Source organism: Pseudomonas sp. ACN5 (assembly GCF_002303975.1).
Lineage (GTDB): Bacteria > Pseudomonadota > Gammaproteobacteria > Pseudomonadales > Pseudomonadaceae > Aquipseudomonas > Aquipseudomonas laurylsulfatiphila.
This window is the reverse complement of sequence record NZ_MRCP01000007.1, coordinates 112,782-226,461: the sequence shown is the minus strand read 5'-3', so window position 1 is coordinate 226,461 and position 113,680 is coordinate 112,782. Positions and strand designations below refer to the sequence as shown.

The 113,680-nt window shown below is 61.0% G+C and carries 107 protein-coding genes and 1 pseudogene (1 of these 108 running past the window's edge); 58 read left to right on the top strand and 50 right to left on the bottom strand.

From position 1 onward, the window contains the following. The 3 genes from BSF40_RS15465 to BSF40_RS15455 all read left to right on the top strand — a co-directional run. A protein-coding gene (locus BSF40_RS15465) for a DUF2300 domain-containing protein (RefSeq protein ID WP_095965740.1) crosses the window boundary here: on the top strand, positions 1–1,546 show its 3' portion. The gene continues 74 nt to the left of window position 1, outside the view; 1,546 of the gene's 1,620 nt are visible here — the last part of the coding sequence; the start codon falls outside the window, past its left edge; it ends in the stop codon at positions 1,544–1,546. A gap of 3 nt (positions 1,547–1,549) precedes the next feature. Further along, the gene (locus BSF40_RS15460; protein ID WP_095965739.1) at positions 1,550–2,362 is read left to right on the top strand and encodes a YfaP family protein; all 813 of its coding nucleotides are present in this window, start codon (positions 1,550–1,552) and stop codon (positions 2,360–2,362) included. Between the two features lie 299 nt (positions 2,363–2,661). After that, positions 2,662–3,675, top strand: coding sequence for a YhcG family protein (locus BSF40_RS15455; protein WP_095965738.1), 1,014 nt, complete (start codon positions 2,662–2,664; stop codon positions 3,673–3,675). Between the two features lie 305 nt (positions 3,676–3,980). Here BSF40_RS15455 and BSF40_RS15445 read toward each other — a convergent pair whose 3' ends face one another. The 9 genes from BSF40_RS15445 to BSF40_RS15405 all read right to left on the bottom strand — a co-directional run bounded on the left by BSF40_RS15445 (position 3,981) and on the right by BSF40_RS15405 (position 13,461). After that, positions 3,981–4,727 (bottom strand): S24 family peptidase, encoded by a 747-nt coding sequence (locus tag BSF40_RS15445; protein ID WP_095965736.1) that lies wholly within the window; start codon positions 4,725–4,727, stop codon positions 3,981–3,983. A gap of 229 nt (positions 4,728–4,956) precedes the next feature. Next, a complete protein-coding gene (gene ppa, locus BSF40_RS15440; protein ID WP_007894323.1) occupies positions 4,957–5,484 on the bottom strand; it encodes an inorganic diphosphatase in 528 nt (175 codons plus the stop codon). Between the two features lie 113 nt (positions 5,485–5,597). Then, positions 5,598–6,410: a zinc-dependent peptidase gene (locus tag BSF40_RS15435; RefSeq protein ID WP_095965735.1), complete on the bottom strand. Its 813-nt coding sequence runs from the start codon at positions 6,408–6,410 to the stop codon at positions 5,598–5,600. A gap of 4 nt (positions 6,411–6,414) precedes the next feature. Continuing rightward, entirely contained in the window at positions 6,415–7,071 is a 657-nt protein-coding gene (locus tag BSF40_RS15430) for a DedA family protein (protein WP_095965734.1), read from the bottom strand. Positions 7,072–7,301: 230 nt separating this feature from the next. Further along, positions 7,302–7,763: an N-acetyltransferase gene (locus BSF40_RS15425; RefSeq protein ID WP_015096995.1), complete on the bottom strand. Its 462-nt coding sequence runs from the start codon at positions 7,761–7,763 to the stop codon at positions 7,302–7,304. Between the two features lie 114 nt (positions 7,764–7,877). Then, entirely contained in the window at positions 7,878–8,714 is an 837-nt protein-coding gene (eutC, locus tag BSF40_RS15420; protein WP_371918088.1) for an ethanolamine ammonia-lyase subunit EutC, read from the bottom strand. Next, a complete protein-coding gene (locus BSF40_RS15415) occupies positions 8,711–10,105 on the bottom strand; it encodes an ethanolamine ammonia-lyase subunit EutB (protein ID WP_095965732.1) in 1,395 nt (464 codons plus the stop codon). The genes eutC and BSF40_RS15415 overlap by 4 nt, the downstream gene beginning before the upstream one ends. Positions 10,106–10,294: 189 nt before the next feature. Then, positions 10,295–11,668, bottom strand: a complete 1,374-nt coding sequence (eat, locus tag BSF40_RS15410) for an ethanolamine permease (RefSeq protein WP_015096992.1) — start codon at positions 11,666–11,668, stop codon at positions 10,295–10,297. Positions 11,669–11,940: 272 nt separating this feature from the next. Next, a complete protein-coding gene (locus tag BSF40_RS15405) occupies positions 11,941–13,461 on the bottom strand; it encodes an aldehyde dehydrogenase family protein (protein ID WP_095965731.1) in 1,521 nt (506 codons plus the stop codon). A gap of 323 nt (positions 13,462–13,784) precedes the next feature. Between BSF40_RS15405 and BSF40_RS15400 the strand changes: the two genes are divergently transcribed. The 4 genes from BSF40_RS15400 to BSF40_RS15385 all read left to right on the top strand — a co-directional run bounded on the left by BSF40_RS15400 (position 13,785) and on the right by BSF40_RS15385 (position 18,142). After that, positions 13,785–15,698 carry a sigma-54-dependent Fis family transcriptional regulator gene (locus BSF40_RS15400; protein WP_095965730.1) on the top strand — a complete coding sequence of 638 codons (1,914 nt, stop codon included), beginning with the start codon at positions 13,785–13,787 and terminating at the stop codon, positions 15,696–15,698. A 188-nt stretch (positions 15,699–15,886) separates the two neighbouring features. After that, positions 15,887–17,236, top strand: a complete 1,350-nt coding sequence (gene mpl / locus BSF40_RS15395; protein WP_095965729.1) for a UDP-N-acetylmuramate:L-alanyl-gamma-D-glutamyl-meso-diaminopimelate ligase — start codon at positions 15,887–15,889, stop codon at positions 17,234–17,236. After that, positions 17,233–17,865, top strand: a complete 633-nt coding sequence (gene ubiX, locus BSF40_RS15390) for a flavin prenyltransferase UbiX (RefSeq protein ID WP_015096988.1) — start codon at positions 17,233–17,235, stop codon at positions 17,863–17,865. Before mpl ends, ubiX begins: the two co-directional genes overlap by 4 nt. Next, positions 17,858–18,142 (top strand): YceK/YidQ family lipoprotein, encoded by a 285-nt coding sequence (locus BSF40_RS15385; RefSeq protein ID WP_095965728.1) that lies wholly within the window; start codon positions 17,858–17,860, stop codon positions 18,140–18,142. The genes ubiX and BSF40_RS15385 overlap by 8 nt, the downstream gene beginning before the upstream one ends. 157 nt (positions 18,143–18,299) lie before the next feature. On the opposite strand, the gene BSF40_RS15375 is transcribed toward BSF40_RS15385, so the two are convergent. The 3 genes from BSF40_RS15375 to BSF40_RS15365 all read right to left on the bottom strand — a co-directional run bounded on the left by BSF40_RS15375 (position 18,300) and on the right by BSF40_RS15365 (position 21,257). Continuing rightward, positions 18,300–18,941, bottom strand: coding sequence for an oxidoreductase (locus BSF40_RS15375; RefSeq protein ID WP_095965727.1), 642 nt, complete (start codon positions 18,939–18,941; stop codon positions 18,300–18,302). Between the two features lie 27 nt (positions 18,942–18,968). Next, the gene (locus BSF40_RS15370; protein WP_095965726.1) at positions 18,969–20,687 is read right to left on the bottom strand and encodes a C13 family peptidase; all 1,719 of its coding nucleotides are present in this window, start codon (positions 20,685–20,687) and stop codon (positions 18,969–18,971) included. A 114-nt stretch (positions 20,688–20,801) separates the two neighbouring features. Beyond that, entirely contained in the window at positions 20,802–21,257 is a 456-nt protein-coding gene (locus BSF40_RS15365; RefSeq protein ID WP_008001099.1) for a MaoC family dehydratase, read from the bottom strand. A 193-nt stretch (positions 21,258–21,450) separates the two neighbouring features. Between BSF40_RS15365 and BSF40_RS15360 the strand changes: the two genes are divergently transcribed. The 4 genes from BSF40_RS15360 to BSF40_RS15345 all read left to right on the top strand — a co-directional run bounded on the left by BSF40_RS15360 (position 21,451) and on the right by BSF40_RS15345 (position 23,493). After that, positions 21,451–21,813, top strand: a complete 363-nt coding sequence (locus tag BSF40_RS15360) for a CidA/LrgA family protein (protein ID WP_015096984.1) — start codon at positions 21,451–21,453, stop codon at positions 21,811–21,813. Then, entirely contained in the window at positions 21,810–22,526 is a 717-nt protein-coding gene (locus BSF40_RS15355) for an LrgB family protein (RefSeq protein ID WP_007975911.1), read from the top strand. Before BSF40_RS15360 ends, BSF40_RS15355 begins: the two co-directional genes overlap by 4 nt. A gap of 10 nt (positions 22,527–22,536) precedes the next feature. Then, positions 22,537–23,127: an LON peptidase substrate-binding domain-containing protein gene (locus tag BSF40_RS15350; protein WP_007998442.1), complete on the top strand. Its 591-nt coding sequence runs from the start codon at positions 22,537–22,539 to the stop codon at positions 23,125–23,127. Positions 23,128–23,238: 111 nt separating this feature from the next. After that, the gene (locus BSF40_RS15345) at positions 23,239–23,493 is read left to right on the top strand and encodes a hypothetical protein (RefSeq protein WP_095965725.1); all 255 of its coding nucleotides are present in this window, start codon (positions 23,239–23,241) and stop codon (positions 23,491–23,493) included. Positions 23,494–23,629: 136 nt separating this feature from the next. Here the strand turns inward: BSF40_RS15345 and BSF40_RS15340 are convergent, their stop codons facing one another. Both BSF40_RS15340 and BSF40_RS15335 read right to left on the bottom strand, forming a co-directional pair. Then, positions 23,630–24,946: a bifunctional DedA family/phosphatase PAP2 family protein gene (locus tag BSF40_RS15340; RefSeq protein WP_095965724.1), complete on the bottom strand. Its 1,317-nt coding sequence runs from the start codon at positions 24,944–24,946 to the stop codon at positions 23,630–23,632. Positions 24,947–25,139: 193 nt separating this feature from the next. Further along, entirely contained in the window at positions 25,140–25,838 is a 699-nt protein-coding gene (locus tag BSF40_RS15335) for a DNA-3-methyladenine glycosylase (RefSeq protein WP_256589517.1), read from the bottom strand. Between the two features lie 189 nt (positions 25,839–26,027). Between BSF40_RS15335 and BSF40_RS15330 the strand changes: the two genes are divergently transcribed. The 13 genes from BSF40_RS15330 (at position 26,028) to BSF40_RS15270 (ending at position 38,609) form a co-directional block, all read left to right on the top strand. Further along, positions 26,028–27,299, top strand: a complete 1,272-nt coding sequence (locus BSF40_RS15330; RefSeq protein ID WP_095965722.1) for a glutamate-5-semialdehyde dehydrogenase — start codon at positions 26,028–26,030, stop codon at positions 27,297–27,299. 1 nt (position 27,300) lies between these two features. Then, positions 27,301–27,990: a nicotinate-nucleotide adenylyltransferase gene (gene nadD, locus BSF40_RS15325; protein WP_095965721.1), complete on the top strand. Its 690-nt coding sequence runs from the start codon at positions 27,301–27,303 to the stop codon at positions 27,988–27,990. 73 nt (positions 27,991–28,063) lie between these two features. Further along, the gene (gene rsfS / locus BSF40_RS15320) at positions 28,064–28,558 is read left to right on the top strand and encodes a ribosome silencing factor (protein ID WP_007975896.1); all 495 of its coding nucleotides are present in this window, start codon (positions 28,064–28,066) and stop codon (positions 28,556–28,558) included. 9 nt (positions 28,559–28,567) lie between these two features. Further along, positions 28,568–29,035, top strand: a complete 468-nt coding sequence (gene rlmH / locus BSF40_RS15315; RefSeq protein ID WP_007937439.1) for a 23S rRNA (pseudouridine(1915)-N(3))-methyltransferase RlmH — start codon at positions 28,568–28,570, stop codon at positions 29,033–29,035. A gap of 10 nt (positions 29,036–29,045) precedes the next feature. Beyond that, a complete protein-coding gene (mrdA, locus tag BSF40_RS15310; RefSeq protein WP_095965720.1) occupies positions 29,046–30,941 on the top strand; it encodes a penicillin-binding protein 2 in 1,896 nt (631 codons plus the stop codon). A 31-nt stretch (positions 30,942–30,972) separates the two neighbouring features. Beyond that, positions 30,973–32,076, top strand: coding sequence for a rod shape-determining protein RodA (gene rodA / locus BSF40_RS15305; protein WP_049810841.1), 1,104 nt, complete (start codon positions 30,973–30,975; stop codon positions 32,074–32,076). A gap of 17 nt (positions 32,077–32,093) precedes the next feature. After that, on the top strand, positions 32,094–33,104 hold the full coding sequence (gene mltB, locus BSF40_RS15300; RefSeq protein WP_095965719.1) for a lytic murein transglycosylase B: 1,011 nt from the start codon (positions 32,094–32,096) through the stop codon (positions 33,102–33,104). Beyond that, positions 33,104–34,111 (top strand): septal ring lytic transglycosylase RlpA family protein, encoded by a 1,008-nt coding sequence (locus BSF40_RS15295; protein ID WP_095965718.1) that lies wholly within the window; start codon positions 33,104–33,106, stop codon positions 34,109–34,111. The genes mltB and BSF40_RS15295 overlap by 1 nt, the downstream gene beginning before the upstream one ends. Before the next feature lie 185 nt (positions 34,112–34,296). Next, positions 34,297–35,454, top strand: coding sequence for a D-alanyl-D-alanine carboxypeptidase family protein (locus tag BSF40_RS15290; protein WP_015096974.1), 1,158 nt, complete (start codon positions 34,297–34,299; stop codon positions 35,452–35,454). A gap of 83 nt (positions 35,455–35,537) precedes the next feature. After that, the gene (locus BSF40_RS15285) at positions 35,538–35,813 is read left to right on the top strand and encodes a DUF493 domain-containing protein (protein WP_007975882.1); all 276 of its coding nucleotides are present in this window, start codon (positions 35,538–35,540) and stop codon (positions 35,811–35,813) included. Further along, entirely contained in the window at positions 35,813–36,460 is a 648-nt protein-coding gene (lipB, locus tag BSF40_RS15280; protein WP_007975880.1) for a lipoyl(octanoyl) transferase LipB, read from the top strand. Before BSF40_RS15285 ends, lipB begins: the two co-directional genes overlap by 1 nt. A 25-nt stretch (positions 36,461–36,485) precedes the next feature. Continuing rightward, positions 36,486–37,484 (top strand): lipoyl synthase, encoded by a 999-nt coding sequence (lipA, locus tag BSF40_RS15275; protein ID WP_162130289.1) that lies wholly within the window; start codon positions 36,486–36,488, stop codon positions 37,482–37,484. A 174-nt stretch (positions 37,485–37,658) separates the two neighbouring features. Continuing rightward, positions 37,659–38,609, top strand: a complete 951-nt coding sequence (locus tag BSF40_RS15270) for an LD-carboxypeptidase (RefSeq protein WP_095965717.1) — start codon at positions 37,659–37,661, stop codon at positions 38,607–38,609. Positions 38,610–38,731: 122 nt separating this feature from the next. Here BSF40_RS15270 and BSF40_RS15265 read toward each other — a convergent pair whose 3' ends face one another. The 5 genes from BSF40_RS15265 to leuS all read right to left on the bottom strand — a co-directional run bounded on the left by BSF40_RS15265 (position 38,732) and on the right by leuS (position 44,867). Beyond that, complete coding sequence (locus BSF40_RS15265; RefSeq protein ID WP_095965716.1) at positions 38,732–40,054, bottom strand: lytic murein transglycosylase; 1,323 nt, start codon at positions 40,052–40,054, stop codon at positions 38,732–38,734. Between the two features lie 61 nt (positions 40,055–40,115). Next, a complete protein-coding gene (gene arfA, locus BSF40_RS15260; RefSeq protein WP_095965785.1) occupies positions 40,116–40,280 on the bottom strand; it encodes an alternative ribosome rescue factor ArfA in 165 nt (54 codons plus the stop codon). Positions 40,281–40,490: 210 nt separating this feature from the next. Then, positions 40,491–41,528: a DNA polymerase III subunit delta gene (gene holA / locus BSF40_RS15255; RefSeq protein WP_095965715.1), complete on the bottom strand. Its 1,038-nt coding sequence runs from the start codon at positions 41,526–41,528 to the stop codon at positions 40,491–40,493. A 39-nt stretch (positions 41,529–41,567) separates the two neighbouring features. Next, complete coding sequence (lptE, locus tag BSF40_RS15250; RefSeq protein WP_095965784.1) at positions 41,568–42,173, bottom strand: LPS assembly lipoprotein LptE; 606 nt, start codon at positions 42,171–42,173, stop codon at positions 41,568–41,570. Positions 42,174–42,260: 87 nt separating this feature from the next. Continuing rightward, positions 42,261–44,867, bottom strand: a complete 2,607-nt coding sequence (gene leuS, locus BSF40_RS15245) for a leucine--tRNA ligase (RefSeq protein WP_095965714.1) — start codon at positions 44,865–44,867, stop codon at positions 42,261–42,263. Positions 44,868–45,148: 281 nt separating this feature from the next. Between leuS and BSF40_RS15240 the strand changes: the two genes are divergently transcribed. Further along, positions 45,149–45,469 carry a hypothetical protein gene (locus BSF40_RS15240; protein WP_015096967.1) on the top strand — a complete coding sequence of 107 codons (321 nt, stop codon included), beginning with the start codon at positions 45,149–45,151 and terminating at the stop codon, positions 45,467–45,469. 104 nt (positions 45,470–45,573) lie between these two features. After that, positions 45,574–46,353: a YdcF family protein gene (locus BSF40_RS15235; protein WP_095965713.1), complete on the top strand. Its 780-nt coding sequence runs from the start codon at positions 45,574–45,576 to the stop codon at positions 46,351–46,353. 132 nt (positions 46,354–46,485) lie between these two features. Here the strand turns inward: BSF40_RS15235 and lnt are convergent, their stop codons facing one another. From lnt to miaB, 5 genes are all read right to left on the bottom strand, one after another. Then, positions 46,486–48,009, bottom strand: a complete 1,524-nt coding sequence (gene lnt / locus BSF40_RS15230) for an apolipoprotein N-acyltransferase (RefSeq protein WP_095965712.1) — start codon at positions 48,007–48,009, stop codon at positions 46,486–46,488. 8 nt (positions 48,010–48,017) lie between these two features. Continuing rightward, entirely contained in the window at positions 48,018–48,857 is an 840-nt protein-coding gene (locus BSF40_RS15225; protein WP_007975860.1) for an HlyC/CorC family transporter, read from the bottom strand. 5 nt (positions 48,858–48,862) lie between these two features. Next, complete coding sequence (gene ybeY, locus BSF40_RS15220; RefSeq protein ID WP_015096963.1) at positions 48,863–49,357, bottom strand: rRNA maturation RNase YbeY; 495 nt, start codon at positions 49,355–49,357, stop codon at positions 48,863–48,865. Continuing rightward, the gene (locus BSF40_RS15215; protein ID WP_015096962.1) at positions 49,350–50,357 is read right to left on the bottom strand and encodes a PhoH family protein; all 1,008 of its coding nucleotides are present in this window, start codon (positions 50,355–50,357) and stop codon (positions 49,350–49,352) included. The genes ybeY and BSF40_RS15215 overlap by 8 nt, the downstream gene beginning before the upstream one ends. Positions 50,358–50,572: 215 nt before the next feature. Beyond that, positions 50,573–51,901 carry a tRNA (N6-isopentenyl adenosine(37)-C2)-methylthiotransferase MiaB gene (miaB, locus tag BSF40_RS15210; protein WP_172435716.1) on the bottom strand — a complete coding sequence of 443 codons (1,329 nt, stop codon included), beginning with the start codon at positions 51,899–51,901 and terminating at the stop codon, positions 50,573–50,575. Positions 51,902–52,036: 135 nt separating this feature from the next. On the opposite strand from miaB, the gene BSF40_RS15205 reads away from it, so the two are divergent. Beyond that, positions 52,037–52,366, top strand: coding sequence for a DUF1820 family protein (locus BSF40_RS15205; protein WP_003185742.1), 330 nt, complete (start codon positions 52,037–52,039; stop codon positions 52,364–52,366). A 111-nt stretch (positions 52,367–52,477) separates the two neighbouring features. On the opposite strand, the gene BSF40_RS15200 is transcribed toward BSF40_RS15205, so the two are convergent. The 4 genes from BSF40_RS15200 to BSF40_RS15185 all read right to left on the bottom strand — a co-directional run bounded on the left by BSF40_RS15200 (position 52,478) and on the right by BSF40_RS15185 (position 56,003). Then, entirely contained in the window at positions 52,478–53,032 is a 555-nt protein-coding gene (locus tag BSF40_RS15200) for a tetratricopeptide repeat protein (protein WP_095965710.1), read from the bottom strand. A 224-nt stretch (positions 53,033–53,256) separates the two neighbouring features. Further along, positions 53,257–54,540, bottom strand: a complete 1,284-nt coding sequence (gene hemL, locus BSF40_RS15195; protein ID WP_095965709.1) for a glutamate-1-semialdehyde 2,1-aminomutase — start codon at positions 54,538–54,540, stop codon at positions 53,257–53,259. Positions 54,541–54,550: 10 nt separating this feature from the next. Then, on the bottom strand, positions 54,551–55,174 hold the full coding sequence (gene thiE / locus BSF40_RS15190) for a thiamine phosphate synthase (RefSeq protein ID WP_095965708.1): 624 nt from the start codon (positions 55,172–55,174) through the stop codon (positions 54,551–54,553). 31 nt (positions 55,175–55,205) lie between these two features. Then, the gene (locus BSF40_RS15185) at positions 55,206–56,003 is read right to left on the bottom strand and encodes a hydroxymethylpyrimidine/phosphomethylpyrimidine kinase (protein ID WP_057713171.1); all 798 of its coding nucleotides are present in this window, start codon (positions 56,001–56,003) and stop codon (positions 55,206–55,208) included. A 283-nt stretch (positions 56,004–56,286) separates the two neighbouring features. Between BSF40_RS15185 and BSF40_RS15180 the strand changes: the two genes are divergently transcribed. From BSF40_RS15180 to BSF40_RS15165, 4 genes are all read left to right on the top strand, one after another. Then, complete coding sequence (locus tag BSF40_RS15180; protein WP_095965707.1) at positions 56,287–58,671, top strand: hybrid sensor histidine kinase/response regulator; 2,385 nt, start codon at positions 56,287–56,289, stop codon at positions 58,669–58,671. 74 nt (positions 58,672–58,745) lie between these two features. Next, a complete protein-coding gene (locus tag BSF40_RS15175; RefSeq protein ID WP_095965706.1) occupies positions 58,746–60,395 on the top strand; it encodes an acyl-CoA dehydrogenase family protein in 1,650 nt (549 codons plus the stop codon). A 184-nt stretch (positions 60,396–60,579) separates the two neighbouring features. After that, positions 60,580–62,079, top strand: a complete 1,500-nt coding sequence (amn, locus tag BSF40_RS15170; RefSeq protein WP_172435715.1) for an AMP nucleosidase — start codon at positions 60,580–60,582, stop codon at positions 62,077–62,079. A 69-nt stretch (positions 62,080–62,148) separates the two neighbouring features. Next, on the top strand, positions 62,149–62,787 hold the full coding sequence (locus tag BSF40_RS15165) for a pseudouridine synthase (RefSeq protein ID WP_095965705.1): 639 nt from the start codon (positions 62,149–62,151) through the stop codon (positions 62,785–62,787). Here the strand turns inward: BSF40_RS15165 and BSF40_RS15160 are convergent. Next, a complete protein-coding gene (locus tag BSF40_RS15160) occupies positions 62,782–62,991 on the bottom strand; it encodes a DUF2788 domain-containing protein (protein WP_015096955.1) in 210 nt (69 codons plus the stop codon). The genes BSF40_RS15165 and BSF40_RS15160 overlap by 6 nt on opposite strands. A 206-nt stretch (positions 62,992–63,197) precedes the next feature. After that, a complete protein-coding gene (locus BSF40_RS15155; RefSeq protein ID WP_007937367.1) occupies positions 63,198–63,677 on the bottom strand; it encodes an Lrp/AsnC family transcriptional regulator in 480 nt (159 codons plus the stop codon). 440 nt (positions 63,678–64,117) lie between these two features. On the opposite strand from BSF40_RS15155, the gene BSF40_RS15150 reads away from it, so the two are divergent. Continuing rightward, positions 64,118–65,194, top strand: a complete 1,077-nt coding sequence (locus tag BSF40_RS15150; protein WP_095965704.1) for a DUF6515 family protein — start codon at positions 64,118–64,120, stop codon at positions 65,192–65,194. Here the strand turns inward: BSF40_RS15150 and BSF40_RS15145 are convergent. Beyond that, positions 65,188–66,084: a cation diffusion facilitator family transporter gene (locus tag BSF40_RS15145; protein WP_095965703.1), complete on the bottom strand. Its 897-nt coding sequence runs from the start codon at positions 66,082–66,084 to the stop codon at positions 65,188–65,190. The two genes, BSF40_RS15150 and BSF40_RS15145, sit on opposite strands and share 7 nt — an antisense overlap. Before the next feature lie 41 nt (positions 66,085–66,125). Continuing rightward, entirely contained in the window at positions 66,126–66,545 is a 420-nt protein-coding gene (locus BSF40_RS15140) for a hypothetical protein (protein ID WP_007975830.1), read from the bottom strand. Between the two features lie 100 nt (positions 66,546–66,645). On the opposite strand from BSF40_RS15140, the gene hrpB reads away from it, so the two are divergent. Further along, a complete protein-coding gene (gene hrpB, locus BSF40_RS15135; protein WP_095965702.1) occupies positions 66,646–69,162 on the top strand; it encodes an ATP-dependent helicase HrpB in 2,517 nt (838 codons plus the stop codon). 45 nt (positions 69,163–69,207) lie between these two features. On the opposite strand, the gene BSF40_RS15130 is transcribed toward hrpB, so the two are convergent. Next, positions 69,208–70,128 carry a LysR substrate-binding domain-containing protein gene (locus tag BSF40_RS15130; protein ID WP_095965701.1) on the bottom strand — a complete coding sequence of 307 codons (921 nt, stop codon included), beginning with the start codon at positions 70,126–70,128 and terminating at the stop codon, positions 69,208–69,210. A 226-nt stretch (positions 70,129–70,354) separates the two neighbouring features. Between BSF40_RS15130 and BSF40_RS15125 the strand changes: the two genes are divergently transcribed. The 5 genes from BSF40_RS15125 (at position 70,355) to BSF40_RS15105 (ending at position 76,232) form a co-directional block, all read left to right on the top strand. After that, entirely contained in the window at positions 70,355–71,845 is a 1,491-nt protein-coding gene (locus tag BSF40_RS15125) for an aldehyde dehydrogenase (protein ID WP_095965700.1), read from the top strand. A 21-nt stretch (positions 71,846–71,866) separates the two neighbouring features. Next, positions 71,867–73,237, top strand: a complete 1,371-nt coding sequence (locus tag BSF40_RS15120; RefSeq protein WP_095965699.1) for an aspartate aminotransferase family protein — start codon at positions 71,867–71,869, stop codon at positions 73,235–73,237. A 375-nt stretch (positions 73,238–73,612) separates the two neighbouring features. Then, the gene (locus BSF40_RS15115) at positions 73,613–74,599 is read left to right on the top strand and encodes an ABC transporter substrate-binding protein (protein ID WP_095965698.1); all 987 of its coding nucleotides are present in this window, start codon (positions 73,613–73,615) and stop codon (positions 74,597–74,599) included. 8 nt (positions 74,600–74,607) lie between these two features. Further along, complete coding sequence (locus BSF40_RS15110; protein WP_007975817.1) at positions 74,608–75,411, top strand: ABC transporter permease; 804 nt, start codon at positions 74,608–74,610, stop codon at positions 75,409–75,411. After that, positions 75,399–76,232, top strand: coding sequence for an ABC transporter ATP-binding protein (locus BSF40_RS15105; protein WP_007975815.1), 834 nt, complete (start codon positions 75,399–75,401; stop codon positions 76,230–76,232). Before BSF40_RS15110 ends, BSF40_RS15105 begins: the two co-directional genes overlap by 13 nt. A 136-nt stretch (positions 76,233–76,368) precedes the next feature. Here the strand turns inward: BSF40_RS15105 and BSF40_RS15100 are convergent, their stop codons facing one another. Next, on the bottom strand, positions 76,369–77,448 hold the full coding sequence (locus BSF40_RS15100) for an endonuclease/exonuclease/phosphatase family protein (RefSeq protein WP_095965697.1): 1,080 nt from the start codon (positions 77,446–77,448) through the stop codon (positions 76,369–76,371). Between the two features lie 66 nt (positions 77,449–77,514). Further along, entirely contained in the window at positions 77,515–78,189 is a 675-nt protein-coding gene (locus BSF40_RS15095) for a YciC family protein (protein ID WP_095965696.1), read from the bottom strand. 177 nt (positions 78,190–78,366) lie between these two features. Between BSF40_RS15095 and BSF40_RS15090 the strand changes: the two genes are divergently transcribed. The 3 genes from BSF40_RS15090 to BSF40_RS15080 all read left to right on the top strand — a co-directional run bounded on the left by BSF40_RS15090 (position 78,367) and on the right by BSF40_RS15080 (position 80,374). Further along, positions 78,367–79,143: a DUF2076 domain-containing protein gene (locus tag BSF40_RS15090; protein WP_095965695.1), complete on the top strand. Its 777-nt coding sequence runs from the start codon at positions 78,367–78,369 to the stop codon at positions 79,141–79,143. Positions 79,144–79,266: 123 nt separating this feature from the next. Next, positions 79,267–79,746 (top strand): NYN domain-containing protein, encoded by a 480-nt coding sequence (locus BSF40_RS15085; RefSeq protein WP_007975807.1) that lies wholly within the window; start codon positions 79,267–79,269, stop codon positions 79,744–79,746. Between the two features lie 22 nt (positions 79,747–79,768). Beyond that, positions 79,769–80,374: a PolC-type DNA polymerase III gene (locus tag BSF40_RS15080; RefSeq protein WP_007975805.1), complete on the top strand. Its 606-nt coding sequence runs from the start codon at positions 79,769–79,771 to the stop codon at positions 80,372–80,374. Positions 80,375–80,494: 120 nt separating this feature from the next. On the opposite strand, the gene BSF40_RS15075 is transcribed toward BSF40_RS15080, so the two are convergent. Next, positions 80,495–80,950 carry an Lrp/AsnC family transcriptional regulator gene (locus BSF40_RS15075; protein ID WP_007994028.1) on the bottom strand — a complete coding sequence of 152 codons (456 nt, stop codon included), beginning with the start codon at positions 80,948–80,950 and terminating at the stop codon, positions 80,495–80,497. Between the two features lie 165 nt (positions 80,951–81,115). On the opposite strand from BSF40_RS15075, the gene yedA reads away from it, so the two are divergent. Both yedA and BSF40_RS15065 read left to right on the top strand, forming a co-directional pair. After that, positions 81,116–82,048 carry a drug/metabolite exporter YedA gene (gene yedA, locus BSF40_RS15070; protein WP_095965694.1) on the top strand — a complete coding sequence of 311 codons (933 nt, stop codon included), beginning with the start codon at positions 81,116–81,118 and terminating at the stop codon, positions 82,046–82,048. Between the two features lie 78 nt (positions 82,049–82,126). Then, positions 82,127–83,467, top strand: a complete 1,341-nt coding sequence (locus tag BSF40_RS15065; RefSeq protein ID WP_015096940.1) for a DEAD/DEAH box helicase — start codon at positions 82,127–82,129, stop codon at positions 83,465–83,467. 92 nt (positions 83,468–83,559) lie between these two features. Here the strand turns inward: BSF40_RS15065 and BSF40_RS15060 are convergent, their stop codons facing one another. Continuing rightward, positions 83,560–84,807, bottom strand: coding sequence for a TIGR03862 family flavoprotein (locus BSF40_RS15060; protein ID WP_178081984.1), 1,248 nt, complete (start codon positions 84,805–84,807; stop codon positions 83,560–83,562). A 280-nt stretch (positions 84,808–85,087) separates the two neighbouring features. Further along, positions 85,088–86,008 carry a histone deacetylase gene (locus BSF40_RS15055; RefSeq protein WP_095965692.1) on the bottom strand — a complete coding sequence of 307 codons (921 nt, stop codon included), beginning with the start codon at positions 86,006–86,008 and terminating at the stop codon, positions 85,088–85,090. Between the two features lie 79 nt (positions 86,009–86,087). On the opposite strand from BSF40_RS15055, the gene BSF40_RS15050 reads away from it, so the two are divergent. From BSF40_RS15050 to BSF40_RS15040, 3 genes are all read left to right on the top strand, one after another. Next, positions 86,088–86,657 carry a GNAT family N-acetyltransferase gene (locus BSF40_RS15050; RefSeq protein WP_095965691.1) on the top strand — a complete coding sequence of 190 codons (570 nt, stop codon included), beginning with the start codon at positions 86,088–86,090 and terminating at the stop codon, positions 86,655–86,657. A 105-nt stretch (positions 86,658–86,762) separates the two neighbouring features. Next, a complete protein-coding gene (gene tesB / locus BSF40_RS15045; RefSeq protein WP_007975794.1) occupies positions 86,763–87,632 on the top strand; it encodes an acyl-CoA thioesterase II in 870 nt (289 codons plus the stop codon). Then, the gene (locus tag BSF40_RS15040) at positions 87,629–88,222 is read left to right on the top strand and encodes an HAD family hydrolase (RefSeq protein WP_095965690.1); all 594 of its coding nucleotides are present in this window, start codon (positions 87,629–87,631) and stop codon (positions 88,220–88,222) included. The genes tesB and BSF40_RS15040 overlap by 4 nt, the downstream gene beginning before the upstream one ends. 125 nt (positions 88,223–88,347) lie before the next feature. On the opposite strand, the gene BSF40_RS15035 is transcribed toward BSF40_RS15040, so the two are convergent. The 5 genes and pseudogenes from BSF40_RS15035 to BSF40_RS15015 all read right to left on the bottom strand — a co-directional run bounded on the left by BSF40_RS15035 (position 88,348) and on the right by BSF40_RS15015 (position 93,588). Further along, a complete protein-coding gene (locus BSF40_RS15035) occupies positions 88,348–89,307 on the bottom strand; it encodes an alpha/beta hydrolase (protein WP_095965689.1) in 960 nt (319 codons plus the stop codon). After that, a complete protein-coding gene (locus BSF40_RS15030) occupies positions 89,308–90,201 on the bottom strand; it encodes a neutral zinc metallopeptidase (RefSeq protein WP_015096933.1) in 894 nt (297 codons plus the stop codon). It abuts the gene before it with no gap. Between the two features lie 148 nt (positions 90,202–90,349). Further along, complete coding sequence (locus tag BSF40_RS15025) at positions 90,350–91,204, bottom strand: neutral zinc metallopeptidase (protein ID WP_095965688.1); 855 nt, start codon at positions 91,202–91,204, stop codon at positions 90,350–90,352. Positions 91,205–91,430: 226 nt separating this feature from the next. Continuing rightward, positions 91,431–91,856, bottom strand: a pseudogene (locus tag BSF40_RS33525) (aldo/keto reductase); the annotation flags it as partial. Continuing rightward, a complete protein-coding gene (locus tag BSF40_RS15015; protein WP_095965687.1) occupies positions 91,840–93,588 on the bottom strand; it encodes an FAD-dependent oxidoreductase in 1,749 nt (582 codons plus the stop codon). The gene BSF40_RS15015 and the pseudogene BSF40_RS33525, both read right to left, overlap by 17 nt. Before the next feature lie 175 nt (positions 93,589–93,763). On the opposite strand from BSF40_RS15015, the gene BSF40_RS15010 reads away from it, so the two are divergent. From BSF40_RS15010 to BSF40_RS14995, 4 genes are all read left to right on the top strand, one after another. Beyond that, positions 93,764–94,540 (top strand): IclR family transcriptional regulator, encoded by a 777-nt coding sequence (locus BSF40_RS15010; RefSeq protein WP_095965686.1) that lies wholly within the window; start codon positions 93,764–93,766, stop codon positions 94,538–94,540. A 240-nt stretch (positions 94,541–94,780) separates the two neighbouring features. Continuing rightward, the gene (locus tag BSF40_RS15005) at positions 94,781–95,836 is read left to right on the top strand and encodes a Gfo/Idh/MocA family protein (protein WP_095965685.1); all 1,056 of its coding nucleotides are present in this window, start codon (positions 94,781–94,783) and stop codon (positions 95,834–95,836) included. Positions 95,837–95,838: 2 nt separating this feature from the next. Next, positions 95,839–96,654, top strand: coding sequence for a sugar phosphate isomerase/epimerase (locus BSF40_RS15000; RefSeq protein WP_095965684.1), 816 nt, complete (start codon positions 95,839–95,841; stop codon positions 96,652–96,654). A gap of 109 nt (positions 96,655–96,763) precedes the next feature. Further along, positions 96,764–97,642: a DMT family transporter gene (locus BSF40_RS14995; protein ID WP_095965683.1), complete on the top strand. Its 879-nt coding sequence runs from the start codon at positions 96,764–96,766 to the stop codon at positions 97,640–97,642. 63 nt (positions 97,643–97,705) lie between these two features. Here BSF40_RS14995 and BSF40_RS14990 read toward each other — a convergent pair whose 3' ends face one another. Further along, on the bottom strand, positions 97,706–99,043 hold the full coding sequence (locus BSF40_RS14990; protein ID WP_095965682.1) for an MFS transporter: 1,338 nt from the start codon (positions 99,041–99,043) through the stop codon (positions 97,706–97,708). Positions 99,044–99,598: 555 nt separating this feature from the next. On the opposite strand from BSF40_RS14990, the gene quiC reads away from it, so the two are divergent. After that, on the top strand, positions 99,599–101,500 hold the full coding sequence (gene quiC / locus BSF40_RS14985) for a 3-dehydroshikimate dehydratase QuiC (RefSeq protein ID WP_095965681.1): 1,902 nt from the start codon (positions 99,599–99,601) through the stop codon (positions 101,498–101,500). 102 nt (positions 101,501–101,602) lie between these two features. Continuing rightward, on the top strand, positions 101,603–102,280 hold the full coding sequence (locus BSF40_RS14980; RefSeq protein WP_095965680.1) for a TetR/AcrR family transcriptional regulator: 678 nt from the start codon (positions 101,603–101,605) through the stop codon (positions 102,278–102,280). A 79-nt stretch (positions 102,281–102,359) separates the two neighbouring features. On the opposite strand, the gene BSF40_RS14975 is transcribed toward BSF40_RS14980, so the two are convergent. The 3 genes from BSF40_RS14975 to BSF40_RS14965 form a co-directional block, all read right to left on the bottom strand. Beyond that, a complete protein-coding gene (locus tag BSF40_RS14975; protein ID WP_095965782.1) occupies positions 102,360–103,214 on the bottom strand; it encodes a shikimate dehydrogenase in 855 nt (284 codons plus the stop codon). Between the two features lie 5 nt (positions 103,215–103,219). Further along, positions 103,220–103,660 (bottom strand): type II 3-dehydroquinate dehydratase, encoded by a 441-nt coding sequence (gene aroQ, locus BSF40_RS14970; protein ID WP_095965679.1) that lies wholly within the window; start codon positions 103,658–103,660, stop codon positions 103,220–103,222. Positions 103,661–103,800: 140 nt separating this feature from the next. Then, positions 103,801–104,712: a LysR family transcriptional regulator gene (locus BSF40_RS14965; RefSeq protein WP_095965678.1), complete on the bottom strand. Its 912-nt coding sequence runs from the start codon at positions 104,710–104,712 to the stop codon at positions 103,801–103,803. Between the two features lie 226 nt (positions 104,713–104,938). Here BSF40_RS14965 and BSF40_RS14960 point away from each other — a divergent pair, with 226 nt between their 5' ends. Further along, entirely contained in the window at positions 104,939–105,367 is a 429-nt protein-coding gene (locus BSF40_RS14960) for a DUF4160 domain-containing protein (RefSeq protein ID WP_095965677.1), read from the top strand. Beyond that, positions 105,364–105,822, top strand: coding sequence for a DUF2442 domain-containing protein (locus BSF40_RS14955; RefSeq protein WP_095965676.1), 459 nt, complete (start codon positions 105,364–105,366; stop codon positions 105,820–105,822). Before BSF40_RS14960 ends, BSF40_RS14955 begins: the two co-directional genes overlap by 4 nt. Positions 105,823–105,876: 54 nt before the next feature. Here BSF40_RS14955 and trmA read toward each other — a convergent pair whose 3' ends face one another. Both trmA and BSF40_RS14945 read right to left on the bottom strand, forming a co-directional pair. Then, entirely contained in the window at positions 105,877–106,956 is a 1,080-nt protein-coding gene (gene trmA / locus BSF40_RS14950) for a tRNA (uridine(54)-C5)-methyltransferase TrmA (protein ID WP_095965675.1), read from the bottom strand. Next, positions 106,953–108,248, bottom strand: a complete 1,296-nt coding sequence (locus BSF40_RS14945; RefSeq protein WP_095965674.1) for an NCS2 family permease — start codon at positions 108,246–108,248, stop codon at positions 106,953–106,955. Before BSF40_RS14945 ends, trmA begins: the two co-directional genes overlap by 4 nt. Before the next feature lie 222 nt (positions 108,249–108,470). Here BSF40_RS14945 and BSF40_RS14940 point away from each other — a divergent pair, with 222 nt between their 5' ends. Then, positions 108,471–108,917: a DUF4879 domain-containing protein gene (locus BSF40_RS14940; RefSeq protein WP_095965673.1), complete on the top strand. Its 447-nt coding sequence runs from the start codon at positions 108,471–108,473 to the stop codon at positions 108,915–108,917. A gap of 68 nt (positions 108,918–108,985) precedes the next feature. Further along, positions 108,986–109,537 (top strand): DJ-1 family glyoxalase III, encoded by a 552-nt coding sequence (locus BSF40_RS14935; RefSeq protein ID WP_007975779.1) that lies wholly within the window; start codon positions 108,986–108,988, stop codon positions 109,535–109,537. A gap of 5 nt (positions 109,538–109,542) precedes the next feature. Here BSF40_RS14935 and BSF40_RS14930 read toward each other — a convergent pair whose 3' ends face one another. Next, a complete protein-coding gene (locus BSF40_RS14930; protein WP_095965672.1) occupies positions 109,543–110,793 on the bottom strand; it encodes an MFS transporter in 1,251 nt (416 codons plus the stop codon). Between the two features lie 409 nt (positions 110,794–111,202). Between BSF40_RS14930 and BSF40_RS14925 the strand changes: the two genes are divergently transcribed. Next, positions 111,203–112,639 (top strand): cytochrome ubiquinol oxidase subunit I, encoded by a 1,437-nt coding sequence (locus BSF40_RS14925; RefSeq protein ID WP_095965671.1) that lies wholly within the window; start codon positions 111,203–111,205, stop codon positions 112,637–112,639. A 3-nt stretch (positions 112,640–112,642) separates the two neighbouring features. Then, complete coding sequence (gene cydB, locus BSF40_RS14920) at positions 112,643–113,650, top strand: cytochrome d ubiquinol oxidase subunit II (protein WP_095965670.1); 1,008 nt, start codon at positions 112,643–112,645, stop codon at positions 113,648–113,650. Positions 113,651–113,680: the final 30 nt, after the last annotated feature.

The following is a 113,680-nucleotide window of genomic DNA, read 5'->3' as shown; positions in this document are numbered from 1 at the left end:
CCTGGCCTTCAAGGGCGATTTACTGTCGTTGAGCCGAACTCAGGTAATCGCTCGCGAACCACTGCCGCAGGCCTTGCAGACGCCACTGGGCAGTGTGTGGAAGTTGTTCGTCTACGCCTGGCTGGTGGATACCGGTGCGCGTGAGCCGGCTTACGAATGTCGCGGCCAGTCGAAGGAAGAAGTCTATTGCTGCACGGCGGGCGGCAGGATCGAGCGCGATCAGGCGTTGGTGAAGTCATGCGGTCTGTATTTCGAACCCGCGCGACTGGGCATCCGCGAGGCCGACTGGCGAGCCTATTGGCAGGCACGGAAGGCGCCGCAATGGTTGCTGGATTTACCTTCGTTGCAACCGGCTACCCGGGTTTCGGTGGCGCAACTGTTGAAGGTGTTGGCCGTGCTGCCGGCGCAGGATCAAGCTCGACGTGTGTTGCTCGATGTGGTGCTCAATGCCGCCGATGGCAATGTCGTCGGCGAACTTGGAAGCCGCCTGCGGGTGAAGACCTGGAGCTGGTTGGCGGATCAGGATGCCACGTCACGCCAGGGTGGGTTTGCCGGCTGGACGGCGGATGGCACACCGGTCTGGGCCGGGGGGCGGGGCACCAGTCAGCGGGTATTGCGCGATAACGCCTGGGCGTTGTCTAAGGTGATACCTGTCTCCTGGCCTGCGGATGCAGCGCAGTGTGTAGAAGTTGATCTGTTCTCCCGCTATCCACTTCGGCGTGTCTTGTCAGGAGGCTCCGCGGTGACTTCCGGAGCGTTACAGGGTGACTACCGCGTCGAATTCGCCAACGGCAATTCGCTGGATATCCACAGTGACGGCGAACTCTTTCTGCTGAATGACAAGCTCGTCGCCCGGCTGGATCGCGAAGAGTACGTCGCCCGTGTGCTCCAGCGCGAAGCCACTGCCGAGCCGGTCGAGGCCGCCAAAGCCCTTGCGGTGGCCATCCGCACGTACCTGCTGCAAAACGCCACGCGCAGCGGTGATTGCCTGAGCATCGACGACAGCAGCAGCCGTCAGCGGGTCGCGCCGCGTCCGGCATCGTCCGAGTCACGCGACATCGCCGCGTGGACCCGCGACCTGGTCCTGGCCGGCAGCACCGTCACCTATCATTCCGATCAACCCGGCCCGGACAAACTGTCCTGGCAGCAAGCCGTCGAACAGGCCCGCGCCGGCCAGCGCTACGACGCCATCCTGCTGCACGCCTACCCCCGCGCCAGTCTCAGTCGCTGGGACAACCCGATCGCGTCCTGCGAAGCATTGCCTGCCGCGCAAGACTGGCTGCAGAAACAACGGCGCGGCTGGCGTGCGCGGTTGGTAGGCGAGGTCGGCTACAACGAAGTCAGCACCTTCGCCGTATGCCGCCTGGCCTTCGGACGCCCCTATGTCGACCGCGAACGCCAGCGTATCTACGTGCGTGGCGTGCTGACGCTGCAAGACCGCCTCGACCTGACCCACGAATACCTGCACCTGGCCTTCGAGGCACACCCCAACGGCCAGGATGAAACCTACATCGAAGGGCTCGCCCGCCACCTCTTGCTGGAATAGACCATGAAACTCCGTCATCCACAGGTCTTGCTGTGTCTCTGCTCGCTGCTGGCGTTGCCATCAGTGATGGCGGCGGACAGCGTCAAACTCGACACCCCCGCAGGCGGCTGGCGCACCGGCGCGCCCGAGGGCGAGGGGGAAAGCTTCCGGCAGGTCGTCAACTACCCGGCCTCGTCGGTCAACACCCCGGCAGGGCAGGCCAACACCGCACGCATCAGCGGCCAGATCAAAGCCACAGCGAAATCCACAGAGCCCGGCCGGCTGATCGTCAACGGGGTGAGCATGCCGCTGAAAATCGACCCGGCCGGCCGCTTCGATCGCCCGTTCTCATTCCCCAACGGCAGCAACAGCGTCGAAGTTCGCAACCCCGATGGCCAGCAACGCCACCGCACGCAATTCCTCAACAGCAGCGGTGGTGCGACCCCGGCCAAGTTACGTGTGTTACTGGCATGGGACAGCGACAACACCGACCTCGACCTGCACCTCATCACCCCCGACGGCGCGCACATCTGGTACGGCGACCGTATCGTCCCCAACGGCGCAGCGCTCGACGTCGACGTCACGACCGGCTACGGCCCGGAAATCTTCGCCATGCCCGCACCGATCAAGGGCCAGTATCTGGTGTATGTGAACTACTTCGGTGGCGGCTACAGCAGTGATGAACAGGGGCAGGAAGACGCGGTGCAAGCGCTGACCACCGCGCAGGTGACGGTGATTACCGAGGAAGGCACGCCGAGCGAGAAGATGGAGACCTTCCTGGTGCCGATGCGGGCGGTCGGGGAATTGACGTTGGTGAAATCGTTCAGCTATCCGTGAGGTTGAGGTACAACTTGCGCAGGGTTTGCACACGATTGCGCCCGTGATCCTTGGCGCCATACAGGGCTTCATCGTTGAGCTTGAAAGCGAAGTCCGCCCGGCAGAGCCTCTTCCGGGTTAAGGGTAGCGGTCTTTGGACCGGGTGGATCTAGCATCGGCCATTTTGGCTTGGCAAGTGTTCTCTGGGCGGGACGGATGCTTGTTAGCGTTGTTTCATGCAGAAATACATTGTGAATGTTACTGCGTCGGTATCAGGAGTAATTGAGAGGGCCCTCCCGCTGACATGGAAATGCCCTGACGTGAATGATCTTCCTGGCAATACCTCTCTCGATTCTGCTTTCAGTGAAATTACCCAACTGATTGTGGCCGCGCGACATCGCGCCATGCAGGCCGTCAACACCGAGCTGATAGAGCTGCACTGGCAGGTTGGGGCCTACATCAGCCGCAAGATTGAAGCGGCGGAGTGGGGTGATGGGGTGGTGGCTCAACTGGCCGCTCATCTCGCTCGTACCCAGCCGGGATTGCGAGGCTTTACCCGGCCTAACTTGTTTCGTATGCGTCAATTTTTCGAGGCGTACAGGCATGACGTAAAAGTCTCAGCACTGCTGAGACAATTACCATGGACTCAAAATCTGATCATCCTCAACCAGAGCAAACACCCGGAGGAGCGCGAGTTTTACCTGCGCATGGCAATCCAGGAAAAGTGGTCGAGCCGCGAACTGGAGCGGCAGTTCAAGGCCGCTCTGTTTGAACGTTCAGTGGTCAGCCCGGCAAAAGTCTCAGCACCGCTGCGACAAATTCATCCCCAGGCCCTGGACGTGTTCAAGGATGCCTACGTGGTCGAGTTTCTGGCTCTGGAGCGTGGTCATGCAGAGACAGACTTGCATGGAGGCCTGCTGCACAAGCTCAGGGACTTTCTGATCGAACTGGGCAGGGACTTCTGCTTTGTGGGTTCGCAATATCCGTTGCAGGTAGGCGGGCGGGACTTTGCGCTGGATCTATTGTTTTTCCACCGCGGGCTGAACTGCCTGGTGGCGATCGAACTCAAGGTCGGGCGCTTTGAGCCGGAATACCTGGGGAAAATGGATTTTTATCTTGAAGCGTTGGACCGCAATGTCCGCAAACCACACGAAAACCCGGCGCTCGGCGTATTGCTGTGCGCGAGCAAAGAGGACGAAATCGTCGAGTACGCCTTGAACCGCTCACTGTCGCCAGCCTTGATTGCGGAGTACCGCACTCAATTGCCAGACAAGAAACTGTTGCAAGCCAAGCTGCAGGAGTTTTATGCGCAGAATACTGAAGGGGCTGAGTGATTTTTATTGTGAATCGCCTTCTTTCAGGCATTAAAAAGCCGGCTTGTGGCCGGCTTCTCGGGGACTGGCTTGGATCATTTTTGGTAAACCGCGCCAGCCTTCAAAACGTACACCCGGATCTTGCGTCCGGCTGTGGGACCTGGTGAGAAAGTCATCTGTCAGGTCAGCGCATCTGAGCCGCAGGGCGGGTCGATGCGCAAATGTGGTGCGCAGCATACGCAGGTTTGGCGCAAATTCCCAGCGGGAAGTGCCATGCAGAGCTGTTCGGCCACCTGGATGGATGGCCGATGGGCGTTGTGGCGCGTTTAAAGAAAGGGCACCGCCGGCCGCCGTTTGTTCAGGGTCGACCACCAGAACACCCAACCCAGTACCCGGATGTTCTGTTCCTCGATTTGTGCCGCCCGGAAGATTTCATCCGGGTACTCGGCGCGGTTGTGGCTGCGCAATCGCAGGGAGTTGCCCGGTAGTCGGTGCAGGTACTTGATACGCAGCATGCCGTCATGTTCGATGGCGTAAATCTCGCCATCGACAATCTGGGTCAGGCCTCGGTCAATCGCCAGGGTTGAACCGTCTTCAATTTTTTCCCCCATGCTGTTGCCGCTCATGAAGGCGCAGATGGCGTCGGCGTGGTTGATTTCCAGTGCATCGAGATGGCTGCGGGGCAGGCGGATGGATGTCTCGGGGTCTTCTATGACGTGGGTTTTGTTGGACCCGGGGGTGATGACAACTTCTTTGTAGAAAGGCAGTTCGACGTCGACAGGCTCTATGACCGTGTAGACGCCGCGGATGGTTTGGGCGTCGTAGGTGTTGCCGGACTCCTCGATCAGGCGCAGATGCCGGGCGTCTTTCGAGCCTTCGCCGGTTTTCAGCCAGTCGCTGTTGACGGAGAGTTTTCGGGCGACTTCTTCCATGCAATGGGCAGGCACGCCGCGGGTGTACCAGTTATGTACATTTTGCGGAGCCGTACCCAGAAAGTCGGCAAATCCGGTGGTCGTGATGTTCGCTGCTTCGAGGAGCGCTTTAAAGCGTGGTCCGCTAGTGTTCTTTTTCATGAACGCGAGTCTACTGGCGGCTAACAAGGGTTTGAATAAACGCCTCGTTCAAATTTCGTGGGTAATTTACGACCGGATGTAAGACGTTCTTGAGGAATTTTAAACAGATAAAAACCTATGCCGAACAAGACTAAACGTTCTGTTTAATTCGCTTATCAAGCGCCCACAAAAAACCCCGGATCACCCGGGGTTTTTCTTGCAGCCTACCGCTGGAAGCTCGCGACTGCTCTTAGCCTTTATAGGCTGCAACCGACTTGGTGATCGCGTCGCGGGCGGCGTCTGCACCGGCCCAGCCTTCGATCTTCACCCATTTGCCTTTTTCGAGATCTTTGTAGTTCGCGAAGAAGTGCTCGATCTGCTGGATCAGCAGTGCTGGCAGGTCGGTGTATTCCTTGACGTCGACGTACAGCTGGGACAGCTTGTCGTGCGGAACGGCGATGACTTTGGCATCGCCGCCGCCGTCGTCGGTCATGTTCAGGATGCCGACCGGGCGAGCGCGGATCACCGAACCAGGAGCAACCGGGTAAGGGGTCACGACCAGCACGTCGAGGGGATCACCGTCGTCAGCCAGGGTGTTCGGGATGTAACCGTAGTTGGCCGGGTAGAACATTGGGGTGGCCATGAAACGGTCAACGAACAGGCAATCGCTGTCTTTGTCGATTTCGTACTTGATCGGCGCGTGGTTGGCCGGGATCTCGATCGCGACGTAGATGTCGTTCGGCAGGTCTTTGCCAGCCGGAATCTTGCTGTAGCTCATTGGGCGTTGCCCCCGTTAGTTGACCAGAAACACTTGGCCGGATTGACCAAAAAGTGGCGGCGATTATAGGCATATTCCTGTGTCGACGCCATGTACCAGAAGTCGTATGGCGCTCACTGGTGTGCCTGATAGACAGGGTCATGCGCCTGAAGTTGCTTCAACCTCGCCAGCGGGTCCTGGCGATAGAACAGCTTCAGCTGCTGGTACACCCGTGGATAAGCCTCGTGCAGCAAATCCGGGGCGCTGAAGAAGTATTCGCTGGTGACGGCGAAGAACTCGGCAGGGTTTTCGGCGGCGTACGGGTCGATGGCGGTTTCAGCGTCGGGATTGCGTTCCAGTTGCCGGTCGAGGTCGTCGTAGGCCTCTTGCATGACCTTGGCCCAGTCGCTGACCCGCATGTCGGGATGCAATGGCGGCAGGCCGTTGGCGTCACCATTGAGCATGTCGAGTTTGTGCGCCAGTTCGTGGATCACCAGGTTGTAGCCTTCCCAGCCTCCGCTGGCCAAAACGCCGGGCCAAGCGAGGATGATCGGGCCTTGCTGCCAGGCTTCACCGCTGTGCTCACCGTCCCATTCATGCTCGACGCCGCTGGCGTCGCGATGGCGCTGGGGGCTGAGGAAGTCATCGGGGTAGAGAATGATTTCGTGGAAGCCCTGATACCAGTTCAGGTCGCCGAGGTGAAGCAGCGGCAGTTGCGCCTGGGCAGCGAGCAGCAAGCGTTGCTCCTGATGCAGTTCAACGCCGGGCAGGGCGCTCAGGTGCTTGTCTTCGAGGAACAGCACGCAGGCTTCGCGCAGCCATTGGTCTTCGGCGGCACTGATGCCATCGAGAAAGCTCAGGTGATGACGCACCCGTTGCCACATGTCATCGGCAATCGGGTGCCTGGCCAGGGTGCGTCTGCGACGCCAGGCGCTCAGGGACCACATCGTGTCAGCGCGATTCGGCTTTGGAGCTCGAGCCGGCAAGGCGGCTACGCACCATGCCGATGATCATCGGCACCAGCGACAACAGGATGATGCCCACAATCAGCAGCGACAGATTCTTCTTGATGAACGGTACGTTGCCGAAGAAATAACCGAGGGTCACCAGGCCACCGACCCACAGGATGGTGCCCAGCACGCTGAAGGCGAAGAAGCGCGGATAGGGCATTTTCCCCACACCGGCGACGAAGGGGGCAAAGGTCCGGATGATGGGCAGGAAGCGCGCCAGGGTCACGGTTTTGCCGCCATGCTTGTCGTAGAAGTCGTGGGTTTGTTGCAGGTAGTCGCGGCGGAAGATCTTCGAGTTTGGATTGCTGAACAGTTTTTCACCCGCCGTTCGTCCGATGATGTAGTTGGTGCTGTCGCCCAGAATCGCCGCCAGCATCAGCAGACCGCCGAGCAGTACCGGGTCCATGCCGCCACCGGCCGCCACGGCGCCGGCGATGAACAGCAGGGAGTCGCCCGGCAGGAAGGGCATGACCACCAGGCCGGTTTCACAAAAGATCACCATGAACAGAATGGCGTAGATCCATGCCCCGTAGTTGGCTACCAGCATGTCGAGGTAGACGTCGAGATGCAGGACAATGTCGATCGGGTTGAAATCCATGGATAGCACCTGTGGTATTGGCCCGAGTCTACAGGCCTGTGCGGATGACTTCGCGTAAGACTACGGATAGGGGTAGTTTTTCTTACAAGCCGGGAATATCGGAATTATACGAGGCGACTGGTGAAAATCGCGTCGAGATTGTACCGGGGAATGTCATGACAGGGCTGATGTTTGATAACGAACGGGGGGGAGCCTGCTCGCGATGCCATCGCGAGCAGGGTGCAGGTGATTCAGAGTTCGTCGCTGATCGGCAGCACATAGTTCTTGAATTCGGTGTCTACCTTGAATCCGATGGACTCGTAGGTTTTCTGCGCGATTTCGTTGTTGCTGCTGGTGGAAACGCGCATGCGTACGGCATTGGTTTCCTTGGCCATTTTTTTCGCGGTACGGATCAGGTTGTCGGCCACCAACTGGCGGCGGGCGTCCTCGGCGACATAAATATCGTTGAGGATCCACACGCGTTTGAGTGACAGCGAGGAGAAGCTCGGGTACAGCTGACAGAAACCCATCAGCTTGTTGCTGTCGTCATCGGACAGCGCCAGGTAGATCACTGACTCCTTGCGACGCAGGCGTTTTTCGAGGAACGCCCGGGACGAGTCCGGATACGGCAGGGAGCCATAAAACTCGCGATATTTGACGAACAACGGGGTCAGCAGGTCCAGGTGTTCGAGGGTCGCTTGAATAATCCGCATGGTAGGTCTCGTCTTCAAGTGGCTGTCTTACGTCTCTGACGGCGATGGGAAACCCTTGGCGGCCGTGCCACGATCCTGCCTTAAACTGGTACGAATGTGCAATGCGGAAGCGGTTCAGGCATTCGGCGGCCCAAGCAGGAAATTATCTTTCATGTCGGCTCCCGCGTCCGACTCCAGGGTCTGAACCTGTGCTTCATCCTTCAGATTGACCCCTGACAACTGCCGTCGGCAGGCTTCTCGCATCAAATACAGCAAACGGTGTGCCGCCATGCCATAACTCAGGCCTTCGAGCCGCACGTTGGAGATGCAATTACGGTAGGCATCGGTAAGGCCGACCTTGGGATTGTAGGTGAAATATAATCCCAGGCTGTCCGGAGAGCTGAGGCCAGGGCGTTCGCCGATGAGGATGACGGTCATTTTCGCACCCAGCAACTCACCGATTTCGTCAGCGACCGCCACGCGCCCCTGTTCGACCAATATCACTGGCGCAAGAGTCCAGCCTTCGGCTGCAATCTGTTCTTCGAGGCGTGCCAGAAAGGGCAGGGTGTGGCGATGAACGGCCAGTGCCGACAGGCCGTCGGCGATCACAATCACCAGATCGATCCCGCCAGGATGCGCCGCAGCGTAATCACGCAGGGTCTTTGCCGACGCGTCACTCAGCTTTCGTCCCAGGTCCGGGCGTTGCAGGTAACTGTTGCGGTCGATCGCTGCGCTGTGCAGCAAAAGGCTTTCGTGTCCGCGTTCGGCCAGTTGTGAGTTGAGTGCCGCGTGATCGAACGGCAAGTGCACCGCATCCCTCGCCTGGGCGTGGGCGTACTGGAAGTCCAGTTGCGCACGGGTGGGAATGCTGGTGCCGGTTCGGCCCAGGGCAATTCGCGCCGGTGTCAGGCGTCGCAGTTCCAGCCATGGGTTGTGGGGATCGAAGGGTAGTTTATCCATGTCATTACTCATCCCAATTGCGCCAAGGCCTGCCGAAAGGCCGGCGGCAGGCTGTCACCGAAGAGAATCCTGCCGTCCGATTGAGTGAAGATGCCCATTTTCGCCAGCCATTGCTCGAACTCCGGCGCGGGCTTCAACCCCAGGGTCTGCCTGGCGTAGAGCGCATCGTGGAACGAGGTGGTCTGGTAGTTGAGCATGATGTCGTCGGAGCCCGGGATACCCATGATGAAGTTGATCCCGGCGACACCCAGCAAGGTCAGCAGGGTGTCCATATCGTCCTGGTCAGCTTCGGCATGGTTGGTGTAGCAGATGTCGCACCCCATGGGCACACCAAGCAATTTGCCGCAGAAGTGGTCCTCCAGGCCGGCGCGGATGATCTGTTTGCCGTTGTACAGGTATTCCGGGCCGATAAAGCCGACAACGGTGTTGACCAGAAACGGGTTGAAGTGACGCGCGACAGCATAGGCGCGGGTTTCGCAGGTTTGTTGATCGACGCCATGGTGAGCGTTGGCCGACAGAGCGCTGCCCTGGCCGGTTTCGAAGTACATCAGGTTCTGGCCCAGGGTGCCGCGATTCAGACTCAATCCGGCGTCATAGCCTTCTTTCAACACACTCAGGTTGATGCCAAAACTGGCATTGGCCGCTTCGGTGCCGGCGATCGACTGGAACACCAGGTCCAATGGGACGCCGCGATTGACCGCTTCGATCGACGTGGTGACGTGGGTCAGCACACAAGCCTGGGTCGGGATTTCGTAGCGCTGGATGATTGCGTCAAGCATCTCCAGCATCGCGCAAATCGAGGCGATACTGTCGGTGGCCGGGTTGATGCCGATCATCGCGTCGCCATTGCCGTGCAGCAGGCCGTCGAGAATGCTCGCGGCGATGCCGGCCGGTTCGTCGGTGGGGTGGTTGGGTTGCAGCCGCGTGGACAGGCGCCCGCGCAGACCCAGAGTGCCGCGAAACTGCGTGACCACGCGGATTTTTTGCGCCACCAGCACCAGATCCTGCACACGCATGATCTTTGATACGGCGGCGGCCATTTCCGGCGTCAGGCCGGGTGCCAGGGCGCGCAGGACCTGTTCATCGGCGGCGTCACTGAGCAGCCAGTCGCGGAAACCACCGACGGTGAGGTGGCTGACGATCGCGAAGGCCTGTTTGTCATGGGTGTCGATGATCAGTCGGGTGACTTCATCGGATTCGTAGGGGATCAGTGCTTCCTGCAGAAAGTGGCTTAGCGGAGTGTCGGCCAAAGCCATCTGTGCGGCCACCCGCTCGCCATCGTTGAGCGCGGCGACGCCGGCCAGAAAATCTCCGGAGCGGGCCGGGCTGGCCTTGGCCATCACGTCCTTGAGGCTGTCGAAGCGGTAAGTCTGGGCGCCGACGGTATGGGCGAATGTGGCCATGGGGCGGAGTCCTCCAATAATGACTGCAATCTGCTCTTCTGTGGGAGCGGGCTTGCTCGCGAATGCGGGGTGTCGTTCAAAATAGATGCCGACTGACACGACGCCTTCGCGAGCAAGCCCGCTCCCACATGGGAACTGCGTGCACTTCAATCATGCAGGCGCCGGGCAGCGGGCCCGGCACCGGTGCATTCAGATACCTTCGAGCATAGCGTCCGCCGGTGCTTCGGAGCGCTGCCGGGCGGTCAACTGGAAGTACAGGTAACCGGCGATCATGAACCCGAGGAAGATCAGGCCGATCAAGGTGTTGAACCACGCCATCGCTACCAGGCACACCACTGCCAGGAACAGCGCGATCCCCGGTACGATCGGATAGCCTGGCGCACGGAAGGTGCGTTCCAGGTTCGGCTCGGTTTTACGCAGTCTGAACAGGCTCAGCATACTGATGATGTACATCACGATGGCGCCGAATACCGACATGGTGATCATAGCCGCCGTCAGGGTCATGCCTTGCAGATTGACCAGGCCATCGCTGTAGATGGCCGCAATGCCGATCACGCCACCGGCCAGAATGGCCCGGTGCGGCGTCTGGAAGCGCGAGAGTTTGGCCAGGCCTTTGGGCAAGTAGCCAGCGCGAGCCAGGGCGAAGAACTGGCGTGAATAGCCAAGAATGATCCCGTGGAAACTCGCCACCAGGCCGAACAGACCGATCCACACCAGCATGTGCATCCAGGTCGAATTATTGCCGACCACGGCCTTCATTGCCTGGGGCAGCGGATCGTTGATGTTCGACAGTTGGCGCCAGTCGCCGACGCCGCCCGCCATCACCATCACGCCAATGGCGAGGAACACCAGGGTCAGAATGCCGCTGACGTAGGCCCTGGGGATGGTGCGCTTCGGATCCTTGGCTTCCTCGGCGGCCATGGCTGCGCCTTCGATAGCGAGAAAGAACCAGATCGCGAAGGGAATGGCGGCGAAGATGCCAGGAATCGAGCCCATCGTGAATTCATTGGCACCCGACCAGCCGTTCAGTACGAAGTTGCTGAAACTGAAGCCCGGGGCGACCACGCCCATGAACACCAGCAGTTCAGCGACGGCCAGCACGGTGACCACAAGTTCGAATGTGGCCGCGATGCTGACGCCGAGGATATTCAGGCCCATGAACACGAAATAGGCGCCAACGGCGGCGATCTTCGGGTCCAGTTCCGGGTATTGCACGTTGAGGTAGGCGCCGATGGCCATGGCGATGGCCGGTGGGGCAAAGACGAACTCGATCAGGGTAGCGATGCCGGCGATCAACCCGCCTTTTTCACCAAAGGCCCGACGACTATAGGCAAATGGCCCGCCAGCGTGGGGAATCGCCGTCGTCAGTTCGGTGAAGCTGAAAATGAAGCAGGTGTACATCGTCGCCACCATCAATGCGGTGACGAGAAAACCCAGGGTACCTGCGGTGCCCCAGCCGTAGCTCCAACCGAAGTACTCGCCGGAAATCACCAGGCCGACGGCAATGCCCCATAGATGCAGGGTGCCGAGTGTGGGTTTGAGCTGTGTGGAAGAAGTAGTCATAAGTCCTCTCTATTTTTTATTGTTCGATCTTTTGGACTTTCGGGTGTGACGGGTTGGGTGAAACGCTGAATTACGGGTACGCAAGGCCCGTGCCAGAGCGGCCAGGCTTTGTGTGTTGGGTCATCACGGACGCCTTCGCGAGCAAGCCCGCTCCCACATTGGACTTGTGTCGGTTACCTGATGCGGGTTTACACAAACCCCCTGTGGGAGCGGGCTTGCTCGCGAAAGCGGTAAAAAGGGCGCCACAAAAACACCTGTAGCGCCCCGATTTTTTAGAAAAAGCCCAACGGATTGATGTCGTAGCTCACCAGCAGGTTTTTGGTCTGCTGATAGTGATCAAGCATCATCTTGTGGGTTTCACGGCCGACGCCGGACTTCTTGTACCCGCCGAACGCGGCGTGCGCCGGGTACAGGTGGTAGCAGTTGGTCCATACACGACCGGCCTTGATGGCGCGGCCCATGCGGTAGGCGCGGTTGATGTCGCGGGTCCAGAGGCCGGCGCCGAGGCCGAACTCGGTGTCGTTGGCGATGGCCAGGGCTTCGGCTTCGTCCTTGAAGGTGGTGATGCTCACCACCGGGCCGAAGATTTCTTCCTGGAACACACGCATCTTGTTGGTGCCCTTGAGCAGCGTCGGCTGGATGTAATAGCCGCTCGCCAGGTTGCCCTCGAGTTTTTCCACCTTGCCGCCGGTCAACAGTTCGGCACCTTCGCCCTTGGCGATTTCCAGGTACGAAAGGATCTTGTCGAATTGCTGCTCGGACGCCTGGGCGCCGACCATGGTGTCGGTGTCCAGCGGGTCGCCGCGTTTGATTTGCAGGACCTTCTTCATCACCACTTGCATGAATTCGTCGTAGATCGACTCCTGCACCAGCGCGCGGGAAGGGCAGGTGCAGACTTCGCCCTGGTTGAAGAACGCCAGCACCAGGCCTTCGGCGGCTTTCTCGATGAAGGACGGTTCGGCCTTCATGATGTCTTCGAAGAAGATGTTCGGCGACTTGCCGCCCAGCTCCACGGTGGACGGAATGATGTTTTCGGCGGCGCATTTCATGATGTGCGAGCCGACCGGGGTCGAGCCGGTGAAGGCGATCTTGGCGATGCGTTTGCTGGTGGCCAGGGCTTCGCCGGCTTCTTTGCCGAAGCCTTGTACGATGTTCAGCACGCCCGGTGGCAGCAGGTCGCCGATCAGTTCGACCAGCACGGTGATGCCCAGCGGGGTTTGCTCGGCGGGTTTGAGCACCACGCAGTTACCGGCAGCCAGGGCCGGAGCGAGTTTCCAGGCGGCCATCAGGATCGGGAAGTTCCACGGGATGATCTGGCCGACCACGCCGAGGGGTTCATGGATGTGATAGGCCACGGTGTTGCCGTCGATTTCGGCGGCGCTGCCTTCCTGGGCGCGGATGCAGCCGGCGAAGTAGCGGAAATGGTCGGCGGCCAGCGGGATGTCAGCGTTGAGGGTTTCGCGCACGGCCTTGCCGTTGTCCCAGGATTCGGTGATTGCCAGCAGTTCGAGGTTCTGTTCGATGCGGTCGGCGATTTTCAGCAGCACCAGCGAGCGCGCCTGGGCGGACGTGGCGCCCCAGGCATCGGCGGCGGCGTGGGCAGCGTCCAGGGCCTTGTCGATGTCTTCGGCCGTGGAGCGGGGGAATTCGGCAATCGGTTGGCCATTCACTGGCGAGGTATTGGTGAAGTACTGACCTTTGACAGGCGCGACGAACTCGCCGCCGATGTAGTTACCGTATTTGGCTTTGAACGAAACGATAGCGCCTTCAGTACCGGGGTGAGCGTAACGCATGGTGGTCTCTCCTTGCTTTTGTGCTTATAGGGAGTCGCGCATGTGCGCTTGTTATAAGCGTAGAGCAAGGGGCGGGCCAGTGCGTTGCAGCTCAGGCAAATCAAGGCCTTGCGCGTTTTTTGTCGGACGGATGGAGTGCGGCTGTGACGCTTTCGGTACAGCTGGCGTGACACTTTGTACCGATTCTGACACGGCCTGTGACCGGGCGGTCTTGCCAGCATTGCAATGCTGGCCCGGCTGGAGGATGCTCGGGCAATCACAAGGACTGACGCGGCAGCTCCTACAGGGAGCGTGTACACCTTTCGGGGGGAGAATAATAAGAAATGCACGACAACCATTTGAGTCGCCATGCCCAGCAGGTTCTGACCGTTACTCAGGGCAAGGCCCACCTGCATGGCCCTGGCAGTGATCCGTCCATCGCCCGCTCCTGGCTGCGCTGCCTTGAGGACTATCACCTCGACCCGGCCTTGAGCATCGCACCGACGGTGCTGGAACACGGTCGTGTCCTTGAAAGTCGCGAACGCTTGCAGCAAGTGCTGCACATCGCTGGCAATGAAATGACCAGCCTGCACCAGCAACTCTCCGGTGCCGGCCATGCAGTGCTGCTGACCGACGCCCGCGGCGTGATCCTCAATTGCGTCACCGCGCCTGCCGAACGACAGATTTTCGAGCGTGCCGGGCTCTGGCTCGGCGCCGACTGGAGCGAGGCCTGCGAAGGCACAAACGGTATCGGCACCTGCCTGGTGGAGCGTCAGTCGCTGACCATCCATCAGGACGAACACTTTCGCGGCCGCCACACCGGCCTGACCTGCTCGGCGAGCCCGGTCTTCGATCCCCATGGCGAATTGCTGGCGGTGCTCGACGTGTCGTCGGCGCGGCGCGATGTGTCGCGGCAAAGTCAGTTCCACACCATGGCGTTGGTCAATCTGTCGGCGAAGATGATCGAGAGCTGTTACTTCCTGCGCTGCTTCGACAACCAATGGCTGCTGCGTTTTCACTTGCAGGCTGAGTCCGTCGGTTTGTTCAGCGAAGGTCTGCTGGCGTTCGACGGAGAAGGGCGCATCTGCGCGGTCAATCAGAGTGCGCTGAACCTGCTGGGGCATATTCGCGGCGGCTTGCTGGGTAAACCGGTGGAAGCGTTTTTCGATTGCTCGCTCGATGAGTTGCTGGGGCGGGCGAGTATCAATGCCGCAGCCAGTTGGCCATTGCGTACCCGTGATGGTCGCAAGCTGTTCGCGGTATTGCGCGGCGAGGCGCGGCGGTCGCTGCCGACTCCGATGGAGCCAGCTCCCAAGGCTGCACCGGCACCGCGCCTGTCGGGCATTTGCCTGGATGATGTGACCTTGCAGGCGGACTTTCGCAAGGCCTTGCGCGTGTACGAGCGCGACGTGCCGCTGCTGATCAACGGCGAAACCGGGTCCGGCAAGGAGGCCTTCGCCAAAGCGGTGCACCACGCCAGCCAGCGGGCGGACAAAGCCTTCGTCGCCCTCAATTGCGCGGCCATTCCCGAGAGCCTGATCGAAAGCGAGCTGTTCGGTTACCGTGGCGGCAGCTTCACCGGTGCGCGCAAGGAAGGCATGCGTGGCAAGTTGCAGCAGGCCGACGGCGGGACCTTGTTCCTCGATGAAATCGGTGACATGCCACTGGCCCTGCAGACGCGATTGCTGAGGGTGCTGGAGGACCGGCAGGTGGTGCCGATCGGTGGCGAGCCGGAAGCGGTAAACGTGCGGATCATCAGCGCCACCCACCGTAATTTGCTGGATCGCGTGCAGGACGGCAGCTTCCGCGAGGATTTGTATTACCGCCTCAACGGGCTGGAAGTCGCGCTGCCGGCTTTGCGTGATCGCAGTGACAAATCGCAGTTGCTCGATTTTTTACTGGCCGAAGAGGCGCACGGAGAAGCGGTGTCGATTGACGGGCCGGCACGCGAGGCTTTGTTGGGATTTGCCTGGCCAGGCAACGTGCGCCAGTTACGAAATGTGCTGCGTACGCTGGCAGCTCTGTGTGAGGGCGGACGGATCGGCCTGGAAGATTTGCCGGCGATGATTCGACAGGCACGGCCGGTGGTGTCGACGATTGAAGAGGTGTCGGAGCATCCGCTGGAAGATGCCGAGCGGCTGGCGTTGCTCACGACGCTGGAGCAGACGCGCTGGCATATGACGCATACGGCGGAGCAGCTTGGGGTCAGTCGCAATACCCTGTATCGCAAGCTGCGTAAGCACGGTATCGCCCGGTAAACCGTGTCGTGGCCATTCGCGAGCAAGCCCGCTCCCACCTTGGTTCTATAGTGAACACAACTGTGTGAACACCTCCGAGCAAAATGTGGGAGCGGGCTTGCTCGCGAAGGCGTCTTCAGATCTGAAACATCAGGTGCGATTTTCCCTACCCTACGCTAACCTGCGGCCATGTTTTAAGAGGTCGACTAATGCACATTCATATTCTGGGTATCTGCGGGACTTTCATGGGCTCGATGGCGGTTCTGGCCAAAGAGCTGGGCCATCACGTGACCGGCTCCGATGCCAACGTCTATCCGCCGATGAGTACTCAGCTGCAAGCCCAGGGCATCGAGTTGACTCAAGGCTATGACCCGGCGCAACTCGATCCGGCCCCCGATCTGGTGGTGATCGGCAACGCCATGTCCCGGGGTAACCCGGCGGTGGAGTACGTGCTGAACAAAGGCCTGCCGTACGTTTCCGGCCCGCAATGGCTGGCCGATCACGTGCTGCAAGGTCGTTGGGTGCTGGCCGTTGCCGGTACGCACGGCAAGACCACCACCAGCAGCATGCTGGCCTGGGTGCTGGAGCATGCAGGCATGGCCCCGGGCTTCCTGATCGGCGGCGTACCGCAAAACTTCTCGGTGTCGGCACGCCTGGGTGATACACCCTTCTTCGTCATCGAAGCCGACGAATACGACAGTGCGTTCTTCGACAAGCGCTCCAAGTTCGTACATTACCGCCCGCGCACGGCAATCCTGAACAACCTTGAGTTCGATCACGCGGACATCTTCCCGGACCTGCCAGCCATCGAGCGCCAGTTCCATCACCTGGTGCGGACCATCCCGAGCGAAGGCCTGGTGATTCATCCGACCACTGAACCGGCGTTGCAGCGAGTCATTGAAATGGGTTGCTGGACCCCGGTGCAGACTACCGGTGCCGGCGGTCAGTGGCAGGTCAAATTGCTCAGTGAAGATGGCTCGAAGTTCGAAGTGATGTTCGACGGTGTTGCCCAGGGAGTGGTCGAGTGGGACATGACTGGCCAGCACAACGTCGCCAACGCCCTGGCAACCCTTGCCGCCGCACGCCATGTCGGTGTGGTGCCGTCCATGGGCATTGCTGCGTTGAGCGCCTTCAAAAGCGTTAAACGCCGGATGGAGAAAGTCGCGGAAGTCCGTGGCATCACCATCTATGACGACTTCGCTCACCACCCGACCGCCATCGCCACCACGCTGGACGGCCTGCGCAAGCGCATCGCCGATGCACCGTTGATCGCGATCATCGAGCCACGTTCCAACTCCATGAAGCTTGGTGCGCACCGTGACGGACTGCCGGAAAGCGTGGTCGATGCCGATCAGGTGATCTGGTACGCACCCGCCAACCTCGGCTGGGACCTGGCGGGCACTGCGGCGCTGTGCACTGTGCCGTCGATTGTCAGCGATTCCCTTGAGGGCATCATCGATCGTGTGAAGAGCCAGGCCCAACCCGGCACTCACGTGGTCATCATGAGCAACGGCGGCTTCGGCGGCCTTCATGGCAAGTTGGCCGAGGCACTCAAATGAACAACGGCCCGGACCGCATCACCCTGGCGATGACCGGCGCTTCAGGCGCCCAGTACGGTTTACGCCTGCTCGACTGCCTGGTGCGGGAAGATCGTGAAGTGCACTTCCTGATTTCCAGGGCGGCGCAGTTGGTGATGGCGACCGAAACCGACGTCACGCTGCCGTCCAAACCGCAGATGATGCAGGCATTCCTCACCGAATACACGGGGGCCGTTGCCGGGCAGATTCGGGTGTACGGCAGGGAAGACTGGATGTCGCCGGTGGCCTCGGGTTCCGGTGCGCCAGCGGCGATGGTGGTGGTGCCGTGCTCCACTGGCACCTTGTCGGCGATCGCTAGCGGCGCCTGCAACAACCTGATCGAGCGTGCTGCCGATGTGACGCTCAAAGAGCGTCGCCAGCTGATTCTTGTGCCTCGCGAGGCGCCGTATTCGAGCATTCACCTGGAGCACATGCTCAAGTTGTCGAACATGGGCGTGACAATCCTGCCGGCATCACCGGGCTTTTATCATCAGCCGCAAACCATCGACGACCTGATCGATTTCGTCGTGGCACGGATCCTTAACCTGCTGAATATTCCTCAGGACATGCTGCCGCGTTGGGGCGAGCATCATCTGACCAGCGATGAATAAGCTGCTGGTGATGGCGCTGGCGCTGCAATTGGCCGGGTGCGCCACGGTGCGCACCCTCGATGCGGCCAAACCGGGTGCGCCGGTGGTGTACGCCGGGACGCGGCTGGATTTGTATGCGATGAATGGCGGTTGTTGCGCAATGGACCGTTTCGGCGCGCAAGCGCCGAGCTATCCGGGCGTTGATCTGCCGGCCAGTGCGTTGCTCGACACACTGCTGTTGCCGCTGTCGTTGCTGACGGTGATCGGGGTGAGTTTTCAGGCAACGGGTGGGTTGTAGGTGTAGCGCGCTTTTGTGGCGAGGGGGCTTGCCCCCGTTGGGCTGCGGAGCAGCCCCAAAACCGGCCATCTCCATTTTTCTGATTCACCGCAAGTACCCTATTTACGACTGCTACGCAGTCGAACGGGGGCAAGCCCCCTCGCCACAGGTCCGCGGATTATTTTCCGAGTTTGCGCAACTCATCCGACTCGACAATCCGCACGCCGTCCTGCTCTTCGAGTGCAAGACGCCACATGGCGCGGGCCAGTTGGCAGGCTTCGATGCCGTGGTATTTGCCGGGGATCAGGCGTGACAAGGGGCCGGCGACTTTCTCGGCTAGGCGCGGCTCAACGCGATCACCCAGTAACAGCGAAGGGCGGCAAATAGTCAGTTGCGGCCAGTCCTGCGCGCGCAATGCGTACTCCATTTCGCCTTTGACCCGGTTGTAAAAAATCGAGGATCTGCGATCGGCTCCCAGCGCACTGATTACGATCAGGTGCCGTGCGCCCATCTCCCGTGCGCGTTTGGCGAATGCCACCACCATGTCCAGGTCCACTGCGCGAAACGCCTGCTCCGAGCCTGCCTGCTTGATCGTGGTACCCAGGCAGCAATAGGCTATATCGACCCGCCCGTTCAGTTGTGGCAGGAACGCCGTCGGGTCGCCGACCGGGTTTTCCAGGTGCGGGTGTTCGGCCAGTGGCCGGCGTGAGGGGGCCAATACCCGGGTGATCGTTGGCTCGTTGAGCAAGCGATCGAGCAGATGTTCACCCGTCAAACCGGTGGCTCCGGCGAGCAGCACATGCTGAGGCGTCAAGTACATAGTGTTTCTCCCTTGATACTGTTCAGCTTAGTTGCTGTTTGCATCCTTGCTTTGCATGGATGCACTTTGCAGCGCTTTTCGTGCCTGTTGTTTGCGCAATAGTTGCCAGTGCGAGAGGACGGTTTTCGGTGCCCAGATCTGAGGTTCGGAGGCTTCGAAGCCGTCCGCCAGCTCACGTTCGGCGACAGTGGCCTTGGCCCGTTTGAAGGCTTGCTCCAGATCATCGGTCTGGTTCAGGGCCTGGACGAACAGGGCATCGCCGAAGTAGGTGAAGTTGGCTTCCTCCGAGCAGCCGAAGGAGACTCGGTCGGCCCGCGAGGCTGTCATGATCAGGGTCCGTTCATCCTTGAGCGCGGGGATGAAACCGCCGGAGTAGCAGGACGAAATCACGATGACCTTGTCGCGGTTTTTCAGCGGGGCGAGAACAGCGGCCAATTCGTCGGCTGGCAGATCGGCCAGTTCCATGCGCGGCTGGTCCAGTACCAGTTCGTGTTCGCTGGTGCCATGGCTGGTCAGGTAGATAAAAATCAGGTCTTCCGGACCGCTGCGTTCGGCCAGCGCCAGGGCGGCGCGACGCAAGTTCTCGCGGGTAGCCATCGGGCGGTCGGCGAGGTGGTCACGATGGTTCACCAGGCGGATCTGGCCGAAGGCGCCGAAACGGGTGGAGAGCATATTGGCGACGTAGTCGGACTCGCGCAGAAACACGCTTTGCTTGCCATCACCGCCCAGGGTCAACGAATACAGCTCCACCGCCGGGGTCGAGGGTGGAATGTTGGCCAGCGCTGCGTCGAGCAGGCGCCCCTGTGCCAGCAGACCGAGTTCGAGTGTGTCGGGCAACAGTTTGCCCTCGGCGTCGCGCACGCGCTGGCCATTGATCCAGGTGCCGCTGAGCACAGTGCCATCGGTCAGCACCAGCGTGCCCCGCCCCTGATAGCTGTCGTTGTCGAACTGGCCGGTGTAAAAGCTGCCGTCGGCGAGGTTCAGTCGGCCCTGGCCGGAAAAGCGCCAGTCGTTGAAGTGGCCGATGTAGTGGCTGCCGTCAGTGCCGATCAACTCGCCCTTGCCGTTCAGCGAACCTTCCTTGAACTGGCCCAGCCACACATCGCCGTCGGCGTTTTCGTAGCGGCCTTTGCCGTGCAGTTGATTGTTCTTGAAACTGCCGACATAGATGTCGCCATCGGCGCTGTTGAACGTGCCGTTGCCTTCCAGTTGGCCGTCGACAAAGTGCCCGGTGAACTGATTGCCGTTACCGTCACCGCGCTGGCCTTCGCCATTGGGTTTGCCGTGGGCGAACTGGCCCTGATAGGAGCTGCCGTCTTCGAGTTCCAGGCGACCCAGGCCGGCGTACTGATCGGCCTTGAACTCACCGCGGTAGCTCATGCCGTTTTCTTTGAGCGTGCCTTCGCCGTCGCGGCGACCCGCCTTGAAGCCGCCGCTGTAGCTGTTGGCGTTGGTGGTCAGTGCTCCCTGACCGTCGAACAGTCCCTGATTGAACTGCCCGCGATAGACTTCGCCATTGCTGCCATGCCATTCGCCCTGGCCCTGCCACTGGCCTTTGTCGAATTCTCCTGCGTACCAGCTGCCGTTCGGGTAGTCGATGCGACCCTTGCCTTGCAGCAAGCCATTGACCAGGTCACCGCGATAGCGTCCGCCGTCCGGCAGGCGTGCGTCGGGGGGCAAAGGCGATTCGCCGTCGCCGCAAGCGGTGAGCATCAGGGTCAAGGCAAGGAGTGCAAGTGGGCGCATAGCGGATTCCGGGCAATTAGGCGAAGGAGTATGCCGCAGCCATGGGTCCTTATATAGGGCGAGGTACCGCAAGAGGGCGCGAAACAGCAGGCGCTGCTTCGCATCCCGGAAGGTTTACACGAAGCACAGGGACAGGGGTTCGGCGATATACGCCGGTTTGTCCGAACCTTCGATTTCCAGGGTGGTGGTGGCCTTGAGCAGCCATTGGCCGGGTTTCTTCTCGATGACTTCGGTCAGGTCGACCTTCAGCCGCACCCGTGAATTAACCTTGACCGGCTGGATGAAGCGCACGCTGTCGAGGCCGTAATTGACCACCATCTTCAAGCCTTCGGGCATGACGAGGATGTCTTCCATCAACTTCGGAATCAGCGACAACGACAGAAAGCCGTGAGCGATAGTACTGCCAAATGGCGTTTGCGCGGCCTTGACCGGGTCGACGTGGATGAACTGGAAATCCCCTGTGGCTTCGGCGAACAGGTTGATGCGGTCCTGATCGATGGTGAGCCATTCGGAACGTCCAAGTTCCTTGCCGACATAATCTTTGAGCTCTGCAACTGGAACATAGGGCATTGAGACTCTCCTTGGGTTCATCGGTTTTATAGTTTTGAGTTGGGGGGATTTGACCTCCCGGCTTACCACTTTAGATCAACATGGCTGAACGTCGCGGTCAACTGGCCATGCTTTTGGCGAATGCCGGTCCATAGCGCGAGCATGCTTATAATGCCAAGCCAATGCGGGTGACGGATTTTGCGGGAGATCTTTGATGTTGTTACGGGGCCTGACGTGGCTGGTGCTGTTCCAATTGCTCGGCACGGCGATCAATCATTTGTTTTTGCCTGTGCTGCCGGGGCCGATTGTGGGGTTGCTGCTGTTGCTGGTGTACCTCATCTGCCGCGGACAGGTCGGCGAGCCGCTGAACCTGGCGGCCGGCAGCCTGCTGCGCTACCTGCCGTTGTTGCTGGTGCCGCCGGCCGTGGGCGTGATGGTGTATGCCGCTGACATCGCGGCGGACTTCTGGGCCATCGTCGGTGCGCTGGTGTTGTCGCTGTTGCTTTCGATGGCCTTCGCCGGGGTGCTGATGCAGCGCATGGTCAAGCGTCACGCGCACTCCGAGGACAACCAATGATCTTCGACTGGCACGGCGCCTGGGCCTCGGTGATTCACCATCCATTATTCGGCATCGGTATCACCCTCGGCGCCTATCAACTCGTCCTTGCGGCATTCGAGAAAACCCGCTGGATCTTTTTGCAGCCGGTGCTGGTCTCCATGTTGCTGGTGATCGGTGTGCTGGTGGGTTGCGGCCTGACTTACGCCGAGTACCGCAAGAGCACCGAGATCTTGAGCATTCTGCTCGGTCCGGCCACTGTCGCGCTGGCGGTGCCGCTTTATCTGAACCTGCGACGGATTCGGCAGTTGTTCTGGCCGATATTTACTACGCTGGTGATAGGCGGGGTGGTGGCCACGGGGATGGGCGTGTTGCTGGGCTGGTGGTTCGGTGCCGAGCACATGATCCTGATGACCATGGCGCCGAAGTCGGTGACGTCGCCGATTGCGATGCTGGTGGCTGAACAGATCGGTGGGGTCGCGGCGCTGGCAGCGGTGTTCGTCCTGATTACCGGGGTGATCGGGGCGATTTTCGGCCCGGCCCTGTTGACTCGCCTCGGTGTGCACAGCCCGGAAGCCAGGGGCATGGCACTGGGCATGACGGCCCACGCGGTCGGCACGTCGGTGGCGTTGCAGGAAAGTGAAGAGTGCGGCGCCTTCGCGGCGCTGGCGATGAGCCTGATGGGTGTGGCCACGGCGGTTTTCCTGCCGCTGGCAGTGTCGATGGTCGTGTAAGGAAATGTCTATGAGTCTGCCGCTTTTTCCGTTGAACACAGTGCTGTTCCCAGGTTGCATCCTCGACTTGCAGATCTTCGAGGCGCGCTATCTGGACATGATCGGCCGCTGCATGAAGCAGGGTGGCGGGTTCGGCGTGGTGTGCATCCTCGACGGCGAAGAAGTCGGAATCGCCCCGGCCGGCTACGCGCTGGTGGGTTGTGAAGCGCTGATCACTGATTTCAAACAGCAGGACAACGGCCTGCTGGGGATTCGGGTGCAGGGCGGGCGGCGCTTTCACGTTTTGCGCACCGAAGTGCAGCGGGATCAGTTGACCGTTGCCGAGGTCGAGTGGCTGGAAGACGAGCCGGAGCAACCGCTGCAGGACGAGGATGCCGATCTGGTGGCGTTGCTCAAGGCCCTGGCTGAACACCCGATGGTCGAGGCCTTGAACATGGGCACGGAGGCGACCGGGCAGCAATCGCTGGCTAATCAGTTGGCGTACCTGCTGCCTTTCGCTGAGCTGGACAAGATCGACCTGCTGCAACTCGACGATCCACAGCAGCGACTGGATGCGATTCAGGCATTGTTGGATGAATTACAAGGTGAGTTGTTTGCTTAATTATTTTGTTCTGATTTTAAAAGTTTGAGGTCTTGTAGTGGAGAGTTGTTTTATTTAAGTTCTCCGTGTGCCCTAGGTTTGGGGTTGATAATAACAAGGAGAGTTTAAATTATGAATAATGATGTTGTTGATGTGGCGTTGATTCATCACTCGCAGGAGAAAGAATCTTATTTGATTCGGTTCCTTGTCTGGAGTCAAATGGCCGATGAGTTGCTTGAGGTCAATCCGGATGCCAGATATGTTGACGTCAGGGATAAGGTGGGAAAGGAGCTTGATACCATATTCCGACAATATTATGGGCGCTTGGATAAATACCTTGAGAAGCGCGGTGAGGACTTTATGAATGGGCTTCCGCCTTTGAGTTAAACATGTGTTGTTTCAGGTTGGTGGGTCGCTTCAAAGGTTAAAAGCCAAATAATCGCTTGTAAAAACAATCCCGATCATTACGATCGGGATTGTTTTTTTTTGGGGGGTAAGTTGGTGTGCAGCGTAAGTAGCACGCTTAATAAGCATATCTCAACATCGTATGCGGCAAATGCCGCAACACGAAGAACCCGAACAATGCCACCAAGGCTGGGAGTACCAGCCACCAGACCTTGGGCGGCAAGGCGTTGAGCGGTTCCTTGCGCTGGATCAGCCACAGGCTGGCCCCGCAGACACACGCCGCCAGCATTGCGCCGGCCAATACATCCGTCGGCCAATGCGCACCGAGGTAGACACGCGAAAGCGAAATCGCCAGTGCGGGCAGGCATCCCACCAATAACCAGGTCAGGCGCATCCGGGGCGGTTGCCCGCGGCCGGCCAGAACGGCGAGGGTGAGGAACAGCGCGAAAGACCCTGAAGCATGGCCGCTGGGCATGCTGTAACTGGTGAGCGGATCGCTCAACACTTCGGGGCGCAGGCGGGCGAAAAAGTATTTGGTCGCGGTATTGGCCAGGGCCGTGAAGAGCAGTGTGCTGCCCGCGAAAATCGCGTGCCGCCATTGCCGCATCAGCAGCAGCAAACCGGTCAGCAGCGCACTGAACAGCAACATGTTGCGGAATTCGCCGATCAGCGTGAAGACCACCGCCACTTCATCCAGCAACGGTTTACGATGTTCCTGCACCAGTGTCATCACGCCTTGATCGAGTGCGGACAGGTGCGAATATCCGATAAACAGCCCCGCCAGAATCAGAAGACTCATCCCTGTAATGAACAGCGTCGCGCGGCGATGTCGGCGCAGGCTGCTGGTCGCGCTCAAGCCGACCATCAGAGCAATGCTGCCGGCAACAACCCCGGCCTGGAGCCAGAAGCCTTCGGGCAACGGCAAGCGGATTGCCGCGCCCGTGGCCCAGCCAGGCATCAGATAAGCCACCGACCAGCCTGCGCCGGCCAACAGGCTGACGGCGAAGAAGCGCGGGAAAGGCATGTCGCACATTCCGGCCACCATCGGCAGCATTGGCCGCAGGGGGCCGATAAAGCGCCCAACCAGCAGGCTGGCGATGCCGTAGCGCTGGAAATATGACTCTGCCCCGGCGATCCATTCCGGATGATGGCGCAAGCCCGGCAGGCGCCGGATGTTCTGGTGGAAGTGCCGCCCCAGAAAATACGAAACGACGTCACCCAGCACCCCGGCGACGAAACCCAGCAAGAGCGTCTCACTGAGCGTCAGCGCGCCACTGCCTGCCAGTACCGCCACGGCGAACAGCAGCACCGTGCCGGGAACGATCAGCCCGGCAATCGCCAGGCATTCCACAAAGGCTACGATGAATACCGCTGCTGCCAGCCATTGCGGGTTGAGCGCCAACCATCCGGTCACGCTATCGAGCCATGGGCCCATAAAAACCACTCCATCAAATGTTCAATTGCTTCCAGGGGATGAGTGCAACTTTGAATGCGCCACTGACCCCTGTGGGAGCGGGCTTGCCCGCGAATGGGACCTCTCGGTCGATATTGACGTTGCCTGACACTCCGCCTTCGCGGGCAAGCCCGCTCCCACAGGAGGTTCCGTTTGCATCAAGTCTGAGTCAATTTCAGGACAGCACAAAATAATCGCGACCTTCGACTTGCCCTCGACGCAGCGGGTTCCGCGTGCAGTAAGCCGCGTAGGTTCCGTCGACGAAGCGGTACATCAGGTGTTCATCGCGTCCGTGGGGGATGCCCAGGCGCGTGGTCTGGATGATGTGGGCGGGCGTCTGGCCGACGTGCTCCACCAGCAGCACTTCATGGTCGAAGCGTTTGGCGTCCCACACCGGCACTTTCAGACCCAGCGCCTTGCAGAGCAGGGTTTGCCCGGCGCAGAGCTTTTGCGACGGGCGAGGGTGACCCTGGGCATCGGGATTGTTCAATAGCATCTGCGCCAGGCTGGCCGGCCCGCTCAGTTCATCGACCCACGGATAGGCGGACTTGATCAGCACGGCGTTGCCGGGCCCTTGGGCGCTGAAATTGAGTGAATCGCCGCCCCGGGCGTAATACATATAGATGTGGCCGCCATCCAGAAACAAAGCCTTACGCTTTTCTGTGTAGCCGAGGGACGCGTGGCTGCCTTTTTCCGCGCAGTAATAGGCTTCGGTCTCGATGATCCGGGCGCTGAGCCACAGGTCGCCCACTCGATGGCGAATGATTTTGCCCAGTAAGTCTCGGGCCAGAGTTTGCGCGTCACGGTCGAAAAACGCGTCCGGGAGGCCCGTGGGCAGGTTCGCGGCGGACGCTCGAACAGTCAGGTTGGACATGATGACCGGCATTTGTCAGGGCTGAATGAGTCGTGATGATAACAATTTGAAGCTTAATCCCGGCTGAACGTCGGCAAATACCCCTCCATTTCGACCATCCGCCCGTCACCGCTGTTAGTCCCGGGACGCGACAGCTATAATCTGCCGCTTTACTCTTTACCAAGACCTTATCAAAGACCACGCCAGACCATGACTGAGTCCGTTCTTGATTACATGACCCGCCTGGGTTGCGCTGCCCGCGAAGCTTCCCGCGTGATCGGCCGCGCCAGCACCGCGCAGAAAAACCGCGCCCTGCAGGCCGCTGCCAATGCGCTGGACGCTGCCCGCACCGAACTGACGGCGGCCAATGAGCTGGATCTGGCCGCCGGTCGCGCCAATGGTCTGGAGCCGGCCCTCCTTGAACGTCTGGCGCTGACACCGGCGCGTATTGACGGCATGATCGTCGGCCTGCGCCAGGTGGCGGCCCTGCCGGACCCGGTCGGCGCGATCCGCGACATGAGTTTCCGTCCGTCGGGTATTCAGGTCGGCAAGATGCGCGTGCCACTGGGCGTGATCGGAATCATCTACGAGTCGCGGCCGAACGTGACCATCGATGCCGCCAGTCTGTGCCTGAAGTCCGGCAACGCGACCATCCTGCGTGGCGGTTCAGAGGCCATTCATTCCAATCGGGCCATCGCCGCCTGCATCCAGCGCGGCCTGGCCGAAGCCGGTCTGCCCGCCGCCGTGGTGCAAGTGGTTGAAACCACGGACCGAGCTGCCGTCGGCGCGTTGATCGCCATGCCTGAATACGTCGATGTCATCGTGCCCCGTGGCGGCCGAGGCCTGATCGAGCGCGTCAGTCGTGATGCCCGCGTGCCGGTGATCAAGCACCTGGACGGCATTTGCCACGTTTACGTGAGTGAGCACGCCGACCTGGCCAAGGCCCAGCGCATCGCGTTTAACGCCAAGACGTATCGTTATGGCATCTGCGGTGCCATGGAAACGCTGCTGGTGGATCAAACCGTCGCCAAGGATTTCCTGCCCGCGATGGCCGCCCAGTTCCGCGAAAAAGGCGTCGAGCTGCGCGGTTGCGAGCGTACCCGGGCGATCATCGATGCCGTGCCGGCCACCGAGGAAGACTGGAGCACCGAGTACCTGGCGCCGATTCTGTCGATCCGCGTGGTCGACGGTCTGGAACAGGCCATCGAGCACATCAACCGTTACGGCTCTCACCACACCGATTCGATTGTCAGCGAACACCAGGGCGACACCCGGCGTTTCGTGGCTGAAGTCGACTCGTCGTCGGTGATGATCAACACCCCGACATGCTTCGCCGATGGCTTCGAATACGGATTGGGTGCCGAGATCGGCATTTCTACTGATAAGCTGCACGCCCGTGGCCCGGTGGGCCTCGAAGGACTGACCTGCGAGAAGTACATCGTGGTCGGCGACGGGCAGCTGCGCGGACAGGAGCCGGTCTGACTTGGGCGACTTCGACCCGTCAGCCCCGGTCATCGTCAGCGAGCCAGCCCCTCGCCGCATTGGCGTGCTGGGCGGAACGTTCGACCCGGTGCACATCGGCCATTTGCGCGGTGCACTGGAAGTCGCCGAAACCCTGGCGCTCGATGAACTGCGTCTGACACCCAGTGCCAGGCCGCCCCATCGGGACAAGCCGCAGGTGTCGGCAAAAGACCGTCTGGCGATGGTCGAGTGCGCGGTGGCCGGTGTGGCGCCGTTGGTGGTGGACGCCCGCGAATTGCAGCGGGACAAACCGTCCTACACCATTGATACCCTGGAACTGATGCGCGCCGAACTGGCCGTATCCGACCAGGTTTTTCTGCTTTTGGGCTGGGACGCTTTTTGCGGCCTGCCCACTTGGCATCGCTGGGAAGAGTTGCTCCAGCATTGCCATATCCTGGTGTTGCAACGCCCGGATGCCGACAGCGAACCGCCGGATGCCTTGCGCAACCTGCTGGCAGCGCGCTCGGTGAGCGACCCGCTGGCCCTCAAAGGGCCGAGCGGACAGATTGCATTCGTCTGGCAGACACCGCTCGCGGTATCCGCCACCCAGATCCGTCAACTGCTGGCCAGCGGTAAGTCGGTACGTTTCCTGGTGCCCGACGCGGTCCTGGCCTACATCGATGCGCACGGGCTCTACCGTGCGTCGAACTGAATAGGAGTGCCTCAAGGCACGTGGCAACAACGTGTATTGAAGCGCCCGAACAAACGAGCAAAACGAGTTTTATATGACGAGCAACAACGAAAGCAAAGTAAAACGCAAAGGCACATTCAAGAGCGCCCCGCTGCCGGAAAAGGTCCTCGCCGCCGAGCCGCCTAAGGGCGACGAGCTGGTCAAGATCGCCGTAGCCGCCCTGGAAGACGTCAAGGCCCAGGACGTGCTGGTGATCGATGTTCGCGACAAGCAGAGCATCACTGACTACATGATCATCGCCACCGGTACCTCCAACCGCCAGATCGGCGCGATGCTGGACAAGGTCCGCGAGGCCGTCAAAGCCCTGGGCATCAAGCCGCTGGGTGAAGAAGGCAAGGGCGACAGCGACTGGGTGCTGTTGGACATGGACGACGTGATCGTTCACATGATGACTTCCAACGCCCGTCAGTTCTACGACCTGGAGCGCCTCTGGAAAGGTGCCGAGCAGAGCCGTGCGGCCGATGGCAAGCACCACAGCCCTGAAGTTGGTCACGAGCACTTCAACAAGCTCAACAAAGACCAGGAATAAGGGACCGCTGTGCGACTGCGACTGATCGCCGTCGGTTCACGCATGCCCAAGTGGGTGGAAGAAGGCTGGCATGAATATGCCAAGCGTCTTCCGTCCGAACTGGCGCTGGAACTGGTGGAAATACCGCTCAATACCCGTGGCAAGAATGCCGACGTGGCCCGCTTCATCCGTCAGGAAGGCGAAGCCATGCTGGCCAAGGTCGGGCCGAACGAGCGCGTTGTCACCCTCGAAGTCCATGGCAAGCCCTGGAGCACCGAGCAACTGGCGGTCGAGCTCGATCGCTGGCGGCTGGACTCGCGCACCGTCAACTTCATGGTCGGCGGCCCCGAAGGGCTGGCACCGGAAGTCTGTGCCCGGGCTGACCAGCGCTGGTCGTTGTCGCCGCTGACCTTGCCGCACCCGTTGGTGCGGATTCTGATCGGCGAACAGTTGTACCGTGCCTGGACCGTGCTGTCCGGTCACCCTTACCACAAGTAGTTCTGCCCTCATGTCCCAGCCGATCCGCATCAAGGACCACGAAAAAGACGCCCGTCTGGTGCGTGGCCGCGTCGTGTTCGGGGCCATTGCAGTGGTGGCGCTGATCGGCGTGCTGATTGCGCGCCTGTATTTCCTGCAGGTGATCCAGTACGAGTACCACTCGACCCTGTCGGAAAACAACCGCGTCCATGTGCAGCCGATTCCGCCGACCCGTGGCTTGATCTTCGACCGCAATGGCGTGGTGATCGCCGATAACCGGCCCAGCTTCAGCCTGAGCATGACCCGCGAGCGGTCCGGCGACTGGCAGCAGGTGCTCGACGTGATCGTCGAAGTGCTGGAACTGACCCCCGAGGATCGGGTGATCTTCGAGAAGCGCATGCGTCAGGGGCGCCGGCCGTTCGAGCCGGTGCCGATCCTGTTTGAGCTGACCGAAGAGCAGATCGCCCGGATTGCCGTGAACCAGTTCCGCCTGCCGGGCGTGGAAGTGGTCGCGCAACTGGTTCGTCACTACCCGCAGGGCGCGCACTTTGCGCACTCGGTGGGCTACATGGGGCGGATCAACGAGAAAGAGCTCAAGTCGCTGGACCCGGTCAACTACAGCGGCACCCACCACATCGGCAAAACCGGCATTGAGCGCTTCTACGAGCCCGAACTGCACGGCCAGGTGGGTTACGAGGAAGTCGAGACCAACGCCCGGGGCCGCGTACTGCGCGTGCTCAAGCGTACCGATCCGATTCCCGGCAAGGACATCGTCCTGAGCCTGGACATCAAATTGCAGGAGGCCGCCGAGGCTGCGTTGGGTGGTCGCCGTGGCGCGGTGGTCGCGCTGGACCCGAAAACCGGCGAAGTGCTGGCGATGGTCAGCCAACCGAGTTTCGACCCGAACCTGTTCGTCACCGGCATCAGTTTCAAGGCCTATTCCGAGCTGCGCGATTCCATCGATCGGCCGCTGTTCAACCGCGTGCTGCGCGGTCTGTACCCGCCGGGCTCGACCATCAAGCCCGCGGTGGCGATTGCCGGTCTGGATGCTGGCGTGGTGACAGCGTCGACCCGAGTGTTCGACCCCGGTTACTACATGCTGCCCAACTACGATCACAAATACCGTAACTGGAACCGTACCGGCGACGGCTTTGTCGACCTCGACACAGCGATCATGCGTTCCAACGACACCTACTTCTATGATCTGGCGCACAAGCTGGGGATCGACCGGTTGTCGGCGTACATGACCAAGTTCGGCATTGGCCAGAAAGTCTCCCTGGACATGTTCGAAGAGTCGCCGGGGTTAATGCCGTCCCGCGAATGGAAGCGTGCGACCCGTCGCCAGGCATGGTTCCCGGGCGAGACGCTGATTCTGGGGATCGGCCAGGGCTATATGCAGTCGACTCCGTTGCAGTTGGCCCAGGCCACCGCACTGGTGGCCAACAAAGGCATCTGGAATCGTCCGCACCTGGCCAAGACCATCGAGGGTGTGAAACCGGTGGATGAGAATCCGATGCCGGACATCATCCTGCGCGACCCGTCGGACTGGACCAAGGTCAACCACGGCATGCAGCAGGTTATGCATGGTGCCCGTGGTACGGCGCGCAAAGCCTCGATCGGCGCGCAATACCGAATCGCCGGCAAGTCGGGTACGGCCCAGGTGGTCGCGATCAAACAGGGTGAGAAGTATGACCGTTCCAAGGTTCAGGAGCGCCATCGCGACCATGCCTTGTTCGTCGGCTTCGCGCCGGCCGACGATCCGAAGATAGTGGTGTCGGTGATGGTCGAGAACGGCGAATCCGGTTCCGGTGTCGCTGCGCCAGTGGTGCGTCAAGTCATGGATGCCTGGCTCCTGGACCAGGACGGTCGGTTGAAGCCCGAATACGCCAGCCCTATCAGTGCAGAGGCTACCGCCCGTGATGAATAACTTCGATCGCATGCTCTCCAGTGAGGATGTGATGCGTCGCCGTGCGACGCTGCTGCAACGCCTGCACATCGACGGCCCGCTGCTGATCCTGCTGCTGACCCTCGCCGCCGGCAGCCTGTTCGTGCTGTATTCGGCCAGTGGCAAGAGCTGGGATCTGCTGGGCAAGCAGGCCACTTCGTTCGGCATCGGCCTGGTGTCGATGATCGTCATCGCCCAGTTCGAGCCGCGCTTCATGGCGCGCTGGGTGCCGTTGGGCTACGTGGTCGGGGTGATGCTGTTGCTGGTGGTGGACATCATGGGCCACAACGCCATGGGCGCTACCCGCTGGATCAACATTCCCGGGGTGATCCGCTTCCAGCCCTCGGAGTTCATGAAGATCCTGATGCCGGCGACCATTGCCTGGTATTTGTCCAAGCGCACCTTGCCGCCCCAGCTCAAGCACGTGGGCGTCAGTCTGATGCTGATCGGCGTGCCGTTTATTCTGATTGTGCGGCAACCGGACCTTGGCACCTCGCTGCTGATCCTGGCCGGCGGCGCTTTCGTGCTGTTCATGGGTGGCTTGCGCTGGCGCTGGATCCTCACCGTGCTGGCCGCCGCCGTTCCCGTGGCGATTGCCATGTGGTTCTTCATCATGCACGACTACCAGAAGCAGCGAATCCTGACATTCCTCGACCCGGAGAGCGATCCGCTCGGTACGGGCTGGAACATCATCCAGTCCAAGGCCGCCATCGGCTCCGGTGGTGTGTTCGGCAAGGGGTGGTTGCTGGGCACCCAGTCGCACCTGGACTTCCTGCCGGAAAGCCATACCGATTTCATCATTGCCGTACTGGGTGAAGAGTTCGGCCTGGTGGGGATCTGTGCGCTGCTGCTGATCTACCTGCTGTTGATTGGCCGCGGTCTGGTGATTACTGCCCAGGCGCAGACATTGTTCGGCAAGTTGCTTGCGGGCAGCCTGACCATGACGTTTTTTGTTTATGTTTTCGTCAACATCGGTATGGTCAGTGGCCTGTTGCCGGTGGTGGGGGTGCCGTTGCCGTTCATTAGCTACGGAGGAACTTCGCTGGTGACGCTGCTGTCAGCGTTTGGGGTTTTGATGTCGATCCATACCCATCGCAAGTGGATCGCGCAGGTTTGAATAAGGTGAAATTTTCAATGCAAGTAATGCGTGGCTGGGCGACTCGATATGCGCCATGGGTCAGCCTGGTAAGCATCCTTGGCAGCGGGCAGGAAGCGTTGGCCGGCGACTACGAAGGCTCACCCCAGGTGGCCGAGTTCGTCGGTGAAATGACCCGCGACTACGGTTTCGCCGGTGAACAATTGATGGGCGTGTTCCGCGAAGCCGAGCGCAAGCAGTCGATTCTGGACGCCATCTCGAAACCTGCCGAACGGGTCAAGCAGTGGAGCGAGTATCGCCCGATGTTCATCACTGATGCGCGCATAGCCCGCGGGGTGGACTTCTGGCGTCAGCACGAAGCGGTGCTGGCGCGTGCCGAGCAGGAGTACGGCGTGCCGGCCCAGGTGATTGTCTCGATCATCGGCGTTGAAACCTTTTTCGGCCGTAATACCGGAAATTTCCGGGTGATCGATGCCTTGTCGACACTGGGTTTCGACTATCCTCCCCGTGCCGAGTTTTTCCGCAAGGAATTGCGTGAGTTCCTGCTGCTGGCCCGCGAAGAGCAGGTCGATCCGTTGACGCTCAAAGGCTCATACGCTGGCGCAATGGGGTTGCCGCAATTCATGCCGAGTAGTTTTCGCGCGTATGCGGTGGATTTCGACGGTGATGGCCATATCAATATCTGGACCAACCCGGACGATGCCATTGGCAGTGTCGCCAGTTACTTCAAGCGTCATGGCTGGGTCGCTGGCGAACCGGTGGTCAGCCGCGCCGATGTCCGTGGCGATCAGGTTGACGAAGGTTTGACCGCAGGCATCGAACCGACGAAAACCGTCGGGGAGTTGCGAGCCCTGGGGTGGTCAAGTCATGATGCGCTGCGCGATGATATGCCGGTTACTGCTTTCCGCCTGGAAGGCGACAATGGCCCCGAGTACTGGATGGGCCTGAAGAATTTTTACGCGATCACGCGTTATAACCGCAGCGTGATGTACGCCATGGCCGTACATCAACTGTCTGAACAGCTGGTCCAAGCACGGGGCGTCAAGTAATGCGGGCATTGCCTATCAATAAACCCCTGAAGCTGATGGCATGCGCCGCGCTGGCAGTGCTGGTCGCCAGTTGTTCGACCAGCCGCGCGCCGGCCCCGAAGTCCACCACCGCCGTACGCGCGACGCCGGGGCTGGACATCAACCGTGCCCACAAGGATGGCGCGCCATGGTGGGACGTCGATGTGTCGCGTATCCCGGACGCCACGCCGACCCTGCACACCGGTCCGTACAAGGCCGCCCCGTACTCGGTACTGGGCAAAACCTACTTTCCGCTGCAAGAGTCCAGGACCTACGTGCAGTCGGGTACGGCGTCCTGGTACGGCACCAAATTCCATGGCCAGAACACCGCCAATGGCGAAGTCTATGACCTGTACGGCATGAGTGCCGCTCACAAGACTTTGCCGCTGCCAAGTTACGTTCGGGTGACCAACCTGGACAACAACAAGACCGTGATCCTGCGGGTCAACGACCGTGGGCCGTTCTACTCCGACCGGATCATCGACTTGTCGTACGCGGCCGCCAAGAAGCTCGGCTACGCTGAAACCGGCACCGCACGGGTCAAGGTCGAGGGCATCGATCCACAGCAATGGTGGGCTGCCAAGGGCCGTCCGGCACCATTAATGCTCAACGAACCGAAAGTCGCGCAGAATAGTGCCCCGGTGATCACGGCTTCGGCCGGCACCGTCGAGCAATGGACTCCTCCGCCGCAGCAACACGCCGCTGCGGTAGTGCCGGTTCAGCTCGATGCAAAAAAAAACGCTTCTGCACCAGCCTCTGGCCAGTATCTGCAGGTGGGCGCGTTCGCCAACCCGGACGCTGCAGAACTGCTGAGGTCGAAGCTCAGCGGGATGGTGAGCGCTCCGGTGTTCATCAGCTCGATCGTGCGCAATCAGCAGACCCTGCATCGGGTGCGCATGGGACCGATCGGTTCGCCGGGTGAAATTGCCCAGGTACAGAACAGCGTGCGCCTGGCCAACCTTGGTTCGCCAAGTGTGGTCACGGAGTAAGCAACACGTAGAACTTGATTGACGATTCACCAGCGATTGGGGGGTGAATCAGGTTGTTGGCTCGTTGAAGAACAAAAGCCCGGCAAGGGTTACAGAGTGAGCAACTGAACACGCGATGACTCGTTAGAAAGTCATCTGATTAGTTTTGCCCTCGGGCAGTTTCCATTAGCGATTTCGAGAGACGGATGAACATCACCACCTTTGCCAAACGCCTGTTCCTGTTAGTCCCGCTGCTTCTCTCACCCGCCGCTTTTGCGGCCGAGATGATGCCTTCGCCACCACAATTGGCTGCCAAGGCCTACGTGCTCATGGATGCCAGCAGCGGCAACGTGCTGGTCGAAAACAATGGTGACCAGCGTCTGCCACCGGCCAGCTTGACCAAGCTGATGACCGCGTACATTGCGACCCTGGAAATCCGTCGTGGCCAGATCGGTGAAAACGACCCGGTGACCGTCAGCGAAAACGCCTGGCGCACCGGTGGTTCGCGGATGTTCATCAAGGTGGGTTCGCAAGTCACTGTCAGCGACCTGCTGCACGGCATCATCATCCAGTCGGGCAACGACGCCAGCGTCGCGCTCTCCGAGCACATCGCCGGCAGCGAAGACGCCTTCGCCGACATGATGAACAAGACCGTGGCTGACCTGGGCATGACCAACAGCCACTTCATGAACCCGACCGGTCTGCCGAATCCTGAGCACTATTCGTCGGCTCACGACATGGCTGTTCTGGCCCGCGCGATCATTCACGAAGACCCGGCTCACTACGCGATCTACTCGCAGAAAGAGTTCTTCTGGAACGGCATCAAGCAACCCAACCGTAACCTGCTGCTGTGGCGCGACAAGACTGTCGACGGCCTGAAGACCGGTCACACCGATGAAGCCGGCTACTGCATGGTGTCTTCGGCCGTACGTGACGGCATGCGTCTGATCGCCGTGGTGTTCGGCACCAACAGCGAAGTGGCCCGTGCCGCCGAAACCCAGAAGCTGCTGACCTACGGTTTCCGTTTCTTCGAAACCCAGACCTTCTATCAGAAGGGCACCGAACTGGCCCAGGCTCCGGTCTGGAAAGGCGCCACCAACCAGGTCAAGGCCGGTCTGGCTGAAGACCTGACCATGACCCTGCCAAAAGGCCAGCTGAAAAAGCTCGCCGCCAGCATGACCATGAACCCGCAACTGATTGCGCCAATCGCCAAGGGCGACGTGATCGGTAAAGTCGAAGTCAAACTGGAAGACAAGGTGGTGCACAGCGCCGACCTGATCGCTCTGGATGGCGTCGAAGAGGGTGGTATCTTCCGTCGCATGTGGGATAGCATCCGTCTATTCTTCTACGGCTTGTTCAACTGATAGTGTGCTCCTGCAAAACCCCGTGCTGATCCGGCGCGGGGCTTTGCCGTCGCCACGGCTTACGCTTACGAGGCCGTTACGCCATGACCGATACCGAAGTAAAGGCGCCAAAGATCGAATTCCCTGCCACTGATTATCCAGTCAAGGTGATCAGCGACACCGGCGTGGGCAACAAGGACAGAATCATCGACATCGTCAGCAAGCACGCCAAGATCAACGACGAGCGTATTGACGAGCGCCAGAGTAGCAACGGCAAATACACCACCATTCAGTTGCACATCGTCGCGACCGACCAGGACCAGCTGTACAACATCAACAGCGAACTGCGGGCTACCGGTTTCGTGCACATGGTGTTGTGATGTCCGGCACGCTGGGCTTTCGCGAGCTCGGCCAGATGGCTTACGAGCCGGTCTGGCATGCCATGCAACGCTTTACCAACGAACGCGGCACCGATGTTGCCGACGAGGTCTGGCTGGTGGAGCACCCGGCGGTGTTCACCCAGGGCCAGGCCGGCAAGGCCGAACACCTGCTGCTTCCCGGTGACATTCCGGTGGTGCAGGTCGACCGTGGGGGGCAGGTGACCTACCACGGCCCCGGCCAGTTGGTGGCTTATCTGCTGCTGGACGTACGCAGGCTCGGGTTTGGCGTGCGCGATCTGGTCAGCCGGATGGAGCAATGCCTGATCGAGCTGCTGGCCAGTTACGGTGTCACCGCCGCGGCCAAGCCCGATGCACCGGGTGTCTACGTCGACGGGGCGAAAATCGCCTCCCTGGGTCTGCGGATCCGCCACGGCTGTTCCTTTCATGGCCTGGCCTTGAACGTGGACATGAACCTGGAACCGTTTCGACGGATTAATCCCTGCGGCTACGCCGGGCTGGCGATGACCCAGCTGAGCGATCACGCAGGATCGATTGAATTTGCCGAGGTAAGTGCCCGGCTGCGCGCGCAGCTCGTCAAACACCTCGACTATGCTGAGCAGACGACCCTCACGGGCGGAATCGACTGATATGACTACTGATGCAGTGCAAACCATGATCCCGACGCTCGATGTCACCGAGCGCCCGGCCCCGCGTCCCAAGGTTGAAGCCGGCGTCAAGCTGCGCGGCGCCGAAAAGGTTGCACGCATCCCGGTGAAGATCATTCCGACCACCGAACTGCCGAAGAAGCCGGACTGGATTCGTGTGCGCATCCCGGTTTCGCCGGAAGTCGACCGCATCAAGGCCCTGCTGCGCAAGCACAAGCTGCACAGCGTGTGCGAAGAGGCTTCCTGCCCGAACCTGGGTGAGTGCTTCTCGGGCGGCACCGCGACCTTCATGATCATGGGTGACATCTGCACCCGTCGTTGCCCGTTCTGCGACGTCGGCCACGGCCGTCCGAAGCCACTGGACGTCAACGAACCGGAAAGCCTGGCCATCGCCATTGCCGACCTGCGCCTGAAGTACGTGGTGATCACCTCGGTGGACCGCGACGACCTGCGCGACGGTGGTGCCCAGCATTTTGCCGACTGCATCCGCGAAATCCGCAAGCTGTCGCCGAACGTGCAGCTCGAAACCCTGGTTCCGGACTACCGTGGCCGCATGGACATCGCCCTGGAAATCACTGCCGCCGAGCCGCCGGATGTGTTCAACCACAACCTGGAAACCGTGCCGCGCCTGTACAAGGCTGCGCGCCCGGGTTCGGACTACCAGTGGTCGCTGACCCTGCTGCAACGCTTCAAGCAGATGATGCCGCACATTCCGACCAAGTCCGGGCTGATGCTGGGCCTGGGCGAGACCGACGAAGAAGTCATCGAAGTCATGAAGCGCATGCGCGAGCACGACATCGACATGCTGACCCTGGGCCAGTACCTGCAACCGTCCCGCAGCCACTTGCCGGTGCAACGCTTCGTGCACCCGGACACCTTCGCCTGGTTCGCCGAGGAAGGCTACAAGATGGGCTTCAAGAACGTTGCCTCGGGTCCGTTGGTGCGCTCCTCGTATCACGCCGACGAGCAGGCCAAGCTGGTCAAGGCCGAGCTGATGTCGTCCTGATCTGCGCACGCAAATGAAAAACGCCCGCACGGTGTTCAGCCTTGCGGGCGTTTTTTTGCCCGGCCTACGGCACTGGCCGCTTTTTCCTGCAACCTGCGGGGCGATTGGCCCTCTTCAGTTTGTCCCCGTTCCTGACTACTGTGTGCTGACGTGTTCACACAGGGAGATTCACGAATGACCGCTCGACCGACCCACACCCTTTGCCCCCATGCTCCCGTCCCGGCACTGCCGTCGGAAGGCATGATCGGCGTTATCGCACCCGCCGGTCCCGCGACGCTGGACACCGACAAGGCGGTGCAATGGATGTGTGCCCGAGGTTACTCACTGAAAGTGTTTCCCGGGGTCTACGAGAAAGACGGCTACCTGGCCGGCAGCGACGACGTGCGGCTCAATGACCTGCACGCTGCGTTCGCGGATCGTGAAGTCGATGCCATCATCTGCCTGCGCGGAGGTTACGGCACGCCCCGGCTGCTTGATCGCATCGATTTCCAATTGCTGCGCGACAATGCCAAGCCATTCATCGGTTACAGCGACATCACAGCCGTGCATTTGGCGATCAGTCGTTATGCCGGTTTCGTGACATTTCATGGTCCATTGCTCAATGCCGACCTGCTGGGTGGCAAGCAAATACCAACGGAGTCTTCCTTTTTCAACATGCTGCGCGGGCAGGTGAGGGCGGGCTCGGTGCTGGCGCATCCGGTGGCCTGCCCGCTGACCACGATCGAGCCGGGCGTGGCTCATGGGCGCTTGCTCGGAGGCAATCTGGCCATGATCGCCGCGACCATGGGCACGCCCTACGAGATTGATGCCGAGGGCGTCATTCTGTTGATCGAGGACATCAACGAGCCGCTGTATCGCATCGACCGGTTGCTGACCCATCTGCGGCTGGCGGGTACGTTGCACAAGCTGCGCGGTGTGTTGGTCGGGGATGTGGCGGGAGTGGAGGTGGCCACGCTGGACAGGTTGCTCAAGCAGACCTTCGCGCCATTGAAAATTCCGGTGTTGTCCGGGTGGCGAAGCGGGCATTGCGACCCGAATCTGACGCTGCCCATGGGGGCGTTGGTGCGCTTGGATGCCGGGAACAAGGAGTTGATGCTGGAGCAGGATGTGGTGACCAAACGTTAGATGTTCGTTGCCTGGTACTCAGTCTTCGCGAGCAAGCCCGCTCCCACATTTGATCTGTGAGCGCCACAAAATCAATGTGGGAGCGGGCTTGCTCGCGAAAGCGGTTCCAGCCATACGACAAACTATCGGTTGCGCAACCCTTCCAGCAACTTGTGCGTCGGGTAGCCATCCGCTGGCCAGCCAAACGACTGCTGGGCGCTGCGAATCGCCTTGCGGGTGTTGGCGCCAATGATCCCGTCGGCGGTGCCAGCGTCGTAGTTTTGCGCGCTCAGCAGGTTTTGCAGCTCGATCCGCTCGGTGCGGCTCAGTGGCAGGTCATCCTTTGGCCACGTGCCACTGATCAAGCCCGCACCATTGAAGCGTTCGGACAACAGGCTCACGCCCAGGGCGTAGGACGACGAGTTGTTGTACTTGAGGATCGCCCGGAAGTTATCGAGCACCAGGAACGCCGGGCCACGGTAACCGGCCGGCAGCAGCAGTGCTGCGGACAATTGCTCGGAGCCGGCCGGGACCTGGCCACCGTTGGGCAGGGTAATGCCAAGTTGCCGCCATTCGGCGACGCTCTTGCGAATCGAGCCGTCGGCCAGCAGGTAGTTGAACCCGCTCGGCAGCTGGACTTCAAAGCCCCATGGCTGGCCTCTCTGCCAGCCGGAACTCTGCAGGTAGTGCGCGGTAGACGCCAGGGCATCGGCCGAACTGCTCCAGATATCGCGCCGCCCGTCACCATCGAAGTCCACGGCATGGGTGTTGTAGGTGGTCGGGATGAACTGGGTCTGGCCCATGGCGCCGGCCCAGGATCCCAGCATCTTCTCGGGCTCGATATCGCCTTGTTGCAGGATTTGCAGGGCGGCAATCAATTGCGCGTGGGCGAAACCTGGGCGACGGCCTTCATAGGCCAGGGTCGCCAGTGAGTTGATCACCGACTTGCTGCCCTGGAACTGGCCAAAGTTGCTTTCCATGCCCCACACAGCCACCAGCGCCTGACGATCAACGCCATAACGCTGCTCGATGCTTTGCAGGATGTCGGCGTACTGGTTGACCAGCGACTGGCCTTTACGTACCCGCAGCGGCGACAGGGCGCCATCCAGGTATTCCCACACCGGCTTTGCGAATTCCGGTTGGCTGCGGTCGGCACGAATTACACTGGGGTCGAAGCTGACATCGGCGAAAGCGCGATCAAACAGATCGGCGCGGATACCCGCGGCCAGGGCATCCTTGCGAAAACCCGCCTGCCATTCGGCGAAGGTCTGGGTTGGCTGGATGTCGAGGTTCTCACCCGTCGGAACCACAGGCGGAACAACCGCCGGGGCGGTGGCGACAGGAAGCGTCTGAAGCGGCTGAGCGTCGGCTGCGGTCGGTTTTTCCGCGCAGGCGACAAGCAAAACAAGGCTGGAGGCAGCGATCAGTTGGCGAAGGTGCCAACGACGGGGAAGACAAAAGGGCATGCACGGGTCCAGGGAGTACGAATCAGGTACAGACCTTAACATGTTGAAGGGGGGTTCTGCTTTACGCAGCCAGAAAGTAAGAAGCCTCCCAGTTGTCAGGCTGGAAGGCTTCGCGGCGATAACTGCCTTTGCCCTTGGCGGGACGTTCCTGGCGGCTGCGGAACAATGGCTGGGCAATGATGGATTTGGCCTTGTTGGGGCCATGCGTTGATGGCTTTTTGCTCATGATGATTTCTCGCAAGTGAATGGATTTTGCGCGGCAAATCATCGGCCGAAGTTGGGGGGATGTCCAGTCCCGGTGAGTATCAGAAAAAGCGCCGCTCTCTGTAGGAGCGAGCTTGCTCGCGATGGTCGTTAACGATAACACCAGAGTTTCTGATTTAACGCGTTGCCCTCAGGTGCTTCGCGAGCAAGCTCGCTCCTACAGGGGGCGGTGTTATTCAGCGGGTAGGGCTAAGCGCTGCCCGGCCATCAACAGCGTCAACCGGCTCAAGCTCATCCACGGCGAACCCGCCGCCTGGCCCTTGATCTGCGCGTCGATGCGTTGCGCTTCCAGCAGCAGTTGCGCCCAGCGTTGTGCCGAGTAGCGTTGCAGGGCTTTGCTCATCAACGGTTTACGTTTGTCCCAGACCGGCGGTTTGGCCTGGCTGAAGGCCTTGTCCAGCGGCGTCCCCTGGCTGTATTGCAGGGAAATATTGGCCAGCAGTCGCAGCTCCCGGGCCAGGGCCCAGAGAATCACCGGCGGCTCGACGCCTTCGCCGCGCAAGCCTTCGAGCATGCGCAACGCATGGGCCGCTTCACCATTGAGCACCGCATCGGTCAGGCCAAAGACGTCGAAGCGCGCACTGTCGGCCACCGCCGCCTGCACCGTTTCAACGGTGATCTGACCCCCTTCGGCCATCAGTTTGAGCTTTTCGATTTCCTGGGCGGCGGCCAGCAGGTTGCCCTCGACCCGTGCTGCGATCAGCTCAACCGCGTCCTGGCTGGCGGACAGCCCGGCCTGGGACAGGCGTTGGCGGATCCAGCTGGGCAACTGGGCGACATCGACTGGCCAGATCTGCACGAACTGGGTCTGCTGTCCTTCGACCAGCGCTTTGCCCCACTTGGTTTTCTGTGCACTGCCATCGAGTTTCGGCAAGCTGATCAGCAGCACGGTGTCGTCGGCCGGGCGCGAGCAATACTCGATAAGTGCGGCGGCGCCTTTGTCGCCAGGCTTGCCGGAAGGCAGGCGCAGCTCCAGCAGGCGCTTTTCGGCGAACAACGACATGCTGGCACCGGCTTGCAGCAAGGTCCCCCAGTCGAAATTGGCGTCGGCGGCAAACACCTGGCGTTCATCGAATCCCTGCTGACGGGCAGCCGTGCGGATGGCGTCGGCCGCTTCCTGGCACAGCAGCGGGTCATCGCCGCTGATGATGTAGACGGGCGCAAGGGCACCTTGCAGGTGTTTGGCGAGTTGGGCGGGGGCGAGCTTCATAAGAGAGGGCGAACGGGGCGCCTGAGCGCCCCGTAAGTCTTACTGCTGCGGCAGTTCGACAGGCGACTGGCGCGGGGTTTGCGCTTCAGCCTTTTGTGCCGCTTCCAGTGCCGCGGCGTCAGCCTTGGCCTTGGCTTCGGCAGTCTGCTGCAACTGGTCCAGTTGGCCCGGGGTCAGTTGTTCCAGACGCAGCATCATGCGCTGAACCATCTCCCGGCGGCCTTCTGCACGGGCTGTTGCGGCTTCCTGGTCGGACCCCACCAGGTTGCTGCCGTCGTGCATAAAGACTTTCTGCACTTCAAGCTTGTCGCTCAACAATGGCAGATCACCGCGACCACGGATGTCGTAGTTCAGCACGGTGGTGAGCTGGTACTCGCCCGTACTGCTGGCGCCTGCGTAGCTGAGGATGCGCTGGCTTTCCTGCTCATTGGTCAGCACCAGTTTGTACGGTGCGCCGGTATAGACCTTGACGCCGCTGCCTTCCAGTACTCGACGCAACTGGGTCACGGTTTCGCCATAAGCGTTACGGGCGCTCAGGTCGAGTTCCTTGATCGCCAGTTCGTTGGTGCCGGTACCGCGCAGCTGGAAACCGCAGGCGCTCAGCAGAACCGCGAGGCCCATCACCAGCAGATTGCGTTTGATCATCTTGTTGCTCCCCTTGAAACCATGTGGGCCGATCAAGCGGCCCGAAAGGTTTTACTCGGCGCCAGGCTCACCTGGCGCCTGATCCAATTAGCTGGCGACGATATTGACCAGTTTCCCGGGCACTACGATCACTTTACGAATGGTCAGACCGTCGACGAAACGCAGTACGTTCTCGTTGGCACGGGCGGCGGCTTCGACTTCTTCACGGCTGGCGCTGGCCGGCATTTCGATGTGACCACGCAGCTTGCCGTTGACCTGAATTACCAGTTGCAGACTGTCCTGTACCAAGGCGCTGTCATCCACCACCGGCCAACCGGCATCGATCACAGGATCAGCATGGCCCAGTCGATGCCACAACTCGTGGCTGATGTGCGGCGTGATCGGGGCGAGCAGCAGGGTCACGGTTTCCAGGCCTTCCTGAACCAGCGCGCGATCCTGTTCGGTGCCTTGTGCGGCTTTCTCCAGTACGTTCATCAGCGTCATCACCTGGGCGATGGCGGTGTTGAATTTGTGGTTCTGGCCGACGTCCTGGCTGGCCTGCTTGATGGCCAGGTGGATCGAGCGACGAACGGCTTTCTGCTCGTCATTCAGGCTGGCGATGTCCAGTTTGCCCGGCAGGCCCTGAGTGACGTGTGCTTGAGCCAGACGCCAGACGCGCTTGAGGAATCGGTGCGAGCCCTCTACGCCGGAGTCGGACCATTCCGCGCTCATGTCAGGTGGCGAGGCGAACATCATGAACAGGCGGCAGGTGTCTGCACCGAACTGGTCAATCATCGACTGTGGGTCGACGCCGTTGTTCTTCGACTTGGCCATCTTCTCGGTGCCGCCGATTTCCACCGGCAGGCCGTCAGCTTTCAATTTGGCGCTGATAACCTTGGCCTTGCTGTCACGCTCGAGCTCGACATCCGCCGGGTTGAACCAGGTGTAGGCGCCATTGGCTTCGCGGCGATAGTAAGTCTCGGCGATCACCATGCCCTGGGTCAGCAGGTTCTTGAACGGCTCGTTGGAGCTCACCAGGCCTTCGTCGCGCATCAGCTTGTGGAAGAAGCGCGCGTACAGCAGGTGAAGAATCGCGTGTTCGATACCGCCGATGTACTGGTCAACCGGCAGCCAGTGGTCGGCCGCCGATTTTTCCACCAGGCCGCCTTCGAAGTGTGGCGAGGCGTAGCGGGCGTAGTACCACGAGGACTCGACGAAGGTGTCCATGGTGTCGGTTTCACGCTTGGCAGGCGCGCCGCATTTAGGGCAGCTGCACTCGTAGAACTCGGGCATGCGCGCCAGTGGCGAACCGGCGCCATCCGGCACCACGTCTTCCGGCAGCACGACCGGCAGTTGATCTTCAGGTACCGGCACGTCACCGCAGGTGGAGCAGTGGATGATCGGGATCGGGCAGCCCCAGTAGCGCTGACGGCTGATGCCCCAGTCGCGCAGGCGGAACTGGGTGCGCGAGGCGCCCAGTTCTTTCTTGATCAGCGCGACTTCGATGGCGTCGAAGGCGCCCGCGAAGTCGAGGCCATCGAATTCGCCGGAATTGATCAACGTGCCGTGCTCGCCATAGGCGTCTTGCCATGGCGCGGGGTTGGTGTCACCGGAGCTGGTGCGCACGACGGATTTGACCGGCAGGTTGTATTTGTGGGCGAATTCGAAATCGCGCTCGTCGTGGGCCGGAACCGCCATCACCGCGCCATCACCGTAATGCATCAGCACATAGTTGGCGACCCATACCGGCAGCTTTTCGCCGGTCAGTGGATGCTCGACGAACAGGCCGGTTGGCAGGCCTTTTTTCTCCTGGGTGGCGACGTCGGCTTCAGCCACGCTTCCGCCCTTGCATTCAGCGATGAACGCTTGCAGCTCGGGATTGTTCTGTGCCGCGAGGGTGGCCAGGTGGTGTTCGGCGGCCACGGCGACGTAAGTCGCGCCCATCAGGGTGTCCGGACGGGTGGTGAAGACTTTCAATGCACCGGTTTCGCCGATGGAGTCGACGTTGTACGGGAACTGCACTTCCATGCCGCGGGATTTGCCGATCCAGTTGCGCTGCATGGTCTTGACCTGTTCAGGCCAGCCAGTCAGTTCGTCGAGGCTTTCCAGCAGTTCATCCGCGTAGGCAGTGATCTTGAAGTAGTACATCGGAATTTCGCGCTTCTCGATCAGCGCACCGGAACGCCAGCCGCGACCGTCGATCACCTGTTCGTTGGCCAGGACGGTCTGGTCGACCGGGTCCCAGTTCACGGTGCCGCTTTTCTTGTAGATCACACCTTTTTCGAACAGGCGGGTGAACAGCCATTGTTCCCAGCGGTAGTAATCGGGCTTGCAGGTGGTCACTTCGCGCGACCAGTCCACCGCCAGGCCCAGGCTGCGCAGCTGGCTTTTCATGTAGGCGATGTTTTCGTAGGTCCACTTGGCGGGCGCTACGTTGTTCTTCATCGCGGCGTTTTCCGCCGGCATGCCGAAGGCGTCCCAACCCATCGGTTGCAGAACGTTCTTGCCCTGCATGCGCTGGTAGCGGGAGATCACGTCGCCGATGGTGTAGTTGCGCACATGCCCCATGTGTAGCTTGCCGCTGGGGTAAGGGAACATCGACAGGCAGTAGTAGGTCTCCTTGCCTGGCTGTTCACTGACTTCAAAGGACTTTTGCTCGTCCCAGAACGACTGGGCGGCGGCTTCGATTTCACGGGGCTGATATTGTTCGTGCATGGCTACTTTTGAACTGAATAGGGGTGGCCTAATCCTCTTCAATGCAACGCTGGACGTTGAAGCCGCCTCATTGGCGTTTTCGCTGGCCAGCCGAGCTGGAAGTGGAGTTACAGGAAGCGCCGTAGCATACATGACCGCGCTCTACCGAGGGAAACCCTGATTGCTGCCACACGTCCTGCGAAAACCGCTGCGAGGGCCGTTGGTCGCGGCGTTCAGCCGGTTTGTTCATGGAAGCTAAGCTCTAACTGGGGAGTAGGTCATATCTTCCAATGAGGTGAGGGATGGTTGAGTCACAGCAAAAAGCTACAAAACCGGAGCTATACGAAAGGCTGATCGATCGTTTGGCCTTGGCCCTGGAAGCGGCAAGGACCGCTGGCCGGTTGCGCGACGAACGCCCTCTGGAGCTGGAACTGCGAGGCCTGAGCCCCGCAGAGTTTGCACTGGTCAAGGCGTATCTGGATCGCAGTGAACGTGAGACGCACGGATGCTTGTCAGAAGCGGTAAAGCAACTCGACGCACCACGTTCAGCCAAGATCATCTGGCTCAAGGACAAGGTTCCCGGCAGAGACGCGGTAAAGGTCCGGTCTTTGCAGTTCAAATAGGACACGGTGCCATGCTCCATGTATTTTTGAAGCATAGTCCTTCCATATTGATTGTCGCATTGCGCCAACCCACTTAGGCTTCGGGCATCTCCAGGAGATGCTCGATGCCGTTCCGTTATTTCGTGAAACAACTTCTATTGCCGCCCGGCATTCTATTGCTGCTGCTTTTGCTTGCCTGGTGGTTGCGCCGCTCAAGGCCGAGGCTTGCCGGTGTGTGCTTTGCTCTGGGCCTGGGCGGTTTCTGGCTGATGAGCCTGCCGGTGGTTGTGCAGTGGGGTGCCGGCCTGCTCGAGCGGGAGCCGCCGCTTGCCCGCAGTGAATGGGCAGTCCTGGGGCAGCGTGCGGATGCGATCGTGGTCCTTGGCTCGGGGCGAGAGCGCGGTGACGTGGCCTGGGGCGCAGACCAGCCCACGGGCGTCGGTCTGGAGCGCCAGCGCTTTGCCGCGCGGCTGGCCAAGGCTTCCGGATTGCCGGTACTGACCAGCGGCGGCCTGCATTACGGCACGCCGCCCAGCGAGGCGCAGATGATGGCTGACGCCTTGCGTGACGATTTTGGCTTGAGCGTGCGCTGGCAGGAAGGGCGCAGCCGCACGACCTGGGAAAATGCGCAGTTCAGCGCCGATGTGTTGCTTCCCCAAGGCATAAAGCGTGTGGTGCTCGTGACTCAGGCCTGGCATATGCCACGGGCGGCCTGGAGTTTTCGCAAGGCCGGTTTTGAGGTGGTGCCGGCGCCGGTAGGGTTTCTGGGCGGCGATAACGCGCGGCCGCTGGGTGGCTGGATGCCGGAGTTCAAGGCGATCTGGCAGAACGGGCAGTTGATGAACGAGGCGGTGGGGCAGGTCGGTTATTCGCTGTTCTATCGAGGTGATGTCGGCACTGATTGATGCGGTGCCTGTGATGCCGCTTTCGTCGGATCGCCGCCCGGAGCAAGCCCGCTCCCACATTTGATCGGCGTCGTACACAAATACTGTGATCGACTTAGATCCAGTGTGGGAGCGGGCTTGCTCGCGAAGCTTTTAAAGGGTCTTGGCCATCCGGCTGGCAATCAGTGCCCAACCAAATAACAGCACACAGACAATGATCAGCGGCCATGAACGCCATTCCAGGTACGGCGTCAGGTTGTGCATCGGCACCACTTCGCCATACAGGATGCCGCGTTCGAACTGCGGGATCTGATCGGTAATCTGACCGAACGGGTTGATCAGGCCGGACACACCATTGTTGGTGGCGCGGATCATCCAGCGGCCGGCTTCCAGCGCGCGCATCTGTGCCATCTGCAGGTGTTGCAGCGGGCCAATGGAGGTGCCGAACCAGGTGTCGTTGCTGATGGTCAGCAACAGGTCGCTGCGGGCGGCAAGGCTGGCGGCGAACTCCGGATAAACCACTTCATAGCAGATGAACGGCGCGATCTGATAACCCTTGGCTTGCAGCAACGGCTGGTCAGCCGGGCCGCGAGCGAAGTCCGACATTGGCAGGTCGAAGAAGGCGATCAGCCCGCGCAGGATGTCCTGCAAGGGAACATATTCACCAAAGGGCACCAGTTTTTGCTTGAGGTAAGTGCCGTCGCCTTCACCGGTCACGGTGATGCCATTGAAGAAACGCTTCTCGTGGCGTACTTCCATGCGGACCGGGACACCGGTGATCAGCGCCGATTTACGTTCGGCCGCGAAGTTGCCCATCATGTTCAGGTAGCCCTCGGCGGACTCCTTGAGCACCGGGATCGCCGTTTCCGGCCAGATGAGCAAATCGACGCGTTTGGAGCTGAAGCTCATGTCGCGGTACAGCGCCAACTGCGCGTTGAGCTGCGCCGGATCCCACTTCATGCTTTGTTCGATGTTGCCCTGAATGGCGGCGACGCTCAGTGGCGGGCCCGAAGGGCTGGTCCAGGCGTGGTGTTTGAGCGCCATGCCGAGCAGCCATGGACCGACCAGCAGCAATACACCGGCAGCAATGAAGCCTTTGCGCCCCGTGCGAACCAGGCGCAAGCCGTTGTAGATCAACGCCGCTGTCAGGGCCAGGGTAAAGGAAATCAGCCACATCCCACCGAGGGGCGCGAGCCCGGCCAGCGGGCCATCGAGCTGGCTGTAACCGGAATACAGCCACGGGAAACCGGTCAGGAACCAGCCGCGGAAGGCTTCCTGGGCGACCCACAGCGCAGCGAAGGCCAGGGCGTCGGCCAGCGGCGCCTCATTGCGGCGCAGCCAGCGCGCCCAAATCCAGGCGGGCAGGGCAAAGAACCAGGCAATCGCCGCCGTGAAAAGCAGCATCAGGAAACCGGCCAGCAATACCGAAGCGCCGCCGAAGTGGTGAATGCTGTAGTAGATCCAGCTGGTGCCGGCACCGAACAGGCCGAAACCGAAACACCAGCCGCGACCCAAGGCTTGACGTGGGTTCAGTTCGCGCAGGCCGGCATAGAACAGGCCGACGGCGAGCAGTGCCAGTGGCCAGATATCGAACGGCGCCAGAGCCAGGGTGGTGATTGCACCGGCCGCCACGGCCAGCAGGTTACCGGGCCAGCCGGGGCGGGTTGTCCAGCGCATTTCAATCCTTAGCGAGCAATGGGCGTCAGGCGAAGCAAGTGAATCCGACGGCTGTCGGCGTTCAGGATGCGGAAGCGGTATGGGCCGATTTCAGTGATTTCGTTACGTTTTGGCAGATGCCCGAACGCACTCATCACCAGACCGCCAACGGTGTCGAATTCATCGTCGGAGAACTCGCTGTCGAAAAATTCGTTGAAGTTCTCGATCGGCGTCAGGGCCTTGATCAGGAAATCACCGCTCGGCAGCGGCTTGATGTAGCTGTCTTCTTCGACATCGTGTTCGTCTTCGATGTCGCCGACGATTTGTTCCAGCACGTCTTCGATGGTGACCAGGCCTGCCACGCCACCGTACTCGTCGATGACGATGGCCATGTGGTTGTGGTTGGCGCGAAACTCGCGCAGCAGCACGTTAAGGCGCTTGGATTCCGGCACGAAGGTGGCTGGACGCAGCAGATCCTTGATGTTGAAGCTGTCGCCGTTCTCTTTGAGGATCAACGGCAGCAGGTCCTTGGCCAGCAGTACGCCCATCACGTCATCGTGGCTTTCGCCGATGACCGGGTAGCGCGAGTGAGCCGAGTCGACCACGGCAGGCAGGAACTCGCGGGGTGTCTGGTTCGCCTTGATGCTGACCATTTGCGAGCGCGGGACCATGATGTCCCGCACCTGCAGGTCAGCCACCTGGATGGCGCCTTCGACGATGGCCAGCGCTTCGCTGTCCAACAGTTTGTTCTGGTGTGCATCGCGCAGCAGCTCCAAAAGCTCCTGGCGGTTTTTCGGCTCGTGGGCAAAAGCCTGGGTGAGCTTACCCAGCCATGACTTCTGCCCGTTGCTCGATCGATCTTCGCTCATAGCGATTACTCTGAATCCTTTGTTGTTTCTGTGGGGGATAAATCGGTTTCGTCGTCCGCGTACGGATCGGGAAAGCCCAGTTCTGCAAGCAACGTTCGTTCCAGTGCTTCCATCTCCTCGGCTTCGTCGTCATCAATATGGTCGTAACCAAGCAGATGCAAGCAGCCGTGAATCACCAGGTGTGCCCAATGGGCCTTGAGTTGCTTGCCTTGTTCGGCGGCTTCACGCTCGACCACCGCCACGCAGATCACCAGATCGCCCAGCAGCGGAATGTCGAGGAACTCATCCGGCACATCGGCCGGGAATGACAAGACGTTAGTTGCGTAATCCTTTTGCCGCCAGGTGTGGTTCAGCTCGCGTCCTTCGGCTTCGTCGACCAGGCGAATGGTCATTTCCGAGTCGGCGCTGCGCTGACGCAAAGCCAGTTCGCACCACTGGCGGAACTCGGCTTCGCTGGGGGCAGGGGCTTGGGTAGCGATTTGCAGGTCAAGCTCAAGCATCGCGGCGGCTATCCTTGGCGGCTGCATCATCGGCCGCACGGGTTTCGAAGCGCTCGTAGGCTTCAACGATGCGCTGTACCAGCGGATGGCGCACGACGTCCTTGGGCTGGAAATGGGTGAAGCTGATCCCCGGCACTTCCTTGAGCACTTCAATCACATGGTGCAGGCCGGACTTGGTGCCGCGTGGCAGGTCGACCTGGGTGATGTCCCCGGTGATGACGGCCGTGGAGCCGAAGCCGATCCGGGTCAGGAACATCTTCATTTGCTCGACCGTGGTGTTCTGGCTTTCGTCAAGAATGATGAAGCTGTTGTTCAGCGTGCGGCCGCGCATGTAAGCCAGTGGCGCGACTTCGATCACCTGGCGCTCGATCAGCTTGGCGACGTATTCGAAGCCGAGCATTTCGTAGAGTGCGTCATAGAGCGGGCGCAGGTACGGGTCGATTTTCTGCGACAGATCGCCGGGCAGGAAACCGAGTTTTTCACCCGCTTCGACCGCCGGGCGCACCAGCAGGATGCGGCGAATCTGCTCGCGCTCCAGTGCATCCACTGCGCAGGCGACGGCCAGATAGGTCTTGCCGGTACCGGCCGGGCCGATGCCGAAGTTGATGTCGTTACCGAGGATTTCCTTCACATAGCGCAGCTGATTCAAGCCGCGGGGGCGAATCATGCCTTTTTTGGTGCGCAGCGCCACGGACGGTTCGGCGGGGGAGTGGTTGTCCAGTTGTTCCACGGCAGATTCCTGCAGGAACAGGTGCACCATGTCTGGCGACAGCTCGGTACCCTTGGTTTCCCGGTATAGGCGGCGCAGGAGGTTTTCCGCGGAGGTGGTGTGTTTGGGCTCGCCGATCAGCTCGAATTGGTTGCCGCGATTGCGGATCTCGATGGTCAGGCGTTGTTCGATCAAGCGCAAGTGCTCGTCGAATTGCCCGCACAGATTGGCGAAGCGGCGAGCTTCAAAAGGCTCGAGGATGAAACGATGTGGTTCTATGGGTGCGTTCAAGGTCGTATTTAGCCGCCCTGGGGCAATTGAGATGAAATCAAGGATAACGCCAGTGGCGCGGGTGCGAAAGCTCTTAAATGAGGCAACCCCATTCCCGTCTCTGGCGCTGTACCTGTGGGAGCGGGCTTGCTCGCGAAGACGGAGTGTCAGTCGACTTTAAGGGTGCTGACAGACCGCCTTCGCGAGCAAGCCCGCTCCCACAGGGATATTCGGTGTTATCGGATCAGCGAACCCCGCAGCGAGTGCGGCTGCGCGGCATCGATGCGCACGTCTGCGAACTGGCCGATCAGGGTCGGATTGTCGCAGCGAAAGTTGACGATACGGTTATTCTCGGTCCGGCCTTGGAGCTCGCCCGGGTCTTTTTTCGAGTAATCGGTCACCAGGATTCGCTGGATCGAACCGACCATTTGTCGGCTGATCTCGAAACCTTGCTGGTTCAGGCGATGCTGCAGGGCGTTCAGACGCTCTTTTTTCAGTTCTTCCGGCGTGTCATCGGCCAGGTCGGCGGCCGGTGTGCCCGGGCGTTGGCTATAGACGAACGAGTAGGAAAAGTCGAAACCGACGTCGGCAATCAGCTTCATGGTTTGCTCGAAGTCTTTCTCGGTCTCACCCGGGAAGCCGACGATGAAATCCGAGCTGATGCAGATGCCCGGCACGGCGGCGCGCAGCTTGCGCAGTTTGGATTTGTATTCCAGCGCGGTGTGGTTGCGCTTCATCGCGGCGAGGATGCGGTCCGAGCCCGACTGCACTGGCAAGTGCAGGTGCTTGACCAGTTCCGGCACATCGGCGTGGGCCTGGATCAGGCTGTCGGAGAACTCCAGCGGATGCGACGTGGTGTAGCGGATGCGGTCGATGCCATCGACGGCGGCAACCACGCGGATCAGCTCGGCCAGATCCGCCAGGCGCCCGTCATGGGTGAGGCCGCGATAACCGTTGACGTTCTGTCCCAGCAGTGTCACTTCGCGCACGCCGTTTTCGGCCAGGTGAATGATCTCGGCAATCACGTCGTCGAACGGCCGGCTGACTTCTTCGCCGCGGGTGTAGGGCACCACGCAGAACGTGCAGTACTTGCTGCAGCCTTCCATCACCGACACGTAAGCGCTCGGGCCGTCGATGCGCGGCTCGGGCAAATGGTCGAACTTTTCGATTTCCGGGAACGAGACGTCGACTTGCGGCAGCTTGCTGATGCGTGCGGCGTCGATCATTTCCGGCAGGCGGTGCAGGGTTTGCGGGCCGAACACCACGTCGACGTACGGCGCGCGATCGCGGATGGCCGCACCTTCCTGGCTGGCCACGCAACCGCCGACGGCGATCACCATGTCCGGGTTGGCCAGCTTCAGTTCGCGCCAGCGCCCGAGTTGGGAGTAGACGCGGTCCTGCGCACGTTCGCGGATCGAGCAGGTGTTGAGCAGGATGACGTCGGCGTCTTCAGCGCGCGCGGTGACTTCCAGGGCCTGATGTTCACCCAGCAGATCGACCATGCGCGAGCTGTCGTACTCGTTCATCTGGCAACCGTGGGTTTCGATGTAAAGCTTCTTGGCCATGGAAAGAGTCATCACGTGATTCAAAGAACCGCGCATTATAGGGAACATGTTCCAAGGTTCCTACCGCTGTGCGTCCGGCGGCTATGCTATAGTTCGCGCCCTCTTTTTTATCCCTTGATGTGTTACCCGCCCACCATGACCAAACGTGAAGCTCCAATCTACAAGGTGATTTTCCTCAACCAGGGCCAGGTGTTCGAAATGTACGCCAAGCAGATCTATCAAAGTGATCTGTGGGGCTTTCTGGAAGTGGAAGAGTTCGTCTTTGGCGAGCGCACGCAAGTGGTCGTCGATCCGAGCGAAGAAAAGCTCAAGGCTCAGTTCGAAGGCGTGGTGCGTAGTTTTGTGCCGATGCATTCGATCGTGCGTATCGACGAAGTCGAGCGTCTGGGGACCCCGAAAATCAGCGAAGCCCGCGGCGCGGTTGGCAATGTCATGCCGTTTCCGATGCCGATGCCTGAGAAGTAAGGCGCAAAACCGGGTTGCCTCATTCGCGAGCAAGCCCGCTCCCACAGGGAATAGCATTCCAATGTGGGAGCGGGCTTGCTCGCGAAGAGGCCGGAAAAAGCGCCGCAGAATTTAAGGTAGAGGCGCGAAAGGCGTACGCCCATCGGCACTCTGCAGCTCCATAAGATATTTACGGAAAATTTGCCCGAGCACCTGGGTGGCGAGTTCGAGCTCTTCGCGGGGCATTTTTTCGGTGACTTCGTCGGCGGTGTCCAGTGCGTCTTCGGCGCCGTTGACCGCCGCCATCTTCAGCAGGATATACGCCTGAACGTTATTGGCCGGTACGCCTTCGCCGTGGAAGAACATGGTACCGAGCTTGAATTGCGCCTGGGCATGGCCTTGCAGCGAAGCCTTTTCGAAATAGCTCAGGGCTTGATTGAGGTCGCGTGGCGCGTTTTTACCTTCGTAGTAGAACTCACCCAACTCGTATTGCGCTTGCGCATCCCCTTCATCCGACGCTTTCTGGCAGGCGGCGATCGCCTGTTCCAGGTCTTGCGGCTGGGTATTGAGGGTGCAGCGACCCATCGCTGGGATCAACAACGAGTTGCCGCCTGCTTGTGCGTGCGCGAGCAGGGGCTGAAGAAGCAACAGGCAGCCCAGTGCAAGGGTGCGGCCGGTGCGGTTCATGGGAATCGACTTACCTCTGAAGGGCGCGCGGACCCATCGAGGGATCCAATAAGCGCGCATTATGAAATAAGCAGGGCCAACCTTACAAAGTCTTTACTCGTTTTTCTGCTGCGCGGGAAATATATCTCCCGTTTTGCGGAGGATTTTTGCTGGAAGTGTAGGAATGGAGGCGGGCGTGTAGGTGAAAGCTGACGCTGGCAATGGCCAACGTCAGCGCTACGGCGTTATTTCAAGGCAGCGAAGGCACGCTCGGCGGCGTCCAGGGTCAGTTTCAGTTCGGCTTCGCCGTGGGCGATCGAAGTGAAACCGGCTTCGAAGGCACTCGGTGCCAGGTACACGCCACCTTCGAGCATCAGGTGGAAGAAGCGGCCGAACAGGGCGGCGTCACTGGCCATCACGTCATCGAAAGTGACGATGTCGTCGGCGCCACTGAAGTACAGGCCGAACATGCCGCCGGCTTGTGTGGTCACGAACGGAATGCCCGCCGCATCGGCGCGCTGTTGCAGGCCGTCGAGCAGGCGAGTGGTGTAGTCGGTCAGCTCGGCGTGGAAGCCCGGACGGCTGATCAGGCGCAGGGTGGTCAGGCCGGCGGCCATCGCCAGCGGGTTACCGGACAGCGTACCGGCCTGGTAGACCGGACCCAGCGGGGCGATGCGCTGCATGATTTCACGCTTGCCGCCGAAGCAGCCGACCGGCATGCCGCCACCAATGATCTTGCCGAAGGTGGTCAGGTCCGGCGTCACGCCGTAGTACGCCTGGGCTCCGCCGAGGGCGACGCGGAAACCGGTCATCACTTCGTCGAAAATCAGCACCACGCCGTGCTTGTCGCACAGGGTCCGCAGGCCTTCGAGGAAACCCGGTGCCGGTGGCACGCAGTTCATGTTGCCGGCCACTGGCTCGACGATGATGCAAGCCACATCCTGGCCGACTTCGGCGAGCATGGCTGCAACGGCATCGATGTCGTTGAACGGCAGGGTCCGGGTGTGTTTGGCGAACGCTGCCGGTACGCCGGCCGAACTCGGTACGCCCTGGGTCAGTGCGCCCGAGCCGGCCTTGACCAGCAGGCTGTCGGAGTGACCGTGGTAGCAGCCTTCGAACTTGATGATGCTGTCGCGGCCGGTGAAGCCTCGGGCCAGACGAATGGCGCTCATGGTCGCTTCGGTGCCGGAGCTGACCATGCGCACCATTTCCATCGACGGCACGAGGGAGCAGACCAGGTCGGCCATCTGCGTTTCCATCTCGGTCGGCGCGCCGTAGGACAGGCCGTGCTCCAGCTGCTTGCGCACCGCGTCCAGCACATCCGGATGGCTGTGGCCGAGGATCATCGGGCCCCAGGAGCCGACGTAATCCACATAGCGCTTGTCGTCTTCGTCGGTGACGTAGGCGCCTTCGGCGTGCTTGAAGAACAACGGCGTGCCGCCGACGCTCTTGAACGCGCGAACCGGCGAGTTCACGCCACCGGGAATGTGTTTCTGGGCATTGGCAAACAGCGTTTCGGAACGAGACATGATCGGGTTCTCAGATTTTAAGTAATTCGTTAAAGGCGCGGGCACGGCGGGTGACTTCAGCCGTGCTCTCGGCGCCGAACAGGCCATGCACCACGGCCAGCAGATCGACCCCATGGGCCACCAGCGGGGCGGCGTTGTCCAGGGTGATGCCGCCGATCGCGCAGATTGGCAGGTGCAGTTGCTTGCGCGCCTGGTCGAGCAGCTCGAGGCTGCAGGTCGGTGCGCCGGGCTTGGTGTTGGAGTTGAAGAAGCGGCCGAAGGCGACATAGCTGGCACCTTCTTTGGCCGCCTGTTCGGCCAGTTCGAGCTGCGCGTGGCAGGTTGAACCGATGATCGCCTGACGCCCGAGCAGTGCACGGGCCGGAGTCAGCGGGCCATCGGTCTGACCCAGGTGCACGCCCACATTGAGGCGCGCGGCCAGTTCGGCATCATCGTTGATGATCAGCTGGGTCTTGTAGCGTTCGCAAAGCTCGCGCAAGGCTTCGGCCTCACGCAGGCGGCGGGCCTCGTCGCTGCTTTTGTCGCGGTACTGCAGCAAGGTGACGCCGCCTTCCAGCGCCGCCTCCACGTACTTGAGCAACTTACCGTCCAGCAAATGGCTGTCGGTAATGGCGTACAGGCCACGTAATTTCATCGGACAAGCCTCACCGCATTACAAAAGGAAGTTACGAACAGAAATCCAGCGGCAGGCGACGCGGCACAAACTGGCCTTTGCCCAGCTGCTCGGCGTCACGCAGGGTGCGCCATGTGTAGTTAAGCGCGGTCTGCACGGCGCTGGCGAGGTTTTCACCCTGGGCCAGACGACCGGCCAGTGCGCTGGCCAGGGTGCAACCGGAACCGTGATAGCTGCCGGGCAGTCGCTGGCAGGTAAAGGTTTCGCGCAGGCCGTCGCGGCTGTACAGGCGATTGTGGATTTCGGTTTCGTCGCCATGGCCGCCGGTGATCAGCAGGTGTTTGACGAACGGCAGGAGTTTTTCAGCGCACTCGTCCGCGGTGCCTTCGGGCAGTTCGGCGAGGATCCGGGCTTCGGGAAGGTTGGGAGTGGCAATGATCGACAAGGGCAGCAGGCGTTCGCGCATGGCGTAGCCGACTTCGTCCTTGCCCAGGCGTCCGCCGCCGCCGGCGCGCAGCACCGGGTCGCAGACCACAGGCAAATGCGGGTGCGCCGAAAGCAGTTCGACCACGGTGTCGACCATTTCCAGGGAACCGAGCATGCCCAGTTTGACCGCTGCGACTTCGGAATCGTTGAGCACGGCATTGGCCTGGGCCAGTACCCACTCACGGTCGAGGACGCGGAAGTCAGTGACATTGACGGTGTCTTGCACGGTCAGGGCGGTGACGGCCGGAGCCGCATGGCATCCCTGAGCGAGCAGGGCTTCGATATCTGCCTGCAAGCCGGCGCCACCACTTGGGTCGTGGCCGGAGAGACAGAGGACAACGGGGCGAGAGCTGTAGATATTCATGGTGCGCGAGCTTACCACCAAACGTTGATTTTCGGGTGTGGTGACATCCAGTCTGCCTGTTCCATTGTGGCAGTGATTTGCCTGCCTCTGATTATGTCCTGGTAGTTCCTCTGGAACGCCCGTTCTAGAGCCTTTGTAGGAAATATTTCAATGGTATTTAATGGCCATCAACGGCTATGCTAGAGTGGATCCAAACCAATAACAGGTGATACCGGTTTTACGTCTGCTCAAAAGGAATGGGGGGGCTTCCTGACAGAACCGGACAGGCCACGCTGGGGCTTCAATGCGCTATTTGCTGATGTTGCTGTTGTGTTTGCCCCTCCTGGCAAACGCCGTCGAGTTCGATGAGTTCACTCAGAGCCTCCCCTTGGGCCGAACCCTGCAGGTCTATGAGGACGCAGGTGGTCAGGCGACCATCGCGGATATCCGCGCGCAAGCGGCGGCCGGCAACTTCAAGGCGCACAACAAAGACACGCTCAACGCCGGGTACTCGCGTTCGGTGTTCTGGCTGAAAATCGACCTGCATTACCGTCCGACCGATCCGGCGGCGCAACGGACCTGGCTGCTGGAACTGGCCTATCCACCCCTCGATCATCTCGATCTCTATTTGCCCGATGCGGCCGGCAACTATCAGTTGGTCAGGCAGACCGGCGATGCCTTGCCCTTCGCCAGCCGCGAGATTCGTCAGAACAACTACCTATTCGACCTGACGTTCAAACCTGAGCAGGCCGAAACCGTGTTCCTGCGCTTGCAAAGCGAAGGCTCGATCCAGGCACCGGTAACCTTGTGGTCGAGCACCGCCTACCTCGAAGAGCAGCCTGTGCGCCTCTACGTACTGGGGCTGATCTACGGCGTGTTGCTGGGGATGCTGGTCTACAACCTGTTCATCTACCTCAGCGTGCGCGACACCAGTTACCTCTACTACATCTTCTATATCGCTTCGTTCGGCTTGTATCAGCTGTCGGTCAATGGCGCGGCGGTGCAGTATTTCTGGCCGGACAACCCTTGGTGGGCCAACGCAGCGACGCCGTTTTTCATCGGCTGCGCGGGTCTGTTCGGCAGTCAGTTCGCCCGCAGTTTCCTGCAAATGGCGATCCACAGTCGCTGGCTCGATCGCTTGTTGCTGGCGCTGGTTGCCTTCGGTGCGCTGGTGGTCGGCCTGTCATTGATGACCAGCTACGCCCTGGCCTTGCGCCTGGCCACGGCCCTGGCGCTGACGTTCACGGTGGTGATTTTTGCCGCCGGGATCTTTGCCTGGTTGCGGGGCCTGCGCGTCGCGCGGTATTTCATTATTGCCTGGTCGGCGTTTTTGCTCGGCGGCATCGTCAATACGTTGATGGTGCTGGGATACCTGCCGAATGTGTTCCTGACCATGTATTCCAGCCAGATCGGCTCGGCCATCGAAGTGGCGTTGTTGTCCCTGGCATTGGCCGACCGCATTAACGACATGCGCGAGCAGCAGGCGCAAACCCTGTTCGACGCCAGCCAGAAGCTTGAAATCCTCAACCAGCAACTGGCTCACAGTAACAAGCTCAAGGACGAATTCCTGGCCACCCTGACCCACGAACTTCGCACGCCCATGAACGGTGTGATCGGTTCACTGGAACTGATGCAGACGGTCGAAATGGACCCGGAGCTTGAGCAGTATCAGCAGACGGCTTCGGGGTCGGCGCGGGACATGATGCGCATGGTCAACGGTATCCTGACCCTCACCGAACTGCAGGCCGGCAAGCTCCAGGCCTCGACCGACACTTTCAGCTTGCGCGGCATGGTCGAGGCGCTGCGCACGCAGTTCGAGGGCAACGCTTCGAGCAAGTCGCTGGACTTCAAGGTCGATGTCGCATCCGGTGTGCCAGATCGCGTGCACGGCGACAACGCCAAGATTGCGCAATGCCTGGAGTGTCTGCTGGACAACGCCATCAAGTTCACCCGGGTCGGCGGCCTGGCCTTGCGGGTGACCGGCAATGCCACTGGGCCCGACCGGCTGGCGTTGACCTTTGCGGTGATCGACACGGGCATTGGCTTCACCGATCTGGGAGAGGCCACGATGTATCAACGGTTCTTCCAGGTCGATGGCTCTATGACCCGTGAATACGGCGGCCTGGGTGTTGGTCTGGCGATTTGCCGACAGTTGGTCGAATTGCTTGGCGGACGCCTGACGCATCGTTCCGAGCCAGGACGCGGCAGTCGGTTTCAGCTGGATGTGGAAGTCGGGCTGCCGGTGGTCGAACGCCCGCTGGCGCCGCTGATGTCCCGGGATTTTCCGCGCCTGCGCTTGCCTCAGGATTGTGCCGTGTTGTTGGTGGATGACAACAGCATCAGCCAGTTGGTGATGCGCGGCATGTTGCTCAAGCTGGGGTTCCGCGTGCGTACGGCCGACGGAGCCGATGTCGCGTTCGATCTCCTGCAGCGCGAAGTGTTTGACGCGGTGCTGGTCGATTGCCAGCTGCCGCGTCAGGACGGTGAGTCGCTGTGCTGCCGGATCCGCGCGCTGCCGGGCCATGCCGAGCTGCCGTTGTTCATGATCGCCCTGGGGGGTGACCGTGAACGCTGCCCGACCGGTGCGTTGATTGATTACTTGAGCAAGCCGGTGAAATTCGAAGACTTGCAGGCCGCACTCTACCGCCGGGTGCTCTGCTCGCAACAGGGCGAAAGCGCCGACAGTTAGGCGGATATGACACTTTGTTCGGTTGAGGGGCGGTGCTTAACTGAAGTCCCTTGGCCGACCAAAGGAGCCCAGTCATGAACCTGCATCAGTTTGCCGAAACCCACGAAGTCACCAACCAGCCACCGTCCCTGGACGGCGCCAACCTCTACCGCATCGACTTGCCGTTGCAGGAATGGTCGCGGCGGTTCGGGGCCGGTTGGGCCGAATCGCGGATCGACGCTTACGGCGCGCTGGCCGGTGGTCCGTTGATGGAAGCCGGGTTCCTCGCCAATCAGAACAAGCCGGTGTTCAACAGTCATGACCGCTTTGGTCATCGCATCGATCTGGTGGAATTTCATCCGGCCTATCACCAACTGATGCGCACGGCAGTCGAGCACGGCCTGACCTCGTTGCCCTGGGCGCACCCGCAGGACGGCGCTCATGTGGCCCGCGCTAGCATGTCGTATCTGCACAGCCAGGCCGAAGCCGGCAGTGGCTGTCCGTTGACCATGACCTTCGCCAGCGTTCCGGCCATGCGCCTGCAGCCGGACCTGGCGCAAAAGTGGTTGCCGAAAATCCTCGCCACCGAATACGACCCGCGCAACGTCGGCATGGCCCACAAGGCCGGGGTCACCATCGGCATGGCCATGACCGAGAAGCAGGGCGGCACCGATGTGCGGGCCAATACCACCAAGGCGTATCCGGTCGGAGCCAGCGGTCCGGGCCAGGCCTATGAGTTGGTGGGACACAAGTGGTTTTGCTCGGCGCCGATGTGCGACGCCTTCCTGACACTGGCGCAGACCGACAAGGGCCTGACCTGTTTCCTGCTGCCGCGCCATCGCCCGGACGACACACGCAATCAGTTCTACATCCAGCGCCTGAAGAACAAGCTCGGCAATTGCTCCAACGCGTCCAGCGAAGTGGAGTTCCGCGGCGCACTGGCGTGGATGATCGGTGAAGAGGGGCGTGGCGTTCCGACGATCATCGAGATGGTCGCCATGACCCGCTTCGATTGCATGGTCGGTTCCAGTTCGCTGATGCGTCAGGCACTGACCCAGGCCAGCCATCATTGCGCTCATCGTTCGGTCGGCGGCAAACTGCTCAGCGAGCAGCCATTGATGCAGAACGTGCTGGCGGATCTGGCGCTGGAAAGCGAAGCCGCCCTGGCCTTGAGCCTGCGCATGGGCCGGGCGCTGGATCATCTGGACGATTCGCAGGAAGCCAGGTTCGCCCGGCTGGTAACGGCGGTGGGCAAGTACTGGATCTGCAAGCGGGCGCCGGCCATGATCAACGAAGCGGCCGAATGCATGGGCGGTGCGGGTTATGTCGAAGACAGCATTTTGCCGCGGCTTTACCGCGAGGCGCCGGTGAATTCGACGTGGGAAGGTTCCGGCAACGTGCAGTGCCTGGACGTGCTGCGTGCCCTGTCAAAAGAACCGGGCGTGCTCGATGCACTGTTCAGCGAGTTGGGCGACGGCCATGGCGACAAGCGCCTTGCCGCGCACATCCAGCAATTGCAGGCGGCCTTCAAGGACACCAGCGACATTCAGTACCGCGCCCGGCAACTGACTGAAGACATCGCCTTGGGGTTGCAGGCCAAGTTGCTGCTGGAAGCCGGGAATTCTGTGGTCAGTGATGCCTTCATCGCCAGTCGCCTGGACGGTGGCGGCCGGGTGTACGGCGCGTTGCCACGCGGCCTGGACGTGGAAGCCATTGTCGCCCGATCGACCCCGCAGGGTTTCTGATCCCAGGTGCAAGGTCACCACTGGCCAATGTGTGCGGGCTTGCTCGCGAATGCGGTTTCACATTCAACCTTGATGTGACTGAGAGGCCGCTTTCGCGAGCAAGCCCGCTCCCACATTTGATCTGCGGCGCGCCCCGGGGTTTGTGTAGCAATCACTGTTCCCGTGAAGCGACGATGCAGGCAAGATGAAGGTCTGCAAGTCAGAACACAGGATGCTGATCGTGACCGAAGCTTTTATTGTCGTTCAAACCGCCGAGCAAGCCGTGGATCGGCTTGCACTCTTGCACAATCGTGCAACCACCGCGCTGAGTCAGGCGCTCAAGCGTTACCTCAAGGACCGCGTCGAGCCTGATGCCGAGCAGCGGGCGTTGTTCCGGTATCCCGAGCTGCGCCTGACCTACCACTGCCAGGGCGAAGTCCCGCAGACCACGCGTGCCTATGCCAAGGTCCAGCTGCCGGGCACCTACAGTGTCACCGTCACCCATCCGTCGGCTTTCCGTAAGTACCTGCTGGAACAACTGGTTCCGTTGATGCACGACTTCACCGTGACGGTGGAAGTCGGTGTCAGCCAGCAGAACATCCCGTATCCGTATGTGGTCGAGCAGGGCGATGAACTGGGAGGTTCCGGCGTCACCGCCGCCGTGCTGGCGCGGGTGTTCCCGAGTACCGACCTGTCGGCCGCGACCGACGGCATTGCCGACGGTTTGTACGACTGGGAAAACACCGATCCGCTGCCCCTGGCGCTGTTCGATGCCGCGCGGGTGGATTTCTCCCTGCGCCGACTGGTGCATTACACCGGCAGCGACTGGCGCCATGTGCAACCGTGGATTCTGCTGACCAACTACCACCGCTATGTCGACCAGTTCATCGTCCACGGCCTGGAACAATTGCGCCAGGACCCGCGCTTCGTGCGCATGGTGCTGCCGGGTAACGTGATCATCGAAAAAAGCATGGATCACGGCGAAGCCTCGGCGATTGCCGCCGGCGTGGTCTGGCACCGTTACCAGATGCCGGCCTATCACCTGATCGCCAGTGACGGCCACGGCGTGACCCTGGTCAACATCGGTGTCGGCCCGTCCAACGCCAAGAACATCACCGACCACCTCGCCGTTCTGCGTCCGCATTGCTGGCTGATGATCGGCCACTGCGGTGGCCTGCGTCAGTCGCAGACGATTGGCGACTACGTGCTGGCCCACGCCTACATGCGCCGCGACGGCATTCTCGACCGGGTCGTGCCGCCAAACATTCCGATTCCGGCCCTGGCCGAAGTGCAACTCGCGCTTCAGCAGGCGGCGGCCAACATCACCGGCGAGAAGGGCGACGAACTGAAAAAACGCCTGCGCACCGGCACTGTGCTGACCTACGACGACCGTAACTGGGAGCTGCGCTGGGCGCAGGAACGGCCGCTGATCAACCTGTCCCGCGCCGTGGCGGTGGACATGGAAAGTGGCACCATCGCCGCCCAGGGTTATCGTTTGCGGGTGCCGTACGGCACGCTGCTCTGCGTCTCGGACAAACCGCTGCACAGCGAAATCAAGTTGCCGGGCTCGGCCAACGCCTTCTATGAGCGCGCGGTCAGCCAGCACTTGAAGATCGGTATCGAGGCGGTGGATCTGTTGCGCACCGAACTCAATTCACTGCACTCGCGCAAACTGCGCAGCTTCGACGAACCGCCGTTCCGCTGATTCGCGATGGTCATTTAGCGGTCGGGGCACTAGCATTGTCAGCCCTGACCGTTAGATGTTTCCTTTCTCATGTCTCGTCCTCCTCAACGTCCCGTTTCCCGCCGCCCAGGCACGAAACCGTCGCCTGCAGCCCCGCGCCGTGTCGCCAAGGCACCACCGGCCGAGCCGAAGCTGATCCTGTTCAACAAACCCTTCGATGTGCTGACGCAATTCAGTGACGGCGAAGGGCGCGCGACGCTCAAGGACTACATCGATGTACCGGGAATCTATCCGGCGGGACGGTTGGATCGCGACAGCGAAGGCTTGTTGTTGCTGACCAACGACGGCCAGCTTCAGGCGCGAATCGCCGACCCGAAGCACAAACTGGCCAAGACCTATTGGGTGCAGGTCGAGGGCGAACCGAGCGCCGAGCAATTGCAGCGCCTGCGTGACGGCGTCGAATTGAATGACGGCATGACCTTGCCCGCCGAGGCGCGGCAACTGGACGAGCCCGAGCTATGGCCGCGCAATCCGCCGGTGCGCTTTCGCAAAAGCGTGCCGACCAGCTGGCTGGAGTTGGTGATTCGCGAAGGGCGCAACCGGCAGGTGCGGCGCATGACCGCTGCGGTCGGTTTGCCGACCTTGCGCCTGGTGCGGGTCAGGATCGGTGACTGGACGATCGAAGGGCTCGATCAGGGACAGTGGAAAGAAGTACCGGCGCGCTTATAAGGTGCCGGATTCGATCAGGCCGATCACCACGCTCTTGATGATGAACGCGGCCACGCCCAGGCCCAGCACGAAGAACAGGATGAACGAGCCAAAGCGCCCGGCCTTGGACTTCTTCGCCAGATCCCAGACGATGAAACCCATGAAAATGATCAGGATCGTGACCAGACCGGTCATCATCCACTCTTCAAAAACTGCAGGATCCATCGAACATCTCCAGCGCGAGCGAGGCTAAAAGGGCGCGGGGAGTATACGCCAAGGGAGAATGGCGGTGAGTTGACCTGCGTCGGTGTGTCGCAGTCATTCGTCGCCTGTGCCGGCCTCTTCGCGAGCAAGCCCGCTCCCACATTTAACCGAGTTCTACCATGAGAATGCGGTCGATTGTGGGAGCGGGCTTGCTCGCGAAGACGTCATCAGCTACGCAGATGAGTCAATGGCAGTTCGGTGCTGTTCAAAACCTGGTTCAGCACAAAACTCGAACGCACGCTGGTCACGCCTTCAATCCGGGTCAGGTGCCCGAGCAGCAGTTTCTGGTAGTGATCCATGTCCGGCACCACGACCTTGAGTTGATAGTCGGCATCCATCCCGGTCACCAGGCTGCATTCGAGCACTTGGGGCAAGGTGCGAATGGCCGCTTCGAAGTTCTCGAAACGTTCCGGCGTATGACGGTCCATGCCGATCAGCACGTAGGCCGTCAGGCTCAGGCCGAGCATTTTGCGGTCGAGCAGGGCGACCTGACGGGAAATGTAGCCGTCGTCTTCCAGTTGCTTGACCCGCCGCGAGCACGGCGAAGGCGACAGACCGATGCGCTCGGCCAACTCCTGGTTGGAGATGCGTGCGTCGCGCTGCAATTCCGCCAAAATACTCAGGTCGTAACGATCGAGCTTGCTCATCAATCAGTCCTTTGTCGTAACTATTGCGGCAGATTATGTATCCGGGGTTAAAAATTGCGCAAGTGATGTTTAATTGAGCAATCTTCGCAATCCTCTGTCGGCGCTCACGGCCTATTCTTATCACCAGAATCACTGCTCGGACAAACAGTCCAGTGCGGCTCGCCCAATCAGGCCCGCCGCGGTCGCCACCCCCACCGGGGATGTGCCGGCCCCCGAGCTACACACTGTCCAGAAGACGGCGTGAGGTGAGCCGGCGCCACAAGCGTTGAGCCAGGACGAAGTTCTCCAGGGGGAGGCCGACGGGTCTCCCCTTTTTCTTGCGTGTGGAATTTGACCCTCCTGGCCTCAATAAATAAGTTGCGCGACTGATAACCTGTCGCAGAACCGGTCACTGCTTTCCCAGTCTTACGTACAGGCCCTGACCCGCAATGAGGATAAGCATGAAATCGCGCATCTGGCGTTTGGCCGGTGTTGGTTTGCTGTGTGTCAGTGTCACTGCGCAAACGCTGGCCGATGAGCAGCAAAACCGTGGCCATGATGGCGGGCAGCACGGCCAGGATGGGCATCAGGGTGGTAACCAGGGGGGTAGTCAGGGCCGTGGTGGCAACAACCAGCCACGCCCGCAGAACGGCCCGCCGCAGAACCCGCCGCGTGCGCAGAACAACGACAACCGCCAGTACGAGCACAACGGCCAGAATCAACATCAGAACAATAGCCAGAGGCAGCCCCGTCCAGCGCCGGATTTCAACAGCCCGGTTCGCTCACCGCCGCCGCCCCCGCAGTTGCCGGCCACTGACATGCCGATCCAGCCCCGCCCCGACACCGTGCGCCAGACCCAGCCGCCGCGGCGCGGTGACTATCAGGATCAGCACTACCAGGATCAGCCGCATCGCAACGATTACAATCAGCGCTGGAAGGGCTATATCGGTGCGCCGACCCATGACAATCACTGGGACGGACGCCCGAGTGGACGCGGTAACGGCTGGGGGCCAGGCCCCAGGTATCGCCCCGGACAGGTGATCGACCGCTTCCCCGAGCGTAACTTGCGCGTGCCTTACCGTGGCATGGATTACTACTATTCCGGTGGCTACTGGTATCGCCCGCTGGGCCCGCGTTATGAGGTGGTAGCGCCGCCTCGGGGGATTCGCGTCAGCTACCTTCCTGATTACGCCGAGCAGATATGGATCGGCGGGGCGCTGCTGTTCCTCGCGGCCGGTTCGTATTACGCCTATCAGGAGAGCACCCGGGATTACGTCGTGGTCGAGCCGCCGGTTGGCCAACTGCAGTCGCCACCACCGGCCGCCAGCAATGGTTATGACGTGGAGGCGTACCCGGCCAACGGCCAGTCGCCGGAGCAGGTCAGTCGCGATGGCTACGAGTGTTATCAGTACGCGGTGCAGCAGAGTGGTTTCGATCCACGCACCGCCACCTACCAGCCAGACCCGTCGGTGGTGCAAGCTTACCGACAGGCCCAGGGCAATTGCCTGAGCAGTCGTGGTTATCAGGTCAACTACTGAACCCGAGCGGATTTCACCACTTCCTGCGGGTCGGCGTGCACCAGCACTTCGGCTCGCGGGTAGGCGTCGTGAATGGCCGCGGCAGCCTGATCGCTGATGCCGTGGGCCACTGACAGCGTCAGTTCCCCCGGCAGCTCCAGATGCAACTGCACAAACCACTGGTTGCCGGAAATCCGCGTGCGCAGGTCATGGGCACCCAGCACGCCGGGCACGCTGCACGCCAATTCCAGCATGTGCTGGCTGACCTCCGGCGGCAGTTCTTCATCCATCAACACCGCAAAGCTCTCCCGGGCGATCTGCACAGCGCTCCACAGAATGTAGGCGGCGATTCCCAGACCGAACCAGGGGTCGACCTGATGCAGGCCATACCCGGCCAGCACCAGCGCGATCAGAATGCTGCCGTTGAGCAGCAGGTCCGAGCGGTAGTGCAGGGAGTCGGCGCGTACCGCGTTGGAGCCGGTGGCCTTGACCACCCGATGTTGAAACATCAACAACGCCAGGGTCAGTACGAGGGAGAACACAATTACGCCGATACTGATCCACGGCGCGCCGACCGGTTCGGGATGTTTGAGCCGATCATAGGCCTGCAACGCAATCAGTACCGCACTGCCGCCAATGAACAACGCCTGGGCCATGCCCGCCAACGACTCGGCCTTGCCGTGCCCGTAGCGATGATCATTGTCGGCGGGGCGCAGGGCGTAATGCACCGCCAGCAGGTTGAGCAATGAGGTGACGCCGTCGAGTGTCGAGTCGGTAAGCCCGGCGAGCATGCTCACCGAGCCGCTCAGCCACCAGGCGATGGCTTTGGCGATGATCAACATGCATGCCACCGCCACCGAGGCACGGGTCGCCAGCCGCAGCAGGCGGGCGTGTTCGGAGCTGGAGGTCATAGTGGCCATCGTTCCTTGAAGAGTCCTTTCGCGTCTAGGGATTACGCGGCTGGTTGCAGGCCGAACATCGCCAGTTGCTGGGCGCTGCCCTTGCTCTGGATCAGGCGTGGATCGTCCAGCGGGAAGCTGCGGCCCAGCTCACTTTCCAGAATAGTCTGCAACTTGCGGTTATCGACCTGGCCGTCCGGGCCGATGGCGTCCTTGAGTTTTTGCGGATCGACCTGGGCGGTCTTGCCCGGCTCGAAGTAAATCGCGCCGGTGGCGAAGTCCACGGCAAACGCGATCAGGCCGGGGATGATGTAGAACAGCAGGCCCACGGCATCGAGCGCGGCGATGGCCGGGTCGATCTTGCCTTCGATCTGGCCACGGCGGTCAGGGTAGAAAATCGACCCGCAGGCGGTCACTTGAGTCAGCAAGGTTGCGACCAGAACACCGCCAATCAGGCGAAAGGGAGCACGCATATGAAATCTCCTGAGTAGAACGCCAAGAACGTTACTGGTTAGAGCCCAGACTACGACAAACAGTTCGCCGTTATACTCGCGCCTCTGTTTGGGAGCCAGCATGATTTCTTTGCCGATCGATGAAGTTTTACCCGCCCTGCGTGAAGCCCTCGCTACACGCCACGAAGCCGTGCTCGAAGCACCGCCCGGTGCCGGTAAAACCACCCGCGTACCCTTGGCCTTGCTCAACGAACCGTGGCTGGCCGGGCAGACCATCCTGATGCTCGAACCCCGCCGATTGGCCGCACGCGCGGCGGCGGAGCGGCTGGCCAGTGAGCTGGGGGAAAAGGTCGGCGAAACCGTGGGCTATCGCATTCGCCTCGACAGCAAAGTCGGCCCCAATACCCGAATCGAAGTGGTCACCGAAGGCATCCTCACCCGGCGCCTGCAGGATGACCCGGCGCTGGAAGGCGTGGGCCTGCTGATTTTCGACGAGTTTCACGAGCGCAGCCTCGACGCTGACCTGGCCTTGGCCCTGAGCCTCAATGGTCGCGAACTGTTCCGTGACGATCAGCCGCTGAAAATTCTCTTGATGTCCGCCACGCTTGAAGGCGAACGCCTGGCCGGGTTGCTCGACGACGCGCCGATCCTGCGCAGCGAAGGGCGCATGTACCCGGTGGCGATGCGCTGGGGTCGGCCGTTCCAGGCCGGTGAATTCATCGAGCCGCGCCTGGTGCAGACCCTCCTCGAAGCCTTGAACGACGAGACCGGCAGCGTGCTGGTGTTCCTGCCGGGGCAAGCGGAAATCCGCCGCGTGCATCAGCAATTGGCCGATGCCTTGGGTGACAACCCACAGGTTCTGCTGTGTCCGTTGCACGGTGAACTGGACCTGACGGCGCAACGGGCGGCGATCGATCCGGCGCCGCCGGGCAAGCGCAAAGTGGTACTGGCCACCAACATCGCCGAAACCAGTTTGACCATCGACGGCGTGCGCGTGGTGATCGATGCCGGGTTGGCGCGGGTGCCGCGTTTCGACCCGGGCAGCGGCATGACCCGTCTCGACACCCAGCGCATTTCCAAGGCCAGTGCGACCCAGCGCGCGGGCCGGGCCGGGCGTCTGGAACCCGGTGTTTGTTATCGCCTGTGGTCCCAGGACCAGCACGAGCAACTGGCGGCTTATGGCAGTGTGGAAATCCTCTCGGCGGACCTTGCCGGGCTGGCCCTGCAATTGGGGCGCTGGGGTGTGACACCCGGGCAACTGGTGTGGCTTGACGTGCCACCGGCCGCCGCTTATGCACAGGCTCAGGATCTGCTCGAACGCCTGGGCGCACTGGACGGCGAAGCGCTGACCCGTCACGGCCAGGCCATGGCCGAACTGCCGGCCCATCCGCGTATCGCGCATTTGCTGTTGCGCGGCCAGGCGCTGGGACTGGCGGATATGGCTTGCGACGTCGCCGCACTGCTCGGCGAACGCGATATTTTGCGTGGCGCCGGGGCGGACTTGCACAGCCGACTGGTATTGCTGTCTGGCGAAGAACGCGCCGCACGTGGCGCGCAGGGGGGCGTGCAACGCGCACGGCAACTGGCGCGGCAGTATCGTGGTTACTTGCGCGGCAAAGCCTCGGAGCCGGTCAGCGATCCGGATCACCCGCGCTGGCTCGGTGCGTTGCTGGCGCTGGCCTATCCCGACCGCGTCGCCCAACAACGGCGCGCCGGTGGTGCGGAATATCGCCTGGCCAACGGTCGTGCCGCGCTGTTCGCCGAGGCCGACAGCCTGATGAAGCAGCCGTGGCTGGTGATCGCCGATCTGGGCAGTCGCCAGGGGCAGCGTGAAGAGCGGATTTACCTGGCGACGGATTTCGATCCGGCACTGTTCGACTCAGTGCTGGCCGAGCAGGTGCGTTGCGTCGATCAACTGGATTGGGATGAGCGCGAAGGTGTGCTGCGTGCCGAGCGTCAGCGCAAGGTTGGTGAATTGATCCTCAGCCGTGAACCGCTCACTGGTCTCGACGAAAGCGCCCGCAGCCAGGCGCTGGTGAATCTGGTGCGGCGCAAAGGCCTGGAACTGTTGCCATGGACGCCGGAGCTGCGTCAGTGGCAGGCACGAGTGGCGTTGTTGCGGCAACTGGACCTCGCCGGCAAGGGCGAGAGCGAGTGGCCGGATGTCAGCGATGCCGCGTTGCTCAAAGGCCTGGAACACTGGCTGATGCCGTATCTGGGCAAGGTGTCGCGGCTCAGTCACTTCGCCAATCTGGACCTGTCGAGCATCGTCCACAACCTGCTGCCGTGGCCGCTGCCGCAGCGGCTGGACGAGTTGGCGCCGCATCATTTGAGCGTGCCGTCGGGCTCGTCGATTCGCCTGGACTACAGCGAACAGCCGCCGATTCTGGCGGTGCGTCTGCAGGAGTTGTTCGGCCTGGCCGAAACCCCGCGCATCGCCGGAGGGCGGCAAGTGGTCAAGCTGCACCTGCTGTCCCCGGCGCGGCGGCCGGTGCAGGTCACGCAGGACCTGGCGAACTTCTGGCGCAGCACTTACGCCGAAGTGAAGAAGGATTTGAAGGGGCGGTACCCGAAGCATTACTGGCCGGATGATCCGTTGGTGGCCGAAGCGACTGCGCGGATCAAGCCGCGTAAATAGTCATTTGGATGCGAACTCTGTGGCGAGGGGGCTCGCCACAGGGGATCAGTCTGAGCGTTCGGACTTGGCGGTCAGTTGCTCGCGGCAATAGTCGGCAAACAACTGCGCCGGTTTGGTCAGTTGCCCGCGCTTGAGCCAGGCCGCCACCAGCCCGGAGCCGGTGACGTCTTCGGCGATGTCCACGCACACCACTTTCTGCCCGTCGTAGGTGCACTCCGAATGCGGCTTGGTCACCAGGATCGAGAAACCAAAACCTTGTCCGACCATGCCGCGCACCATCTCGATCGATGGCGAGCTGAAGGCAATGCGCGGGGTCAGGCTCAACTCTTCGAACAGGCTGACGAAATAGGTCCGGCTCGGCTGCACGTCCAAAAGAATCATCGGCTCCAGGCACAGGTCCCGCAGCGAGACTTGTGCCTGCTGGGCAAAACGGTGATCGGCCGGCAGCAGCGCGTAAGGCCGTTGCGCCGGCATCAAGGGTTCGGTTGCGATGGTGCCGTCGAGGTCATGTTCATAGAGGATCGCCAGATCGAAGGCGCCGGAGGTCAGGCCCTGCACCAGTTCTTGCTGCTCGCCGTCGCGGATGCGGATTTCCACTCCGGGGTACAGCGCCGAAAACCCGGCAATCAATTGCGGCAGGTACAGCGGCGCGACGGTTTCGAAGCAGCCGATATCGATCTGCCCGGACACCACATCGTTGTCGGCCAGGGCGTTCTGCTCGAACTCCTTGGCCATGCGCAGCAGTTCCTGGGCCTTGCGGTAGAAGCGTGCACCGCTGGGCGTCAGTGACACGCCCTGGGCGTGATGGCGAATCAGCAGTTGCACACCGAAGCTGTCTTCCAGCCCTTTGATGGCCGTGGAGATCGAAGGCTGGGCGATGTACAGCTTGCGCGAGGCCTCGGCGACGCTGCCGCACTCGACGGTGGTGATGAAGTATTTCAGTTGACGCAGATTGTAGGCAGCCACAGCAAACCTCGGGGGAGAACGACTCAGGCATCCAGGCAATTTGCGCGCCACCCCTATCCGCTCGGGTAGCGATTTGTTGTGGTTGAACAATAACCACATGCTGCGCCAGAAGGGAGATTGGCTACGTAGTTTTTTCTTGGCCTGCGAACACATTTTTACTGGTTTTCCACCGCTCGGGCCTGAGCGACTATCCAATACACAAGAATGTCCTCTGGAGCATCCGAACGTGTTCGAGCTTGAGTATTGGCAACGCAAAGCCGCTTCCCTGCGGTTTCCCGACCAGGCCGTGATCGATGGCCAGCGCCGAGCGGCGCAATCGGGGCAGACTTTTGCCGCGATCAACCCCGCCACCGGGCAATGCCTGGCCAATGTCGCAGCCTGTGGCGAGCAAGATGTGAACGCAGCGGTGCGTAATGCGCGGCAAGTGTTTGAAGCCGGCACCTGGTCGGCACGTTCGCCGACCGAACGTAAACAAGTGCTATTGCGCCTGGCCGACTTGATCCTCGAAAACCGTGAAGAACTGGCGCTGCTCGATTCGCTGAACATGGGTAAGCCCGTCACGGACGCCTACAACATCGATGTGCCGGGTGCTGCCGGGGTGTTGCGCTGGTACGCCGAGAGCCTCGACAAACTCTACGATCAGGTCGCACCGAGTGCGCAGAACGTGCTGGCGACCATCACCCGCGAAGCCCTCGGCGTAGTGGCTGCCGTGGTGCCGTGGAATTTTCCGCTGGACATGGCCGCGTGGAAACTCGCCCCAGCCCTGGCCGCAGGTAACTCGGTGATTCTCAAGCCGGCCGAGCAGTCGCCGTTTTCGGCCTTGCGTCTGGCGGAGCTGGCGCTTGAAGCCGGTGTGCCTGCGGGTGTGTTGAACGTACTGCCGGGCCTGGGCGAGCAAACCGGCAAGGCCCTCGGCCTGCACCCGGACGTCGATTGCCTGGTGTTTACCGGCTCCACCGAAGTCGGCAAATATTTCATGCAGTACTCGGCACAATCGAACCTGAAACAGGTGTGGCTGGAGTGCGGCGGCAAGAGCGCCAACCTGGTGTTCGCCGATTGCCAGGACCTGGACCTGGCCGCCGAGAAAGCCGCGTTCGGCATCTTCTTCAATCAGGGCGAAGTCTGTTCGGCCAACTCGCGATTGCTGGTGCAGCGCTCGATTCATGACGTGTTCGTCGAACGTCTCAAGGCCCAGGCCGAACGCTGGTTGCCGGGCGATCCGCTGGATCCGTCGAGCGCTGCCGGTGCCATCGTCGACAGCCGTCAGACCGCGCGCATCATGAAGTTCATCCAGCAGGCCGAGCAGCAAGGTGCGACCAGGATCTGTGGTGGTCGGCAGTCGATCTTCAACGGCTCCGACAACTTCATCCAGCCGACGATCTTTACCGGCGTGACACCGGACATGCCGCTGTTTCGCGACGAAGTATTCGGCCCGGTTCTGGCGGTCACGGCGTTTGATGACGAGGCCCATGCGTTGCACTTGGCCAACGACAGCGTCTACGGTCTGGCGGCTTCGCTGTGGACCGACGACCTCAACCGCGCCCACCGCGTGGCGCGACAATTGCGAGCGGGCACGGTGTCGGTCAACAGCGTCGATGCACTGGACGTGACCGTTCCTTTTGGCGGCGGCAAGCAGTCCGGTTTCGGCCGTGACCTGTCCCTGCATTCATTCGATAAATACACCCAGTTGAAGACCACCTGGTTTCAATTGCGCTGATAACAAAACGGAGAACAGGCGATGACCACACCACGTGAAACCCGCGACTACCAGGCCGCCGACGCTGCGCACCACATCCATGCGTTCGTCGATCAGAAAGCCCTCAACGACGAGGGGCCAAGGGTGATGGTCCGTGGCGAGCGCCTGCACCTGTGGGACAACGATGGCCGCCGTTACCTCGACGGCATGTCCGGGCTGTGGTGCACCAACCTCGGTTACGGGCGCAAGGACCTGGCGGCCGCGGCGAGCCAGCAACTGGAACAGCTGCCGTACTACAACATGTTTTTCCACACCACCCACCCGCAGGTGATCGAGCTGTCCGAGCTGCTGTTCAGCCTGCTGCCGGGTCACTACAGCCACGCGATCTACACCAACTCCGGCTCCGAGGCCAACGAGGTGTTGATCCGCACGGTGCGGCGTTACTGGCAGGTGCTCGGCAAACCCGAGAAGAAGATCATGATCGGCCGCTGGAACGGTTACCACGGTTCGACCCTGGCCGCGACGGCGCTGGGCGGCATGAAATTCATGCACGAAATGGGCGGCATGATTCCGGACATCGAGCACATCGACGAGCCGTACTTCTTCGCTCACGAGGGCAACCTGACGCCAGCCGAATTCGGTCTGCGTGCGGCACAGCAACTGGAAGCGAAAATTCTCGAACTGGGTGCGGACAAGGTCGCAGGCTTCATCGCCGAACCCTTCCAGGGCGCCGGCGGGATGATCTTCCCGCCGGAAAGCTACTGGCCGGAAATCCAGCGCATCTGCCGCAAGTACGATGTGCTGCTGTGCGCCGATGAGGTTATCGGCGGCTTCGGTCGCACCGGCGAATGGTTCGCCCACGAGTACTTCGGTTTCGAGCCGGACACCCTGTCCATCGCCAAGGGTCTGACCTCGGGTTACATCCCCATGGGCGGCCTGATCCTGTCGAAGAAAATGGCTTCGGTGCTGGTGGAGCAGGGCGGCGTGTTTGCCCACGGCCTGACCTATTCCGGACACCCGGTGGCGGCGGCGGTGGCGATTGCCAACCTCAAGGCCCTGCGCGATGAAGGCGTGGTGACGCGGGTCAAGGACGATATCGGCCCGTACCTGCAACAGTGCCTGCGCGAAGTGTTTGGCAAGCACCCGTTGGTGGGCGATATTCAGGGCACCGGCATGGTCGCGGCGCTGCAACTGGCCGAAGACAAATCCACGCGCAAGCGCTTCGCCAATGAGAACGACATCGCCTGGCGCTGCCGCACGATTGGCTTTGAGGAGGGGGTGATCATTCGCTCGACTTTAGGCCGGATGATCATGGCGCCGGCGTTGATTGCCAGCCGTGTAGAGATTGACGAACTGATCGCCAAGACCTTGAAAGCGGTGGATCGTACGGCGCAGGAATACGGCCGGCTCTGATCGTGTAGCGTTCTCTCGGACCTCTTCGCGAGCAAGCCCGCTCCCACATTGGATTTGTGTCTGACACGGATCCCCTGTGGGAGCGGGCTTGCTCGCGAATGCTATGGCCCATTCAACATAATTCCAGCACCTTGCACCCACCTCGGGCATCCCCGCCCACAGCGCCCTTTCACAGTGCGCGCTAACCAGTTTTTTCATCACTCGCATCCACAAATTTCCTCATTTTCCTAATCCCGCCCTTGGGCCAACATCGATCTCGCCAGCCCGCCGAATGCTGCCCGCCGAAGGGTCCCTCAGAGACCACAGGTTGCAGCCGATTCAGGGCTCGCCGTACTGCCCATGACAAAACTAAATCAACAGCTTTGGGAGTGCTCCATGATCAAGTCCTTGCTTACCCGTGTTGTCCATCCACTGGCGGTCACCGCCATCGCCGCGACGGTCGCCACCAGCGCCCAGGCCGGCACCCTGTCCATCGGCCACACCACCTGGGTCGGCTACGGCACCCTGTACCTGGCCCGGGACCTGGGCTACTTCAAGGAAAACGGTTTGACCGTCGAATTGCCGGTGGTCGAAGAGGCGGCGATGTACATGGCCGCACAAGCGTCTGGCGAGTTGTCCGGCTCGGCGTCGACCATCGACGAGGTGCTCAAATACCGTCCGCAATTCTGCTTCAAGGCCGTGGCCGCACTGGACGACAGCCATGGTGGCGACGGCGTGCTGGTCGGCAAGGACGTCAAGAGTTTGCAGGAGCTCAAGGGCCAGGCCGTGGCGGTGAACGAAGGGTCGACCTCGCAGTTCTGGTTGTCGTATCTGCTGAAAAAGAACGGCATGAAAATGAGCGACATCACCGTGCAGAACATGACGGCCGACGATGCCGCCACCGCGTTCATCGCCGGTCGCGTACCCGCTGCCGTGACCTGGGAGCCGCACCTGTCGATGGTGCGCGACAAGAAACAAGGCAAGGTGCTGATCGACAGCAGCAGCACACCGGGGGTGATCGTCGACGTGGTGGCACTGAACTGCACCGTCATCGAAAAACAGCCGGAAGACGTCAAGGCACTGGTGGCCGGTTTGTACAAAGCCGTGCAGTACACCAAGGATCATCCGCAGGAAGCCTACAAAATCATGGCCAAGGGTGTCGGCGGCTATCTGGCCGATCCGAAGGAAATGGAAGCGGCCGCCCAGGGCGTGCGCTTCTACGATCAGGCCATGAGCGAAAAACTGCTGGGTGCGCCGGGCAAACCGGGTGACAGCGCGCCGCTGATCAAGCTGGCCAACGAGACCGCCAGCGAGCTGCAAGGCAAGCCCTACAACGTCAGCAATGACGACCTGATCGACAACCGCTTCGTCACCCCGCTCTAGGAGGCTGCATGTTCAAGCGCAATTCGTGGCTGAGCCGCTGCATCACGCCCAAGACCGGGTTGCCGGTCTCGGTGATCTGGAGCGCGAGTGGTCTGGCCTGGGTGCTGTTGGTCGGCCTGTGGGCCGGGTTGTCCTACGGCGGTGTGGTGCCGGGCATGTTCCTGCCGACGCCAGGCGCGGTGGTCGAGGCCGCTGTGCGCCTGGGTCGCGACGGCACCCTCGGCCAGCATGTGTGGGCCAGCGTCGAAGTGGTGATGGTCGGTTTCATCGTGTCGTCCCTGGTGGCGGTGCCGCTGGGACTGTTGATGGGCAGCTTCCGCATCGTCCAGGCGTTCCTGGAGCCGATGGTCAACTTCATTCGCTACCTGCCGGTGACGTCGTTCGTACCGCTGTTCATCCTGTGGATCGGCATCGGTCTGGAGCAGCGGGTCTCGGTGATCATTTTCGGCGTGTTCTTCCAGCAACTGGTCATGATCGCGGACGTGTCCAAAGGCATCTCCAAGGACCTGATCAACGCCTCCTATACCCTCGGTTCGAACCGTCGTGACGCGGTGCTGCATGTGATCGCCCCGGCTTCCTTGCCAGGCGTGCTCGACACCCTGCGGGTGACCATGGGCTGGGCCTGGACTTACCTGGTGGTGGCCGAACTGGTCGCCGCCTCCAGTGGCCTGGGTTACCTGAGCCTCAAGGCCATGCGCGGCTTTCAGGTAGATGTGATTTTCCTCGCCATCGCGATCATCGGCCTGCTGGGTCTGGTCACCGATCAACTGTTCCGTTTCCTTCGTCTGAGGATTACCGCATGGGCTCAGTAACCGCCGCCACTCATCGTTTTGTCGCCCCTCAGGCTGCCCCGGTGAACGCGCCCCGGCTGCAGGTGGACAAGGTCAGCCTGCGTTACAAGAAGCCGGATGGCGGGACCTTTACCGCGTTGGAAGAAGTGTCGTTTGAGGTGCCGGACCAGCAATTTGCCGTACTGGTGGGGCCGTCGGGTTGCGGTAAATCGAGCCTGCTGTACCTCACCGCCGGCCTGGCGGAACCGACGTCGGGGGAGATCTACGTCGGTGGCCAACAGGTGGAAGGCCCCGGCGCGGATCGCGGCATGGTGTTCCAGAGCTACACGCTGTTCCCGTGGCTGACCGTGCGGCAGAACGTCGAGTTCGGCCTCAAGCGGCGCGGCATGCCGGCGGCGCAGCGCAAGGATATTGTCGACTACTACGTCAATGAAGTGGGCCTGAGCGGCTTTGCCGACAACTACGCCAAGCAGTTGTCCGGCGGGATGATGCAGCGCGTCGCCATCGCCCGCGCCTTGGCCAACGACCCGCAGATCCTGCTGATGGACGAACCCTTCGGCGCCCTCGACAGCCAGACGCGCCTGCAAATGCAGCAGTTGTTGCTGCGGGTGTGGGGCAACAGCAAGAAGACCGTGTTGTTCGTGACCCACGACATCGACGAGGCGATTCTGCTCGGCGACCGGGTCTACGTCATGGGCGCCAGGCCGGGGCGGATCAAGCAGATCCTCGATGTGCCGATCGAACGTCCGCGCAACCTGGACATGGTCATGGAGCGCTCATTCATCGAGATGAAGCGCGAGATCTTCGGGCTGCTGCATGATGATCTGGAGGAGGTGCATTAAACCAGGTTTGCACAGACCCTGTGGGAGCGGGCTTGCTCGCGAAAGCGGTGTATCAGACAACATTGATGTCGGATGTACTGGTCTCTTCGCGAGCAAGCCCGTTCCCACAGGATTTGCATCTGACTTGAGTGAGGCGCTACGGCGCAACCGGCAACAGGAACCGCGCAATCACCGGCAAGTGATCGGAGATACGCAACGTATCGTCCTGCCGCACCGTCGCCTCCACCCGTTTGATCCGCGGACTGTAGAACAGGTAGTCGACAGTCCGGTCCGGGCCGTTCAGCCCGGGATCGTTCGGGTAGTGGGTCAGCCAGCGCTCGCGGTCGATCCCGCTGGCTTCGTTGTTGGTCGGGATCATCGGGTACTTGTCCCATAGCAGGTGCAACGGGCTGTCGGCGGAGTAGGGCGCGCGTTGCGCATCGGACAGGCGTCGATACTGACCCAGCGGCAACAGGTTGAAATCCCCGCCGATCAACCACGGCGTGCCACGGCTTTCGAGTTTATCGAGGGTCCTGGCCACGGCGTTCACCTGGTTTTGCAAGGTGTTGTCGGCTTGTGTCGCACGCTCCAGATGGGTATTGAGCACCGCCATCTGCCCACCGTCACTCAACGGCAAGTAGCTCACCAGCAAGGCGTTTCTGGGTTTGAATTGGCGGCTGAGCGGATTGCCCGAGACGACGGGCAGTTGCAGGCGTTGGGCATGTTCGATCCGGTAACGGCTCAGGGTTGCCAGTTGCCGGCCGACGCTGCCGAAGATATGCGGGTCCGGTACGAAGTCGGCCTTCCAGTCGAAGGCGCTGACACTGCATGGGTACAAATCGGCGAGCCGTTCCTGCAGCAGTTTGAACTGGTGCTGGTAATCGCTGGTCTTGGCGCCGTCGTCCAGCTCCTGCAACAGCACGACATCCGGTTGTTCGTCGCGAATCACCCGCGCCACTTCGTCGAGGCTGAAGGCCATGTCTTCCGTTGTGGGGCGTTCGTCGGTACCAGCGGCCAGGTCATTCCAGAACACGTAACGCTTGCCGGCCAGGTACTGAACGTTCCAGGTCATCACTTTCAGTGCCTGCCCGGGGACCAGGGTGGGGGCCTGGGCACTGCAACTGACGGGCAACTCTTCATTGGCGTCGGGGCGCCAGGTCAGGCTGTAGGTCATCACGGCGACCAGGCCGATCACGATCAGCAGGCCCAGCAGGGTGTGGCGCAGTAGACGGGTCATGGCTCGGCTTATTGGCGTTGCAAAATTGTTCCCGAGCATACCCGAGAGCGATGGGCGCGCCCAAGGTCAGAGCGAGCTGTCATTGCTCTCAGGCAACGGGTTGATCAGCATGAACAAACGGAACAGCACCACACTGGTAAACAGCTGCAGGAAACTGTGGGCGCTGTCGATCAGCAGCGAGATCACCGGGTTCTGCGGTTCGGGGTACACCGCCAGGGTCGCCCCCTTGAGCAGCCACAGCGGCCCCATCACACACAGAATGCACAGCAGGATGCGCAGGAAGTGACCTTGGGTCATGCGCAGGCTTTCCTTCATGGCCGCCAGCGGCGCCATGCCGCGCAACACCAGCAGGTATTCGCCAAACGCCAGGGTCACCATCAGATAGATACCCGGCAGGAAATACAGCGACAGGCCCAGCAGAATCAGCACGGTATTGAGCGCCGTCAGCAGGGCGAAACGCGGCCACAGGCTCGCCGCCATCGCCAGCAGGTCGCGGTTGCGCGGTGATTCGCCCCGGCTGCGGGCATCGAGAAACAGAATCAGCGCGGCGGTGTACAGCGGGTACACCAGCAAGCCGACAATCACGCTGATGCCGGGGAAGCTGTTCGGCTCCGTGGAGTGGTCGACCACTTGTTGCAGCAGCGCCTCAAAAATGACCAGCGGCAGGCACAGCTGCACGATCTGGCCCAGATTGCGCTTGAAGAAATACAGAGAGTCACGCAGCACATCTAACGGATTCATCGTTGGTATCGCAGGTTGGAAGCAGTGGTCCACTTTAACCGATCAAGTGCCGGGAGACGCAAACGTAAACGTTCAGTAAAGGTCATTGAAACAGTTTGTTTCAGCCTCCATTAAGGTCGGGCACCTTACCCTCATTGGATAAAGGCAACGATTTTCCCGGCAATCTACGAGGTCGCCATGAACAGCGAAGAACAAACCCTGATCGATGGACTGTTTTCCCGGCTGCAGCAGGCCGAAACGGACTCAGCCCCGCGCGACGCTCAGGCCGAGGCGCGGATCAAGGAACACCTGACGCGCCAGCCTGCGGCAGGATATTTCATGACCCAGGCGATTCTGGTGCAAGAGGCAGCAATCAAGAGCCTCGATGAGCAGAACCAGCAACTGACCCGGCAAGTCCAGCAATTGCAGGCCGAACTGCAACAGGCCAAGGCCCAGGCGACCCCGGCTCCAGCGTCGAGCAGCGGTGGCTTTTTGTCGAGTATCTTTGGCGGCGCTTCCCGTGATCCACAACCGGCACCGACCCAGAGCTCGGCGCCATCGAGCGGTGGCTGGCGTGAACCAGGACGCTCGTCGTTCGGTTCGCAAGCGCCACAGCAGAACTTCGGTGCCCCGCAACAGAACTTTCCACAACAGGGCTATGCCCCGCAGCAGCAAGCACCGGCAGCGGCCGGCAGCAGTTTCCTCGGTGGTGCGCTGAAAACCGCCGCTGGCGTGGCGGGTGGCGTGATGCTGGCACAAGGCATCAGCAGCCTGTTCCATCACAATCAGCAACCGGAAGTCGTCGAAGTCATCAAGGAAGAGCCGGCCCAGGTCGACGACCAGGGCACCAATGGCTGGGGCGATGACCAGCGCATGGCCGGTAACGACTCCTACAGTAACGATCAGGGCGGCTTCAGCGACGCTGACTACAGCGATGACTCGCTCTTTGGCGGCGACGACGATTCCTTCGTCTGACACCCAGTAGCGAGGGAGCTTGCTCCCTCGCCACATAGCCGATTATTCGCGGAACCATCCTCTGGGCTGGCATACTGGGCGACCTTTCGGGCCTGGTGCCTGATTCAGCCTTGAGGAAAGCCGGTGAAAAAAATCGCAGTGTTCGCCGATGTCCAGAACCTCTACTACACCGTGCGTCAGGCTTATGGTTGCCACTTCAACTATGCCGCGCTGTGGGCTGACATCAGCCAGCAGGGCGAGATCGTCGAAGCCTATGCCTACGCCATCGACCGTGGCGACAGCAAACAGCAGCAGTTCCAGCAGATCCTGCGTAACCTCGGTTTCACCGTGAAACTCAAGCCGTTCATCCAGCGCAGCGATGGTTCGGCCAAGGGTGACTGGGACGTGGGCATCACGCTCGACATCATGGATGCCGCCGATCATGTCGATGAAATTGTCCTGGCCTCTGGCGATGGCGATTTCGACATGCTGCTCGAACGCATCATCAGCAAGCATGGCGTGCAAGCCGTGGCCTACGGCGTGCCGGGGCTGACGGCCAACTCGCTGATCCGCGCCGCCAGCCGCTACGTGCCGATCGAAGGCGCGTTGCTGCTCAAGAATTGATTTTTACGGAGTTGAACCAGGTTTGGAACGCATCGCAGTCATCGACTTTGAAACCACCGGGATCTCCCCGAGCAGCAGCTGCCGGGCCACGGAAATTGCCGTGGTGATCCTTGAACAGGGGCGCATCGTCGAGCGTTACCAAAGCCTGATGAATGCCGGCGTGCGCGTCCCGGCTTTCATCGAGCAGCTCACTGGCATCAGCAACGCCATGCTGCGCACCGCGCCGTCGGCGGAGCAGGTGATGAACGAAGTGAATGAGTTCGTCGGCACCACACCCTTGCTCGCGCACAACGCCGCGTTCGACCAGAAGTTCTGGGACTTCGAACTGGGGCGAATCAAACGCACCCGCTTGCAGAACTTTGCCTGCTCGCTGCTGTTGGCCCGCCGCCTGATGCCCGCCGCGCCGAACCACAAACTCGGCACCCTCACCACCTTTGCCAATCTGCCCCACACCGGCAAGGCCCACCGGGCCATGGCCGATGCCGAGATGGCGGCCAACCTGACGGCGCACCTGGAGGAAGAATTGCTCCAGAAGCATGGCCTGCGCGAGCTGTCCCATGACTTGCTGTGCAAGTTGCAGAAGGTGCCGGCGGCGAAGGTGGGTGAACATCTCAAGCGCTATCGCTGATCCCGAACTCACCACAATTCCCCTGTAGGAGCGAGCCTGCTCGCGACGGGGTGTCAGGTTTCCCGCGTTATCGTTGGCGACCATCGCGAGCAGGCTCGCTCCTACAGGTTCCGCGTTCGATCAAAGCTTGCCATTCCCTTCGATATGCCCCAACGGCACCCGCTTCTCTATCGCACTGGACAACACGATCGACGTTTTGCTGAACCCGAACGTGGCGATCCGGTTGATCAACTCTTCCAGCTCAGGCATCGAGCCCACCGCGGCTTGCATGATCACGCACGGATCGCCGGTCACTCGATGGCATTCGGTCAATTGCGGGATTTTGATCAGGTCGTCGTAGGCCTTCTGGTTGCCGTGCTGGTTCAGGCGCAGTTCGATCACGCACTGGATCGGCAGGCCCAGCTTGGCCATGTCGACCTTTGCCTGATAGCCGGTGATTACGCCACTGGCTTCGAGCTTGGCTACGCGCTCGGCCACGGCGGGGGCCGACAGATTGACCTTGCGCGCCAGGTCGGCGTAGGACGCGCGACCGTTTTCCAGCAGGGCGCTGAGCAGCATGCGGTCGTATTTGTCCATGGGGCGACTCCTGAAAGTGGTCGACTTTCGAAAACACGGTTTATAGCGCTGAACTCCGTGTTTTGAAAAGTGTACTGGCGCTTTAAACAAGTTTTGTAACTTATTTTCCGTCGTCAGCCTTTCTAGAATAGCCGTTCACTTGTCCTTGCCTGTGAGCTGCCCCCCATGTCCGGCCTTCGTCGCTTTCCCTTACCTTTGATCGCTGCCTTTTTCGCCTTGTACGTGATTTGGGGCTCGACTTACCTGGTGATCCGTATCGGTGTGGAATATTGGCCACCGCTGCTGCTCGCCGGCATCCGCTTCGTCATTGCCGGGACCTTGATGTACGCCTTCCTGCGCTGGCGCGGGGCGCCGGCACCGACCTGGACACAGTGGAAAGCCGCCGGGGTCATTGGCGTGTTGCTGCTCGCCTGTGGCAATGGCGCAGTCAGTGTCGCCGAGCACACCGGGGTGGCTTCTGGCGTCGCCGCATTGGCGGTGGCGACGGTGCCGCTGTTTACCTTGCTGTGCGGATATTTCTGGGGCGCACGTAATACCCGTCTCGAATGGGCCGGGATTGTGCTCGGGCTGATCGGCATTGCCATGCTCAACCTGGGTTCCAACCTGCAATCGAGCCCATTGGGTGCGGCGTTGCTGGTCTTTGCAGCGGCGACCTGGGCGTTCGGCTCGGTATGGAGCAAACACTTGCCATTGCCACAAGGGGCAATGGCCAGTGCCGTGGAAATGCTGGTAGGTGGTGTAGTGCTGCTGATCGCCAGCGCGGTCAGCGGTGAACACCTGGAAAAGGTCCCGCCCGTCGAAGGCTGGGCAGCCCTGGCATACTTGACCGTGTTCGGCTCGATCATCGCCTTCAACGCCTACATGTACCTGTTGAAACACGTGCGCCCGGCGGCGGCTACCAGTTATGCCTACGTCAATCCTGCGGTGGCGGTGTTGCTGGGGATCGTGTTTGTCGGCGAGACCATCGGCATCGAAGAAGCACTGGCGATGGCTGTGATCATCAGCGCGGTGGTCTTGATTGGCTTGCCGCAGTGGCGTCGCGCGCCAGAGCGGCCGGTGGTGACGTCGGCAGTACCGACAGAATCCCGAGTGAATTAGGGTAAACTGCGCGGCATTGCATCTTGTTTTGCACACTTGTTTTGAACAACCCGCGCTGAATTTTCCTACGGTACTCCCATGACTTTCGCCACCCTTGGCCTGATCGAACCCTTGCTGCGCTCCCTTGAGACGCTCGGCTACCAGACTCCGACGCCGGTTCAGGCGCAAGCCATTCCGGCGGTGCTGGCCGGTCGCGACCTGATGGCCGCCGCCCAGACCGGCACCGGCAAGACGGCCGGTTTCGCCCTGCCGCTGTTGCAACTGCTGGCCATGGAAGGGCCGAAAGTCACCGCCAACTCGGTCCGCGCGTTGATCCTGGTACCGACCCGCGAGCTGGCCGAGCAGGTTCACGAAGCCGTGCGCCAGTACGCCGAAAACCTGCCGCTGCGTACTTACGCGGTGTACGGCGGCGTCAGCATCAACCCGCAAATGATGAAGCTGCGCAGCGGTGTCGACCTATTGGTGGCGACCCCGGGGCGCTTGCTCGACCTGTTCCGCCAGAACGCGCTGAAGTTCAACCAGCTGCAAACCCTGGTGCTGGACGAAGCCGACCGCATGCTCGACCTGGGCTTTTCCGAGGAGTTGGCGAACATTTACCGCGCGCTGCCGAAGAAGCGTCAGACGCTGCTGTTCTCCGCGACCTTCTCCGATGACATCCGCCTGCTGGCCGGGCAGATGCTCAACGACCCGCTGAGCATCGAAGTCAGCCCGCGCAACGTGGCGGCCAATACGGTCAAGCAATGGATCGTGACGGTGGACAAGAAGCGCAAGCCGGAACTGTTCGTGCACCTGATGCGCAAGGGCAAGTGGAAGCAGGTACTGGTGTTCGCCAAGACCCGCAATGGTGTGGACGCGCTGGTGGAAAAACTTCAGGGGCTGGGCATCAACGCCGACGGCATCCACGGCGACAAGCCCCAGGCGACCCGCCAGCGCGCGCTCGATCGTTTCAAGGCGAGTGAAGTGCAGATTCTGGTCGCCACCGACGTGGCCGCCCGTGGTCTGGACATCGAAGACCTGCCGCTGGTGGTCAACTTCGACTTGCCGATCGTCGCCGAGGATTACATCCACCGCATCGGTCGTACCGGTCGCGCGGGCTCGACCGGCGAGGCGATTTCCCTGGTGTGCGCCGATGAAGTGAATCTGCTGTCAGCCATCGAGATGCTGACCCGCCAGACCTTGAAGCGGCAGAACGAGCCCGACTTCGAGCCGGAGCACCGCGTACCTGACACCGATGCCAGCGGTCAGGTCGTCAAGAAGCCGAAGAAACCGAAGAAGCCCAAGGCTTCCGGTGGTGGCGGTGGCAAACGCAATCTTGGCAAGTGGGTGGACAGCGGAGAGGTTGCACCGGCGGAGCCTTCGATCAAGCCAGTGCGCAAGGTGCCGGTGTTCAATACCGGGCCGCGTAAGCGTAAGCCTTAAAGAAACAGCTGCAAGCGGTAAGCTACAAGCGGCAAGTCAGAGCCGTTAGCTTGCAGTTTGCAGTTTGCAGCTTGCAGCTTGCAGCTTGCAGCTTACAACTTGCCGCTGCTCCTGAGCCACTCCACCATCCCCAACCCCGCCGCTCGCCCACTGGCAAAACACGCGGTCAGCAGATAACCGCCCGTCGGCGCTTCCCAATCAAGCATTTCCCCGGCGCAAAACACGCCAGGCATTTGCTTGAGCATCAAGCGCTCATCCATCGCCTCGAACAACACACCGCCCGCGCTGCTGATCGCCTCGTCCAGCGGACGGGTTTTCACCAGTGTCAGTGGCAATGCCTTGATCGCTTTGGCCAGCAAGGCCATATCGGCAAAGCACTCGGCGCTGGTCAGTTCACGCAAAAGTGCCGCTTTTACCCCATCGATGCCCAACTGACTGTGCAGATGCTTGGCCATCGAGCGTGAACCTCGTGGTTTGCTCAACGCCGCCAACACTTTATCCACAGGCCGGCCCGGCAACAGGTCCAGATGAATCGTCGCCGTACCGTGCTGGTTGATCGCTTCGCGGATCGGTGCCGACAGGGCGTAGATCAAACTGCCCTCGATCCCGGTGGCGGTCATCACGCATTCGCCGAGCCGGGGGATGTCGTCGTTCAGGCCGATGGCGATATTTTTCAGTGGCGCGCCGGCGAATTTGCTGACCATCAATTCGCTCCAGGCCTGCACCTCGAAGCCGCAATTGCTCGGTTGCAACGGCGCCAGTCCTACGCCGTGCTGCTCCAGTGCCAGCATCCAGGCGCCGTCCGAACCCAGGCGTGACCAACTGCCGCCACCGAGGGCGAGCAGGGTGGCATCGGCTTGCACGGTTTTTTCGCCTTCCGGGCTGTCGATTCGCAAACCGCCATGCTCGTTCCAGCCGAGCCAGCGATGGCGGGTGTGGATAACTACACCGCTGTCGCGCAGGCGTTTGAGCCAGGCGCGCAGCAGCGGTGCGGCTTTCATGTCGGTGGGGAATACCCGGCCGGAACTGCCGACGAAGGTCTCGATGCCCAGCTCGTGAATCCACTGGCACAGCGCTTCGGCGCCGAAGCCGCGCAGCAGAGGGGCTATTTGCGGGGCGCGTTCGGCGTAGCGCGAGAGAAATGCCGGGTAGGCTTCGGAGTGAGTGATGTTCATGCCGCCGACGCCGGCCAGGAGGAATTTTCGTCCCACCGAAGGCATGCCGTCGTACAGGTCGACCTTGATCCCGGCCTGGCTCAGCACTTCAGCTGCCATCAAACCGGCAGGACCGCCGCCGATGATGGCGACGCGGGAAGGGGAGGCGGTTGAGGGCTGGTTCATGATGAGAGCTGCGGCCTGGCTGGATAAGCCGCGCATTCTAGCAGCCCGGATCCCTGTGGGAGCGGGCTTGCTCGCGAAAGCGGAGTGTCAGTCGAAATCCATGAATCTGATGCACCGCCTTCGCGGGCAAGCCCGCTCCCACAGGGTTCGGTGGTGTTTGCCAGTGCTGGTTAAAAAACAACCACCGCTCTGTAGCCTTTACGCCGTGTGGGCTGCAGGCCCTTTCACTCAGGTTATCCACAGGCAGCTCCACAGGCATTGTGGGTAAAGCATCCACAACTCAGTGACAGCCTGATGACTGCCAGACGCGCTGCGCGCTGTGATGGAGGATGCCGTGGCGGCGGGCCAAGGCCTGGCGGTCCTTGCTGTAGCCGCCGCCGATCACCCCGACCACCGGGATGTCGCGGCCCAGGCAATGGCGCATCACGCTTTCATCGCGGGCGGCGACGCCTTCGTCTGTCAGCTTCAGATAACCCAGGGCGTCGTCCTTATGCACATCGACCCCGGCGTCATACAGCACCAGGTCCGGTTGGTAGAGCGGCAGCAGGTAGTTGAGCGCATCGTCCACCACCTTCAGGTAGTCGGCATCGCCCATGCCGTTGGGCAGCGGAATGTCCCAGTCACTTTCGGCTTTGCGTGCAGGAAAGTTCTTTTCGCAGTGCAGGGAAACGGTTACCGCTTCCGGGGTGTTGTGCAGGATTCGTGCGGTCCCGTCGCCTTGATGCACGTCGCAATCGAAGATCAGCACCCGGTGCACCCGACCACTTTCCAGCAGGTAATGGCTGATCACTGCCAGATCATTGAAGATGCAGAACCCGGCCGGGTAGTCGTAGTGCGCATGATGGGTGCCGCCCGCCAGGTGACAGGCCAGGCCATGTTCCAGCGCCTGCTCGGCCGCCAGCAGCGAGCCGCCGACTGCCCGCACCGTGCGCCGGGCCAGGGCTTCGCTCCAGGGCAGGCCGAGGCGGCGCTGGTCTTCGCGGGACAAATCGCCACTCATGTAGCGTTGGATATACGAAGGGTCATGGGCGAGGGCGAGAATGTCTGCCGGACACAGATCCGGGCGCAGCAGGTCGGCGTCGCGGGTCAGGCCGCTGTCCACCAGGTGATCGCGCAGCAGGCGGAACTTGTCCATGGGGAAGCGGTGATCCGCCGGAAACTCGGGACTGTAGTCTTCGTGATAAATCAGCGGCAGTGGCATGGTCATTTCATGTAGGAATGAGAGAAGGATCCTACCAGCGTTGTAGACTGGCGACATTGAAATGGAGGGGCGGGGCACGATGGAGCCAATACTGGAGCTTGAAAGCGCTCGGCTGCTGTTGCGCCAGTGGCGCGATGAAGATCTGGCGGACTTTGCGGCGATGTGTGCCGATCCGCAGGTGATGCGCTATTTTCCAGGCACTTTGAGTCGGCTGGAAAGCGCGTCATTGATCGGGCGAATCCGTGGTCATTTCGCCGAGCATGGTTATGGGCTCTGGGCCTTGCAGCGAAAGGACTCTGGCCAGTTCATCGGGTTTACCGGGCTCAATGTGGTCGGATTCGACGCGCCATTCACCCCCGCAACGGAAATCGGCTGGCGCCTGGCCCGCGAGCACTGGGGCCTCGGTTACGCCAGTGAAGCGGCGTGGACCGCTCTGCGCTGCGGGTTCGACCGACTGCCGCTGAAAGAGGTGGTGGCCTTCACGACGCAAACCAATCTGCCGTCAGAAAAAGTCATGCAGGCCATCGGCATGCACCATGACCCGGCGGATGACTTCGAACACCCGCGACTTGAAGCCGATCATCCGTTGCGTCGGCACCTTCTGTATCGCATCAGCCGCGAACAATGGCTGCAAACCTTGCATGGATAAGCTGGCACGGACGTTTACAATGGCCCCATGCTGGCCCGGGCCGGAAACTGAATCGACCGTTGCAGCCAAGACTGCGCGGCAATGTTTTGCGTGAGGAGAGTCTGAATGAGCCAAGTGTTGGAAGATCTGGTCGACTTGCTGACCCTGGAACCGATCGAAGAAAATCTGTTCCGCGGCCGTAGCCAGGACCTGGGTTTTCGTCAGCTGTTCGGTGGCCAGGTACTCGGCCAGTCGCTGTCGGCGGCGAGTCAGACGGTAGAAGAGGCGCGCCATGTGCATTCGATGCACGGCTATTTCCTGCGTCCGGGTGATGCCGGGTTGCCGGTGGTGTATCAGGTTGATCGGGTGCGTGACGGCGGCAGCTTCAGCACGCGCCGGGTGACGGCGATCCAGAAGGGCCACCCGATCTTCACGTGCAGTGCGTCATTCCAGTACGACGAGGAAGGCTTTGAGCATCAGAGCAAAATGCCGGTTGTGGTTGGCCCGGAAAATCTGCCCTCGGAGCTGGAACTGACCCAGCAGCGCGCGCACCTGATTCCCGAGAAAATGCGCGAAAAGCTGTTGTGCCCCAAGCCGATCGAATTCCGCCCGGTGACTGAAAAAGATCCCTACAACCCGCTGCCGTCCGATCCGGTCAAGTACGTCTGGTTCCGCGCCGACGGAGCCTTGGCCGATTCGCCGGCGCTGCATAAATACCTGCTGGCCTATGCATCGGACTTCGGCCTGCTGGTCACCTCGATGCAGCCCCACGGCAAATCGGTCTGGCACAAGGACATGCAAGTCGCCAGCCTCGATCACGCACTGTGGTTCCACCAGAATCTGCGTGCCGATGACTGGCTGCTCTACGCGATGGACAGCCCGTGGGCCGGCAACTCCCGTGGATTCTCCCGAGGCAGTGTGTTCAATCGTGCCGGGCAACTGGTGGCCTCGGTCACTCAGGAAGGCTTGATCCGTCACCGCAAGGATTGGGCGTGAGCCTGGCCGACGTGCGTCACTGGGTGTTCGACATGGACGGCACCCTGACCGTGGCCGTGCACGACTTCGCAGCGATTCGCGTAGCCTTGGCGATTCCTGCCGAACACGACATCCTGACCCACCTCGCCGCACTGCCAGCCGATGAAGCCGCTGCCAAGCATGCGTGGCTGCTGGAGCACGAACGGGACCTGGCCCTCGGTTCGACACCGGCGCCGGGCGCGGTGGAGTTGGTGCGTGAGCTGGCCAGGCGCGGTTATCGCCTTGGCATTCTCACGCGCAATGCCCGGGAGCTGGCGCATGTCACGCTGGAGGCTATTGGCCTGGCCGACTGCTTTGCGGTCGAGGACGTGCTGGGTCGTGATGAAGCACCGCCCAAGCCCCATCCGGGCGGTTTACTGAAACTGGCCGAAGCGTGGAAGGTGCCGGCGAGCGAGATGGTGATGGTCGGTGATTACCGTTTTGATCTGGATTGCGGGCGGGCGGCGGGGGCACGCACGGTGCTGGTGAACCTGCCGGATAATCCGTGGCCGGAATTGACCGATTGGCATGCGGCGGATTGTGTCGAGTTGCGGCAGATGTTGTCGGCTTGATTGCCTCGTTGCCTGGTCAACCGCTTTCGCGAGCAAGCCCGCTCCCACAAGGGATTTGTGAACGGCACAGATTCAGTGTGGGAGCGGGCTTGCTCGCGAAGAGGCAGGCCCAGGCACTACAAGAGTCATTCCCCAAACAACGCCTTCTGCCCCTCCGGCGAGGTAAACATCCCGTCCCCGCTATGCCCGACTCCGGGTACTTCAATCAGTTGCTGTTTCAACCCTTGCGGTTGCAGCCGCTTCAGGTAATCAAAGTAAAAACGCCCGCGCGCCAACCGATACGGCCCTTGCGCCCTGGCCTCACAGCTTTTATCCAGTGCCGGATGATTCGGGTTGGTGTCCTGCTGGCCCAGGAGGTAAACGATGTCACGCTTAAGGTACTTTTCCTGCAGTTGTGCGGGCGTTTGTCCTTCGGCGTAGGCGGGCAAATCCGCTAGCCCATACTTCCAGCGATTGAATTGCGGGCAACCGGCGTGACTGAACGCCACGGGCCGGCGCTCATCGAAATAGGCGTAGGACGACGGGTTGGCAATCACGTAGCGAACCTGTACGCCGGCCGCCTCGAGGGCTGGCTGATCATGACCGATCACTGCATAGCGCTGAACCACCTGCGCGCCCCCGGAGTGCCCGGCGATGACGATTCGCTTCACATCCGGAAACTGCTGGCGATCTCCCAGGCGGGCAATGATTTCGTCGAGCGCGGCGTAGGAACTCAGCCGAAACGGCGCCGTGGATTCGCCGCCGGCCATCCATTCATTGCCTTGCCAGCGCAAAACGGTGTCGGCCACCGGATGAACCGCAACATCGGTTTCATTGAGGAATTGCGGGGCGATCACCAGGGTCGTTGCGCTTTGCCCGGCCAGTTCGGCCACGTGCTCACCGCTCTGCAGATAGGTTTGCGCGTTGCGCAAGCGACCGTGGAGGATGATCAGCACCCGTTCGATTTTTGCCGGGGCGGGGCTGATGCCCACCGCGATTTCACCTGATTTCAACAGCAGGCGTCCGGGACTGAGCTCCTTGACCTCATGCTCGGCGGCCTGGGACGTTGCGCAAGTAAACAGAACAACCAACAACCACTTCTTCATTTACAGATTTTTCGTCGCAAAGGTATCGCACTGGCTTACCTGGCCTTGGGCGAAACCGGTTTTGAACCAGCGCACTCGTTGCGCCGACGTGCCATGGGTGAACGAGTCCGGGACCACGCGGCCCTGACCCTGTTGCTGCAAACGATCGTCACCGATGGCGTTCGCTGCGTTCAGTGCTTCTTCGATGTCGCCCGGTTCCAGCCAGTTCAGGCGCTTCTGTGCATTGTTGGCCCAGACGCCGGCCAGGCAATCGGCTTGCAGTTCCTGACGAACCAGCAAACCGCCGTCGCCTTCCATCTGCCGGCCTTGTTGGCGGGCTGCCTGGATTTTTGCGGACACCCCAAGCAGGGTCTGCACATGGTGTCCGACTTCGTGAGCGATCACGTAGGCCTGGGCGAAGTCGCCCGCGGCGGAAAAGCGTTGGGACATTTCCTGGAAGAACGCCATGTCCAGGTAGACCTTCTGGTCCGCGGGGCAATAGAACGGCCCGGTGGCCGAGGTGGCCAGACCGCAGGCCGAATTCACCCGGTTGCTGAACAGCACCAGGGTCGGGTCTTTGTATTGACGGCCGGCCTGCTGGAATATCGTGCCCCAGGTGTCTTCGGTGTCGCCGAGGATCGAGCGCACGAACTCCGCGCCTTCGTCATTGGCCGGTGGTGCCTTGCGGCTCTGGTTGGTGGCGGGCGCCGATTGCTGGTCCATTTGCCCGGTCAGTTGTCCGAGGATTTGCAGCGGATCCTGGCCGGTGATCCAGCCGATGCCGACGATCAGCAGGATCGCCGTCAGGCTCAGGCCCTTGCCACCGCCGAAGCGCATCCCACCGCCGCCACTGCCGACATCATCACCACGGGCATCGACAACGTTGTCGCTGCGTCGGCCTTTTTTCCATAGCATGTGGGAGTCCTCTTCTGTTCCGGGTCACGAGCCGTGCGATGAGTGTTGCTGCCAAGTGGGAGCCGCGCCAGTCCGGTCGTCAGACAGCCTAGAGCGTCAGCGGTTCTATCCTTTCGGCCGCATTAACGGCTTCATTGACGGGCGGGGGTCACAGGTTCCCGGTAGCGAAGGTGTCGCATGCCTCCGACAGGCCTGAGGCGAAACCGGTCTTGAACCAGCTCACGCGCTGCTTTGATGTGCCGTGGCTGAATATTTCGGGCCGAACAGGGGCGTTTCGGGAGCGTTGCAAGTGGTCGTCACCGAACATCTCAGCGGTATTCAGGGCCGCTTCGATATCACCGGGCTCCAGCCAATCCAGACGCCGTTGCGCATGGTGCGCCCAGACACCGGCCAGACAATCGGCCTGCAGTTCCGCGCGCACTTCCAGACCGCCATCACCGCTGACCGGTTGTTGATCGAGCAAGGCTTTCTCGAAGGGAGCGGACAGTCCCAGCTCAAGCTGCACGTGATGGCCGATTTCGTGAGCGATGATGTATGCCAGTGCGAAGTCAGCGATCACTGAGTGCGGCTCCAGTTTCTTGAAAAACTCCAGATTGAGATACACCTGCTGATTGCTTGGGCAATAGAATGGGCCGCTTCCGGAGCTGGCATAACCACAGTCCGAGAGGATGTCATTGTTGTACAGCGTCAGTTCGGGTTGTGGATAGTGTCGTCCCGTTTGCGCAAAGAGTTGTTTCCAGGTGTCTTCGGTATCACCGAGCACAGACTGAACAAACTTCAATTGCAGATCTTCTGCGGGCGCAATCGACAGGGCGGTGGCGGTTGGAGGAAGGGGGCTCGTGGGCGAATCCGGTGCCGTGTCCAATGTCGAGTAAAGTCCTGCGCCTGCCAGCACAACGACGGCCAGCCCGGTGCCTAATGTTTTCCCTGTGAGGGTGCGGGCATCCTTGCCCTCGCGCGTGTCGTTCACGTTGTCGCTGCGTCTTGCCTTGGTCCATAGCATGGTTGCGGTCTCTCATAGATTGTTGGAGTGTTTTTCGCCAAGTCTATGAATAACAGCACTATTAAAAGTGTGTGGGAGAAATGTGTAAGAGTTGGTATTGCCTCTGACGTTATGACGGATGTCGCGGATCACGGGTGGCCAAATGGGTGGTTGCTGGTCGAACGCGTCCCACGCCGGTGCAAAGTCCGGGCTGACCTGACGCTCGCGTTTGGACAGGCTGGCGATCAAGGCTCGGTCTTCGTGATTTCGCCACGCCAATGTTGCGCGCCAGGCCTTGCTCCTTGAACGACGCCAGGGTTTCTAGGGTGCGCGCAAATCCCAATCAGTGGTTGGCCAATGGAGCATGAACAGGTCGACGTATTCGCTGCGCAGGGCTTTGAGGCTACGGTCCATGGAGTGACGCATGGCGTCGGGTTGCAATTGGTCCCACCAGACGTTGGTCGTGACGTAGATCTGCTCGCGGGGTGTCGGACTGTTCGCCAGCGCCTTACCGACAGCGTCTTCGTTGTTGTAGGCCGCTGCCGTGTCTATGTGCCGGTAACCCAGGGCCAGAGCCTGCTCCACGGCACGGGCATTCCTCGCCGAGCATTGGCCAGGTGCCGAGGCCGAGTTTCGGCATGTTCAAACCCTGTGCGTTAACGATGTACTGCATGGTCGATCTCCTTTTCATAAGCAGTGACGCCTGCGATGTGGCGCGCGGCGATGTAGCCGAAGGTCAACGCCGGGCCGAGATTGATGCCCCCAGCGGGATAGTGACCGCCCATGATGCTGGCCATGTCGCCGCCCGCCGCGTACAGGCCGGCGATAGGTTGCGCCGCATCATCCAGGACCTGGGCATGCTGGTTGACCTTGAGCCCGGCGAAGGTGCCGAAGCTGCCCGGCTGGACTTTCACGGCATAGAACGGGCCTTGTTCGATCGGCGCGATGCATGGGTTGGGATGTTGCAGTGCGTCACCCTGCTTGCGGTTGTAGGGCGTGGAACCACGACCGAACTGCGGGTCTTCGCCGTTGCGTGCGTGGCGGTTGTAGTCCGACACGGTGCTGCGCAAGCCAACCGGGTCGATGCCGCAGGCTGCAGCCAACTCCTCAAGGGTGTTGCCGGTTTTCAGATAGCCGCTGCGGATGAAGGATGACAGCGGCACCGGAAAAGGCCGAGAGATGCCCAGGCCATATCGACGCTGAAAGCGATGGGTGCAGATCAGCCACGATGCCACTTCTTCACCCTGCGGGGCGGCGGCGACCATGGCCGCAACGTATTCGCAGTAGCCGTTGGCTTCATTGACGAAGCGCTGGCCGTTGCTCAGCACACCGATGATGCCGGGTTTGCCCCGCTCGATAATGTGCGGGAAGTGTCCCGTGCTGCCGTCGCTGTGCGGCACTTGCGAAACCGGCGCCCAGGCGACAGCGGACGCCATGTCGCTGTTGACCCGGGCACCGACACTTTCGCCCAGGCGCAGGCCATCGCCGCAAACGCCGAGGGGCGGCAAGGCCAGATGCTCATGCCCGGTCGGTGTGCGGGGGAACAGTGCCTTTCGACGCTCGATGTCATTGGCGAAGCCACCCGCCGCGAGCACCACGGCCTTGCGTGCATGGATGCGCACCGAGCCTTTGGCGGTGTTGACCACCGCACCTCGTACTTGATTGTTCTCGCGCAGCAATCGGCTCACGGGCGCTGATTCCCAGAGCAACACGCCGAGGTCGTCGGCGGATTTCGCCAGGCGCGCCACCAAGGCCACGCCGTTGACCAGTTGCATCGCCCGGCCATGTACGACGAGATCGAACAGGTGCCGACTGAAACGCCGCGTAACATGCCAGGCCGCCGACAGAGAGCGGGTCAGGTTGAGGAATGCCGTGAGGTCCGCCCCCGCCATGATCGGCATGCCCATGAAGGATGTTTCCCGCATGGTTTTGCGCAGACGCTTGAGCAGTGTGCCGACTTTTCGGGCGTCGTAAGGGGCGGCGATCACCGAGCGTCCACCGGTGCCTGCTCCGGGCGTGTCGCCATGCATGTCGGCAATGGCATTGCCATCGGAAAATTGCAGCGAGGTGAACTGTTCGAAGAACGACACCATCCGCGGGCCGGCCTCCAGGAAAGCGTCGATCATCGCTGGATCAAAGCGCTCGCCCAGTTCGTGTTTCAGGTAAGTGCGCGGCAGTTCAACATCTTCGACAATGCCCGCACGCCGGGCCAACGGGTTGCAGGGCACCCAGGCCCAGCCACCGGACCAGGCGGTGGCGCCGCCGAACACCGGGTCCTTTTCCACCACTATGACTTTCAGTCCGTGCCATGCGGCGGTCACGGCCGCTGACAGTCCCGCCGCACCGGAGCCAACGATCAGCACATCGCAATCGATGTCGGGAAGAAAGTGCGCTTGTGCAGGCATTGTTTGAACTCCGGTGTTCTATTGTTTTGGAATCTGGTTCCAGAAAATATAAGAGTCAGGTAACGCCGAACAAGCCAGGAGGGTATAAAGCGGGCGGTTATCGAACGCTCAGTTCCAGATTTCGCATTCGTGCGGTTGTCTTCTAGAATCGAGCAAATTTTGCGTGGAAGCGACCATGGCCGGCAGTCAGATCGAACGTGTTTTCAGTGTGCTCGAAAGCCTCACCAGCGATCCCCGTGGCCTGCCGATGCAGACCCTGGCAGAGCAACTGGACATCCCCAAGAGTGCGACCCATCGCCTGCTCGCCGAGCTGATCCGCCTCGGTTACGTGCGGCAGAATCCGGATAATTTGCGTTATCACCTCTCGACCAAACTGGTGGCGATGGGCTTCCGTTACCTGTCGAGCAGCGGTGCCGATATCGTGCAGCCGGTGCTTGACCGCCTGGCTCAGGAAACCGGCGAGTTGGTGCGCCTCGGGGTGATCGACGGCGAGCGTCAAACCTGGATCGCCAAATCCCAGGGCGCGCGTTCCGGTCTGCGTTACGACCCGGACATGGGTCGTGATGCGCCGTTGTTCTACACAGCCTCGGGGCATGCGTGGCTGGCGTGCATGAGCGATGCCGAAGCCTTGTCACTGGTGGAACGGCAGGGCGCGCAGGTGCCGGAACATGTGGGCCCGAACGCGCCGCGCTCGAATATCGAGTTGCTCGAGCGCCTGCGTCTGGCGCGGGAGCAGGGCTATGCATGGGTTGAGGAAAGTTCGGCGGTGGGGACTTCGGCGATTGCGGCAGTGGTGCGCCATCCCGCCGATGGGCGGGTGATCGGCGTGCTCAGCATCGCCGGACCGAGTGCACGGATGCCGGGAGAGCGTCTGCATGAGCTGGCGCCGTTGTTGCTGGCGTACACCGCGGAGCTGAGCGCAGCGAGCCTGGCCTCGGAGTTGTTCAACTAAGGCCTGTGCAATTCGACTGTGGGAGCGGGCTTGCTCGCGAATGCGATGTGTCATGCGATCTGTATGGCGCTGACACACCGCATTCGCGAGCAAGCCCGTTCCCACATTTTGAACAACGTTCAACTTGAGAAGCTGTGCGCTGTTCGAACACTTTCAGGATAGGTCTCTGTAAGAATCTGGAACCGGGTTCTAAATTATTGGAGTTCATCGCTCCAATAACACTTACAAGAGGACCGCATCTTGAATTCTCCACTTCGCATCGCCCTGATCGGTGCTGGCAACATGGGCCAGCAGCACTACCGGCATCTGCAATCCCTGACTGAAGCGACGTTGTGCGCCGTGGCCGATCCCGGACCGCAGGCGGCCAGCCTTGCGGCTGTATGGGGCGTAGCCTGTTTCGCCGATCATCGTCAGATGCTGGAGCAGGCGAAGCCGGACGCCGTGATAATCGCCAATCCGAACACGCAGCATGTCAGCACGGCCCTGGATTGCCTCGCGGCCGGCGTGCCGGTATTGCTGGAAAAGCCGGTGGGCGTGCACCTGGATGAAGCCCGGGAGCTGGTGGCCGCCTCGAAGGCCAGCGGTGTTCCGGTACTGGTCGGGCATCATCGCCGGCACAATCCGCTGATCGTCCGCGCCCACGAACTTATCCACAGCGGCGCATTGGGTCGGTTGACCACGGTCACGGCGCTCTGGCAGTTGCGCAAGCCCGACAGCTATTTTGAAACACCCTGGCGCCGCGAGGCCGGTGCGGGGATGCTGTTGACCAACCTGATCCACGACCTCGATCTGCTGCGGCATTTGTGCGGTGAAGTGCGTCAGGTTCAGGCCATCACCAGCAATGCCATTCGCGGATTTGCCAATGAGGATTGCGCGGCGGTGTTGCTGCAATTCGACAACGGTGCACTGGGCAGCCTGACCGGCTCCGATGCGGTGGCTGCGCCCTGGAGTTGGGAGCTGGATTCGGGGGAGAACCCGGTGTACCCGCGTCATCCTGATCAACCGTGCTACTTGCTGGCCGGAACGGGTGGGGCGCTGAGCATTCCGCAGCTTAAACGCTGGCACTACAACGAAGTAGACGGCGGCTGGCATCAACCGTTGCTGGCGACCCAGGAAAACTTCAGTGCCGATGAAGCCTTGCGTTTGCAGTTGCAGCACTTCGTACGTGTTGCGCGGCGTGAGGTCGATCCATTGGTGAGTGCCGCCGATGCCGCGCGTACGTTGGCGCTGATCGAGGCCATCCGCGAAGCCGCCGAAACCGGGCGTGCCTGCGCGCCATCCTTGATCGAGGGTTGAGCATGAGCGAGCGTATCTTCTCCCTGGCCAGCCTGACCGTGCTGGAGTTGTCACCGCCCGACATGGTCGAGGTCGCCGCGCGGGCCGGTTACAGCCATGTCGGCTTGCGTCTGGTACCGGCGACCCCGGAGGAGCACCATTTTGCCCTGGTGGCCGACCAAGAATTGCGGCGCCAGACCCTGGCGCGTCTGCGCGATACCGGAATTCGGGTGCTGGACGTCGAAATCCTGCGGCTCAAGCCGGAAACCGTTGTCGCCGATTTCGAGAAAATCCTGGCGGTGGGTGCCGAGTTCGGCGCCAGTGAGTTGCTGGTGGCCGGTAACGATCCTGACGAACGGCGGCTGACGCAGCATTTTGCCGAGCTCTGTGATCTGGCGGCAGCCTATGGGCTGCACCCGAATCTGGAGTTCATGCCCTGGACCGATGCGCGCAATCTTCAACAAGCCACGCGAATCGTGGAAAACGCCGGATGCGAAAACGGCGGCGTATTGGTCGACGCTTTTCACTTCGACCGCTCTGGATCGCGGTTGGAAGAACTGGTCAAAGTTGTCCCCTCACGGTTACGGTATGCACAGTTGTGTGACGTCGCAGGACCACGACCAGCCGATATGGCGGAGATCTTGCGTCAGGCGCGTAACGAACGGCGTTTCCCTGGTGATGGCGATTGTGACCTGCCGGGGTTGTTGCGCGGTTTGCCGGCTGACATTCCGTTGAGCCTGGAGATTCCCACCGTGCAGTTGCTGGAGCAGGGCGTGAGTGGATTGGATCGGGCGCAGATGGCGCTGGATAAAAGCCGGGAATTGTTGGCGCGGTTGTAAGCGCTGCTGTGTATTGATCGCGGGCAGGCGACGCCTCCCACATGCTCTAGGCTGATTGTGTGGAAGCGTCGCTTGCCTGCGATGTTTTGACTTCAAGTAAGGAAACCCAATGACCGTCAGCACCCCGCTTTCCGGCGTCAATCAGCCCTTCAAAGGGATCTTGCTGATCGTTGTCGCAACCTTCCTGTTTTCCAGCCACGACGCCTTTTCCAAATACCTCTCCGGTTTCTATCCCATTGTCATGGTGGTCTGGGCGCGCTACGTGGTTCACACCTTGTTGATGGCCGGGATTTTCCTGCCGCAGTCCGGGCTCCGGGTGCTGCGTACCAAGCGGCCATTACTGCAATTGATCCGGGCATTGTGCCTGCTGGGCACCAGTCTGTTTTTCACCACGGGGCTGATGTACATCCCACTGGCCGAGGCCACGTCGGTCAACTTCCTCGCTCCGGTGCTGGTCACCGCGTTGTCGGTACCGCTGCTTGGCGAGCGGGTGACGCGGGGGCAATGGTTGGCGGTGATTTTCGGTTTCAGCGGGGTGCTGATCATCGTTCACCCCGGTGGTGATCTGTTTACCCCGGCGGTGTTGCTGCCGTTCTGCTCGGCGTTGTTTTTCTGCTTCTATCAACTGCTGACGCGCAAGCTCAGCGAGATCGACAGCCCGACCACCAGCAACTTCTTCGCAGGCTTGTGCAACACGCTGGTGATGAGTGCGCTGGTGCCGTTCTTCTGGCAGACGCCGAACCTGGTGCATGGCGCGATGATGCTGGCTCTGGGAGCCTGCGGGATGACGGCTCACCTCTTCCTGACCCAGGCTTTCCGTCTCGCGGCACCGGCACTGCTGGCACCGTTCAGCTATTGCCAGATCATCTTCGCCGGCCTGCTGGGCTGGCTGCTGTTTTCCCACACGCCGACACTGACCACCGTGCTCGGCATTGCCGTGATCTGCTGCAGCGGGTTGGCAGCGGCCTGGCAGCAAAGCCGCCGCTAAGCTGCGGCAAAACGCAGGCAAAAAAAAGCGCAGGCCCGATATCGGGCCTGCGCCGAGGGAACATCAGCCTTCTACTTTCGGAATCTTGCGCGGTGCCATGAAGTACATCCAGGTCAGCGCAATGAAGTACATCGCCGGAATCAGTGTGAACAGCACGGTGTAGTTGTTGTTGGTGACGGTCAGGATATGGCCGACCAACTGAGTCATGAACATCCCGCCAATCGCCGCACACATGCCGCCGAAACCGAACACCGTACTCATCATGTGCTTGGGCGTGTAGTCCATCACCAGGCTCCAGATGTTAGCTGTCCAGGCCTGGTGCGCGCCGATGGCCAGGGAGATGGCGGCTACGGCGACCCACAGATTGCTGGAGCCGGCAGCCATGATGACGCCGATGATGCAGCAGGCGAACAGGAACATGGACATCAGTCGCGCCTTGATCGGGTTGACGCCGCGACCGATCAGGAACGAGGAGAGGATGCCGCCGCCGACGCTGCCGAAGTCGGCAGTGAGGTAGATGATGATCAGCGGGATACCCATCTGGGTGACGTTGATGCCCAGGTTGTATTGCTGGTTGAGGAACGGCGGCAGCCAGTACAGGTAGAACCAGAACACTGGCGCGGTGATCGAGTAGGCGAGGGCGAAGGCCCAGGTGCCGCGCATGCGCAGGATTTTCGAGAAAGGTACGCGGGTTTGTTCCGGTTCGACTTCGTTCTGGATGTAGTCCAGTTCCGACTGTTTGACGTTCGGGTGGTCTTCCGGGTTGAAGTACTTCAGGCCCCAGAACAGCAACCAGATCCCGCCCAGTGCCGACATGCACAGGAACGCGGCTTGCCAGCCCCAAACGTGCAGGATCAGTGGCAGCAGCATCGGGGTGAACATCGCACCAACGTTGGTGCCGGCGTTGAAAATGCCAGTGGCCACGGCGCGCTCGCCGGCCGGGAACCACAGGCGCGTGGTTTTCACGCAGGCCGGATAGTTCGCCGCTTCGGTCAGGCCGAGGATGAATCGGCAAACCATGAAGCCGACCGCCGAAGTGGCCAGGCCGTGGGCACCGGTTGCCAGGCTCCAGAGCAGCACCGCGCAGAAGAACACGCGCTTGACGCCGACCCGGTCGATCAAGCGGCCTTGCAGCACGAAGCCGATGGCGTAACCGACCTGGAACCAGAAGTTGATGTTGGCGTAGTCCATCGCCGTCCAGCTCATCTCCTTGGCCAGGATAGGCTGCATCACGCCCAGGGCGGCGCGGTCGATGTAGTTCAGGGTAGTGGCGAAAAACACCAGCGCCAGCATGCCCCAACGGGTTTTGCCGACCGCCATGGCGCCGCGGATTTTGTCGCCGATGCCGCCAGAGGCAGCGCTCATGGCCGGAGCCATGCGTGAGCTAGGTGCAGGATTCATGTGTGCCATCCGTTCAATGACTGACAAGCGAAGCTCGTCGGGACTTCAAGGGCGCGTGATCAATCGATGGCGACGGGCGCGATTGGACTGATCGGCTGTGTTCGTCGGGCTGACGAGTTATTCAGCGAGCGGCACGCGAGTGCCAGCGGTGCGCGGGGGGCGGATGGACGCCAGGCAAGGCGTAATGACGGTTGAGTGATCGAGCAAGGCGTAGAAGGAGCGCATGAGCGTATACCCGTTTTTTGAAATTTTTATGTGGTGTTCTGGGTCTTGTTAACCGGGAGCCGGTGATTCATGACCGGACCCAATGTGGTGTTGATGTTGCGCAGTGGACAAAAAATCGTCAATTCGCCAACCACCATTGTGTTCGATAATCGAACACAAAACTAACCGGATAGTACACTTTGAATTGCTGTGCGGGATCGCCAGGCCAATAATTTACCCAGGACAAACACTATCCCTTCAGGAGCGGCCCGAGCCTTCGGCAGCTCCTGCAAGGATTCGGGCGTGCGACGCCCCCCTAACAAGATAGTCCCCATTACCGGGAGTCGAAATATGCAGCGTTCCATTGCCACCGTATCCTTGAGCGGTACCCTGCCGGAAAAACTCGAAGCCATTGCCGCCGCCGGGTTCGACGGTGTGGAGATCTTCGAGAACGACCTTCTCTACTACGACGGCAGCCCACGGGAAATTAAACAGATGTGCGCCGATCTCGGGATCGCCATCACCCTGTTTCAACCTTTCCGTGATTTTGAAGGCTGCCGGCGTGATCGGCTGTCGCGCAATCTGGAACGTGCCGAGCGCAAATTCGACCTGATGCAGGAACTGGGCACCGACCTGGTGCTGGTGTGCAGCAACGCGTCGGCCGACTCCATCGGTGATGAACAGATTCTGGTCGACGATCTGCGACTGCTGGCTGAGCGTGCCGGGGCCCGTGGTCTACGCATCGGTTACGAAGCGCTGGCCTGGGGCCGGCATGTGAACACCTATCAACAGGTGTGGAACATCGTGCGTCAGGCCGATCATCCAAGCCTTGGCGTGTTGCTGGACAGCTTTCACACCTTGTCGCTCAAGGGCGATCCAAGTGCTATCGCCGAGATTCCCGGCGACAAGATCTTCTTCGTGCAAATGGCCGACGCACCGATCCTGGCCATGGACGTGCTGGAGTGGAGCCGGCATTTTCGCTGCTTCCCGGGCCAGGGTGAGTTCGACTTGCCAGGGTTCCTCGCGCCGATCATCCAGAGCGGCTACACCGGGCCATTGTCGCTGGAGATCTTCAACGACGGCTTCCGCGCCGCGCCGCCACGGGCCAATGCCGCCGACGGCTTGCGCTCGTTGCTGTATCTGGAAGAGAAAACCCGCGAGCGTCTGGCTCAGGAAGCCAAGCCAATGGCCAGCCCTGAGATTCTGTTCGAAACACCCAAGGCCAGCGAGTACAACGGCATCGAATTTCTCGAATTCGCCGTGGATGAAAGCCTCGGCGCCAAGCTCTCCCATTGGTTGGAGCGACTGGGTTTCGTCAAGGCCGGGCAGCATCGCTCCAAGAGCGTCAGCCTGCTGCGTCAGGGCGATATCAACCTGATCCTCAACTCCGAACCGTACTCATTCGGCCACAGCTTTTTCGAAGCCCACGGCCCTTCGCTGTGCGCTACGGCCGTGCGGGTCAAGGACAGCGCCAGTGCACTGGCCCGCGCCGTAGCCTACAAGGGCCAGCCCTATCGCGGGCTGGTCGGCCCCAACGAGCTGGAGCTGGCGGCGGTGCGTGCGCCGGATGGCAGCCTGATCTATCTGGTGGATCAACACGCCGATGTTTATGGCACGGACTTCAATCTGTACCCGCAAGCGCCTGTCAGCGGCGGCCTCAAGCGCATTGACCACATGGCCATGGCGCTGCCGGCCGACAGCCTCGACAGTTGGGTGCTGTTCTACAAGAGCCTGCTGGATTTCGAAGCGGACGATGAAGTGGTGCTGCCGGATCCTTATGGTCTGGTGAAGAGCCGTGCCTTGCGCAGTCGCGACAGTTCGATCCGCTTGCCGCTGAACATTTCCGAGAACCGCAACACCGCGATCTCACACGCGCTGTCGAGTTATCGCGGCTCTGGAGTGCATCACATAGCCTTTGATTGTGATGACATCTTTGCCCAGGTCAGCCGTGCAAAAGAGGCGGGCGTGCCGCTGCTGGATATCCCGCTCAACTACTACGATGACCTGGCGGCGCGGTTTGACTTCGACGACGATTTCCTCAGCGAACTGGCCTACTACAACGTGTTGTATGACCGCGACGCCCAGGGCGGGGAGCTGTTTCACGTGTATACCGAGCCGTTCGAGGGGCGGTTTTTCTTTGAAATCATCCAGCGCAAAAACGGGTATGCCGGCTACGGCGCGGCCAACGTCGCGGTGCGGCTGGCGGCCATGGCCAAATCCCGAAGCGGAGCCATCCGTCAGGCCAAGTTGTAGGAAATTCGTAAACGCGGGATTAAACGTGGACCGCGCGGCTTCCTTCACCGTGCCGCGCAGCCCATAATCGCCAGCCTGTGCAGTGATGGCCGTGAGCCCGCAATGACAATGACTTCAGAACTCCCCGCAGCCTCCATAGAACCCGGTGCCGAGCCGCGCAAGAGTCGCAAGAACAACCCGGAAAAGACCCGCGAAAACATCCTGCAGGAGGCGATTGTCGAATTCGTCCAGCAGGGGCTTTCCGGGGCCCGCGTCGATGCCATCGCCGAGCGCATCCACACCTCCAAGCGCATGATCTACTACTACTTCGGCAGCAAGGAGCAGCTCTACGTCGAGGTACTGGAAAAACTTTACGGCGATATCCGCAACACTGAAAGCCGTTTGCACCTGACCGAACTGGCACCGGTGGAAGCGATTCGGCGGCTGGTTGAATTCACGTTCGATCACCACGATCGCAACGTCGACTTCGTGCGCATCGTCAGCATCGAAAACATTCACAACGCCGAGTACGTGAAGCGCTCCGATGCAATCAGGGCGTTGAACAACACCGTTCTCGATTCCCTCGGTGTGATCCTGCGTCGGGGCGTTGAAGAGGGTGTATTCCGCGCCGGCCTGGTGCCGCTGGATGTGCATCTGCTGATCAGTTCGTTCTGCTTTTATCGCGTCTCGAACCGCCATACCGTGGGTGAGATTTTCCAGATCGACTTGCCGGATGAGCGCATCAAGCAGCGTCATCGGGAGATGATTTGCGAGTCGGTGCTGCGTTATTTGCAGGTTTGAAAAGATCGCAGCCTTCGGCAGTTCCTACAGATCAATGCGATTGACGCAGGAGCTGCCGAAGGCTGCGATTTTTTGATCTTCAGTCCTTCATGCCCTGGAAGTGCTCGAGCATTCTCTGGGCATCCGGCACCACGCCGCTGAACAGCTCGAATGCCTTCACCGCCTGAAATACCGCCATGTTGCCGCCATCCAGCGTGCGGCAACCGAGGGCGCGGGCATTGCGCAGCAGTTCGGTTTCCAGCGGGAAGTAAACGATCTCCGCCACCCACAATTCGGCTCGAAGCAACTCGACCGGCACCGGCATGCCGGGCAGTTTTTTCATGCCCATTGGCGTGGTGTTGACCAGGCCGTCAGCCTGGGCCAAGGCGCTCGGCAGGTCATACCCGGCCATCGCCAGACCGACACCGAAATGCTGGTTGAGGTTGTCGGCCAGATCCTGGGCGCGGCGGATGTCCACGTCAAAAATGCTCAGTTGCCGTACGCCTTCGCTCAACAAGGCGTGGGCCACCGCCGCCCCTGCGCCGCCGGCGCCCATCTGGACGACACGTTCAACGGCAACGCCTTTCAGACCCCGTCGAAAGCCCTCGGCAAAGCCCAGGCAATCGGTGTTGTGGCCGATGCGTTTGCCATCCTTGAGCACCACCGTGTTGACCGCACCGATACCGCGGGCCTCCGGCGAGAGTTCGTCCAGCAGCGGGATGATTGCCTGTTTGCAGGGAAAGGTGATGTTCAAACCGGTGAAGTTCATGCGCTCGGCGGCCATCAACAGGTCGGGCAAGGCGTTGCTGTCGAGCTTCAACTGATCAAGATCAATCAGACGATAGAGGTAGCGCAGCCCTTGGGCATCACCTTCATGCTCGTGCAAGGCCGGTGTGCGGGAAGCCTGGATGCCGGCGCCGATCAGCCCGGCCAGTACCACGTTGTTCTGAGTCACGGCGATCACCCCTTCAAACGATGACTGAAGTGTTCCAGCGCCAGGCGATAGCCGTGACTGCCGAAGCCGGCCATCACCGCCGTTGCAATAGCGGATACGAACGAGTGGTGGCGGAAGGTCTCGCGGGCGTGCACGTTGGACAGGTGGACTTCGATGACCGGCAGCTCGCTGGCGACCAGGGCGTCGCGGATGGCGACCGAGGTGTGAGTCCACGCGGCGGGATTGATGACGATCCCGGCGCAGCGACCGCGGGCCGCGTGAATCCAGTCGAGCAGTTCGCCCTCATGGTTGGTCTGGCGAAACTCCACCGCCAGGCCGAACTCTTCGGCGGCGCGTCCGCACAGGGACGAAATGTCTGCCAGGGTTTCGTGACCGTAAGTCGCCGGTTCGCGGGTGCCGAGCAGGTTCAGGTTCGGGCCGTTGAGCACCAGAACGATAGGGGACATCGGAATCTCTCCACTTTTTATTGTTGGAATCGGCCAAGGTTCTCGGCCTGTGGAGATAAATTGTACTAACTAGTTAATTTGGTCAATTGAAGAGGCGGCACACTGGCGGTTTGTGGGCGATGATCGGACACTTTTTGTGTTCAGCGCGGCAAATGCTCCACCAGAAAATCAATGAAAGCCCTCAAGCGCAGCGGTACATGCCGACTTTGCGGGTACAGCAGGGTGAAGGGTCGCGAGCGCCCGCCGTAGGGCTTGAGCACCTCCACCAGCGAGCCGTCGGCCAGTTCCTTTTCCACGATAAAACGATAGGTCTGAAACAACCCTGCCCCGTGTTTGGCCAGCGTCACCCCGCCCAGTACATCATCGGAACAACTGAGGTTGCCCTCGGCCAGAATCTCCCGGGGCACGCCTTCATCGTTGAACAACCAGGCAATGCGTCGGCCGCTGCTGGGTAACTCGTATTGAATGCATTCGTGGTGTTCGAGGTCGTCGAGGGTTTGCGGAATGCCGGCCTGTTTCAGGTAATCAGGGCTGGCGATCAGCACCAGGGCGGCATCTTCCAGCTGTCGGGCGATCAGACCGGAATCCGGGATGGCTCGCACGCGAATCGCCATGTCGTAGCCTTCGCCAACGAAATCGATGTTGCGATTGCTGATATGCGACTCGACTTTCACCGCGGGATAGCGCGCCCGAAATTCGGGCAGCAGCGGCAGGATTCGATGATGCGCGTAGGTGGTCGGAATACTGATGCGCAAAGTACCGGACGGCACTTGCTGCTGGCCCATGACCTCGCGCTGGGCCTCGACCAGTTGCGCAAGGGCCTGGCGACATTCTTCGTAATAACGGCGACCACTGTCAGTGAGCTTCACGCTACGCGTGGTGCGCGCGAACAGCCGCACCCCCAGGCGTTCTTCCATGCGCGACACCGATCGGCTCACGGCAGCGGGCGTGACACCTGCCACCAGCGCCGCGGCAGTAAAACTGCCAGCCTCGGCGGCCAGGCAAAACAGCTCAATGCTGCCCAACTGAAGATCGTCGAATTGTCGCTGCATGATTGATTACACCGGGGATCAGATGAAGACGCTGGATCAGTATTTATCAGGTGCCAGCGCTGTAAAGAAAGGATTTCTTACCAATTCGCGCGGTGTTACGCAGGTCCGGGAAGCACCAGAACGCTAGCCTGAGGACGGGAGAAATGATTCGGCTTCCAATGCCAGCGGTCGGATTTTCAAGGGAATGCCGGATCCTCGGATTCAAAAACCTAACGGATGGGTTAGCATGAAGGTATGCAGTTTCAAAGGACTGTCGGTAGTGATCATGTTGCGAGACGAGCATTGTCCGCCTCATGCGCATGTGGAAGCGGGTACGTGGAGTGCAAGATTCAGGTTCAGCTTTTGGCACAACGGTGTCGAGCTCTGGGATGTCGTTCCGCTTTCGCGTCGGCCACCATTGGCGGTGCTTGAGGGTTTGCGCCAATCGCTCAAGCAACCCGCCCATTTGCGACGCGCCCGCGGCATCTGGTGGCGAAAACTACAAACGGCCTGTCTTGATAATCAACTGTGGGACTGGCAAAGCAACGAAGTCGTTGTGGTGAAACGGGTTGCCAGTACGACCAATATGATTGGATCGGCTTGCTATGTACCTGAATCGAACAAGACATTGCTGTCCTTGATCGGTGCACAGGAAAGTGTGGAGATCGAGTTATGAAAACGATAAAAGCCAGGGTTCAGGCCGATAATCCCGTAACGGAAAGTAGCCTGGACAAGGCCATCGAACGGGGTGAGTCACGTAGAAAAAACAGCCTGCAAGCGACAGCGGTTACCTACCTGGCTCCCTGTCTGGCCCCCTGTCTGGCAGTGCTCTTCGAAGACGGCAGCGGCGTATTGTTGCCCGTGGCCAACTATCCGGAGTTCGATGATCTTGAGCGGGAGGACTACGCCAGCCTGACTGTCGGCTATGCGGGGACTGCACTGTGCCATGAAGGCAAGGACCTGCATGTGTCTATCGCCGGGATGATTTCTGCGAGCAAGCCGCTGATGGCCATGGCGGCCTCGGTGGTCGCTTCACGCAATGGTCGCCAGAGCAGCGCCGCAAAGTCTGAAGCCGCGCGGGCCAACGGCAGGAAAGGCGGGCGCCCGCGCAAGGTCGATGTTGTCGTGTAAGTGCCCACAAAAAAGCCGTCGTGAAGACGGCTTTTTTGTGCCTGGCAGATGCCATCAACGCCGGGTCAGCATCACCCCGGATTCCATGTGATGGGTCCACGGGAACTGGTCGAACATCGCACACCGGCTGATGCGGTGGGTGTCGTGCAGTTGGGCGATGTTGGCTGCCAGGGTCTGCGGATTGCAGGAGATGTACAGGATGTTGTCGAAGCGCCGGGTCAGCTCGCAGGTGTCCGGGTCCATGCCGGCGCGGGGCGGGTCGACGAACACGCTGCCGAACTCGTAGCTCTTGAGGTCGATGCCGTGCAGGCGGCGGAACGGACGCACTTCGTTCAGGGCTTCGGTCAGCTCTTCGGCGGACAAGCGCACCAGGGTGACGTTATCCACAGCGTTTTCGCTGAGATTGCTCAGCGCCGCGTTGACCGAGGTCTTGCTGATTTCGGTGGCGAGCACTTTGCGTACGCGGGTGGCGAGGGGCAGGGTGAAGTTGCCGTTGCCGCAATACAGTTCCAGCAAATCATCGGAGCGATCCCCGAGCGCATCGTACGCCCAGTTGAGCATCTTCTGGTTCACCGTACCGTTGGGCTGGGTGAACGCGCCTTCCGGCTGACGGTAGCTGAAGGTGCGGCCGCCGACGTCCAGTTGCTCGACCACGTAATCGTGACCGATGACTTCGCGCTTGCCCTTGGAGCGGCCGATGATGCTGACGTTCAGGTCCGTCGCCAGTTTCGAAGCCGCCGCATGCCAATGTTCGTCCAGCGGACGGTGATAGCACAGGGTGATCATTGCGTCGCCGGCCAGCGTGGTCAGGAACTCCACCTGGAACAGCTTGTGGCTCAGAGCCGCACTGGCTTGCCACGCGGCCTTGAGCTGCGGCATCAACTGGTTGATGCGCAGGCTGGCAATCGGGAACTCTTCGATCAGGATGGGGGTGCGTTTGTCTTCCTGGGAAAACATCGCGTAATGCCGTTCGCCGGCCTCGCGCCACAGGCGGAACTCGGCGCGCAGGCGGAAGTTTTTCAGTGGCGAATCGAAAACGGCTGGCTCCGGTGCATCGAACGGGGCCAGCAGGTCACGCAAACGCGTGACCTTTTCTTCGAGTTGAACGGCATAGGCCTGGGAATCAAAAGTCATGCGTTGAACCAACCCAGCTTGATCACGAACAGAATCGACAGGATCACCAGCGCCGGGTTCAGCTCACGGCCACGACCGGACATCAGCTTGATGGCGGTCCAGGAAATGAAACCGAAGGCGATGCCATTGGCGATGGAGTAAGTGAACGGCATTGCCAGCGCGGTGATCACCACCGGCGCGGCGACGGTAATGTCGTCCCAGTCTATTTCGGCCAGGCCGGATGTCATCAGCACGGCGACGAACAGCAGGGCCGGGGCGGTGGCGAAGGCCGGAACGCTGGCGGCCAGTGGCGAGAAGAACAGCGCCAGCAGGAACAGGAACGCCACCACGATGGCGGTCAAGCCAGTGCGGCCGCCGGCACTCACGCCAGCGGCGGATTCGATGTAGCTGGTGGTGGTCGAAGTGCCCAGCAGGGAACCGGCCATGGCGGCGGTACTGTCGGCGATCAGCGCGCGGCCCATTTTCGGCATGTGACCGTCTTTGCGCATCAGACCGGCGCGCTTGGCGACGCCGATCAAAGTACCGGAGTTATCGAACAGGTCGACGAACAGGAAGGCGAAGATCACGCTGACCAGACCGATGTCCAGTGCGCCCTTGATGTCCAGTTGCAGGAAGGTCGGTGCCAGGGACGGTGGCATCGACATCACGCCGCCGAACGGGGTGAAGCCCATCACGATCGAAACGACGGTCACCACCAGAATGCCGATCAGCACCGCACCGCGCACGGCAAGGGCCTCAAGCGCGACGATCAGGGCAAAACCGAGGGTGGCGAGGATCGGAGCCGGTTGTTTCAGGTCGCCGAGGCCGACCATGGTCGCCTGGTTGCTGACCACGATACCGGCGTTGTGCAGGGCGATCAGCGCCAGGAACAGGCCGATGCCGGCAGCAATGGCCGAACGCAGTGGCAACGGGATGCTGTTGATGATCCATTCACGGATGCGGAAGATCGACAGCAGGAAGAAACACACTGCCGAGATGAATACCGCGCCGAGCGCCACTTGCCAGGTATGGCCCATGTGCAGGACCACGGTGTAGGTAAAGAAGGCGTTCAGGCCCATGCCCGGCGCGAGGGCGATCGGGTAGTTGGCGATCAGGCCCATGGTCGTCGAGCCGATGGCAGCTGCCAGACAGGTGGCGACAAACACCGCGCCCTTGTCCATGCCGGTCTCGCCGAGGATGCTCGGGTTGACGAACAGAATGTAGGCCATGGCCAAAAAGGTCGTAACGCCCGCCAGAATCTCGGTCCGCACGTTGGTGTTGTGTGCCTTGAGTTGAAACAGCCTTTCCAGCATGTCTGCTCCCCGTGGCGCGCCGGGCGCCGTGAATGTATCGACCTCAACAGCAAAGCACAGGCAGCAGAACGCGCCTGGAAATTACTGTGGGCCGGAAAAAGCCGCGCATCATACCAGTAGCTTGGGAATATGGCTGCTTATGGCGGTGATCGTCGTCGATGTTTTGCGACAAAGCCAAGTGCGCCATACTGCGCGCTGGTTTTTCGGGGTGGAAAGGACTGCATGAAAAGGCGTCTGGTTAGCGTGTTCGGCGTATTGATGGCGTTGCTTCTCGGGGCGCAAACGGCCACGGCGGCATCGGCCCCGCCATTGAGTCAATTGAAAGTGCTCAAAGTCGCGTCGCCGTCCTGTGGCGTTGAAAATATCGACGAAGGGCAAACCCGCACGCGCTGCGATCACAATGGCCCGAACATCACGGTGTACGTGCTGGAAGTAGGTTACGGGCGTGAGGCCCATGTCGCCCTGGACGGTTTTGAAGTGAATGGCACCCGCACACCGGTCTGCGCGTTCAAGAACGGCAACCTGACCAGTTGCACCCCCGGGGAAAAAACCGTCGGCTATTTGTATGCACTCGATCTGGCGGGCAAGCAGGAAGGCACATTGACCTTCAGCAATACCTCGATCAATGCGCCCGGCAATACGATGTCGACGCAGCTTTACATCCAGTAGCCACATGTCTCGAACAAGGCGCGGGAAAGCTGACTACGCTTAAAAGATCATTCCGTGGACAGTACCCGATGACCTTTAGAGCCTTGATTGCCCTCGCCGAGGGCACCGATGACCTGCAGACCGTGACCCTGATCGACGTACTGCGCCGCGCCAAAATAGAAGTGGTGGTGGCCAGTATCGAAGGGCGGCGCATGCTCACTTGCGCCCGCGGCACTCGGCTGACGTCCGATGCCATGCTGGTGGACTTGCTGGCGCAGCCTTTCGACCTGATTGCCTTGCCGGGTGGCGCTGTGGGGGCACAGCACTTGGCAGCCCACCAACCCCTGCAACAATTGATCAAGGATCAGGCGGCAGCCGGTCGCCTGTTCGCCGGCATCGCCGAAGCGCCCGCCGTGGCGCTGCAAGCCTTTGGCGTTTTGCGTCAACGGCGCATGACCTGTCTGCCATCGGCCAGCCATCAACTGTTGGGCTGTAACTTCGTCGATCAACCGGTGGTGGTCGATGGCAACTGCATCACCGCCCAGGGCTCGGCTGGCGCATTGGCATTTGCCCTGGCCCTGGTGGAACAACTCTGTGGAAAAGCCACGCGTGCGGCGGTGGCGGGGGAGTTGTTGGTGTAGCCCGCTTAGACTTTCGCCGCTTGCTTCTCTTCATCTTTAGCCACGTGCATCCGATCGCGGCTGGCCAGGGTCGGGAATAGTTTGACCCACACCCCGGTCACCACCAGTGTGCCGATCCCGCCCATGACCACGGCTGGCACGGTGCCGAACCAGTGGGCAGTCAGGCCCGATTCGAATTCGCCCAACTGGTTCGAGGCACCAATGAACAGACCGTTCACGGCGCTGACCCGGCCGCGCATTTCGTCCGGGGTTTCCAGTTGAACGAACGAGGCACGGATCACCATGCTGATCATGTCTGCCGCGCCCAACACCACCAACACCGCCAGGGAAAACCAGAACGAGGTCGACAGGCCGAACGCGATGGTTGCCACGCCGAAGATGCCCACGGCGGTGAACATCACCCGCCCGACGTTGCGCTCCACGGCAAACCGCGCCAGGAACAGCGACATCAGCAGCGCACCCACTGCCGGTGCCGAGCGCAACAGGCCCAGCCCCCACGGGCCGGTCAGCAGAATGTCCTTGGCGAACACCGGCAGCAGTGCCGTGGCACCCCCCAATAGCACCGCGAACAGATCGAGGGAGATCGCCCCGAGAATATCCGGACGACTGCGGATAAAGCGGATGCCCGCGAGCAGTGAATCCAGTGTGGCCTTGCCCTTGTTCAGCGGCGTCTGCCGGGCTGGCAGGTTGAGCATCAGCGAACAGGCGATGACATACAGCAGCACCGTCGGGCCATACACCCAGACACTGCCGAAGGCGTAGAGCAAACCGCCGAGGGCCGGGGCGACGATGGTGGCTGATTGCTGGGCCGATTGTGCGGCGGCCACTGCCCGGGGAAACAGCGCGCTGGGTACGATGCTTGGCAGCAAGGCCTGGGTGGTCGGCATTTCAAAGGAGCGCGCGGCTCCGAGCAGGAAGGCCAGGATAAAGATCATTTCCCGGGTGACATGGTCGGTGGCGCTGCCGATGGCCAGCGACAGGGCGATCAATGCCTGCAGGGACTGGCAGATCGCCGCGACCTTGCGCCGGTCATAGCGGTCGGCAACGTGCCCTGTGTGCAGCATGAACAGCACGCGCGGGGCGAACTCGACCAGGCCGACCAGACCCAGGTCGAGCACGTTGCCGGTCAATTGATACAAGTTCCAGCCGATGGCCACGGTGAGCATCTGGAAGCCGCTGGCGGTAAAGATCCGGGCCAGCCAGAACGCGAGAAAAGGGCGATGGTGACGTAACAGCAAGGGCTCTTGGCTGGGCATCTGCGGGGAAATCTGGGGAGAGGGGAACAGCGAGATTATCACCAACCTGTAACAAGAAGTTGCCATGACAAAAAATTTAGTTAGCCAGACATCGATTTTCCTGTGGGAGCGGCGGTGCGACGATTCGACAGGAAATGTATTTCAGCTCGTGACCAAGGCCATGAGGCAACTTGTCACGCGGCAATAGACCACGCGGTTCATCCCCGAAATTGGGACTACTCTTTCAACGTTGATTGATCCAGATCAAAACCCACAAATGGAATTGATCCGGCGGCCGCAAGGCCAGACTCCCTGCGTTGTGATGCGTGCAAAAAAAAGAACAAACAGAGATTCGCCACACTCCATATCCGTGGGGGCCGTGGGTGCAGGCTTCCAGCCAGCAGCCGTACTACCTGACAGAGGAAGACTTATGTTCGGTTTAGAGGCACTTGATCTCGCCCGAATTCAGTTCGCGTTCACCATTTCGTTCCACATCCTGTTTCCGGCCATCACCATCGGCCTGGCGAGTTACCTGGCGGTACTCGAAGGCCTGTGGTTGAAAACCCATAACGACACCTACCGTGACCTCTACCATTTCTGGTCGAAGATCTTTGCCGTCAACTTCGGCATGGGTGTGGTTTCCGGCCTGGTCATGGCCTATCAGTTCGGTACCAACTGGAGCCGCTTTTCGGACTTCGCCGGATCGGTTACCGGGCCGTTGCTGACCTATGAAGTGCTCACGGCGTTCTTCCTCGAGGCGGGGTTCCTGGGGGTCATGCTGTTTGGCTGGAACAAGGTCGGGCGTGGCCTGCACTTCTTCGCCACCGTGATGGTGGCCATCGGTACGTTGATCTCGACCTTCTGGATTCTCGCCTCCAACAGCTGGATGCAGACCCCGCAGGGCTTCGAGATCGTCAACGGACAGGTCATCCCCACCGACTGGTTGGCAGTGATCTTCAACCCGTCGTTCCCGTATCGCCTGATGCACATGGCCACGGCGGCGTTCGTGGCCACGGCCTTCTTCGTGGGGGCCTCCGCGGCCTGGCATTTGCTGCGCGGCAAGGACAACCCGGCGATCCGCAAAATGCTCTCGATGGCCATGTGGATGGCATTGATCGTTGCGCCGATCCAGGCGGTTATCGGCGACTTCCACGGCCTCAATACACTTGAGCATCAGCCGGCGAAAATCGCCGCGATCGAGGGCCACTGGGAAAACAAGGGTAACGAAGCGACTCCGCTGATCCTGTTCGGCTGGCCGGACATGAAGGAGGAAAAAACCAGGTTCGCCGTCGAGATCCCGTACCTGGGCAGCCTGATCCTGACTCACTCGCTGGACAAGCAAGTCCCGGCGCTCAAGGAGTTCCCGCCTGAAGACCGGCCAAATTCGACCATTGTGTTCTGGTCGTTCCGGATCATGGTGGGCCTGGGCATGTTGATGATCTTCACCGGTTTGTGGAGCCTGTGGCTGCGCAAGCGCGACACCCTCTACACCTCGCGGCCGTTCCTGTACCTGGCATTGTGGATGGGGCCGTCAGGCCTGATCGCGATCCTCGCCGGCTGGTTCACCACCGAAATCGGCCGTCAGCCGTGGGTGGTCTACGGCCTGATGCGCACGGCGGATGCGTCGTCCAACCATAGCGTCATGCAGATGAGCATCACCCTGATCCTGTTCGTCGTGGTGTATTTCGCCCTGTTTGGCGCCGGTCTTGGCTACATGATGCGCCTGGTGCGCAAGGGGCCGAAGATCGACGAAGGCAAGGAAACCAACGACGGAGGCCCCGGCCAGAAACGCACACCGGCCCGTCCGCTGTCCGCCGCCGACGACGATCACGCCGATGCCGGCCACAGCCTGACCAAGGAGATTTGAATCATGGGTATTGATCTTCCGCTGATCTGGGCCGTGATCATCATCTTCGGCATCATGATGTACGTGGTCATGGACGGCTTCGACCTGGGCATCGGCATTCTCTTCCCGTTCATTCCGGGCAAGACCGATCGCGATGTGATGATGAACACCGTCGCCCCGGTCTGGGACGGCAACGAGACCTGGCTGGTGTTGGGCGGCGCGGCGTTGTTCGGCGCGTTTCCGCTGGCCTATTCGGTGGTGCTCTCGGCGTTGTACCTGCCGCTGATCCTGATGTTGATCGGGCTGATCTTCCGCGGCGTAGCCTTCGAGTTCCGCTTCAAGGCCAGGGACGACAAGCGCCACCTGTGGGACAAGGCGTTCATCGGTGGCTCGATCACCGCGACGTTTTTCCAGGGCGTTGCGCTCGGTGCGTTCATCGATGGGCTGCCGGTGGTCAACCGGCAGTTCGCCGGTGGTTCACTGGACTGGCTGACACCGTTCACGATGTTCTGTGGCGCGGCGCTGGTGGTGGCCTATGCGTTACTCGGTTGCACCTGGCTGATCATGAAGACCGAAGGCAAATTGCAGGAGCAGATGCATGACCTGGCACGGCCATTGGCCTTCGTCCTGCTGGCGGTGATCGGCATCGTCAGCATCTGGACCCCGTTGGCCCACCCGGAAATTGCCGCACGCTGGTTCACCATGCCGAATCTGTTCTGGTTCATGCCGGTGCCGATTCTGGTGCTGGTGACGATGTACGGCCTGATCCGCGCCGTGGCCCGCAACGCGCACTACACGCCGTTCCTGTTGACCCTGGTGCTGATCTTCCTCGGTTACAGCGGGTTGGGCATCAGCCTGTGGCCGAACATCATCCCGCCGTCGATCTCGATCTGGGACGCCGCCGCGCCGCCGCAAAGTCAGGGTTTCATGCTGGTGGGCACGCTGTTCATCATCCCGTTCATCCTGGGCTACACCTTCTGGAGCTACTACGTGTTCCGCGGCAAGGTCACCCATGAAGACGGGTATCACTAGTGTGCTGCACAACGAACCTGTGGGAGCGAG

Bases quoted from the DNA above. Each gene is read 5' to 3' on its own strand.
- BSF40_RS15460 (WP_095965739.1), top strand. From the start codon at position 1,550: ATGAAACTCCGTCATCCACAGGTCTTGCTGTGTCTCTGCTCGCTGCTG.
- BSF40_RS15445 (WP_095965736.1), bottom strand. From the start codon at position 4,727: ATGAAAAAGAACACTAGCGGACCACGCTTTAAAGCGCTCCTCGAAGCA.
- ppa (WP_007894323.1), bottom strand. From the start codon at position 5,484: ATGAGCTACAGCAAGATTCCGGCTGGCAAAGACCTGCCGAACGACATC.
- BSF40_RS15435 (WP_095965735.1), bottom strand. From the start codon at position 6,410: ATGTGGTCCCTGAGCGCCTGGCGTCGCAGACGCACCCTGGCCAGGCAC.
- BSF40_RS15430 (WP_095965734.1), bottom strand. From the start codon at position 7,071: ATGGATTTCAACCCGATCGACATTGTCCTGCATCTCGACGTCTACCTC.
- BSF40_RS15425 (WP_015096995.1), bottom strand. From the start codon at position 7,763: ATGCGGATTATTCAAGCGACCCTCGAACACCTGGACCTGCTGACCCCG.
- eutC (WP_371918088.1), bottom strand. From the start codon at position 8,714: ATGAGTAATGACATGGATAAACTACCCTTCGATCCCCACAACCCATGG.
- BSF40_RS15415 (WP_095965732.1), bottom strand. From the start codon at position 10,105: ATGGCCACATTCGCCCATACCGTCGGCGCCCAGACTTACCGCTTCGAC.
- eat (WP_015096992.1), bottom strand. From the start codon at position 11,668: ATGACTACTTCTTCCACACAGCTCAAACCCACACTCGGCACCCTGCAT.
- BSF40_RS15405 (WP_095965731.1), bottom strand. From the start codon at position 13,461: ATGCGTTACGCTCACCCCGGTACTGAAGGCGCTATCGTTTCGTTCAAA.
- BSF40_RS15400 (WP_095965730.1), top strand. From the start codon at position 13,785: ATGCACGACAACCATTTGAGTCGCCATGCCCAGCAGGTTCTGACCGTT.
- mpl (WP_095965729.1), top strand. From the start codon at position 15,887: ATGCACATTCATATTCTGGGTATCTGCGGGACTTTCATGGGCTCGATG.
- ubiX (WP_015096988.1), top strand. From the start codon at position 17,233: ATGAACAACGGCCCGGACCGCATCACCCTGGCGATGACCGGCGCTTCA.
- BSF40_RS15385 (WP_095965728.1), top strand. From the start codon at position 17,858: ATGAATAAGCTGCTGGTGATGGCGCTGGCGCTGCAATTGGCCGGGTGC.
- BSF40_RS15375 (WP_095965727.1), bottom strand. From the start codon at position 18,941: ATGTACTTGACGCCTCAGCATGTGCTGCTCGCCGGAGCCACCGGTTTG.
- BSF40_RS15370 (WP_095965726.1), bottom strand. From the start codon at position 20,687: ATGCGCCCACTTGCACTCCTTGCCTTGACCCTGATGCTCACCGCTTGC.
- BSF40_RS15365 (WP_008001099.1), bottom strand. From the start codon at position 21,257: ATGCCCTATGTTCCAGTTGCAGAGCTCAAAGATTATGTCGGCAAGGAA.
- BSF40_RS15360 (WP_015096984.1), top strand. From the start codon at position 21,451: ATGTTGTTACGGGGCCTGACGTGGCTGGTGCTGTTCCAATTGCTCGGC.
- BSF40_RS15355 (WP_007975911.1), top strand. From the start codon at position 21,810: ATGATCTTCGACTGGCACGGCGCCTGGGCCTCGGTGATTCACCATCCA.
- BSF40_RS15350 (WP_007998442.1), top strand. From the start codon at position 22,537: ATGAGTCTGCCGCTTTTTCCGTTGAACACAGTGCTGTTCCCAGGTTGC.
- BSF40_RS15345 (WP_095965725.1), top strand. From the start codon at position 23,239: ATGAATAATGATGTTGTTGATGTGGCGTTGATTCATCACTCGCAGGAG.
- BSF40_RS15340 (WP_095965724.1), bottom strand. From the start codon at position 24,946: ATGGGCCCATGGCTCGATAGCGTGACCGGATGGTTGGCGCTCAACCCG.
- BSF40_RS15335 (WP_256589517.1), bottom strand. From the start codon at position 25,838: ATGTCCAACCTGACTGTTCGAGCGTCCGCCGCGAACCTGCCCACGGGC.
- BSF40_RS15330 (WP_095965722.1), top strand. From the start codon at position 26,028: ATGACTGAGTCCGTTCTTGATTACATGACCCGCCTGGGTTGCGCTGCC.
- rsfS (WP_007975896.1), top strand. From the start codon at position 28,064: ATGACGAGCAACAACGAAAGCAAAGTAAAACGCAAAGGCACATTCAAG.
- mrdA (WP_095965720.1), top strand. From the start codon at position 29,046: ATGTCCCAGCCGATCCGCATCAAGGACCACGAAAAAGACGCCCGTCTG.
- rodA (WP_049810841.1), top strand. From the start codon at position 30,973: ATGCGTCGCCGTGCGACGCTGCTGCAACGCCTGCACATCGACGGCCCG.
- mltB (WP_095965719.1), top strand. From the start codon at position 32,094: ATGCAAGTAATGCGTGGCTGGGCGACTCGATATGCGCCATGGGTCAGC.
- BSF40_RS15295 (WP_095965718.1), top strand. From the start codon at position 33,104: ATGCGGGCATTGCCTATCAATAAACCCCTGAAGCTGATGGCATGCGCC.
- BSF40_RS15290 (WP_015096974.1), top strand. From the start codon at position 34,297: ATGAACATCACCACCTTTGCCAAACGCCTGTTCCTGTTAGTCCCGCTG.
- BSF40_RS15285 (WP_007975882.1), top strand. From the start codon at position 35,538: ATGACCGATACCGAAGTAAAGGCGCCAAAGATCGAATTCCCTGCCACT.
- lipB (WP_007975880.1), top strand. From the start codon at position 35,813: ATGTCCGGCACGCTGGGCTTTCGCGAGCTCGGCCAGATGGCTTACGAG.
- lipA (WP_162130289.1), top strand. From the start codon at position 36,486: ATGATCCCGACGCTCGATGTCACCGAGCGCCCGGCCCCGCGTCCCAAG.
- BSF40_RS15270 (WP_095965717.1), top strand. From the start codon at position 37,659: ATGACCGCTCGACCGACCCACACCCTTTGCCCCCATGCTCCCGTCCCG.
- BSF40_RS15265 (WP_095965716.1), bottom strand. From the start codon at position 40,054: ATGCCCTTTTGTCTTCCCCGTCGTTGGCACCTTCGCCAACTGATCGCT.
- arfA (WP_095965785.1), bottom strand. From the start codon at position 40,280: ATGAGCAAAAAGCCATCAACGCATGGCCCCAACAAGGCCAAATCCATC.
- holA (WP_095965715.1), bottom strand. From the start codon at position 41,528: ATGAAGCTCGCCCCCGCCCAACTCGCCAAACACCTGCAAGGTGCCCTT.
- lptE (WP_095965784.1), bottom strand. From the start codon at position 42,173: ATGATCAAACGCAATCTGCTGGTGATGGGCCTCGCGGTTCTGCTGAGC.
- leuS (WP_095965714.1), bottom strand. From the start codon at position 44,867: ATGCACGAACAATATCAGCCCCGTGAAATCGAAGCCGCCGCCCAGTCG.
- BSF40_RS15240 (WP_015096967.1), top strand. From the start codon at position 45,149: ATGGTTGAGTCACAGCAAAAAGCTACAAAACCGGAGCTATACGAAAGG.
- BSF40_RS15235 (WP_095965713.1), top strand. From the start codon at position 45,574: ATGCCGTTCCGTTATTTCGTGAAACAACTTCTATTGCCGCCCGGCATT.
- lnt (WP_095965712.1), bottom strand. From the start codon at position 48,009: ATGCGCTGGACAACCCGCCCCGGCTGGCCCGGTAACCTGCTGGCCGTG.
- BSF40_RS15225 (WP_007975860.1), bottom strand. From the start codon at position 48,857: ATGAGCGAAGATCGATCGAGCAACGGGCAGAAGTCATGGCTGGGTAAG.
- ybeY (WP_015096963.1), bottom strand. From the start codon at position 49,357: ATGCTTGAGCTTGACCTGCAAATCGCTACCCAAGCCCCTGCCCCCAGC.
- miaB (WP_172435716.1), bottom strand. From the start codon at position 51,901: ATGGCCAAGAAGCTTTACATCGAAACCCACGGTTGCCAGATGAACGAG.
- BSF40_RS15205 (WP_003185742.1), top strand. From the start codon at position 52,037: ATGACCAAACGTGAAGCTCCAATCTACAAGGTGATTTTCCTCAACCAG.
- BSF40_RS15200 (WP_095965710.1), bottom strand. From the start codon at position 53,032: ATGAACCGCACCGGCCGCACCCTTGCACTGGGCTGCCTGTTGCTTCTT.
- hemL (WP_095965709.1), bottom strand. From the start codon at position 54,540: ATGTCTCGTTCCGAAACGCTGTTTGCCAATGCCCAGAAACACATTCCC.
- thiE (WP_095965708.1), bottom strand. From the start codon at position 55,174: ATGAAATTACGTGGCCTGTACGCCATTACCGACAGCCATTTGCTGGAC.
- BSF40_RS15185 (WP_057713171.1), bottom strand. From the start codon at position 56,003: ATGAATATCTACAGCTCTCGCCCCGTTGTCCTCTGTCTCTCCGGCCAC.
- BSF40_RS15180 (WP_095965707.1), top strand. From the start codon at position 56,287: ATGCGCTATTTGCTGATGTTGCTGTTGTGTTTGCCCCTCCTGGCAAAC.
- BSF40_RS15175 (WP_095965706.1), top strand. From the start codon at position 58,746: ATGAACCTGCATCAGTTTGCCGAAACCCACGAAGTCACCAACCAGCCA.
- amn (WP_172435715.1), top strand. From the start codon at position 60,580: ATGAAGGTCTGCAAGTCAGAACACAGGATGCTGATCGTGACCGAAGCT.
- BSF40_RS15165 (WP_095965705.1), top strand. From the start codon at position 62,149: ATGTCTCGTCCTCCTCAACGTCCCGTTTCCCGCCGCCCAGGCACGAAA.
- BSF40_RS15160 (WP_015096955.1), bottom strand. From the start codon at position 62,991: ATGGATCCTGCAGTTTTTGAAGAGTGGATGATGACCGGTCTGGTCACG.
- BSF40_RS15155 (WP_007937367.1), bottom strand. From the start codon at position 63,677: ATGAGCAAGCTCGATCGTTACGACCTGAGTATTTTGGCGGAATTGCAG.
- BSF40_RS15150 (WP_095965704.1), top strand. From the start codon at position 64,118: ATGAAATCGCGCATCTGGCGTTTGGCCGGTGTTGGTTTGCTGTGTGTC.
- BSF40_RS15145 (WP_095965703.1), bottom strand. From the start codon at position 66,084: ATGACCTCCAGCTCCGAACACGCCCGCCTGCTGCGGCTGGCGACCCGT.
- BSF40_RS15140 (WP_007975830.1), bottom strand. From the start codon at position 66,545: ATGCGTGCTCCCTTTCGCCTGATTGGCGGTGTTCTGGTCGCAACCTTG.
- hrpB (WP_095965702.1), top strand. From the start codon at position 66,646: ATGATTTCTTTGCCGATCGATGAAGTTTTACCCGCCCTGCGTGAAGCC.
- BSF40_RS15120 (WP_095965699.1), top strand. From the start codon at position 71,867: ATGACCACACCACGTGAAACCCGCGACTACCAGGCCGCCGACGCTGCG.
- BSF40_RS15115 (WP_095965698.1), top strand. From the start codon at position 73,613: ATGATCAAGTCCTTGCTTACCCGTGTTGTCCATCCACTGGCGGTCACC.
- BSF40_RS15110 (WP_007975817.1), top strand. From the start codon at position 74,608: ATGTTCAAGCGCAATTCGTGGCTGAGCCGCTGCATCACGCCCAAGACC.
- BSF40_RS15105 (WP_007975815.1), top strand. From the start codon at position 75,399: ATGGGCTCAGTAACCGCCGCCACTCATCGTTTTGTCGCCCCTCAGGCT.
- BSF40_RS15100 (WP_095965697.1), bottom strand. From the start codon at position 77,448: ATGACCCGTCTACTGCGCCACACCCTGCTGGGCCTGCTGATCGTGATC.
- BSF40_RS15095 (WP_095965696.1), bottom strand. From the start codon at position 78,189: ATGAATCCGTTAGATGTGCTGCGTGACTCTCTGTATTTCTTCAAGCGC.
- BSF40_RS15090 (WP_095965695.1), top strand. From the start codon at position 78,367: ATGAACAGCGAAGAACAAACCCTGATCGATGGACTGTTTTCCCGGCTG.
- BSF40_RS15075 (WP_007994028.1), bottom strand. From the start codon at position 80,950: ATGGACAAATACGACCGCATGCTGCTCAGCGCCCTGCTGGAAAACGGT.
- yedA (WP_095965694.1), top strand. From the start codon at position 81,116: ATGTCCGGCCTTCGTCGCTTTCCCTTACCTTTGATCGCTGCCTTTTTC.
- BSF40_RS15065 (WP_015096940.1), top strand. From the start codon at position 82,127: ATGACTTTCGCCACCCTTGGCCTGATCGAACCCTTGCTGCGCTCCCTT.
- BSF40_RS15060 (WP_178081984.1), bottom strand. From the start codon at position 84,807: ATGAACCAGCCCTCAACCGCCTCCCCTTCCCGCGTCGCCATCATCGGC.
- BSF40_RS15055 (WP_095965692.1), bottom strand. From the start codon at position 86,008: ATGCCACTGCCGCTGATTTATCACGAAGACTACAGTCCCGAGTTTCCG.
- BSF40_RS15050 (WP_095965691.1), top strand. From the start codon at position 86,088: ATGGAGCCAATACTGGAGCTTGAAAGCGCTCGGCTGCTGTTGCGCCAG.
- tesB (WP_007975794.1), top strand. From the start codon at position 86,763: ATGAGCCAAGTGTTGGAAGATCTGGTCGACTTGCTGACCCTGGAACCG.
- BSF40_RS15035 (WP_095965689.1), bottom strand. From the start codon at position 89,307: ATGAAGAAGTGGTTGTTGGTTGTTCTGTTTACTTGCGCAACGTCCCAG.
- BSF40_RS15030 (WP_015096933.1), bottom strand. From the start codon at position 90,201: ATGCTATGGAAAAAAGGCCGACGCAGCGACAACGTTGTCGATGCCCGT.
- BSF40_RS15025 (WP_095965688.1), bottom strand. From the start codon at position 91,204: ATGCTATGGACCAAGGCAAGACGCAGCGACAACGTGAACGACACGCGC.
- BSF40_RS15015 (WP_095965687.1), bottom strand. From the start codon at position 93,588: ATGCCTGCACAAGCGCACTTTCTTCCCGACATCGATTGCGATGTGCTG.
- BSF40_RS15010 (WP_095965686.1), top strand. From the start codon at position 93,764: ATGGCCGGCAGTCAGATCGAACGTGTTTTCAGTGTGCTCGAAAGCCTC.
- BSF40_RS15000 (WP_095965684.1), top strand. From the start codon at position 95,839: ATGAGCGAGCGTATCTTCTCCCTGGCCAGCCTGACCGTGCTGGAGTTG.
- BSF40_RS14995 (WP_095965683.1), top strand. From the start codon at position 96,764: ATGACCGTCAGCACCCCGCTTTCCGGCGTCAATCAGCCCTTCAAAGGG.
- BSF40_RS14990 (WP_095965682.1), bottom strand. From the start codon at position 99,043: ATGAATCCTGCACCTAGCTCACGCATGGCTCCGGCCATGAGCGCTGCC.
- quiC (WP_095965681.1), top strand. From the start codon at position 99,599: ATGCAGCGTTCCATTGCCACCGTATCCTTGAGCGGTACCCTGCCGGAA.
- BSF40_RS14980 (WP_095965680.1), top strand. From the start codon at position 101,603: ATGACAATGACTTCAGAACTCCCCGCAGCCTCCATAGAACCCGGTGCC.
- aroQ (WP_095965679.1), bottom strand. From the start codon at position 103,660: ATGTCCCCTATCGTTCTGGTGCTCAACGGCCCGAACCTGAACCTGCTC.
- BSF40_RS14965 (WP_095965678.1), bottom strand. From the start codon at position 104,712: ATGCAGCGACAATTCGACGATCTTCAGTTGGGCAGCATTGAGCTGTTT.
- BSF40_RS14960 (WP_095965677.1), top strand. From the start codon at position 104,939: ATGAAGGTATGCAGTTTCAAAGGACTGTCGGTAGTGATCATGTTGCGA.
- BSF40_RS14955 (WP_095965676.1), top strand. From the start codon at position 105,364: ATGAAAACGATAAAAGCCAGGGTTCAGGCCGATAATCCCGTAACGGAA.
- trmA (WP_095965675.1), bottom strand. From the start codon at position 106,956: ATGACTTTTGATTCCCAGGCCTATGCCGTTCAACTCGAAGAAAAGGTC.
- BSF40_RS14945 (WP_095965674.1), bottom strand. From the start codon at position 108,248: ATGCTGGAAAGGCTGTTTCAACTCAAGGCACACAACACCAACGTGCGG.
- BSF40_RS14940 (WP_095965673.1), top strand. From the start codon at position 108,471: ATGAAAAGGCGTCTGGTTAGCGTGTTCGGCGTATTGATGGCGTTGCTT.
- BSF40_RS14935 (WP_007975779.1), top strand. From the start codon at position 108,986: ATGACCTTTAGAGCCTTGATTGCCCTCGCCGAGGGCACCGATGACCTG.
- BSF40_RS14930 (WP_095965672.1), bottom strand. From the start codon at position 110,793: ATGCCCAGCCAAGAGCCCTTGCTGTTACGTCACCATCGCCCTTTTCTC.
- BSF40_RS14925 (WP_095965671.1), top strand. From the start codon at position 111,203: ATGTTCGGTTTAGAGGCACTTGATCTCGCCCGAATTCAGTTCGCGTTC.
- cydB (WP_095965670.1), top strand. From the start codon at position 112,643: ATGGGTATTGATCTTCCGCTGATCTGGGCCGTGATCATCATCTTCGGC.